A 115,343-nucleotide genomic window follows, 5' to 3' on the forward strand; every position below is an offset into this window, starting at 1 on the left:
CAATCGCAACCGTATTCGTGAAAGTGTTACTATCCATCGTGGTACAGTGCAAGGTGGTGGCGTAACCAAAATTGATGATGATAATTTATTTATGATCAATACCCACATCGCACACGACTGCTCTATCGGTAATCGTTGTATTATTGCCAACAACGGTACTCTCGCTGGACACGTTACATTAGATGATTTCGTTATCGTAGGCGGTATGTCGGCTATCCACCAATTCGTTGTGGTTGGTTCACACGTTATGCTAGGCGGTGGTTCAATGGTTAGCCAAGACGTTCCACCTTATGTAATGGCACAAGGTAACCACGCTCGTCCGTTTGGTATCAACCTTGAGGGCTTAAAACGCCGTGGCTTTGATAAAGCAACATTACACGCAATCCGCAAAGTCTATAAACTAATCTACTCAAGCGGCAAAACATTAGAAGAATGTCTTGTTGAAATTGATCAACTTGCAGCAACAGAGCCTGCTATTGCGATTTTCAAACAGTTCTTCAAACGTTCTACACGCGGTATTATTCGCTAATAAAAAATAAACCCCGAAATTCCAATTTCGGGGCTTATTCTTATTCAACTTTAGAACCTTTCAACTGTTTTCTTAACCAAGTACGATTTGGGCTTAAATTATGCCAAATATCCTCACTTATCGGCACAGGCTCATTTGCAATCAAACTTGCCAACAATTCCCCCAATAATGGGCCGGTGGTTAAACCACGAGAGGCCAAACCATTTACCATATATAAATTTGCAAAAATTTCCGCATTTTCGACCGCTTGTTTTCGCCTTAGTTGATTATACAAATTAGCGTACTGCTCTTTTTGCTTTTCAAAGTGATGAATAACCCCAACCATCGGCACTCTATCTCGAAATGCAGCTCGAATGCCCACTTTCGCTCGGTTTTGGGATAAATCAATTCCATCTGTCCATTTACAAGCGGTCAAATTTTGCTGAAGTTTTGCAATATTCTCTAAATGTTCTGCTTCACTAAAATCAGTTTCCGCATTATCTCGAATATGGCTTGCCCCAATACAATGCGTATCTGCTTTTGAAACAGGTGTTAAATAGCCATCATAACAAACCACACAATTTAGTTTTTGTAACTGCGAGCTTGTTGGAATTTGGCTTACTTGCCCTCGTACAGGATAAAGCGGAATGCCATTCGCTTGGCTAAATTCATTCAACGTATGCCCATTTGCCAGTACAACCGCTTGGTGCTGAAAAGTTTCGCCATTGGTCTTCCATTGCCACATATCATTAGAAAAAGTTAAATTCTCTACTTTATGGCTACGCACAATCTTCAATCCTTTCGACTCAAGCCAAGAAAAACCATTTCTCACTAATTCGACTGGCGAAAGCCAACCACCTTGCGGAATAAATGCTCCCCCCTTTGGCACAGTTAAGCCTAATTTCTCGCTTAACTCCTCAGCAGAACATAATTTAAATAGCATTTCGTCATCGGTCTGCTCAGCCATCTTCACAAGTTTTTTCGCTGTTTTATCGTTATAAGCGTAAAGTGCCACACCATTGAGGTTATGCTCAAATTCAATTTCCGCTTTAAGTTGTGATAATCGCTGCAACGCATAATCAAAACTGTGGATATAAAACCGTACATTTCGCTCATCGTCATCGCTTAATTGCGGATAAATCGCCCCTTGCAAATTGCCAGAAGCATTCATTGCGAGTTTTTCATCTTTACAATAAAGCGTGACTTTTTTACCTTTCTCTAACAGCGATAACGCCACAAATAAGCTCGCCACACCGCCGCCGATAATCGCAATATCGTCTACATTTTCATTTTTGGCATAAAAATAAGGATAATTAGGCGGTTGAATAGTGCTTTCGAGCGGCTTCTCTCCCCATAGCATTTCCCGTTTTTTACCAAAACCTTTGCGTTTTTTTACCTCAAAACCTGCGGCTTGCAAGCCTCTTCTCACATTACTGGAGGCCGTAAAAGTCGCAAAGCTACCGCCATTTGCACTTAAACGAAACATCTGTTGATATAAATGCTCGTTCCACATTTCAGGGTTTTTATCGGGCGAGAAACCATCTAAAAACCACGCATCAACTATTCCATTATAAAGATCGCCTAGCTGGGGCAAATTCTCAGCAATATCACCAAACCATAGATCTAAATAGATATTGTCAAAATGGTAACGCTGACACCCCGTCTGGCGTGGCTGCCAACAAGCGGTCAAATTTTCAAATAATGTTGCAAATTGTGGACAATGTTGATGAACTTCGCTTAACTGGTTTGAAGTGAGCGGGAATTTCTCAAACGAAATAAAATAAAGTCGTTTAAGTTTACTTCGTGGAAATTCTATTTGAAATTGTTGGAATTTATCCGCAACGGCTAAAAAATTTAACCCTGTGCCAAAGCCTGTTTCCGCAATCACAAACGCCTCTTTTGAATGCGATTGCCATTTTTCCCAAAGTTGATTACTTTCTTGGAAAACATAATAGCTTTCGGCTAGCCCATCTTGAGTAGAAAAATAAATATCATCAAATTGTTCAGAAACAGGGGTATTTGCTGAATTAAATGAAAGTGAGGCAAAAGTGAGTTTAGACATCATATCCCTCAAAACAAAACACGGAAAACCAAGCGATTTTCCGTGTCTTAATAGTGAATAAATATTAGAAAATATTGTAGGCTAAAAATACGATCATACCAAGTGCGAAAGCTACTGTTAGCATTGAATATCCAAAAGTACCCATAATATAAACCCTCATTGTTAGTTATTGTTAAAATATCGGTTTTATTCTAACACACTTTAATTCGCTGTGTCGCTATGCGTGAATAATTTTCGTATAACAAGCGGTTAATTTTGCAAAATCTTTTACACCTTTGGCACTTTCAACGCCTGAGTTTAAATCTACCCCTAAGCATCCTTGAGCCAAAGCGGCTTCAATGTTCTCTACATTAATACCGCCAGCTAACAAGGCTTTCTGCTTCAACGCTTCTGGAATTAACTCCCAATTAAAGGCTTTACCTGTGCCACCTTGCTGATTTGCCACTTTACTGTCTAATATATAACGAGCAATTTGTGGATTATCGGAAAACTCTAGGCTTTCGGCATCAACATCAATGGATAATGCTTTCCAAATTTGAGTTTGATCGCCCAGTTTTTCAGCCAACTCCTCAATGTATTTATCATCTTCAGAGCCGTGTAATTGCACCGCAAACAGTTCAAGCTGTTTTGCAATTTTTTCGACAAATTCGACCGCTTGATCTTGGAAAACACCAACATAACGAAGCGGTGCATTCACGACCAATTCTTGAGCTTGGCGAAGTGAAAGCTGGCGTGGCGAGCCTTCTGCAAAAATTAAACCACCATACAATGCACCTTGATCATAAACTGCTTTAACATCTTGCACACGGGTTAAACCGCACACTTTATTTTCGCCGAACATAACTGCACGCACCGCATTGTTCAGATCCGAGCTGCCCATTAAACTACTGCCGATTAAAAAGGCGTGAACATAAGGCTTAATGCGTTTGACTTGATTGTGATCGTTAATGCCCGACTCTGAAATTAAACACACATCAGCAGGAATTCTCTCTTGGTATTTTTCCACCAAACGCACTATACGGTTCATATCAATGGTAAGCGTGTGCAAATCACGGTTATTTACGCCAATCACTTTCGCCCCTAAAGCTAATGCACGCTCAAACTCAGATTCAGTGCTGGTTTCAGTCAAAACCCCCATTCCTAGCTCGTGGGCTAAGCTCGAGAGCTCACGATAGGTTTCATCATCAACCACCGATAACATCAGTAAAATCGCATCCGCATTATAAAAACGGGCGAGGTACACTTGATAAGGCGAAATCATAAAATCTTTACACAAAATCGGCTGTGTTGTTTGCTGTTTGACTTGGTCGATATAGCGAAAATCTCCCTGAAAATATTGCTCATCAGTCAAAACGGAAATCACACTTGCATAATTTTTATAGATTGATGCAATGCTATCTAAATCGAACTCTGCTCGAATTAACCCTTTTGATGGCGAGGCTTTTTTGCATTCCAAAATATAAGCAGGCTCTTGGTGCGTACCCTTTGCCAACGAGGCGTAAAAATCCCGATCGCTTTTTACGATTTTGTGCTGAAACTCGCTCAATGGGAAATCTTGCTGTTTTTCTTCCACCCAAATGGCTTTATCTTGTACGATTTTTTGTAAAATGGTTGGCTGATGAGTTGAATCTGTCTTTTGCATATAAATCCCTAGAGCGAAATAAATTTGAGTGGTAAAATCTGCCCTTATTTTTACCTGAAAAAGACCAATTTCACAAGCGAAACTGAAATGAAATCACAAGTTATACAGTATTTATCTAATTTAGAAATCGCCCTTAGAGTTAATCAACTTTGGGAAGCCACCGCACCAAGCCACGAGGCACTAGCTAATGATCAACCATTTTGTGTCGAAACACTTACACCAACACAATGGCTGCAATGGATTTTCATTCCAAGAATGCGAGCTATTTTAGACGCTAATACAAATTTACCTCGCAATTTTGCGATTACGCCTTATTTAGAAGAGGCATTGAAAAACGAAGGTTATTTACAAACGATTTGTGAACCACTATTAGACTTAGAAAAATTGTTGAAAGATTAATTTAACTCTCAGTTCTTTTATTATTCTGACAAATCTCCCCCTCCCCTCTTTGCTAAAGAGGGGGGATCATTCTGAGAAAATCTTGAGTGTATCTGGTTATTTAAGAGCCCGTTTAGTAAGATGAATTCATTTATTATGGAGATCTAGCTCCCCTCTTTAGAAAAGAGGGGCTGGGGGGAGATTTGATAAATTACACTTATACTTAACCGTATTATGACCTTAGATATTTTATACCAAGACGACTTACTTATCGCCATCAACAAACCTGCCGGAATGTTAGTACATCGTTCTTGGTTAGATAAACACGAAACGGTGTTTGCAATGCAAACTTTGAGAGACCAAATCGGGCAACACATTTTCCCGATTCATCGGCTTGACCGCCCCACTTCGGGCGTTTTACTTTTCGCATTAAATAGTGATACAGCCCGACTGATGTGCGAACAGTTTGAACAACATCAGGTGCAGAAAACCTATTTAGCGGTTGTACGAGGGTATTTGCAGGGAGAAGATCGAATCGATTACCCACTCAAAGTGATTTTAGATAAAATTGCCGATAAATTTTCGCAAGAAAAAGAGGCTCAAGAGGCTATTACCGATTATAAAGGTTTAGCAACGGTTGAAATTCCCTACCCTGTGGGTAAACATTCAACCGCTCGTTATAGCTTAGTTGAATTAAATCCCAAAACAGGAAGAAAGCATCAGCTCCGCCGCCATCTAAAACATCTTTTCCATCCGATTATGGGCGATAGCAAATATGGCGATTTACATCAAAACAGAGCGTTAAATGAAAAATCAGGTGTGAGCCGTTTAATGTTGCACGCCTATAAGTTGCAATTTCAACACCCAAAAAATTTGCAAAAAATTGAGATAATCGCACCGCTTGATGAACAGTGGCAAACACTCTTTACATTTTTTGACTGGAACTTTACCCAATTCCGTTAGACTAACAGGACAATTATATGGATAATTCACTTTTATCACTTACCCACGAACAGCAACAAGCGGCAGTAGAAGAAATTCAAAAATTGATGGCTGAAGGCATAAGTGCTGGAGAGGCCATTCAAATTATTGCCAATCAGTTGCGAGAAAAACATCAAATATCGGAGAAAATAAAAAATGAATAAATTATGGGTTGCATTAACACTAATTATATCCACACAGTATAGTTTTTCCGCAGTAGATAAACCGGCTAAGCAAGCATTACCATCTAAAGATAAACCTATGGTTTCATTACAGGTTGTCGATATCAGCAAGAAAACGCCTAAGCCGATTGCCGGCAATACTCTTTCGATCAGCAAAAAGCAAAACCAACTTTGTTGGCGTAGCTATAACCTTCTGATCCCCAATAAGGTTACTATTGCAGAGGCTTTTTATGCACCGGATGCTATAAATCTGACTTCCGAAAATTCTACAATAGAATCATCAAAAGATAAAAAAGAGCATCTGATTATTACCGAAATTACCAGTAGCAATACCGAAAAATATTTGGGACGCTGCTGGACATTCGATAAGACCGATCCTATCGGTAAATATAAAATGGAAATCCAAATCAACGACCAAGTATTCAAAGGGTTAGAATTTGAAATTGTAAAATAAACGAAAACCAAAGAAATTATTCTGTGGTTTTTTACTATAATATTTTCAATGTTTCTAAATTTAACATTAAATAATCTCGGTTTTTCGCAAGCGTTTTCGCTTCTTCCCAAGTTTCTAACTGCTGATTTGTGCATTGATTAAACCGTGCTAACACCGCTTTATTTTCATTTCCTACACGAATAAAATCAGCCAATTTTTGCTCAAGTTGATAACTATTTTCTTGCTGCATCGTATTTGCAATTTTTTGTTCAAATTTAACCGCTTGTCCAATCAAATAACCACGTTGAGCTTTACTCAAACCACTTAACCACATTCCATCAGTTTTTGGCATTGCTTCCACTAAGCGGAACAAATCAGTTAAATTACCCTGTTTAATTTCAAATTCCAACTCGGAAATTGCCTCTTCGCCATATTGATTTTTGATTAAGCCCTGATCTAACGCCACTTCAATTTCAGACTCTCCTACCTTAAATAACCAGATTTGGCGAGTGAAATCTGTGCTAAAAATCGTTTGTAGGCGATTAGCAATCTGCTCCGCATTTTCAAAAGGCAGATGATATTTTTGGGCTAAGGCGAGAAAATCGGGCTGATTAGTTGATAATGCTAAATTATATTCAGGGCGAATATGCAATCCGCCTACGATCTCGCCTTTAGTTTTAAGCGTGATCTCAAATTGATGATTTTGTGAACGAACCCGTAACCCCATTTGCTTTGAAGCAAAAAACTGCTCTGGCGTATCATAATAACGATTGCCTAGCATTTGAGATTTCTGCTCAAGCAATTCAAATTCTTTCACGCTATTTAGCCAATTTTCAATTGGTGCAATATTATGCGGTTCGAGCATTATTTTCAGCTCAATTTCTGCCTGTTTTTTGTTTTCCATTTCACACTACTCTGCAACGTTGTATAATCAAGCGGTTATTTTATCAATAAATTTTGCAAAATGTTTTCTAAAATTCATCATAAACTCAATAACTTTGTTCAGCGTGGGCTAGATAATCACTTACGCCTTGCCGTTACAGGCTTAAGTCGTAGTGGTAAAACGGCGTTTATCACGAGCCTTGTTGATCAACTTTTACATATCAATAAAGCAGACAATACTCATCTTAATTTATTTGCTCCCGCTCGCAACGGGCAAATTCTGTCTGTTAAACGAGTGGAACAGGGGGATTTAACCATTCCTCGCTTTGAATATGATAAAAACCGCCAATGTTTTGAAGCAACGCCTCCTCGCTGGCCAAATTCCACCACAGGCATTAGCGAAATTCGCCTTGCCATTCGTTACCAACGCCAACACTCGTTGCTTCGCCATATTAAAGAAACCAGCACGCTGTATCTGGATATTTTTGATTATCCTGGCGAATGGTTGTTGGACTTACCGCTACTTTCTCTTTCCTATAAAGAGTGGTCGCAAACCCAACAAGCGGTGCATAAAGATGAACGTGCAGAACTGGCTCAGTCTTGGCTGCAAGCGGTCAAAGAAATCGATCTTTTTGCAAAAACTGATGAAAACGTATTGGCGGAGTTAAGCCTGCAATACACCGATTATTTGCTTGCCTGTAAAGCACAGGGAATGCAATATATTCAGCCGGGTAGATTTGTATTGTCAACGGAAAATGCGAAAGGTGCACCTGTTTTCCAATTCTTCCCATTATTAGATTTAAACGAAGCCGATTGGGAAAAATTAGAGCAAAGCGATAAAAATAGCGTTTTCCATACCCTCAAAAAACGCTATGAGCATTACCAGAAAAAAATCGTCAAGCCGTTTTATGAAGATTACTTCTCGCAATTTGACCGCCAAGTGATTCTGGCAGACTGCCTCACGCCGTTAAATTATGGCTACAACGAATTTATGGAAATGAAATTAGGGCTACAGCAACTGTTTAAACATTTCCATTATGGTAACCGCTCGCTGTTTAGTCGCCTATTTTCCTCAAATATCGACAAGCTCTTGTTTATTGCGACAAAGGCAGATCATATCACCAGCGATCAAATACCCAATTTAGAAAGTCTAATGCGACAACTTGTGCAAGAAGGTGGTAGACACGCTGAATTTGATGGCATTGAAACAGGCTATTTAGCCATTTCTGCTATTCAAGCAACGGATGCGGTCAAAGTTACCCAAAATGATAAAAGCATCAGAGCCATTCGTGGCATTCGCTCAAGCGATAAAAAACAAGTTACGCTCTACCCCGGCACGGTGCCAAGCCGTTTGCCTGATAAAAACTATTGGCAATTTAACCGTTTTGAGTTCGACCAATTCGAGCCAAAGCAGATTGACTATGACCAACCAATCCCTCATTTAAGAATGGATTCGGTGTTGCAGTTTTTATTAGCGGATAGGTTTGAGTAAAATTTTCTATTGCATATTTTTATTAACGGTATAAAATTTTATACATTATGAATACCCTTATTTCTAAACGAAAACCTATTCGTTGGGTTGGTTCAACCCTAGATGATATTCGTGAATTTCCCGATAACATTAAAAGGGAGCTTGGCTTTGACCTTGATTTAGTTCAGCAAGGTTTATTACCTCGAGATTTCAAAGCGATGTCAAATTTAGGTTCTGGCGTAATGGAAATTCGTGTAAAAGATACATCTGGGGCATTTCGCCTAGTTTACTTAGCTAAATTCAAAAATGCGGTTTATTGCTTACACGCTTTTCAAAAGAAAACACAGAAAACTGCCCCAAAAGATATTGCTATTATTAAAGCTCGCTATACAGCAATAAAGGAGTTAGAAAATGAATAATATTGATACCAAAATTCGCCATACAACAGAAGCTGACAATAATATTTTTGAAGATCTTGGTTTTTCTTCTGATGAAGCCCAAAAATTAAAGTCCGCAAGTCAGCAACTTATTGAAACTAAGCTAATGTTGATGAATGAAATGAGTAATTGGATTGATGAAAATAAGCTGAAACAATCTGAGGCTGCCTCTATTTTAGGTGTTAGTCGCCCTCGTATATCAGATATGGTAAACGGAAAGTTAGAAAAATTCACATTAGATACATTAGTTACTTTTGTTGCTAAAACAGGCAAAACAGTACAATTACAACTATCTTGAATATTGCAAAATTTTACTAAAATTCGACCGCTTGCTGCATTTATCATTCACTAACAAGCTCGTTTCAAGTAAAATTCCGTTTAACTTTATTAATGAATACAAATTATGGCAAAAAAACCAAAAGCTGCATCAAATACGATTGCATTGAATAAACGTGCCCGACACGAATACTTTATTGAAGATGAAATTGAAGCTGGTATTGAGCTACAAGGCTGGGAAGTAAAAGCACTTCGAGCAGGAAAAGGCAATATCAGCGACAGTTATGTTATCTTCCGCAACGGCGAAGCCTTTTTATTTGGGGCGATGATTACCCCGCTGAATATGGCATCGACTCATATTGTGAGCGACCCTACCCGTACTCGCAAACTTTTGCTAAATAAACGTGAATTAGATTCCCTTTTCGGCAAGGTCAATCGTGAAGGTTACACTATTGTTGCAACCTCGATGTATTGGAAAAATGCGTGGGCGAAAGTAAAAATCGGCCTAGCGAAAGGTAAAAAACTGCACGATAAGCGTGAAGATATTAAAGACCGTGAATGGCAAGTCGCGAAACAACGCATTATGAAAAATGCGAATCGTGGGTAAATAAATAATTACCCTACCTCTTTGTGGGAAAGAGGCATTGTAAATTTTCTACGAAAAATAACCGCTTGCTTTCTACCTGAAAAACAAATTTAAACTAAGGAACATAAAATGATCGACCAAAACCTACTCCGTACTAACCTAGAAGAAGTGGCAGAAACACTAAAAATCAAGCGTAATTTCATTTTAGATGTAGAGCGTGTAAAAAGCCTTGAAGAGCAACGTAAAACGCTACAAGTAAAAACAGAAACCTTACAAGCAGAACGTAATGCTCGCTCGAAAAATATCGGGGCAGCAAAAGCTCGTGGCGAAGATATTTCTGCCTTATTAGCAGAAGTAGATTCAATGGGTAGCGAGTTAGACACTGCAAAAGTAGAGTTAGATAAAGTTCAAAGCGAAATCCGTGATTTATTACTTTCTGTGCCAAACTTACCTGCAGACGAAGTGCCATTAGGTAAAGATGACAGCGAAAACTTAGAAGTTTCTCGCTGGGGTGAGCCTCGCCAATTTGATTTTGAAGTGAAAGATCACGTTGCACTCGGCGAAGCCTTAAATGGTTTAGATTTTGCCGCTGGCGTAAAATTAACCGCAAGCCGCTTTGTGGTGATGAAAGGCAAATTGGCTCGCTTGCACCGTGCATTATCACAATTTATGTTAGATCTTCACACCGAACAACACGGCTATAAGGAAACCAACGTGCCGTTTTTAGTGAACCACGATACCCTTTACGGTACAGGTCAATTACCAAAATTTGGTGAAGATTTATTCCACACCCAACCATTGATGGGGCAAGATCCAAACGAAGTACAACGCCCATTTGGTTTAATTCCAACTGCGGAAGTTCCCGTTACTAACTTAGTTCGTGATGAAATCATTGATGAAGACAGCTTACCACTGCGTTATACCGCTCATACGCCGTGTTTCCGTGCAGAAGCAGGTTCTTACGGACGTGATACTCGTGGTTTAATCCGTATGCACCAATTTGAAAAAGTAGAAATGGTACAAATTGTTGCTCCTGAAAAATCAATGGAAGCATTGGAAGAATTAACAGGACACGCAGAAAAAGTATTGCAACTTTTAGGTTTACCGTACCGTAAAATGCTACTCTGCTCTGGCGATATGGGCTTTGGTGCAGCTAAAACTTACGATTTAGAAGTATGGTTACCAGCACAAAACACTTACCGTGAAATCTCATCTTGCTCAAATATGTGGGATTTCCAAGCTCGCCGTATGGCAGCTCGTTGCAAAGCCAAAGGCGACAAGAAAACTCGCTTAGTTCATACTCTAAACGGTTCAGGCTTAGCAGTAGGGCGTACCTTAGTTGCCGTACTTGAAAACTACCAAAATGCAGATGGCTCTATTACTGTACCTGAAGTATTAAGACCTTATATGGGTGGCGTGGAAGTAATTACGGCTTAATCACTTTTGAATTAGATAAAACCAATCTCAGAAGTGGGGTTGGTTTTAAGTATTACAGGATATATATGCGAAAAGAAAACTATAGCCATTTAATTTTATTCCTATTCATAGTTGCTTCATTCTCAATTACATTGACCATTACTAGCATAAATCTTTATAAATCATCATTAAATGGTAATAGTGATATTATTTACCCAATAATACTGATATTGATATATGTTACTTTTTCTAATATCATACTTTCTTTAATCCTATCCTTAACAAGGATGAATAGTAACAAAGACAAATGTCAAATATTTATTGCTTGGATTGCTTGGCCTGCATTTGTATTACTTTATATTATAACAAATTATGGCCTATATGATTTAGTTAATATTCTATCTATAAAATACCATAATTATAAAGATGAACTGAACGTACTTTATGTAATCCCTTCACTTATTATAATAATATTTGTAGAAATCATGTCCTATAAAAATAGAGCTGAAAATATATTTCTATATTCAATAGATAGACTTTTTAATGACTATGTATAAATACTTATTAGTTATAAATAGTCTAAAAAATTATTAAACCTCCCAAATTAAAAAATCTACAAGTTCAATATAGATTATAATTCATTACTAAAAATAGTCTTCCAAGCATTTACTTCACTTGTCGGTTCAATACTTCGTTTTATAAAAAACCTTGTGCTATGATAACCGACATTTTACATTTTCTTAATTATCATTTAATAATTTTTCGAAGTAGATCGCAAAAATCTGCAAAAAACCTTGCAAATTCGACCGCTTGCCATTCAAAAAAGCCCTGTTTTACGGTATCATCACAGCAATTTTTTAACTAATTCAAAGCAAGGTTAGATTTTATGCAACAACAATACAACCCAAGTGAAATTGAACCGAAAGTTCAGCACTATTGGGCAGAAAATAAAGTTTTTAAAGCAGTTAAAGACGTTACCAAAGAGAAATATTATTGCCTTTCAATGTTGCCTTATCCATCAGGTAAATTGCATATGGGGCACGTTCGTAACTATACCATTGGCGATGTGGTTTCACGTTATCAGCGTATGATCGGTAAAAACGTACTTCAACCAATGGGTTGGGACGCTTTCGGCTTACCTGCGGAAGGAGCTGCAGTAAAAAATAATACGGCTCCAGCTAAATGGACGTACGAAAATATCGAATATATGAAAGGTCAGCTTAAAATGCTAGGCTTCTCTTACGACTGGGATCGTGAAGTAACCACTTGCCGCCCTGAATATTATAAATGGGAGCAATGGTTCTTTACTGAGCTTTATAAAAAAGGCTTGGTTTATAAAAAAACCTCAACGGTAAACTGGTGTCCGAACGATGAAACCGTGCTTGCAAACGAGCAAGTTCACGAAGGCTGCTGCTGGCGTTGTGATACCCCTGTTGAGCAGCGTGAAATTCCGCAGTGGTTTATCAAAATTACCGATTATGCGGAAGAGCTATTAACGCAGTTAGATAACCTTCCACAATGGCCAGATCAAGTAAAAACAATGCAACGCAACTGGATTGGTCGTTCTGAAGGTGTGGAAATCACTTTCAAAATTGCAGGTTCTAATGCAACTTTACCAGTTTACACCACTCGCCCAGATACCTTCTTTGGCGTGAGCTATGTAGCCGTTGCAGCTGCTCACCCATTAGCCGAATTAGCGGCAGAAAATAATCCTGCATTAGCGGAATTTATTCGTGAGGCTAAAAACACCAAAGTGGCAGAAGCAGAGCTTGCTACTATGGAGAAAAAAGGGATGGCGACAGGCTTGTTCGCTATCCACCCATTAACAGGTAAAGAAGTGCCAGTTTGGGTCGCTAACTTCGTATTAATGCACTACGGCACAGGTGCAGTAATGGCTGTGCCTGCACACGATGAGCGTGATTTTGAATTTGCGCAAAAATATGATTTGCAAATTAATCAAGTAATTCAACCGCTTGATGGCTCAGAGTGGGATTTCTCGAAAGCGGCTTATACCGAACACGGTAAATTAATTAACTCTGCTGAATTTGATGGCTTAGAATTTGATGCCGCATTTAATGCGATTGCCGATAAATTAGAGGCGATGGGTGTGGGCAAACGCCAAGTGAATTTCCGCCTGCGTGACTGGGGTGTTTCTCGCCAACGTTATTGGGGTGCACCAATTCCGATGATGACAACCGAAGAAGGCGAAGTAGTAACTGTTCCACTGCAAGATTTACCGGTGATTCTGCCTGAAGATGTAGTAATGAATGGCGTGCAAAGCCCAATCAAAGCCGATCCACAGTGGGCAAAAACCACTTACAACGGCAAACCCGCATTGCGTGAAACTGATACTTTCGACACCTTTATGGAGTCGTCTTGGTACTACGCACGCTACACTTGCCCACAATATTTTGATGGAATGTTAGATTCTGACGAGGCAAATTATTGGTTACCCGTAGATCAATATATCGGCGGTATCGAGCACGCGACAATGCACTTGCTCTATTTCCGTTTCTTCCACAAATTATTGCGTGATGCAGGCATTTTAAATTCAGACGAACCCGCAACAAAACTGCTTTGTCAAGGTATGGTACTTGCCGATGCGTTCTACTACACCAGCCCAACGAACGAGCGTATTTGGGTCAGCCCAACGCAAGTAACCTTGGAGCGTGATGAAAAAGGCAGAATCACTAAAGCAACCGATCCTGAAGGTCGTGAGCTAGTTCATAGCGGTATGACGAAAATGTCGAAATCGAAAAACAATGGTATCGACCCACAAGAAATGGTGGAAAAATACGGTGCGGATACGGTTCGTTTGTTTATGATGTTTGCTTCCCCTGCAGAAATGACCCTTGAATGGCAAGAATCCGGCGTGGAAGGGGCTAAACGCTTCTTAGGTCGTGTGTGGAATTTAGTGTATGAATATGCAAAATCGCCAGCAACTGCTGCTTTAGATGTATCAGCATTAAACAAAGCACAAAAAGAGCTCCGCCGTGATGTTCATAAAACCATTGCGAAAGTAAGTGATGATATTGGTCGTCGCCAAACATTCAATACGGCTATTGCTGCTGTAATGGAGTTAATGAATAAGCTCACTAAAGCACCACTTGAAAGCGAGCAAGATAAAGCGGTAATGGCTGAAGCGTTAAGTGCCGTTGTGCGTATGCTTTACCCAATCACACCACATATCTGTTTTGAATTATGGCAAGCATTAGGCAATGAGCAAACCATCGACTTCGCGCCTTGGGTACAAGCAGATGAAGCTGCAATGGTGGAAGATGAAAAACTCGTTGTTGTTCAAGTAAACGGCAAAGTGCGTGGTAAAATCACTGTGTCTGCAACCGCAACAGAAGATGAAGTCAAAGCCATTGCCAAAGCAGATGCGAATGTAGCCAAATTCTTAGATGGACAAGAAATCATCAAAGAAATCTACATTCCGTTTAAAATGTTGAGCTTTGTGATCAAGGCTTAATGCTATAAATTGTAGGGACGCACTGCGTGCGTCCGTTACTTTTGAAATTTCGGACGCACGCAGTGCGTCCCTACAAGGAAATCTAGTTATGATTAAAAAACTCTCCCTCGTTGCTGTTTTTGCTCTTTCCGCCTGTGGTTGGCATTTCAAAAACAACGAAGTATTATCTGAATCGCTCAGAACATTAACCTTTGAAAGTGCAGATCAACACAGTGAAATGTCTCGCATTTTACGCAATGAGCTACAATTAAACGATGTGAAATTAGTACCAAGTTCTGCCAATGTATCAAAACTTCGTTTAGTGTCTACCTCAACGGATAGCAAAGTGGTATCGGTATTCAAACAAGCTCGTGAAGCAGAAAAAATCTTAACGCTAAACGTGGATGCCATTGCCGATATTCCAAACAAAGGGCAATTTCCGCTAGAAGTATCTGTTCACCGTACATTCTTTGATGACTCTCGTGCAGCTCTTGCGAAATCAGCTGAACAAGAGATGATTATGAAAGATATGTATCAGCAGGCATCTCGTCAGCTAATCATTAAAATGGCAGCATTGAAAAAAGAGCTTTCAAAATAATCATTATAAGGGCGAAATCATTCGCCCATTGTTCAGTATGCAAAGAATCTTTCCTGAAACACTTCAACTCTCTTTAAGTAAAGGATTACAGCCCTTTTATCTATTAACAGGGAACGATTTACTCTTGGTCAATGAATCCAAAGATTTGATTGTTCAATCTGCCCGTTCAAATGGTTTTGATGAAAAGAAAGAAATAGAAGTTAAAAACGATACCAACTGGGAAGCCCTTTTTGAAGCAACGCAAGAAATGGGGTTATTTTTTACCCGCCAGATTATTATTCTCAATTTCCCAGAATCTCCAACGGCTGCACAGTTTAAAAAGCTCGCTGAACTCCGTGCCTTAATTCATTCTGATCTACTCTTTATTTTGCATTTACCTAAATTTTCCAAGGCAATGGAAAAACAGGCTTGGTTTAGCCAAATTGAGCCGCAATTAGTGCAAATTAATTGCCAAACGCCCGAAATTAGTAAGCTTCCGCAATGGTTAAGCAATCGAGCTAAAGAGATGAATTTACAGATTGAGCCAGAGGCAACCCAACTACTCTGCTATAGCTATGAGGGAAACTTACTGGCATTAAAGCAAGCCCTACAGCTCCTACAACTTCAATGTAATGATGGTAAGATTACCCTTAATAAAGTAAAAGAAGTGGTGGAACATTCCGCTCAATTTACCCCATTCCAATGGATTGATGCCCTTTTTGAAGGGAAAATCGGACGAGCTCAACGCATTTTACATCATCTACAAAATGAAGAAATGCAAGCAGTAGTTTTATTGCGTATTGTGCAAAAAGAGCTAATGATTTTGCTTGAAATAACCCGCTCTCCAACGTCAATCTCAAGTGAGCAGGCTCTCTTTAATGGTAATTTACGAGCAGAATTTGACCGCTTGAAGATCTGGCAAAACCGCAGACCATTCTACAGCCAAGTAGTACAACGTTTAACCTACAAAAAACTTTACGCCCTAATTCAACAACTTGCCGAATTAGAGCGTAAAGTAAAACAAGAATTTAGCGATGATATTTGGCTAGAACTTGAGCGTTTCTCTGCTCAATTTGCCTGATTAATACTTCTCTAAATCTTCACTAAAAAGATCCGCCTCTTCACTGGCGATAGCGTGCTTTTCTGAAGCCCAATCACCTAAATCAATAATTTGGCAACGCTCGCTACAAAACGGGCGGTATTTGCTCTCTTTGCTCCACACCACTTCTTTTTCACAAGTTGGACAATTTACGATGGTTTCTGACATTCTTTTTCCTTATTTGCTAATGCTAAATATTTATGATGTAAGGCTTGAACCTGTTCTTTAATTAACTGCAAACCTTGTTCAATCGGCAAGTTATTTTCAATTACATCATCAGCATAACTTAATCTTTCTTCACGGCTTACTTGAGCTGCTATGATATTTTTAATGGTTTCTTCTTTGCTTTTATCTCGCCTTGTGGCTCGTTCTAGCTGAATTTCGGGGCTAACATCAATCACTAGCACTCTATCACAAAACTCAGTTAATTTATTTTCAATCAGTAGTGGCACAACCCAGATCACATAACAAGCGGTCGATTCTTGCAATTTTTTTACCATTTCTTCTCGAATGGCTGGGTGAAGTAAATTATTCAGCCAATCTTTTTCCGATTCGTTATTAAACACAATTTGACGTAGCTTCGCTCTATCTAGCTCTTTTTCTGCGTTAAGAATATCATCGCCAAAATGCTCCGTTATTTTATCGAACAGCGGCGTTCCTTTTTCAACTACTTGACGAGCGACAATATCCGCATCAATAATGTCTACACCAAGTTCCGCGAAAAGATCTGAAACCGTTGTTTTCCCACTGCCAATTCCGCCTGTTAAGCCGACAACGTAAGTCATAAAAATCCTCAATGTACGATATCGAATACGCCCAATTTTTCGGCTAATTCTTTTTATGATTGAATACTTTCCAAATCTATCTCAGCGATTAATTCTTCGGACATTTTATCAATTTTATCTTGTCGACCTTTTGGTAATTAAAAGAAATTCATCTAGAGTTATTAGCTGCTGCATATTTTCTTCCTCATAATAAAACGCTATCAATTCTATTAATTAATCCCCTAGCTTTCAAGCATAATAACAATAGTCATCGCCAAACTAATAAACGGAATAAATGCCAATTTTTCTAATTTCTGCTTTTTTATCCACCAGTAAACGAAGTAATAAAAAATCCCTAACAAACAAGCAATTAATATCAGCAGTAGCATTTTTTCTATATCGAATAAGGGAGATAAAACCACTAATAGCAGCATATCACCAGAGCCAAATGTTTCTCTTTTAAATATGAGAACGGAAAAGAGAGCAATAAATAAACAAAATAGTATGGTAAACAGTAAAGTTTCGTTGTGGAAAGAATGCAAACTTTCCCATAAAACCAGCAGGAAAATAATCCCGATATATCGAGTGTCTGTTAGGTAATAGCAAATATCTAATATGGAAAGAAAACAAAGTAGAATAAAAATTCCGCCAAGCATTGGACTTTCAGGACAATACATAATGAGTGGAAAAAGCAGAAAAAAGAGGTTCGCCCATTTTGTTTGCCTGGGTTTTAATGCCGATTGAGCAATAAACTGCCGTTCACTTAACCCAAGCCGATTAATTGAGTTTACCTCTTGATAAATTTGCTGGTTTATCCGTGTCGCAAATTTCGGAATTTCTGCTTTAAACCAAAATGCCGACAAAAGGGAAAGGGAGACAGAAAGTAACAGCAACATAAACTACTCCACCAAACTTCCCATATCGAAAATAGGTAAGTAAAGCCCAACAATAATAGTGCCGACAATCACGCCCATTAATAACATTAACATTGGTTCTAATAATTGGGAAAGAATATCAATTTGGTAATCCAATTTTTGTTGATACATCTCGCTAATGTGTTCGCACATTTTGGCAACGTTGCCGCTCTGCTCGCCTATCTCAACCATTTGTGGCATATCTAAGCCAAACACATTCGGGTTGATACCTTGTGAAAATTTATAGCCTTGTTGCAAGAGATTCAGCATAAATTCAATCTCTTTTTGTAATATAGGGTCATCACTTTTTTCAGATAAAAAGGATTTTAATGCCACATCTAACGGAATATGGGCATTCAGCATTAATGCAACATTTTGGCTAAAAAAGACCATACGAGCTTGCTCTATAATTTGCCGAAAAATAGGGAGCTTAGACAATAACCTGATTTTCAATTTCTCCACCCAATTTCCTCTTTTTGCAAAAAATGAGAACAAAATGAACGCTAGTAATAATAAAGTGAATAAAAGATTCTTCTGCTCAATTAAACATTGAGAAAGCGAAAATAAAATTTCAGTAATTAGCGGTAAGGCTTGCTCCTTTGTGCCATAAAGCTCGGCAAATTGCGGCACTATAAAGACCAAAAGCCCGATAGACAGAAAAAGTGAAATGAATAATACAATGGCAGGATAAAACAAAATTTTCTTCACCTTTTTAGCCAATTTATCAGACTTAACTCTGCTTTCCGACAAGTTGGTTAAAATCAAACCAAGCTTTCCGCTCTGTTCGCCCATTTTGATCAGCTGAATTTCTTGATTAGCAATAAATTTATTCAGACATTCTAGTGATTGCGAAAAAGCATAACCACTTTCAATAAGTTGAATAAGCTCACTTAACCATTGATATAAACGAATATTTCGGCAATTTTGCAAAATCATTGCTAGGGCTTGCTTTAACGGCACGGCAGAATTCACTAACAAAGCAAGCTGAGATAAAAATTGGCTGATTTCCTCTTTTTTCGGATTTTGTGAAAACACAAAATTTCTGCTGACACGAATTTGCTGATAACCTTTAGCAAGCAAGGTATTTTCCAGCTCTTCTCTGCTTGAAGATAATAGTCTCCCTTTACGCTTTTGTTGGAAACGATCCACCGCTTTCCAATGAAATTCATAGATTTTAGCCATTGCCTAATACCCTCAAAATTTCAGCCTGATCGGTTTTCCCTTCCGCTAATTTTTCTTTTGCACTTTCATATAGGGTTGCAAAATCTAAACAAGCGGTCGTTTTTTCAAAATTTTTTGCAGTTCGGCTAAAAAGCTGATACACCCCAACTCTACCTTTGTAACCTTGATAACAATGCTCACAGCCAGTTCCACCGCATTTTATGCAAATTCGTCTTAACAACCGTTGAGCCACTACCAGCAGTAACGAATTTTGTAACTCGTATTCTTTTATTCCAAGTTGCAATAATCTCTCTATAGCAGAAGGGGCATCATTGGTGTGCAAGGTGGAAAGCACTAAATGCCCTGTTTGAGCAGCTCTGAGGGCAATTTCCGCACTCTCTTCATCACGAATTTCACCCAGCATAATAATGTCTGGATCTTGGCGAAGAAAGGTTCTCAACAGTTGGCTGAAATCCAAATTAATCCCTCTATTTACTTGGGTTTGGATTATCCCTTCTATCTCAATTTCAATCGGATCTTCAGCGGTTAAAATATGCTTTTCACTACTATTGAGATGACTTAATGCACTATAAAGGGTAATACTTTTCCCACTCCCCGTTGGCCCTGTTACTAAAATTAAGCCTTGTGGCTGATTAAGGGCATTGAGCAATATTGCTTTTTGGCTTGGGTTAAAACCTAACTCTAAAAAATCCAAATTAGTCGGTTTATTCTTTTGAAGCCGAAGAACGACTTTTTCGCCGAAATGAGTTGGCAAAGTTGAAACACGGAAATCTAAGGTTTCCGCTAAAATCGTTTTGAAATGAAATTGTCCATCTTGCGGCAAGCGAGTTTCACTAATATCAAGTTTTGCCAATAACTTAATGCGAGAAATCAACCTACTAGATAAACTTTGCGGAAGCGTTTTATAAATATGCAGTACGCCATCAATTCGTAGTCGAATGAGTAATTTCTCTTTTTGTGGCTCTAAATGGATATCTGAGGCGTTATTTTTTAAACAGAATTTAAATAAATTATCTAAAATTTGGATAATCGGATCATTTCTATCCACTTGTTCTGAATTTGTTATCGAATACGTTGCATTCTCCTCATAAATTTCACTCTGCACACTACTCTGCTCTGGTGAAAGTGCGTTGAGCAAAAACTTCAATTCATCGGAGGAAATCAAAACAGGCTCAATTTGCTTATGGTAGATAAAAGCAAAAATTTCACAGGCACTGATATTTTGCATATCATCAACCGCCAACCATAACTGTGATTGCGTTTCTTTCAGCGGAATAGCCAAATATCGCAATAAAATCTGTTTTTCATTGCAATTTTTCTGCCACTGCTCGCTCGAAATTTCAATCATTTCTTGGCTGGTTAAATCAGTAACTGAATACGTCATTTTGATTTCCTCAAGATGAATTAACCGTTTGATGTAACTGTTGTATTACAGAATCCAGCCGGGAAGAGGCTGGTATCTTTACCACTACAACTCGATGACCAACTAATAGTGTTGTTTTCAAATTTTGGTGTTAACGTATAACTGTAACCATTAAGCGAGCCTTTGCCTGTAACGGTAATCACACCTTTATTTACGCTAATCGAATTGAGGTATTTAGTGTCATTACTATTCGCTTTATTGGCTTGAATACCATTTGTGCCTCCAGAACAATTATCCAGTCCGTTACCGTTATAAATACAGAGTTCAACATCTGATTTATATGAAGCCGAGGCTCTTAACAGCTCAGAAAGTGCCGCCTTTTGGGTGTAGGAGTTGTAAGACGGAATGGCAATGGTTGCCAAAATGGCAATAATCGCAATTACGATCATCAATTCAATTAAGGTAAATGCCCGATGAAGTTGGCGAATACCAAGCGGTCGAAAATGTACAATTTTTTGCATATAAATTCCTTATGAATAAAAAGCCAAAAAAGTCTGGCGATGAAAGTGTGCAAATTTTTTGAAATTCTTGCGATAAGCAAATTTCAATTTTTCGACGCAGATCGAAAAAATAATATTTCCATCTGTTTATTCATACAGTTTTTTGCTAGAATTTCACAAATTTGAAGATTGAGGATTAAAAATGGCAAAAGCACCTAAAACCGCCTATGTTTGTAATGATTGCGGTGCAGAATATGCCCGCTGGATGGGGCAATGCAAAGAATGCAAGGCTTGGAATGCAATTAGTGAAGTGCGATTAATTTCGAGTAAAGAAACCGCAAAATCTGACCGCTTTAGTGGCTATGCAGGGGAAACCTCAGGCAAAGTTCAGGCTCTTTCCGATATTAGCTTGCAAGAGGTGCCTCGCTTTAGTAGTGGTTTTAATGAACTAGATCGTGTGCTAGGTGGTGGTGTTGTGCCAGGTTCGGCTATTTTGATTGGTGGGCATCCGGGAGCAGGAAAAAGTACATTGTTACTGCAAGTGATGTGCGGCTTGGCTCAACATCTCCCTACTCTTTACGTAACAGGTGAGGAATCATTACAACAGGTGGCAATGCGATCGAATCGTTTAGGCTTACCAACGGCAAATCTGAAAATGTTGTCTGAAACCTCTGTCGAGCATATTTGCAATATTGCAGACCAAGAAAAACCGAAGATTATGGTGATTGACTCGATTCAAGTGATGCACTTGTCGGATATTCAATCCTCTCCAGGCAGTGTTTCACAAGTGCGTGAATGTGCATCTTTCCTTACCCGCTACGCCAAAACCCGCCAAGTGGCGATTATTATGGTTGGGCACGTCACTAAAGATGGCACGCTTGCCGGCCCGAAAGTATTGGAACACGCTATTGATGCCTCATTACTGCTTGAAGGCGAATCAGATTCTCGGTTTAGAACCCTGCGTAGCCAGAAAAACCGTTTCGGTGCGGTGAATGAATTAGGCGTATTTGCGATGACGGAACTTGGCTTAAAAGAAGTTAAAAACCCGTCTGCTATTTTCTTAAGCCGTAGCGAAGAGCAAACACCGGGCAGCTCTGTAATGGTATTGTGGGAAGGTACTCGCCCGTTACTTGTTGAAATTCAGGCATTGGTTGATCACTCAATGCTTGCGAACCCTCGTCGTGTGGCGGTGGGGTTAGATCATAACCGTTTATCGCTATTACTGGCGGTTTTACATCGACACGGTGGGCTGCAAATGTCGGATCAAGATGTCTTTGTGAATGTAGTAGGTGGCGTGAAAGTAACAGAAACCAGTGCCGATCTTGCATTGATCTTAGCCTTAATTTCGAGTTTCCGAAATCGCCCACTTCCTCAGGATTTAGTGGTATTTGGCGAAGTAGGATTAGCAGGCGAAATCCGCCCTGTTACTAGTGGGCAAGAACGTATTAGTGAGGCGGCAAAACACGGCTTTAAACGGGCGATTATTCCTCACGGCAATGCCCCGAAAAAGGCAATTAAAGATATGCAGGTGTTCACTGTAAAAAAACTCAGTGATGCATTAGATATTCTTTATAACCTCTAAAATTAAGAACCGCTTGTAAGTCTGTCTTACAAGCGGTCTGTTTTAGGTAAAAATTTACGAATGTGCAGTTGTCGGTTGATTCGCTTTGAAAATATAGTACAAATTAATGCACACCACCAACGCATTTAAGCCGGTAACAGGAATCGAGCCAATCAGCAACCCATAAGCAACGAAACAGGCACAACCCAGCGAATTGACCACCCGCAGTTTAATCACATCTTTTAACAAAAAAGAACAGGCAACTAAAATCATCGCCACATAGCCAAGTATTTCAATATAGTCCATTTAGAACCTCCTCAAATAAAATAAACAGCCGATATTTTAAAGGCTGTTTTTTTATTTGTATCTAGCTCCAAAAATAGCAAAGGTTTGCGTTCACATTTTTGCTTTTAACCGCTTAGTTATTAAGCAGATTTTCGTTCTAAACGCATAAAACAGCAGCGTAACGGGTTATTTTCATCAATTTCTGACCACTTCTCTTCTATTAACGCCCAATTTTGTTCATCAAATTCAAAGAAAGTATCTCCCTCAATTTCTGCTTGAATCTCGGTTAAATAAAGCCTTTCTGCTAGTGGTAAGGCTTGCTTAAACAGTTCCCCCCCACCAATAATCATTATTTCCTCTGTATTTGCAAAATTTTTTGCTAATTCGACCGCTTGTTCAAGCGATTGTGCCGCATAAGCCCCTTCCACTGTAAAACCTGAACGGGAAAGAATAATATTCGGACGTTTTGGTAAAAGCCTGCCAATAGATTCATAGGTTTTTCGCCCCATAATCACAGGTTTGCCAACCGTATTTTGGCGAAACCACGCTAAATCCACAGGTAAATGCCACGGCATTTGGTTATCTTTGCCAATAACCTTATTCTTTGTTCGAGCAACAATCAGGCTAATTTTCATTTTTTCTCCTATTATGCAATTTGGTTCAATTTTATATCAAATTAAACGTGATTTTACACCTTAAAAATGATAATTTTATTCGCATAATTTCTAAAGATAAGTGAAATCATTATGTCAAAAACTATCGTCATTAAATTTGGCACCAGCACTCTCACACACGGCACTAAAAGTTTAAGCCGTCCTTATATGTTAGAGCTGGTAAAACAAATCGCTCAATTACACCAACAGCATCGTGTGATTGTGGTGACATCCGGAGCTGCCGCTGCCGGTCGGGACTATTTAGGACACCCTGAACTCCCTAAAACCTTAGCCTCTAAGCAAATGTTAGCAGCGGTCGGGCAAAGTCAGCTCATTCGAGTGTGGGAAAATTTATTCGATATTTATAATATCCATATCGGGCAGATGCTCTTAACCCGAGCCGATCTGGACGATCGTGAACGTTTCCTCAATGCCCGTGATACGCTTGATGCTCTGTTTGCTCAAAAAATTATTCCCGTGATTAATGAAAACGACGCCGTTGCCACCGAAGAATTTAAAGTCGGCGATAACGATAATTTATCGGCTTTAGTTGCGATTTTGGCTCAAGCGGATCAGCTCTATTTATTAACCGACCAAGAGGGCTTATTCAGTGCCGACCCTCGCTCGAACCCTGATGCCAAACTGCTCTCGGTGGTGGAAAAAATCACGCCTGAAATCCGCCAAATTGCCGGTGGCAGTTCAACCGGATTAGGCACGGGCGGTATGAGTACTAAAATTACGGCTGCAGATATTGCCACCCGTTCAGGCGTGGAAACTATTATTGCCTCTGGCTCTCGCCCAAATGTGTTGGTGGATTTAGCTAATGGCGAAAACACCGGGAGTAAATTTTTAGTGCAATCTGACCGCTTGGAAGGCAGAAAGCGTTGGCTTTTTGCTGCACCTCAAGTGGGGGAAATCGTTGTCGATTCAGGAGCAGAGCAAGCCTTGCTTCAACATAAATCACTCTTACCTGTAGGCGTTGCTCAAATCAAAGGCGAATTTACACGAGGTGAAGTGATTAAAATCTTCAACCAAGAAGGAAAAGCGATTGCATTAGGCATTGCTCGTTATAGTAGCGAGGCATTGATCCGTATCAAAGGTAAAAAATCTAAAGAAATTGAATCTTTACTCGGCTATGAGTTTGGTTCTGTTGCCGTACATAGTGATGAAATGGTGGTGTATCAATGGAATTAGGCATTGATGTTTTAGCAATTTTGTTCCTAGTCGCCACAGTCGCTGGTTTTATTGATGCGATTGCAGGCGGTGGTGGTTTGCTTACTATTCCGGCTCTAATGGCAGCAGGATTACCGCCTGCAATGGCATTAGGTACAAATAAGCTGCAAGCCTGCGGTGGCTCATTCTCCTCTTCTTTTTACTTTATTCGCCAAAAAGCGGTTAATTTAAAACAAATATGGCTACTCATTTTGTGTACGTTTATCGGTTCGGCTGCTGGTACTATTTTTGTTCAAAATATTGATGTGGAATTTTTGAAAACGTTACTCCCATTTTTAATTTTGATTATTGGTATCTACTTTTTAGTCAGCCCAAGCGTGGGAGATGAAGATCGCAAACAGCGAATTAGCTTTACTACATTTGCCTTTACTGCTTCCGTTGCTCTCGGTTTTTATGATGGTATGTTCGGACCTGCAACAGGGTCATTTATTACATTAGCTTTTATTTTGTTACTGGGTTTTAATCTGCCCAAAGCCGTTGCACACGCCAAAGTGATTAATTTTACCTCAAATTTTGCTTCACTGATTTTCTTCACTATTGGTGGTGCTGTAGTTTGGAAAGTGGGATTAATTATGATGGTAGGGCAATTTATCGGTGGTACACTTGGGGCTAAAATGGTAATGACAAAAGGCAAAAAATTAATCCGCCCAATGCTGGTAACGATGTCTTTTATTATGGTAGCGAAAATGCTCTACGAACAAGGAATTTTTAATTAGCAATGAATAAAGCAAAACGTGTTGAAATTTTAACTCGCTTACGCAATGAAAACCCAAAGCCGACAACGGAACTGAATTATAGCAATCCATTTGAATTATTGATTGCGGTTATTCTTTCTGCACAAGCAACAGACAAAGGGGTAAACAAAGCAACGGATAAATTATTCCCTGTTGCTAATACACCACAGGCAATTTTAGATTTAGGCGTAGATGGCTTAAAAGAGTACATTAAAACGATCGGTTTATTTAATAGCAAAGCGGAAAATATTATCAAAACTTGCCGAGATCTGATTGAAAAACATAACGGCGAAGTGCCAGAAGATCGTGATGCTCTCGAAGCTCTTGCTGGCGTGGGTAGAAAAACGGCTAATGTGGTGATGAATACTGCTTTTGGACACCCTACCATTGCTGTGGATACCCATATTTTCCGCGTATCTAATCGTACAAATTTTGCCCCTGGTAAAAATGTTGTGCAGGTTGAAGAAAAGTTACTTAAAGTTGTTCCTGATGAATTTAAAGTAGATGTTCATCATTGGTTGATTTTACACGGTCGTTACACTTGCGTTGCCCGCAAGCCTCGTTGTGGCTCGTGCATTATTGAAGATTTGTGCGAGTTTAAGGAAAAGACTGAATAAGATTATCTGATTATATTAATAAATAACTCCCCTCTTTAGAAAAGAGGGGAACTAGATCGAGCGTAAAATAAATACAACAAGCGGTTATATTTTGAGAGAATTTTACAAATGGAAATCTATTTAGTTGGCGGTGCGGTTCGAGATCAACTTCTCGGCTTACCAGTAAAAGATCGAGATTTTTTAGTGGTGGGAGCAACTGCCGAGCAATTATTGGCTCAAGGTTTTCAACAAGTTGGGGCAGGCTTTCCTGTTTTTCTTCACCCTGAAACCAAAGAAGAATACGCTTTAGCTCGCCAAGAACGTAAACAAGGCAAAGGCTACAATGGCTTCGTTTGTGATTTCTCTCCTAATGTAACTCTTGAACAAGACTTAATCCGCCGAGATTTAACCATTAATGCCATTGCACAAGATGAATCTGGGAAGATTTTCGACCCCTATGGTGGCGTTCAAGATTTAGAGAACCGAGTTTTACGCCATATCTCTCCTGCGTTTAGTGAGGATCCGCTGCGTGTATTACGAGTTGCTCGATTTGCTGCTCGTTTCTACACTTTTGGATTTACCATTGCAGCTGAAACCTTAGATCTAATGCGAGAGCTTTCTAACAGCGGTGAGCTAGAAAACCTCACTGCTGAACGAGTATGGCTTGAAACAGAGAAAGCATTTGGAGAAGAAAGTCCCCATATTTATTTTACTGTTTTGCGACAAGTTGGAGCATTAAAAGTTCTTTTCCCAGAAGTTGATAAACTCTTTGGTGTGCCACAACCGCCTCAACATCACCCGGAAATTGATTCAGGCGCACATACTTTAATGGTATTAGAACAAGCTAAACGACTTGCAAAAAAGGCGGAAAATCCTACCGCTTTACTCTTTGCTGCCCTTTGCCATGACTTAGGCAAAGGCTTAACGCCTGCTGATATTTTGCCTCATCACTACGGACACGAAGCCAAAGGTATTCAACCAACCCGAGAGTTAGCCAATCGATTAAAAATCTCAACTGACATTAAAGATTTTGCCCTTTTAGTGACCGAATACCACACGCATTGCCACAAAATGGCGGAACTTCGCCCTGAAACGGTGATAAAGCTGTTTAACCGCCTAGATGTGTGGCGTAAACCAAACCGCTTTTTTGATTTCCTGCTCGCCTGTGAAGCAGATGCTAGAGGGCGATTAGGTTTTGAACAGCGGAATTACCCCCAACCTGAATTGGCGAAAAAATATTACCAAGCCGCAATCGAAATTGATGTGCAGCAAGTTATTCAAGACGGTTTTGAAAAACAAGCAATTCGGGAAGAGCTGAATAAACGCAGAGTGTATGCGGTAAGAAGCATCAAGCTAGATAGCGACCTAATAAACCATTAGGTTATCCGCCACTTTCTCAAAATCAATTCCCAAAGTTCAATTAGAAAAACGTTGGTTAAATGTATGGATTGTTTAAAAGGTGGCGTTATTTTAGTGAATTTATAATGTTCCTATGCTCTTGATTGTTGTAGCCACAATTTCAGGGTAAAGATCAGCAATAACCCAATGCCGAAATTGGCAATAGTGAAGCCGGCTAACCCAATAAAAGATAAAGGTTCAAATTGATAAAATTCAATCGCACCTCTTGCCATTGCAGCTAAACCAAATGAAAATGCCCAGAAACCCATCGAGAAGCCATTTTCAGCTATCCATTTGAGGTTTCGTAAAATAAAACAGAATTGTAAGAATCCATATCCCCATAACATTTTTGCCAACAAGTCTAATTCTCCACCCATAGAAAAATAGGCAGAAGCGCCCACAAATGCCGGAGCAAGAACAATTCCTAAAGATGGTCTAGCAATCGGAAAAAGCGGACTAAGCCGAATTCTTTGTAACATAGTGGGTTCATATACTAACCAGGAAATTATGCCAATGCCTAAAAATAAAGAGGCAATTTCACTGTAGCCAATTAAGCTTAATGAACTTGCCATAGTGAAGCTCCCTGCAATTGGCGGTAGGTAATGTACCGGGTGTAGCGTTTCCGGCAAAAATTGTGTGCCTTTCCATAATCCACCAATAATAAAAACCAAGAAAATTAAATGCACAATGACGCCTAAAAAAATCAATAGTTCGCCTAAATAAAAACCCCATACATAGAATACATCACCGCTTATCATGGTTGTCATTGTCACTAAGGAAAATAAACAACATTGCACTGGGTGCATAAATTCTGCTTTAATCTGCTCAAAACAAAAAAACACACGATACACATAACAGCCTAATAAGGCTACCCAAAGTATGACTGACGTTCCAGCAATGATATTACCAATTGTTGTAGCATAAGGAGTGATAGGCGTTGCATTTAACCAGGCAAGGCCTAACGCCCCCAGCCCTAATGGCATTGCAAAAAAGCCTGTAGTTATTGGAAAAGGTTTAGATTCACTCATAAATTTATCCTCATATTGAAATAATGCATAACTGTATTCGGCTTTATAACAGTCATATGTAAAAAATTTTATTTTTCTAACCGCTTGTAATAAGAAAAACCTAAAGCACTTGCTTTAGGTTCCTACTACTATTCATACTCTTCTAGCCAGATAGTTAAAATCGCTTCAAGAATATGTTCATTTGATGCTTCCGGATCATCATCGAAATCTTCCATTTCACAAATCCATTTATGCATATCTGTAAAACGAACCGTGGTCGGGTCTAAATCCGGGTTCATATCATACAGATTTTCAGCGATCATTCGGGTATCTGTCCATTTCATTAGTGCGCTGCCTCATTTGCGTGATTTAAATTATATTTTGGAATTTCAACAACCAAATCTTCTTCACCAACAATACATTGGCAACTTAAACGGCTGTCCATTTCCAATCCCCAAGCTTTATCCAGCATATCTTCTTCTTGATCTGAAGTATCATTTAACGAATCAAAACCCTCACGAATTACCACGTGGCAAGTGGTACAAGCACAAGAACAGTCGCAAGCGTGATGAATTTCAACGCCTGCTTCGTGTGCTACTTCTAATAAATTATCCCCAGCGTTAGCTTCAACAACCATACCTTCCGGGCAGAACTCTTCGTGTGGAAGAAATACAATTTTTGGCATCTTAATTTTCCTTTAATTAATCCCATTCAATATTATCTATATGTTCGCCAATGAAGTTTAAAATTTCGTCTTCATTTTCAACCAAATAGATGATAATATTTTTCAATTCTCTCGCTTTTTCTTTGCTTTTTTCCGAAAGCGGATAAGTAACATAATAACACCCTGCTTCAGGATCTTCCTCTAATAACTCTAATAGGCTTGGTCGATAAATACTTCAATACGCTCTTAAAAATGCAGCCCAATTATAGCCGTTCATATAAGCATCTTCATATTCGGCATTAATTCGCTCACCCAGTTCAAAAATGCGGTTATCTTCTAAATCAAATTCCACCGCAATGGTTCTAAACTGTTCTGAAAGTTCGGTTTTTACATAGTTAGACATAAAAACTCCTTATGCAAGATCGTCCATTTTTTTACCTGCTAACGCTTTTTGAATAGATAAATTCATACGGCGTGCGGCAAATTCTTGTGTGGCTAAATCTAAATCTTTAATGCCTTGTTGAATTGCAAAGCGATCAGTACCTTCTTTTAATTCGATTAAACGGGCTAATTGTGCTTCAATCGCTTGGAACTCCTCTACACTCAACACCGCAGAGCCATCTTCTTTCAATGCCGTTACAACACTGTCGATCACTCGGTCGGCTTCTACTCGCTGTTCAACTAACTGGCGGGCTTCCATATCTTCTTTGGCATTTGCCATTGAGGATTTAATCATCTGCGTAACTTCTTCATCGGTTAAGCCATAAGACGGTTTGATTTGAATTGAAGCCTGCACTTTGGTCGATTTCTCCATTGCGGTCACGTTTAATAAACCGTCTGCATCAACTTGGTAAGTTACCCGAACCTGTGCAACCCCTGCTGCCATTGCCGGAATGCCACGCAAAGTGATTTTACCGAGAGAGCGACAATCTTCGACTAATTCACGCTCACCTTGTAAAACGTGGATTGTCATTGCGGTTTGTCCATCTTTACCTGTAGTAAATTCTTGGGCTCTGGCAACAGGAATTGTCGTGTTGCGTGGAATAATTTTTTCCACCAAGCCGCCCATTGTTTCAATACCCAATGATAATGGCACAACATCTAGCAATAGCATATCAGAATCAGGCTTGTTACCGACTAAAATATCCGCCTGCACAGCTGCACCAATCGCCACTACTTTATCAGGATCGATAGAAGTTAATGGTGTTTTTCCGAAAAATTCGCCCACTTGTTCACGCACAAACGGCACTCGGGTTGAACCGCCGACCATTACCACTTCAATCACATCTTCTGCTTCAACGTCAGCATCTTTCAATGCACGGCGGCAAGTCATCAGTGAGCGTTTTACAAGCGGTTGAATTAGCTCATTAAATTGCGAACGGCTGACAGTTCCAACCCAATTTGCAAATTTCACCTCAAATTCGATCGCTTGTGAAAGAGCAACTTTTGTTTGAGTGGCTAAGGTTAATAACTCACGCTGCTCGCTTGCGGTTTGTGGCTTGTAATTGGCTTGCTCAGCAATCCAATCAGCTAATAAATGGTCAAAATCATCTCCACCGAGAGCCGTATCTCCAGCTGTTGCTAATACCTCGAATACACCTTTGCGTAAACGTAAAATAGATAAATCGAAAGTACCGCCACCTAAATCGTAAACGGCAATCACACCTTCTTGTCCGCTGTCTAAACCATAAGCAATCGCTGCTGCGGTTGGTTCATTGAGTAAACGCAACACATTTAAACCTGCAAGGCGTGCTGCATCTTTGGTGCTTTGGCGTTGTGCATCATCAAAATAGGCAGGCACAGTAATCACCACACCTGAAAGCTCTCCGCCTAAACGCTTTTCGGCAAATTGTGCCAAGTGGCTTAAAATATCTGCCGAAACTTCAATCGGACTTTTATTGCCTTGAGCTGTTTGAATTAAAGGCAAACCGTTTTCGCTCGCCACAAATTGATAAGGTAAATTTTGATAACGTTGCTGAACATCTGCCAAAGAACGCCCAATTAAACGTTTAGCTGAAATAACCGTATTTTTCGGGTCAAGAGCTGCTTTGGCAAACGCTTCAACCCCAAGCGTTTTTTCTGCTTCTGCATAATGCACTACTGACGGCACTAATGCTCTTTCTTGTTCATCAAGTAATACTTGAGCCTGCCCGCTACGCACAGTTGCAACCAATGAATTTGTTGTGCCTAAATCAATTCCCACTGCTAATCTGTGTTGATGTGGTGCAGCGGTTTGACCTGGTTCAGAAATTTGTAATAATGCCATTATATTTTTATCTCTCTAAATTCTATCGCTCTCTCCTTTTATGGGGAGAGTAAATATTTAAGCTACTGAATATCCCATATTTTCAGGGGCAAATACGCTTTGGTAGTGGCGTTCAATCGGTACAGCAATTTTGCTGTTTAGCTCTAGCACTTGATGCCCTTGCAATTTTTCTACATCCGCTTGCCAGTTTTCCCAACGTAACTCTTGGTAAAAATGGTTCAAATCCCCTGCTAATGCCCACCCTAGAAATTCTGAATAACCTAATTGAGTGTTTTCCCATTTTTTAGCTGTTGGGTGATAATAATAAACTTTGCCGAGTTCTGAGCCGATTCCACCAGCGTTAATCGCGAAATAACCGCCGATTGCATCATCTGCTACCAGCAAGTGACTTGGTTGCTCGCCCGATTGTTTAAACGTTTTACCGAAGTTCCAATCAAATAAGCCACGAGGCAATTTTTCATTTCCCGAACCTAAAATGCGTAACCAACCGTGATCAATTAATAAACCACCTGTCTCATAAAGCATAGCCCCAAGCAGAGAGCGAGTGGAAAGCTGCATTCCGACTAACGCCGAACCTGCATCTTCAGGGTAACTAGCTAAAATCTGGTAATGATTTTTTGCTTGGGTAAACCAGTCTCTTAAAATTAACCAAGCTGAATTTTTATCTAATAATTCTTCTAAACTCTTCATTTGCAAAATTTCCTTAGAATTTGACCGCTTGCGAAAACCATACAAATATAGGACTAATAATCAAAGAATTTTTCTTCCACTTTCTCAATCTGAATAATCAATTTTTTGAAGTAACGGAGTTTATCGGTTAAGGCATTGGCTGTTTGCCATTGTTCTAAATTTAATTCTGTTTCAAGCTGTTGAATAACTGCTTTTTGTTCTGTTTTGATCTGTTTTAAAAAAGCGGTTAATTCTGTTTCATCTTTACGGTGTTCGATGGTTTCGAGCTTTTCGTGCCATTCCAGTTGTTGCATTAAGAAATCCACATCCCGCATACTTTTTTCTTCGAGATTTTTTGCTTCACCTGTATGAATTTCAATAATCGCTTCTGCTCGTAAAATCGGATCTTTAAGGATATTTAAGGCATCGTTCACATCTGCCGATTTTTGCACCGCTTCTAGCTGTTCAGCACTTGATTTGTGAGCAAAATTATCCGGGTGAAGCTGTTTTTGTAAAGCAAGATAATGCTCAGAAAGCTGGGCGTTATCAACTTGGAATTGAACAGGCAGATCAAAAAGCGTAAATGGGTTACTCATTTATTCTCCTTACACACTAAAACTTTCGCCACAACCACATTCATTTTTGACATTTGGGTTAGTGTATTTAAAGCCTTCATTTAAGCCCTCTTTTACGAAATCTAATTGCGTGCCATTAAGATAAGTGAGGCTTTTTTCGTCCACAATTACTTTTACTCCGTGTTGCTCAAATACGTGATCGTCTTCATTTAATACATCAACAAATTCCAGCACATAGGCTAAGCCTGAACAACCCGACGTTTTCACGCCAAGTCTTAAACCTATACCTTTGCCTCTGTTTTCTAAGAATGTACGAACTCGGTTTGCGGCGGCTTCTGTTAAGGTAATACTCATAGATGTCCTTATGTGAATGGATTAAATCAAGATAGAAATAGCAAATGCAAGCGGTAAAATTTTGCAAATTTTTTGCAAAAATCGACCGCTTGCATTTATTGTATCATATTACTTCGCTTGTTTTTCTTTATAGTCTGCGATCGCTGCTTTAATCGCATCTTCTGCAAGAATTGAGCAGTGAACTTTTACCGGTGGTAATTCAAGCTCTTCTGCGATATCGCTGTTTTTAATTGCACCCGCTTCATCTAAAGATTTGCCTTTCACCCACTCTGTAATTAACGAACTTGATGCGATTGCAGAACCACAACCGTAAGCTTTAAAACGTGCATCTTCAATGATACCCTGCTCGTTTACTTTAATTTGTAAACGTAAAATATCACCACACGCAGGTGCACCTACCATACCTGTGCCTACATCTGATGCTTCTTTATCAAATGTACCCACGTTACGTGGATTTTCGTAATGATCAATTACTTTCTCGCTATATGCCATTTTGATGTTCCTTCTATTTCAGGTTCAGGCGAAAAATATTTCGTCCCTACATTCAATTTAATATTTATGATGAAACCGTATTTTGTAGGGGCAAATTATCATTTGCCCACAACAATTAATGGTGATTCCATTCGATTTTGCTTAAATCCACACCGTCTTTAAACATTTCCCAAAGTGGAGAAAGTTCACGTAATTTCACAATCGCTTTTTTCACGATTTCGATAGTGTGATCGATTTCTTCTTCGGTTGTCCAACGACCTAAAGTGAAACGAATTGAGCTGTGTGCTAATTCATCATCACGGCCGATAGCACGTAATACATAAGAAGGCTCTAAACTTGCAGAGGTACAGGCTGAACCTGATGATACTGCGATATCACGTAATGACATCATTAAAGACTCACCTTCAACAAAGTTAAAGCTGATATTTAAGTTTGAATCAATACGTTTACCTTCTTCCATTGAACCGTTTACATAAACTTCTTCAATATCTTTAAAGCCATTGTATAAACGATCACGAAGCGCTCTTAAACGTGGCATTTCAGTTGCCATTTCTTCTTTTGCGATACGGTAAGCTTCACCCATACCCACAATTTGATGAACAGGTAATGTACCTGAACGCATACCACGCTCGTGACCACCACCGTGAATGATCGCTTCTAAACGAACACGTGGTTTACGACAAACATATAAACCGCCGATACCTTTTGGTCCGTATAATTTGTGGCTCGAGAAAGACATTAAATCAACATTTAAGTCTTGTACATTCACTTCGATTTTACCAACAGATTGCGTTGCATCCACGTGGAAAATGATTTTTTTCGCACGGCAGATTGCACCAATCTCTTTAATTGGCTGAATCACGCCCATTTCGTTATTTACGTGCATTACTGATACTAAAATGGTATCCGGACGAATTGCCGCTTCAAATTTTGCTAAATCTAATAAACCGTCTTCTTCAGGGTCTAAATAAGTTACTTCAAAACCTTCACGCTCTAATTGACGACAAGTATCTAATACTGCTTTATGCTCGGTTTTCACAGTGATAATGTGTTTACCTTTAGTTTGGTAGAAATGTGCAGCCCCTTTAATTGCAAGGTTGTCTGACTCTGTCGCACCTGAAGTGAACACGATTTCACGGCTATCTGCACCGATTAAATCTGCAATTTGATTACGAGCCACATCAACCGCCTCTTCTGCTTCCCAACCAAATTTGTGTGAACGAGAAGCCGGGTTACCAAAGATACCGTCTTTGGTCATATATTCCATCATTTTTTTCGCAACACGTTCGTCCATTGGCGTGGTTGCTGCATAGTCCAAATAAATTGGTAATTTCATTGTTACTCCTAGTTAAAACAACTTACAAGCGGTTGTTTTTATTAAAAATTTTGTAATTAGTGATGATGAGGATGTTCGTGACAATGCTCTTTTTCACAATCGTGATCAGCGTGTTCTGCAGCTAAGTCTGCTACTGAAATTGTCCCTAAAAACTGCTCAATTTGATCTTCTAATCGCTCCCACAAAGAATGCGTTAAACATTGAGAATCTTTACGGCAGTTACCGCTACCTTTACATTTGGTTACATCAATATTTTCGTTTACCGCAGAAATAATCATTCCTACGCTAATCTCTTCCGGCTTTTTGCCTAACTGATAGCCGCCGCCCGGTCCTCGAACGCTCTGCACAATGCCATCACGGCGAAGCTGTGCAAAAAGCTGCTCTAAATAAGAAAGGGAAATCGCTTGGCGATCTGAAATATCCGCTAAACTCACAGGCTCTAATTTGCCGTGTAAGGCAATATCGATAATAGCCGTTACTGCATAACGCCCTTTTGAGGTAAGTTTCATAAAATATCCTCATAGTTTATCCAGAAAACCTCTGGAGCAATGTGTAAATTTTGATATAACCAACTAATTTAGTCAATCATTTAGCACTAATTAGTGTGAAAGGTTTTATATATTAAAAAAATGCAAAAATAGTGAAATCTATTATACGAAAAAATAACTCAAAATACCAAAAAATAAACCTTTATAGACAATATAATTGTATTACTATTCATATCAACTGATCGGAACAGTTGAAATTTTGCAAAATTTGATTGATAGCATACGTCTTGCTCTCTAAAATCAGTGCGTTATAACATTTTAACAATCCAAATTCTTTATTAAAACTCACTATTTTTCATATTATTTAAGAGACTTATTATGAAAATTTTTTCAAAAACATTACTTGCATCATTAGTTACACTTTGTTCAGCAGGCACTGCTCACGCAGCTGCATTCCAATTAGCCGAAATTTCAACCTCAGGTTTAGGTAGAGCTTACGCTGGTGATGCAGCTGTAGCGGATAATGCTTCTGTAGTTGCAACCAACCCTGCATTAATGACATTATTCAAACAAACCGAAATTTCTGCAGGTGGTATTTTTGTAGATGCTGATGTAAATATTGAAGGAAAACTCAATGCTACAGATACAGATGCTTCACATAAAAATGTCATTCCTACTGCCATTGTCCCAAATGCTTATATCGTTTCACCTATCAATGATCGTCTTTCTCTTGGTGGTGGCGTAAATGTAAACTACGGCTTAAAATCTGAATTTGATCCTAACTATTCAGCCGGTTTCTTAGGTGGTCGTACATCATTAAGTGCTGTGAATGTAAATTTCAGTGCAGCTTATGATTTAGGTTATGGTTTTGTATTAGGTGCAGGTCTGAATGCAGTACACGCAAAGGCTGAGCTTGAGAGATTTTTAGGTAATAGCATTGAAATGGCGAAACGCCGTATCACAACAGCCAAACTAGGTTTACAACAACTGGAGCAAGGTATCGCACAACTTGAACAAGGTATTCCTGTAGCTCCTGTTAGTCAACAGCCTGTTTTACAAGCTCAACTTGTTGAACTAAAAGCCCGACAAGCAGGAGTTCTAAATACGTTACGAGCTTCAGGGTTTAATGTAACATCATCTGCTCAGCTGTCAGCTGTTGAAAATCAATTAGATACTTTAAACGCTATAACAAATGAATCTGACACCATCCACAAACTCAAAGGCGATAAATGGGCTTTAGGCTGGAATGTTGGTTTAGTTTATAACATTAATGAAAGAAACCGTTTAGGCTTTGCTTACCACTCTGAAATTGATCTTAAATTTAAAGGTAAATACTCCAATAACGTACCTGTTGCAATTCCAAACGTTGTAAATACTATTACAGGTGGGGCAGAAATTGATGGTACATTAAGACTGCGTTTACCAGCATTCTGGGAAGTTTCAGGTTATCACAAACTTACCGATAAACTTGCAGCACAATACAGCTATAAACGTACGGACTGGAGCAAATTCCAAAGCCTAGATGCTTATGATATGCAAGGTAATCAACTATTACACAAAACTGAGAAGTTCAACGATTCACAACGTGTAGCACTAGGTTTATCTTATGATGTAAATGAGATGCTAACCTTACGTACAGGTGTCGCATTTGATGAAAGTGCAAGTGTAAATCATCCATCAATCTCTATTCCAGACACAGATCGTGCTTGGTATTCTGTCGGTGCTACAGTGCGTTTCACACCAAACCTATCTGCTGATGTAGGTTACTCACATCTTCGTGGTAGTAACTTAACGTTCTCTGAAGATGGTTTAGCGACATTCAAGAGCAAGGCTCGCGCTAACCTTTACGGCTTAAACGTAAACTATAAATTCTAATTTAATGAATTAATGCAAAAAGAGGTGTAAACTAAATTACACCTCTTTTTTATTGGATTAAAAATGAAATCTCAAATTTACTACGATTATTACCAAAGCCCTGTGGGTAGATTACTTTTACTCGCCCAAAACGAAGGGTTAATTTATATTGAATTTGAACAAGAGCAACGCACAACTTCTGTTGAGCCATTTACCAAAGTAACCCCCGCAAGCGGTGCAATTTTAGAAATTTTTTGCAAAACCAAAGAGATTTTAGACCGCTATTTTGCCGGCGAGCCCGTGAATTTTCATCAATTGGATTTTCTTGCTCCGCAAGGCACACCATTCCAGCAATCAGTTTGGAAAATATTGCGTGAAATTCCTTACGGGCAAACTACTACTTATGGCGAAATTGCAAATCAATTAGGCAAGCCAAGTGCGATGCGAGCCGTTGGCGGTGCAGTTGGGCGAAACCCAATTTCGATTTTAGTGCCTTGCCACCGAGTATTAGGGAAAAATCAAGCCTTAACCGGATTCGGCGGTGGATTACCGAATAAACGTTTTCTACTACAGCTTGAAGGCATTGCCTATAAAGATAAAGGCATTGAATTTGTCAAACCGAAAACTAAGAAATGGTAAACAGCTGTACGTTGAATTTTGCTAGCGCAAGCATCCACGCTTGTGCTTATATATAAAAAATGGCACAAGCGGACACTTGTGCCATCATAGCATTTCAAATTTAGCTAAACCTACTTAATGGCTGGATACATATTCCTTAGCTAATTGTAAATCCATCTGCCATTTGGAATAAATCATTTCCACCCAATGTGCAATATTTTGTGCCCACTGCTCGCCATTATCAGATTGAGCAAGCTGAGCGATTTGTTGTAGTTGATGTAACCCAACAGAAGCTAATGCTCCTTTGATTTTATGAGCTTCATCAGCCGTTAATTTACGGCTTTCGGGAGAATTGGTTATTTGCCAATCGGTTAGATAACGCTGTAAATTTTCCAAATAAGTTGGCATTAAATCCGCAAATAACGTCATATTGGCAAGCATATTCTCTTTTCCCATTACCTCAATTAATTCATTTAGTATTGTGATGTTATAAGGTAAATTTTCAGTATTTTCTAATACAAGCGGTTGTTTTTCTTCACTTTTTTGTAAAAAGTGATTATCAAAGTGATGATTTAGGCAATTCACTAACGCCTCTAAAGATAAAGGCTTACGAAGTACATCGTCCATACCCTGTGCTTGGTAATCTTGTTGGCTCTGAATAACATTCGCCGTTAGGGCAATAAGTAGTGGTAGATACTCTATTTCCTCATTTTCATAACGGCTTCTTAATGTTTGTGCAATATCAAAACCCGTCATATCTGGGAGCTGAATATCTAATAAAATTAGGTCGTAGCTATTTTGCTCAAAACGTTTAAAAGCCTCTGCTCCCGTCATTGCAACATCAACCTCACAGCCGACTTTTTCCAACATTGCTTGAGCAACCACCACATTCATTTCAATATCTTCAACTAAAAGCACTTTTAATCCGTGCTTTTGAATAGCTAATTCGGGCTTGGTTTCTGTGCTTTCCGCTTGAATGGTTAAAGTAAAGGTTGAGCCTTGATTTTCTTGGCTTTTTACCGTTAAATCGCCGCCCATCAGCTTCGCAATCCGTTTTGAAACCGATAAACCAATGCCGCTTCCTTGTGCTTTTTTCTCTTTCGAGTTTTCAGCTTGGTAGAACATATCAAAAATTTTGCGTTGATCTTTTTCAGGAATACCAATGCCTGAATCCGCCACGCTAAAGCTAAATTGCTCTTTCTCTAATTGGTAAATTTCTAGCAAAATTTGACCGCTTGTTGGGGTAAACTTTACTGCATTACTGATTAAATTCCATAAAATTTGGCTTAGGCGAGCATAGTCTGTGTAAATATATTTAGGTAAATTCGGCGGATAGGTTAATTTAAACTCAATATTTTTATTGCCCGCCATAAAGTTACCGAAATTGGCGATATCTTGAATGAGTTGCTCAAATTCCACCTCTTTTCTAAACAGCTCAATACGGCTGCTGTCAATTTTTTCTAGGTCGATAATATCGCCAAAAATATGAGCCAATGTCGTTGCACTCATATTGATGGTTTTTAGATACTCTTGTTGCTTTTCGCTTTGTTGTTCATCAAGCAAAATTTGGCTTAAGCCAATAATGCCATTTAGTGGAGTGCGTAACTCGTGGCTGATGGTTGCCATTAAAATGGTTTTATCACGGTTATTTTTCTCTAATTTTGCGTGGAGATAAGCGTCTTGTTCTCGTAGTTCTTCTAAATCTTTTACTGCTTTTTCTAATCGTAAACGAGAGCGTTCCAACTTTTCGACCAAAAGGGTGAAAAAATAGAGTACAAAAGGAGCAGAAATCAAGCCAAATGCGATAGAACGGAGAATATCCATCACCACAACTTGTCCGATGAATAGGTAGGTTAATCCACTTTGAATTAAAATTGCAGAAACCGCCACAATAAAAAAGCCAAGTAGAGAAGCTTTTAACCGCCCGAGTTTCAGCACCCAATTTACATATTTTTGACTAAATTTTTTAACTTGCATAATCTTCAAACCATAAAAAAGCAGATCTTTCGATCTGCTTATTCTACGCTATTTTTTTACTTTTTACCTTTAACGATTTCATCTGCCCATTGGAATAGCTCGTCTAAGTCATAATCGCCCGAATGTGGCACACCCCACGGGGTTTCATAGCTTACATTTTTGCCTGCCATTTGGAGTTTAATCGCTAAAATAGCTGAAATGGCAAGAGAGGTATCACGATCTGCCGTGCCCACTCGAATTCGCCAATGTTCTGCGGCATTTGGATTATCTACATAATACATTGGGTTCATTCGCTTCACAATTTGCGGATCGGCTAAGTTGATATTTTGATTTAATGATCGTTCTGCACTATAGAACGTAAAATGGCGATTATTTTCCGTTGCCGTACCGAATAAATTATTTTCGCCCGATGTGGCATTTAACGTATCAAACGCAGGTGGCGATTTCATTCGTTTATCTGAAAATACATAACCGAACCAATCAACCTTGCTCACTTTTCCCTCTTCAAAAGATAGCCAGCTAATGTCTTGAAAGGCTTTTTGTTCCTCGCTATTTTCCGCTAATTGGCTATAGGCTTTATTTGCCGAATGCTTAATTACATTTGCTAAATAATCTTTGAAAGATCCATTGCCTTTTGAATCAAGAATTAATGAGTTACCTGCTTCATCTACTAAGTTTAAGCTATTGAGATAGACAGGAAAACGCTCTGCCAACTCATTAGAGAGCTTGATTTCAGCCTCATTTAGCGAGCCTTCAATTTTTGGTTTTGGCTTTGAGCGGTCATTAAACTCTGCTGAATTTAATTTGCTCATATCAATACGGCTAAACTCATTCACGCCGTTAAACTGCCATTCATACGCTATATCTGCATTTTCAAGGTTAGTAATTGGCGAATAAGCCGACACAGCAAAGATTTTATCACTTGCTTTCAATGCCCCAATTTCGTTGAAATAAGGCTCATAATCAAAATGATCGGCTGAAGCCCCTAGCAAGGCAGATAATGCCCCTCCTGCACTAGTGCCGTTTGAGATAATTTTATTCGCATCACCCGGCATTGTTTCATCATTTGCGTGCAAATAACGCACAGCTGATTTTAAATCGATAATCGCAGCAGGGGCTTTGCCGATAAATTTCCCCTCTTTTTGTAATGTACGACCTCTTGCCCCAACACTAGCCACCACATAGCCTTTAGACAAGGCAACCAAAATCGCACTTGGTGAATCATCACGCCCTTTTTTATCATAGCTCGCAGCTTTAGCCGGCATATAACCACCTACCGAATTTGGCAAGAAAATAGGGGCAGTAGCCGCGTTATAGCCGTTGATCTCGCCCTCGTTATAATAGGCTTCAGGCACATAAATATTGATTGTTTGATATTCAGGATCAATGGGCTTACTCACATAAACAATTCGTTCAAAAGCTCGGAATTGGATTTTCTCGCCATTTACTTCTGCTTCAACAGGATGGTAGTTTTGAGCGTTAAAATTCAGATCATAACCCGTTTCAGTTTTATTAAAAAAAGGGAGAGACTCTGATGGCTTTTCCGCAGTATTTGCAAAGGTTTGGGCTGTAAAAATACTAGATAAGATACATATTGATAAGGCTTTCAGTTTCATTATTTGTTCCTTTTTGGAATATATGCCTATAAGACTTACAAGCGGTCAAATTTGTTCAGAATTTTACAATTATTTTTAGCTAAAATTAAGGGCGAACCTTAGTTCGCCCCCAATAAAATTTACCGCCAATAAAACAAGCAAATAATCGCTACAATCGCTATCGCCACACCTAAATAGTTCACTTTGTGGATTTTCTCTTTAAAGAAGAACGCCCCAACAAATGTGCCTAAGCAGATTACCCCTAAGTTCATTCCAGTGAAAACTAAGGTTGGGTCATCTTTCATTGCTTGGTGGGCTTGAATGTAGAATAAAATATTACCGAAATTCAGCACACCTAATAACAAGCCAGTTAATACGCTTGGAATATGCCATTGTGTGCGTTTTAGCAGTAAATAGATAAACATAAAACAGCCTGCCCCAATAAAAGCAATGGCTAAGGTAACTGGGAATGCTGAGCCTGTTTTTGCCATCTGTTTGAATAAAATATCGTTTACGCCGTAACCAATCCAAACAAGCGCAAGGCTGATAATCGCAATCTTGCCGCCCTTTTCCATACCCTGATTGCCTTTCCACAATAAACAACCTAATGCCGCAAAAGCCAATAACAGAGCGATCAGTTTATTGCTTGTTACTTGTTCGCCAAAAATGGTAAATGCCGCCAAAATTGGGAGGAATAATGATAAACGCTGTGCCGCATCGGTTCGGATAATGCCTGCAAATTCCAATGCTTTTGCTTGCACTAAGAAAATAGTCGGGAGCGTGATGCTTAAAATCACAAAAATATAGGACGATGGGTTGTTAGCAATAATATCGGTAATAGATTGCCCCTGAAAATCAGGCTTGAGTAATAAAAACGTCATTGATGTGGTTACAATGTAGTTTACCGCAATGCTTTGATCGATACGAATACCTTTTTGGCGTGCAATTTTAATCAACACCCCAACAGTTACACTACATAAAATAGCTAAAATCAGTTGTAACATTTTTTGTTCTCTCCTTTTAAAAATGAACGCCTTATTCTATAAATATGATGAACATTTCGCTAGTAGCAAGCGGTTAAATTTTGCTGAAAATTTGCAAAAAAGTAGAGAGATCCGACCGCTTGTAACAGAAAAATGCTAGAATAATTTCACACAAGCTGTATGAGATTGAATAAAATGGAAAAGCTCTTTGATATTAACGAACAAGGTTTTAGCATTCGCTGTAAGCTTTTTTATGAAAAAGATCTTCACAATATTGAAAATGTGGTGCTGATTCTGCACGGTTTCGGTTCGTCAAAAGATTTAAAATCAAACACTAAATTTGGCGAGCGTTTAACCTCAAAATATAAAGGCTATGCGGCTCTTGCCTTTGATTTCCCTTGCCACGGCAATGATGCTCGTAAAAAACTTTCCGTTGCTGAATGCCAAACCTATCTTGAATTAGTCATTCAGTATGTTAAAACCACCTTGAAAACCAAAAATATCTACGCTTACGGCACAAGTTTCGGTGGCTATTTAACGCTGAAATATATAAATGAAAAAGGCAATCCGTTTCAGAAAATAGCGTTTCGAGCCCCTGCGCTACAAATTTATCACTCATTAATGAACCGAATGTCTGAAGAAGAACGGCAGAAATTAGCTAAAGGGAGAGAAATTTTATGGGGCTTCGACCGCCAAATGAAAATCAGCCAATCCTTTTTCGATGAACTAGCCGAAGCGGATATTACCCAAAACGATTACTTAGACTATGCCGATCAAATGTTAATTTTACACGGCACGGAAGATGAAATGGTGGCATTAAGCACATCACAGCAATTTGCCGATAATAATGTGATTGAGCTTATTCCGATTGAGGGGGCTGATCACGCCTTTTCTAACCCGAAATTAATGGATATTTCTATCGGCAAAATTGTTGATTTTTTTGCCCCTTAGTTTCAACTTATGCCTAATCTTTGGCAAAGTTCACTAAGGTTGGATTGACAATACGTTGGTAATCTTCCGTATTCAAAATAATGGAACGTTCCAACGTACCTGCATTAAAGGCTAATTCATCATAGCGTTCAAATAAACTTGGCTCAGCCACTAACAATAAATCGGAATGAAAACTAAACGGCGGAATTGCCCCAAATACACAGTCGGTCAATTCTGCCACTTCCGCAGGGCTTGCAAGCGAGGCTCTCGCTCCGCCAAGATGTTCAGCAATTTTGCTTAAATCTGCTTGGTAATCTGCAGGTAATATTGCCAACACCGCCTGTTTAATGCCATTTCCTTTTACTTTGCAGACTAATGCCTTTGCCCCTTGCCCTAGCTCCGTGCCACGAATTTTCGCCACTTCTTCCGATTTCCCAGCAGAAGAATGCTCCACCACTCGATAACGAGCCTAATGTGAATCTAATAATGCTGTGAGTTGTTGAAAAGTTTGTTCTGACATTGTTTCTCCTTAAAAACTTACAAAACAATAACAAGCGGTCTTTTTTACTCAAAACTTGCAATTTTCTAATTTTAACGCCCAAACATTTTCTCAGGGTTTTCGGGTTGCTCAACTAAAATCAGAATAGCCGCATCGCCACCCCACTCTTTTGGAGCTTGGTATAAAGCCATAATTTTCGGGTGTTGAACCAACCAGCGAGGGATCTGATCTTTCAGCGTTCGAGTACCAAAGCCTGTCATAATGCTGGCACAAAATACTTTTTCACGCTCACACGCTAGAATTAATGCGGCTAACTCTTTCTTTGCTTTTTCTCTGGTTAAACCGTGCAGATCCAAAAATAGTTCTGGCTGAAAATCGCCCCGTCTGAGCTGCTTTAAAATGTAAGGATCAACATCTTCACGTAGATATTTCACTTTTTCATTTTCTTCTTTGAGCAAAGGCTCGTATTCATCAGAAAAATAGAACTCAATATCTGCTTTTTCTTTTAATTCCCGCAATTCCTGTAATTTTTTACGAGGTTCTAATTTTGCGACATAAGTATTCTGCTCAATCTTTTTCGTGCCTTTTGTTGCCTCTCTAAATAAGGCAAATTCATCTTCTAACATCTTCTCTGACATAATCTTTTCCTTCTTATTGATTTTTACATTCTAACACAAAGCAAAATATGGTATAAAACAGCAATTCTATAATTATGTAAAAGGCACTTAAAATGTTTAAATATAATATCGAACTCCTTGATGAAATTGCCGCTCTTCCTGTTGTAAATGATCTATCCACTATTCAAGATATGATGCGTTGGGCGTATAGCTATTTCAATGCTTCTGATCTTTACTACGGACACGGCTATGATAACGCTTGGGACGAAGCTCAACAATTGGTGTTAGCAGGGCTTTATCTGCCTTTTGACGTACCGGAAGTACTTTACTCTTCCCGATTAACCCGAGCGGAAAAAGAGCGGGTTATTCATTTAATTTGCGAGCGTTTAGGCTCTCGCAAACCTGTGGCTTATTTAACGCATTCAGCGTGGTTCTGTGGCAGCGAATATTATGTGGACGAGCGAGTAATAGTGCCACGTTCACCAATCGGTGAGCTAATTAAAAAAGGCTTTAAAGGTATTATTAAAAACGAACCTCGCCGCATTTTAGATATGTGTACAGGCAGCGGTTGTATTGCCATTGCTTGTGCAGAACGTTTTCCTGAAGCAGAAGTTGATGCGGTTGATCTTTCACTTGATGCGTTAGATGTGGCTCAAATTAATATTGAACGTCATCAAGTATCGCACCGAGTTTTCCCGATCAGCTCTGATCTCTTTAACGATATTCCGCAAGATAAATATGATTTAATCGTAACGAATCCGCCTTATGTGGACGAAGAAGATTTAGGCGATATGCCACAAGAGTTTCATCACGAGCCTGAATTAGCACTCGGTTCTGGCAAAGATGGCTTAGATTTAACCAAACGAATTCTAGCTCAAGCCGCCGATTATTTGAATGATAATGGCGTATTAGTGTGCGAGGTAGGCAATAGTATGGTGCATTTAATTGAACAATTCCCAAGTGTGCCGTTTAATTGGCTGGAATTTGAAAATGGTGGGTTGGGTGTGTTTAGTTTAACTAAAGAAGAACTAGTAAAATATCGTCATTTTTTTATCTAAATAATGCTTCCTGAAGGGGGCTGATAGCCCCTATAACAAAATAGGCATAATAGTTACTACTATGCCTGTTTTTTGTTATTGCTTTTTCCTCTGCTGTTCTGCTAAGGCATTTTACATACGCTGGTATATTTCTCGATAAGTCGGTTTAAAAGCATTACACTTCTCTTGATCTACGTTTGCCTCTTGATGATTGAACTTATGATGTTGCTGGTGAAAATATTCCATTGAGGCTTTATCATTTTGCATCGCAAGAAAATTTTCTCGCCCCAATAACTCATTTAACACTTGCTGCTCAAAATATTGCATTGTTAAATGCTCAGCCATGTTCCAGTTGGCATAAATCTTCTGATAATCAGGCTTCGCTAGAGCAGGATAGATACATTGTTCAATATTATTTAGCTGACGGACTAAAATCTTAACGTCTAATTCGGAAATTTTATATTTCGGCTCGTTAGAAGCGGGCGAATTTTCCGAATTATTTGCAAATGTAAAAGACTAACTAAATAAGAGAGCTATTAACGCTTTTTTTAACATATTATCAGCTTAAATTAGTTGAGAACCCAAACACGTCCGTAGTGCTTCATTAAACCTGCAACGTGTCCTGCTTTATCGCCAATGCCTTGATATAAATCGAAGTGATGACCTTTCACTGCACCACCTACATCAAGGGCAACCATTAAACGCATCTCGTGTCTGCCAGTCCAGTTACCATTGTTATCAATCAATGGCATTTCAACCAACAACACACTACCAGAAGGTACAATACTACGATCTGATGCCACAGAAGCTAATGGAATTAACGGCACACCTGCAGAACCTTTTACTTTGCCATAAGGATCGTTTTGGAAGAACACATAAGATGGATTACGCTCTAACAAGCCTTGAACACGACTAGGGTTACGAGCTCCCCATTCACGAATGGCTTGAACAGACATTTTCTCTTTCGGAATTTCGCCATCTTCAACTAATAAACGCCCAACACTTGCATATTTAAAGCCGTTTTGCCCTGCATAAGCAAAATAGTTTAGGTTGCCATCGCCAAAATCGACATAGCCACTGCCTTGCACGCCTAATAAGAAGTTATCGAGCATCGAATTACTATAAGCGAGTTCTAAACCTTGACCACGCAATGCTCCTGCATAAATTTCTGCACGAGAAAAACGTTTGTTCGATGGCATTGCATAAATAGGGTGTTGGAATTGCCCCTGTGGCGTGCGGCGAGCTTTAATTACAGGCGAATAATAACCTGTCACTAATACATTTTGATAACCATCTTCGCCACGCATTAAACGTGTACTGATTCCATATTGAGCAAGATCATTAATATTTGCACCTGATGCAATCCAACGGCTGACTTTACCATAAGACAATGCGTGTGTATTCGCTAAGCGACTACTATAAGTTCTGACATTAGACAGCTGTTGTAAAAAATCGTTCTGATTCACAGGAGCAGCATTTAAACTTAAACGACCACTCTGAAAATGTGTACCATAAGGCATAAATTGACGACCACTATATTTCGCTCCAAATTTTGCCTTATCGGCATCATAAGAGGTTGAGCCACTCTTTTTACTCGGTGTAGAAGAACAACCAACCAAAATACCGGCAACTAAAGCCACCGTTGTAGCAGCGATTGATTTTTTATATGCTTTCCAATTCATCGAAAATCCTTTCATCGTTAATAAAATGTAAAAGATGAAGCATAGCAAAAATGCTATTTAAATAAAACAAGAATATAGTTTGTTTGTTTTTTAACACAGCAAACGAATTTTTATACTATTGCTGTTTTAAATTAAATCACTTAGAATGATTTTTTATAATTTCACTTGTCATTATGCCAAATTGATATATTATATACACATCAGACGCGGGGTGGAGCAGCTTGGTAGCTCGTCGGGCTCATAACCCGAAGGTCGTTGGTTCAAATCCGGCCCCCGCAACCAAATTTCAAACCCTTGATTTTATCGAGGGTTTTTCTTTATCTGGCTATTCGCAATTTGCAAAAAATTCTCAAAAAATGACCGCTTGTTTCTGACAAATACTTCCTCTCTCCTTGATTTCTCGCTACACTAAAATCAATTTCTTTATTTTCTTCTTGAATTATGTGCAATATCTTAACTGTTACCCAACTAAATTATTCTGTTCGCAATCTGCTTGAAATGGAGCTCAATCAAGTTTGGCTCACAGGCGAAATTTCTAATTTCAGTCAACCCGTCTCAGGGCATTGGTATCTCACCTTAAAAGATGACAAAGCCCAAGTGCGTGCAGCGATGTTCAAGATGAAAAATGCGAGAGTGAATTTTCGTCCGCAAAATGGTATGCAGGTTTTAGTTCGGGCAAGTGTAACCTTGTATGAACCAAGAGGCGATTATCAGCTTATTATTGAAAGTATGCAACCAGCGGGAGAAGGTTTGCTACAACAACAATTTGAAGAGCTTAAAATGAAATTAGCCTCTCAAGGGCTATTTGCTCAAGAGCATAAGAAGCCTATTCCACCATTTGTAAAACGGGTTGGAATTATTACTTCATCTAGTGGGGCGGCATTACAAGATATTCTGCATATTTTACAACGCCGAGATCCGAGTTTAGAAGTGATGATTTACCCAACCTTAGTGCAAGGAAAAGAAGCCACACAAGATATTGTGAATACTATAGAACTTGCCAATCACCGTAATGAATGTGATGTGCTGATTGTTGGGCGTGGTGGTGGCTCATTAGAGGATTTATGGTGCTTTAACGAAGAAGCTGTGGCTTATGCGATTTACCGTTCCAACATTCCGATTATCAGTGCGGTTGGGCACGAAACCGATGTAACCATTGCCGATTTTGTTGCCGATTTGCGAGCGCCAACCCCTTCGGCTGCGGCAGAATTGGTTAGCCGTGATCAAAACGAGCTAAAACGCCAATTACAACATCAATTTGATAAAGTCAATTTAGCTTTTGACAGACTTTGGACTGCAAAAATAACTCGCTTCCAACAGCTGAATTTACGCCTAAATGCTCAACACCCAATGAAGCATATTCAAGCTCGCCAACAAAAGTTTGACTATATTAAATATAGGCTCGAACAGGCTATCTATAAATTACTTTCTAAGAAAGCCCAGCAAACGAAAGAACTCAATTTACGCTTAACCAACCAACACCCACAAAAGCAGATAGAACGCCAATGCCAACGATTAGCTCAAATTGAACAAAGACTACACTGGCAAATAGTGCAAAAACTTAATAAAAAACAACAGCAATGGAAAAATGTTATTCAGCGTTTTGAGCGAAACCCACTTCCCTACCAAGTAAATCAACAACAAACAGTGTTGGCAAAATTTTCTCAACGCTTAAATTATGCAATCGAAAAAACAATGCTTAAAGAGCAACAATATTTCCAAGAACTCTGTACTAAATTGGAAGGGCTAAGCCCATTGAAAATCCTCACTCGTGGCTACTCAATCACACAAACAGAAGAGGGAAAAATGCTCACTTCAAGCAGTGATATCAAGGCAGGAGAGATCATTATTACCCAACTAAAAACAGGAAAAATAAGAAGTCAAGTAGTGGATTTTTTGTAGGGTATTTTTTGAACGTTACCAATTTTAAAAATTAATTATATAAAAATCAGTAGGTTAAATATTTATAAACAGGGTTGTTCACTTACTTATCCACAGATGATGTGTATAACTATTTTTGTAAAAATGAATCGAATGCTGAATTTTAAATCAACCAATTTTTTAGGTGTTTTTTACGCTTGCACAAGCGGTCATATTTTTCTATAATCTCGCAAAATTAAGCTAGTGTGGCTAAATTGGTAGACGCAGCGGATCAAAATCTTATGTATAAACTAATAGGACATACAGGCAATTGAGTAAAAAGCACTCCTAGCCTGAGTGATGAAATTGGTAGACATGACGGATTCAAAATCCGTTGGTGAATAACCGTGTCGGTTCGAGTCCGACCTCAGGCACCATTTCAAATTCTTCTTTGCTTAAAGAAACTCTGATTTTTTAGAACTAATTACCAGATCAAGTTTGGCTTTTCTGCAAATAAGGTTAGCAGCTATTTTGTCTAATTCCAAAAAAACTCGCAGCTTGGGCTGCGAGTTTTCTTTTTATCTTTCATTATGGATTTCCAAGTTTGTAGCTTGTTTTGCCGCTTTTACCTTAGCTTTATCGTTGCGAGATTTCGCAATCGCATCTAAATAGCATTTATCCACATCGCCTGTGATGTATTCGCCCGTAAAGACGGAATCATCAAAATTGTGAATGGTTGGATTTTCTATTTGAATTGATTTATAAAGTGCGTCTAAATCCTGGAAAATCAGTTTATCGACGCTAATCATATCTGCTACTTCTTCTACCGAGCGATCATAAGCTACTAATTCTTCACAAGTCGGCATATCAATGCCATACACATTTGGGTAGCGAATTTCCGGAGCTGCTGATGCAAAATAAACACGTTTTGCCCCAGCGGCTCTTGCCATTTCTACAATCTGCTCAGAAGTCGTGCCTCGAACAATAGAGTCATCAACTAACAACACACTTTTACCTTTAAACTCAGAGGCAATCGCATTGAGCTTACGGCGAACTGAGCTTTTACGCTGTGCTTGACCGGGCATAATAAAGGTGCGAGCTACATAGCGGTTTTTCACAAAACCTTGTCTATACGGCTTATAAAGTACATTTGCAATACGCACCGCAATATCGTTTGAAGTTTCTGGAATTGGGATAACCACATCAATATCATCAACAATACGCCCCCACTCACGTTTGATTTTTTCGCCTAATAGCTCTCCCATATGCACACGAGCTGCATAAACAGAAACACCATCAATCACAGAATCAGGGCGGGCAAAGTAAACGTACTCAAAAATACAAGGATTTAATTTGGGGTTATCGGCACAAATTTGGGAGTGTAATTCACCATCAAAAGTAATATAGATGGCTTCCCCCGGTAACACATCTCGCACGAAATCAAATCCTACTACATCTAATGCAACACTTTCTGAAGCAAACATATATTCGGTTTTGCCTTCAACTTCACGTTTACCTAATACAAGTGGACGAATGCCGAAAGGATCACGAAATGCAACCATACCATGTCCGATAATCATTGCAATACAGGCATAAGCCCCATGAATGCTATTATTGGTTTTGCGTACCGTTTCAAAAATATTTTCTGGGCTTAGATGTTGAGTTGAATAAAGATCTAAGAAATAAGCAAAAATATTAAGCAGAGATTCAGAATCTGAATTGGTATTAACGTGACGGCGAGCTTCATTAAACAAACGCTCTTTAAGAGCCGCATTATTGGTTAAATTGCCATTATGCACAAGCGTAATACCAAATGGCGAATTTACATAGAAAGGTTGCGCTTCTGATACACTTGAGCTACCCGCCGTTGGGTAACGAACGTGTCCGATGCCCACATTACCTTGTAAACGCAACATATGTTCTTGTTGGAATACATCGCTTACTAAGCCATTTGCCTTACGTAAGCGGAAACGATTTTCGTCATCTATGGTAACGATACCTGCGGCATCTTGTCCTCGGTGTTGAAGTAATGTTAAACCATCATAAATCGCCTGATTAACCGGCGAGTTCCCAATAATACCGACAATGCCGCACATATAGAAAAACCTCTTTATTTAGTCGAGTTTAGAAAAGTAGAATTTGTTTGTAACTGTTCAAAAAACCATTTCACAATAAAGTCAAAATGTGGAATTAATAACGATGATTTCCATAATTCCGTTTGGCTTGCTTGCGTAAAGGTATCTAAGAAAAATAAAATTGCCGAAACAATTAAAATGCCGCGTAATGCTCCAAAAGCACCACCTAAAATACGGTCGGTAACAGACAAGCCACTTAAGTCAATCACCTTGCCTAATAAGCCGTTAATTACGCCACATATAATTAAGGTTAAAACGAATAAAATAGCTGCTGCTAAGCCATTGCGTAAAAATTCTGAATTTTGCAGGTAAACTGAGTTTATCTGCGTGAAATAGCCACTTAGATAAGGGTAAAACGAGCTTGCCACAAAAAAAGCAATTACCCACCCCAATAGCGATAACGCCTCATTAGTAAACCCTCGCCATAAACTTACCAATACAGAAAAAGCAATGATTCCGATAACAATTAAATCAACCATAAAAAACCTTAAGAGCTTAAGCCCTGCTATTCTACAAAAAAAGAAAACGTTTGCGTAGCCCTATTTTGTTAAAAGATGATAATCTACGCAAAATAACAAGCGGTAAGATTTTTTGAAAATTTTGCAGATTGCAAATTCTTCGTAACAAACGCTTTGCGTTTGAACATTGGCTTTGCCAACGGTTCCGAAGGAGCTAGCGTAGCAAGTAAATATAACCGCTTGTAAAAAATGCCTATTCTACAATATAGCCGACATCATCTAAAGTCGGATTATTTGCCCCGTTTTTCGCAAGCTCATCACAAATTTCATTTTCACGATGCCCTGAATGCCCTTTCACCCAAGCCCATTCAATTTGATGGCGTTGAATTTCTTTATCTAACGCAATCCATAAGTCTTTATTTTTAACGGGTTTCTTATTACTGGTTTTCCAGTCATTTTTTTTCCAATTAAAAATCCATTTCTGAATGCCATTTTTCATATATTGGCTATCACTATTCAGTTGCACTTTGCAAGGCTCTTTCAGCATTGATAATGCCTCAATGACGGCACGCAATTCCATTCGGTTATTGGTGGTTTGGAAATAACCTTTGCTGACGGTTTTCTCGTGTCCGTTATAGCGAAGTAAAATGCCAATACCCCCTTTACCGGGATTGCCTAAACAAGAACCATCTGTAAAAATTTCAACTAGTTTCATCGTATTTATCTTTGAAAACAAAAGCCCCAAAGCCTTAACTTTGGGGCTGTGCTACTCATATAAGTATTATTTTTACCTAACTATTTTTCCCTAATTGCGGAATTACGCTATTGTTAGCCGCTAATAAACCAGCATCGGTGTACACTGCTAATTTGCCTCGTGTATCCACAATATCCAAGTTACGCATTGTTAATTGACCGATACGATCTGCTGGCGTAAATGGTGCCTCTTCCACTTTTTCCATACTTAAACGTTCTGCTTCGTAAGTTAAGTTTGGCGATTCTGTGTTCAGAATAGTGAAGTCATTACCACGACGTAACTCAAGGGTTACAGTGCCTGTGATCGCTTTTGCCACCCAACGTTGAGCCGTTTCACGTAGCATTAAGGCTTGTGGGTCAAACCAACGACCTTGATATAATAAGCGACCTAAACGTAAACCGTTGATGCGGTATTGTTCAATCGTATCTTCGTTATGAATACCTGTTACTAAACGCTCGTAAGCGATGTGTAATAACGCCATTCCCGGTGCTTCATAAATACCACGAGATTTCGCTTCAATAATGCGGTTTTCAATTTGATCTGACATACCTAAACCGTGTCTGCCACCGATACGGTTAGCTTCCATAATAAGCTCTACTACATCATCAATACGTTTACCGTTTAATGCAACAGGTACACCTTCTTCAAAGGTAACAGAAACCGTTTCTGGTTTGATTTCAACTGATTCGTCCCAGAATGCTACGCCCATAATTGGCTTAACAATCTTCATTCCTGTGCTTAATTCTTCTAAATCTTTCGCTTCGTGCGTTGCACCTAGCATATTTGAGTCGGTTGAGTAGGCTTTTTCAACAGACATTTTATAATCAAAGCCGTTCTCAATTAAGAATTTTGACATTTCTAAACGACCGCCAAGCTCATCAATGAAAAGTTGGTCTAACCACGGTTTATAGATTTTTAATTTTGGGTTAGTTAATAAACCATAACGGTAGAAACGCTCGATATCATTACCTTTAAAGGTTGAACCATCACCCCAAATGTTTACATCATCTTCTTTCATTGCTGCAACAAGCATTGTACCCGTTACCGCTCGACCAAGCGGAGTTGTATTGAAATAAGGAATGCCACCTGTTGAAATATGGAATGCACCACATTGAATAGCTGCAATCCCTTCGTGGGCTAATTGTTGGCGGCAATCAATTAAACGAGCATTTTCGGCACCATATTCCATTGCTTTTTTCGGAATTGCATTATAGTCATCTTCATCTGGCTGACCTAAATTTGCGGTGTAAGCATAAGGCACTGCCCCTTTTTTACGCATCCATAAAAGTGCTGCTGAAGTATCTAAACCGCCTGAAAATGCGATACCAACTTTCTGACCTAAAGGTAAAGCTTCTAAAATTGTTGCTGACATACGAATTCCTATACATTTTGAAAGTAAAAACAATTAAACGCAAACGCTTTCGTATGCGTTCAAGGCATATATTCTAGCTGAAAACCGTTAAAATTTCATCTAAAATTTGTGCATACGATTTGCAAATTTTCCGTAACAAACGCCTTGCGTTTAAACGTTGGCTTTGCCAATGGTTCCGAAGTAGCGAGTAAAAACAACCGCTTGTTATATTAATTTTTTTAAGAGAACAATATGTTTAAAAAATGCTTAATAGGGATTATCGTGATTTTTATGGTTTTTATCAGTATTGAACACTTCAAAATTCCTTATCTCTATGATTATTTGCGATGGATACCCACATTACAGCAAGGCATTCCAACTGAAAAAAGTTTGCCAAACCCTGTTGCAGGGCAACGTTTCATTGATAGTTGGCATAGCCCCAGAAGTGGCGGGCGTAAGCACGAAGGCGTAGATATTTTTGCCCCGAGAGGAACACCAATTCGTAGTACCACGAGCGGACTAGTAGTAAGAATTAGTACAAACAAATTAGGCGGTAAAGTAGTTTCAATAATGACAGGCAGAACCGTACATTATTACGCCCATTTAGAAGATTATGGCAATATTTCTCGTCATCAATGGATTGAACAAGGCGAAATCATCGGCACAGTAGGCGACAGCGGTAATGCTAAAGGCACTCCGCCTCACTTACATTATGGTATTTATACCCCAAGTGGAGCGATAAACCCGTATCCGTTGATTAAGCAATAATTTGGAAAAATCAATTCATTCAAAAATCACCTATAAAAAAGTATAATTTATTCAACTGTTTGAACTAGAGAAATCAAAATGAAAAAACTACTTGTGATCCGAAATGACAAAATCGGCGATTTTATGGTCTGTTTTCCCGCATTTGCAATGTTGAAGCAATCTTTGCCCGAAGTGGAAATAACTGCACTTGTGCCAAGTTATACCGCCCCACTTGCAGAGCTTTGTCCTTCTATTGATAAGGTAATTATTGATACAGCAAATAAGAAAGATAAAAATGAATTTAACCGTATTTTACAAACGGTTAAAAATGAGCAGTTTGATGCAGTAATTTGTTTTGTATCAGATTGGTACAATGCAAAATTGACTTGGCAAAGTGGCATTAAGCATCGTCTAGCGCCAGCAACGAAATTATTCCAATTTTTATATAATCATCGCTTAACGCAACGCCGTTCTCAATCAGCGAAAGCGGAGTCAGAATATAATTTAGATTTAGCTCGTGCATTTTTAACTAAACATAAAACTAACATTGTAGAGCCTAGTACGCCTTATTTAACATTTGATGAAAAAACTATTCAAACGCAAAAAGCAAAATTATGCGAGCAACTAAATATTACTAGTGCTAAAAAATGGCTGTTTGTACATAGCTCCACAGGTGGGTCTGCCAATAATTTATCCCTTGAGCAATATGCTGATTTAATTCAAGGTATTTTGGCGGAGTTTGATTGCTATGTGATTTTAACGGCAGGAAAAGGCGAGAGTGAAAAAGCAAATGCTTTAGCTGAAAAAGTAAATCATCAAAATGTGGTGGCGTATGATAAAAATGATGGGTTGCAAGATTTCTCTCGCTCGCTTTCTTGTGCTGATCTGTTTATCGCAGGCTCAACGGGGCCACTGCATATTAGCGGTGCATTGAATATTCCAACGATTGGGTTTTACCCAAGCCGTCTTTCTGCGATTCCTCGCCGTTGGAAACCGATTAATGATATTGATAAGCACATTGCATTCTGCCCACCATCTGATAAAGCCTCGCAGATGAATTTAACCTTAATTTCAATCCCTAACACACTGGAAACTATTGTTCCCTTTATAAGGAAAATCTGGGCTTAGATCATAAATCCCCTCTTTCTTTGAGTCAGAGGGGATTTAACCAAGCAAAATTACGCTTTTCTTGTACGATTCCACAAATCCGCATATTTTACAAAAGTAGAATGTGCGGAAAGTACAGCCAATAAAAAGCCCTGTTTCCCATCTAAAAAACCTGCTTTTAGCAGATACATTTTCACAAAACAGCCAATAGCGTGTGTGACGCCATCAAACAAAGAAGCGGTTTTCCCTGCATTCGCTCGTTGAACCGCCCACGCTTTAGCATAGCTTGCAGATTTCACTAAATAATGATGAATATCTTTGTAGGTAAAATGCAATAAATCACCTTGTAGTTTATTGATGATTGCCTCTTTCGGATAATGGACTTTTTCGTGAACTAATTCATCGCCATATTTAGCAAAATCCGTTCTATATAATCTCACCACATAATCAGGATACCAACCCGAATGACGAATTTGCTTGCCAAAGACTTCACTTAAGCGACTAATTTTGTAAACCGTATTTTTTTCGTCTTTTTCGACCGCTTGTAAAATGGATTGCTTTAGTTCTTCGGTTACTCGCTCATCGGCATCAAGCCAAAGCACATAATCGCTTGTTACATATTGTTGAGCAAGCTGGCGTTGTTTACCAAAACCTTGCCAATCGGTATTGGTATAAAATTTTGCGTTATAGGCTGCGGCAATTTGTGCTGTTTCATCTGTACTGCCGCTATCTAAAATCACAATTTCATCAACCCAGCCTTTTACGGTGTCTAAGCACTCTGCCAAATCTTGAGCTTCGTTTTTTACAATCATTGCAACACTTAATGTTGGCATAACCTGTCCTTTTTTTGTTATTGCGGTAATTCATTCATTTTACTTTAAAAATGAGCGGTTTTGTGCTATTTTTTCTACGCCAAATTTTATTTTACAACCAAATGAATGGATAAAAGAATGTCAATTAAATTAACAACCAAACAAAAGCAATATTTAAAAGGTTTAGCACACCATTTAAGCCCTGTTGTAATGCTAGGCGGTAACGGCTTAACCGAAGGTGTTCTAGCTGAAATCGATAACGCATTAGAACACCACGAACTGATTAAAGTAAAGGTAGCAGGTGCAGATCGTGAAACGAAACAACTCATTATTGATGCGATTTTGCGTGAAACAAAGGCTGCCGAAGTGCAAACCATCGGGCATATTCTAGTGCTTTACCGCCAAAGCGAAGAGAAGAAAATCACTTTACCAAAAGCGACTAAAGCTATCTAAATTTGCAAAATTTTTCAAAAATATAACCGCTTGTTTTTCAAGCGGTTTTTTAACGGAACTCTTATGTTTAAAAAATTCTCTCTTTATACGCTGGCGATGTTACTAATTCCAGTTGTTACTTGGCTTGCAAACTGGCAGTGGTCTTTAGCTATTCAATACCCTGAATATGGTTTTGACTACTTTTTATTTTTGATTACTGAAACAGGCTCTGTGCCTTATGCCATCGCTACTTGTGTGATTTTTACCTTATTGTTAGCGTGGGTAGTCAGAAAGCGTTATTCATTGTTTTTTGTGATTACCGTTTGTGTGGCTTCAATGGTGGCAACTCAAGCGATCAAAACCGCAATGAAATCAACCTTCCAAGAGCCTAGGCCTTTTGTTTCTGCACTTTTTGAGGATAAATCCGTTGATTTCTATAAATTAACCCGTGAACAAAGAGGCTTAGCCGTTAATGAAAAAATCGGTACACAACAAAACTTTGTAACAATTCATCAGGCGAAAGAAGTAGGCTACTCTTTCCCATCAGGTCATACTATCTTTGCCGTTTCTTGGTTGCTTTTAGTGGTTGGTTTCTGCCTGAATATGCGAGGACAAGCGGTCATTTTTGCTCATATTTTTGCAGTTGTATGGGCGGCATTAATGTTAGTTAGCCGTTTAAGATTAGGTATGCACTACCCGATTGATTTATTTATTAGTAGCTTACTCGCCTTTGTAACAAACTTAGCACTCTTTGTCTGGTTTGTACCTTGGTTGGAAAAGAAGAACCCATTTAATTTATTTCATAAGAGAACATAATTATGGCAATTTATTACGGCTTAGATGTTGGCGGTACAAAAATTGAATTAGCCGCTTTTAATGAGAAATTAGAAAAATTACATAGTGAACGAGTGCCAACCCCACAAACCCATTATCAAGATTGGCTGACAGCGATTAAGACATTGGTTGATACTGCTGATGCAAAATTTGGCGAAAAAGGGACTGTCGGCTTAGGCATTCCTGGCTTTGTAAACCGTGAAACAGGCATTGCGGAAATTACCAATATCCGAGTAGCTGACGGTAAAACCATTCTAAAAGATTTAGCCGAATACTTAGGGCGTGAAGTGCGTGCTGAAAACGATGCTAACTGTTTTGCCCTTTCTGAAGCTTGGGACGCAAATAACCAATCTTTCTCAACAGTGCTTGGCTTAATTATCGGCACAGGCTTTGGTGGCGGCATTGTGTTTGATGGCAAAGTTCACTCAGGCAGAATTGGTATGGCTGGCGAGGTTGGGCATATCCAGCTAAATTATCACGCACTAAAATTATTAGGTTGGGATAAAGCACCAATTTACGAATGTGGTTGTGGTAATCAGGCTTGCTTAGATACTTATATTTCTGGTCGTGGCTTTGAGCTACTTTTTAATGATTTAGTGGGCGAGAAAATCTCTGCGAAAGAGATCATTGAACGTTTCTACAATAACGATCAGAAAGTGGTCGAATTTGTCAAGAAATATATTGAGCTAATGGCAATTAGCATTAGTAATCTGGTTACAATTTTAGACCCAGACATGATTGTATTTGGCGGTGGCTTATCAAACTTCGATTACATTTACGATGCTCTGCCAAAAGCTCTGCCAAAACATTTAATGCGTTCAGCGAAAGTGCCTGTTATTAAAAAAGCCATTCACGGTGATTCAGGTGGTACACGAGGTGCGGCAGCACTCTTCTTAAAGTAGATTTACCAGCCCTTTCTTTTACAGTAGAAAGGGCTTTTTTATACTTAAGATTTAACGGTAATCTTATCTCCTACTCTAATCACACCGCTGCTTTGTGGCACAAGATGGATACCGAAAACAGGTTTACCTTTTTCATCACAATGGTGTTGTTTCAATGTACGAAAAGGTTCAGCTTTAGGATCTAATTCGAATGAGTTTAAATCTCTTGTAATCAGAATACAGCGAGTACAAAGTGCCGATTTAGTAAACAATACATCGCCAATTTGAATTTTTTCCCAGCTTTCTTCTTCAAAGGCGATATTGCCATCGATCACAATATTTGGGCGAAAACGAGCCATTTCGATAGGAATGGGTGACCATTCTTGCACTTGTTCAAGGGATTTTAATGACATCAACGTAACAGGGTTGCTATCTGCAAAACTAAGCGGGTTTTCTGCAAAATTTTCGACAACACGTTGGCTTTGGTTACCCAACCAACGAAGTTGCACTTCTCTACCTAAAATTTCACTTAGCCATTGATTAACACGCTTATCTGCTACCTTAGAATTAAAATGAGTTCCCCATACTTCGCTTGATTGTTCTTCAAGGAAATCTTGATAAAGTGCAACACATTTTTGACCGCTTGTATGCGTAATCACAAGCCCTGTTGAAATCGGAAAAGCGGTTAGACGATATAGCTCCAAATCTTTGCGAGCGGTAATAAATTTACCATCTGATTCGGTAATCATAAATTCACGGTCAAAATTTAGCCCCTTAGATTCAACAAAGGCTTGCGAAACTTGGGTTGGTTGAGTGGATTTTATCGGGTAAATATTGAGTTCTGTTACTTGCATAGAAAATCCTCTTTTCGAAAACTAGGTACAATACTACAAGCGGTCAAAAAGTAAAAGGAATTTGCAAATCCCTTTATTGAGCGGTAAACTTGAGGTTCTTTAATCGTTACAGGTAATATAAAAAATGGCAAAAAAACCGACCCAAGATTTTGAAACTACTCTCAAAGAATTAGAAGCTATCGTTACCCATTTAGAGGCTGGGGATTTGCCACTTGAAGAGGCACTTAATGAATTTGAAACCGCAATTAAATTAGTGCAACAAGGTCAAGAACGCTTACAAAAAGCAGAGCAACGAATCCAAATTTTACTCAATAAAAACGATTCTGCCGAACTGAGCGACTACACAAAAGAATAATAAGAGAGCAATAAAATGAGCTATTGTTTAGCGACCGATCTTACCACTCAACAAATACGGATAAATGATTTTTTGGCTTCAAAGCTAACTGAGTACGCAGCCTTTCATTCTCCATTAATTAAAGCAATGGAATATGCGGTTTTATTAGGCGGAAAGCGTGTTCGCCCGTTTTTAATATATGCCACAGGTAGAATGCTAGGCGTGCCGCTTGAGAAATTGGATCATAGTGCAGGGGCGATGGAATCTATCCACGCCTATTCATTAGTTCACGATGATTTGCCCGCAATGGACGATGATAAATTACGTCGAGGTAAACCAACTTGCCATATCGCCTTTGATGAAGCCACCGCTATTTTAGCAGGCGATGCATTGCAAAGTTTTGCCTTTGAGTTGATTGCAACCGACCCATACCTTTCCGATAAAGAAAAAGTGGCTCAAATCAGAGAATTATCAGCTGCTGCTGGTGCTAAAGGAATGTGCTTAGGGCAAAGTTTGGATTTGATTGCGGAAAATAAAGCGGTCAATTTAGAGGAATTGGAATTAATTCATCGTAACAAAACAGGAGCGTTAATTCTCTCTTCTGTAATGATGGGATTTAATCTTTCCGAGAATTCGCAAAATTTAGCGATAAAACAACCGCTTGTAAATTATGCAAAAGCCATTGGTTTAGCTTTTCAAGTGCAAGATGATATTTTAGATGTGGTTGGCGAAACTGATAAAATTGGTAAAACCGTTGGTTCTGATGAAAACTTAAATAAAAGCACCTATCCAAAATTATTAGGGTTGGAAGGAGCAAAACAAAAAGCTGAAAATCTCTACCAAACAGCCTTAAATTCTTTGCAGCAGCTTCCTTTTGATACTACAGCATTAAAAGAGTTAGCCGATTTTATTGTAAAACGTGAAAACTAAAAAAGAAAACCTAGCATTTGCTAGGTTTTTTATGGTTAAACGTGGTGTCCTGCTTCTGGCAATGTGCCTTCAATTTCATATACCACATCGCCGTCTTTAAAGAAAACATAACTGCCATTTTTCATTTTGGTCCAGTTTTCATTTTTGGTAAGTGGCTGGGTGGTAATAATCGTCACTTTATCGGTAATTTTAGTATATTGACTAAAATCAATCGATACATCATCATCACGCAAGGCTTTGCCAAACGGTGCTTTACGGCAAACGTAATGCAGATTAGTCGTACAACGGGCAATCATCCAATGACCGTTGGATAAAACAAAGTTAAATACCCCGTGTTCTGCAATTTTTGAGGTAATTTGCACTACCGCATCAAAAATCTCTTTTTCACTTGGTTTAGCTGGATACAGCTCTTTTAATTCCGACACAATACGGCAAAATGCCGCTTCAGAATCTGTTGTGCCAATCGGCTGATAATGACACTCTTTGCAAACACCAACCCCTTCAACCGTACCGTTGTGAGCAAAAACCCAGTTCTCGCCCCATAATTCACGAATAAAAGGGTGGGTATTTTCCAAATTTACATCACCACGAGTCGCTTTACGGATATGGGCAACTACATTTAACGATTTAATTTGATACTGGCTAATTGATTCCGCCATTGGCGAGGAAGCCCCCGGACGATTATCACGGAAAACTCGTACGCCTTTACCTTCAAAAAACGCAATGCCGAAGCCATCAGTATGGTGATCGCTTAATCCCCCTCGTCGCCGAAAGCCTTCAAAAGAAAAGGTAATATCCGTTGGCGTATTACAATTCATTCCAAGTAATTGACACATAATTTAATCTTTTATTCTTAATAAGTTACAACAAATCAATAGTGATATTTAAACAGATTGATAGAAAACTTCAATGCTATTTCCATAAAAAGCTTATGCCTTATTTTTATAATATATGACTTTTTTATGCTATTTAATTGTATTCTTTTTTAAATAGCGACATTAAAAAGAGCATTCCGGCACAAATCACTACCGATGGTCCAGCAGGGGTATCTTTCCAACCCGATAATAACAACCCTCCCGTTACCGTAATAATGCTGAATAAAATAGCAATAAAGACCATTTTCTCGGGCGTTTTCGCAAATCGTCTTGCTGTTGCAGACGGAATAATCAGTAGTGAGGTAATGATTAATGCCCCCACAAATTTCATACTTAATGCAATGGTTAATGCAGTTAAAATCATCAATAATAGACGCAAGCGAGCGACATTTAAGCCTTCAATTTGGGCGAGTTCCGGGCTAATTGTGATGGATAATAAGCGTTTCCAAAAAATCATCAGCACTGATAAAATCAGAATTGCTCCGATACCGATAAAAATCACATCAGAAAAATTAATTGCCAGTAAATCGCCAAATAGGTAAGACATTAAATCGACTCTCACGTTATCCAGCAAACTAATGGTAATCACACCAAGCGAAAGGCTGGTGTGAGCAATAATACCTAATACCGTATCCACCGAATAGTTGGTTTTTTGCTCAAGCCAAACCAGCAAAACGGCTAAAATAATCGTCATCGCAATAACTGCGATGTAGGGATCAATTTGCAGAAAAATGCCAAGTGCCACACCCAATAGTGCTGAATGGGAAAGTGTGTCACCAAAATACGCCATTTTTCGCCAAACAACAAAAGCACCCAAGGGTGCGGTAATAAAGGCTAAACAAACACCTGCAAGCCACGCAGGCAGTAAAATATCAAACATATCTCTTCCAAATAACAACAAGCGGTTGTTTTTCCCTAAAATTTTGCAAATTTACGGATTATTTATACCGCTTGATCTCACTTAATTCATCTTGTGATTTCAGCCACGCCATTTTTTCTTTAATCTGTTTTTCCATTCCTCGTTCTGTAGGAAAATAGAATTGCGTATCTTTAAGTTCAGGCGGAAAGTAATTCTCCCCTGCGGCGTAAGCATTCGGTTCATTATGGGCATAACGATATTCTTCACCATAACCTAATGATTTCATTAAATTCGTTGGAGCATTGCGTAAATGCTCCGGCACATCATAATCTTTCGCCTCTTTTGCTAGGCGTTTTGCTTCATTGAAGGCTTGGTAAACCGCATTACTTTTAGGAGCAACTGCAAGATAAATAATGGCTTGGGCAATAGCTCTTTCTCCCTCATAAGCACCGACTCGGGTAAAGCAATCCCACGCCGCTATGGCAATTTGCATTGCTCTTGGATCTGCATTGCCTACATCTTCCGAAGCAATGGCAAGTAATCTCCTTGCCACATAAAGCGGATCGCCACCTGCGGTTAAAATGCGAGCGTACCAATATAGTGCACCGTCCGGAGATGAGCCTCGAATGGATTTATGTAGAGCAGAAATGAGATCATAATAACGATCGCCCCCTTTATCAAAACGAGCTTGTCGTTCGCCCAGCACTTCCGTAAGCAAATCTTTGTTTAATACTTTTCCTTGAGGGGAGTTTTCTGCCATATCTGCCATCAATTCAAAGCAATTTAAGGCAAAGCGAGCATCGCCATTAACATAATCGGCAAGTAAGCTCAGCACATCATCTTCAAGATGTAATTTTTCATTGCCTAGCCCACGTTCTGTATCTGCCGCCGCCATTTGCAAAATTTTTAAAATTTCGACCGCTTGTAGTGGCTTTAAGATATAAATTCTGGCTCGAGAAAGTAACGCATTATTGAGTTCAAACGAAGGGTTCTCTGTTGTTGCTCCAATAAAGATGATCGTACCATCTTCAATATGGGGTAAAAATGCGTCTTGCTGACTTTTATTGAAGCGGTGGACTTCATCAACAAAGAGCAACGTGCGTCTGCCTGATTGTCGATTTAGTTTTGCTCGCTCAATGGCTTCTCGGATCTCTTTTACACCACTAGTTACGGCTGAAATACGTTCTACTTCTGCATCAAAATGATGGGCAATAATTTCAGCTAAGGTAGTTTTACCCGTTCCCGGTGGGCCCCAGAAAATCATAGAATGGCTATGCCCTGCTTCAATTGCTCTGCGTAGCGGTTTGCCTTCGCCAATCAGATGAGATTGCCCTACATATTCAGTTAAATTTTGAGGACGCATTCTAGCTGCAAGCGGTCGAAAATCTTCTGCAAAATCAAAAGACAAGCTACTCATCTTTACCTCTTAGCGTAAGCGAAGTTGGCGGCGAATATGACGCATTAGTAGGAAAATCCAAGGCCAAAGCACGCCACTAATGACTGCTCCTAGTATTTCTTGTGAGTTAAATTCAGCACTATGCAAAATGAATTCAACCACAAAAATGGCGAAACGGATCAGTACGATATATGCCATTACCAGCAAACTTTGTAACCAAAGCGACAAATTACGCAAAATGAGGTGGTACTTCGCGACAAAATAAATGGCTATAGACAATATTAAGGCGTGAATACCTAAAATTGAGCCTAAGATTAGATCCCACACAATGCCTGCTAAAAAAGCGGTGCCGACACTGATTTTATCCGGTAATGCTAATGCCCAGTAAATCAACACCAATACAACCCAAGTTGGGCGTAAGCCTTGAAATCCAACTGGCCAAGGCATAATTTCTAGTACAAAGGCAATTACAAAAATCGCAAGAATAACCAGAATCTGAAAAATTGGGTTTGTTCTCATTATTCCGCTCCTTATTCTATATGATGCTCTTCTACTTCCACATCAGACTGTGAAGCAGGGTTTTCGTTAATTTCATCAAGATCAATCTGCTCTTCTTTAGCATCTAGTTGAACTTCTGTTTTCTTATTCGACATCTGTTTTAATCGGTCAAATGGATTTACGCTGTTTCGTCTCTCTTCTACGATTTCACGCACTTGTTCAGGCGATAAACTTTGGCTGTAATTCTTCTCTTCTGCTGTTGGCCAAAGTAATAGTAGATAACGCAAGCGGTCAAATGAGGCTAGCGGTCGAGCAACAATCCTAGCAAACTGGCTTTTTGTATCATTTTCGACCGTTTCCACAATCGCAACAGGATAACCTTCGGGGAAGCGTCCGCCTAAACCGGAAGTAACTAACACATCGCCTTTTACAACATCAATAGAGCGAGATAGATTATCAACAATTAGTTCATTATTTAGCCCTGTTCCGTTTACGATACCACGCACATCATTACGCAATACCTGCACCGGAGTGGCGTGGGTAATATCGGTTAAAAGCAGAACACGGCTTGATTTTTCGCCTACGGAAATAATTTGCCCTACAACACCTCTTTCATCAATCACAGGTTGTCCAACAAAAGCACCATCTAAACGACCTTGATTAATAATAACTTGCTGGCGGTAAGCATCCATTTCGGCGGCCAGAACCTCCCCGATCTTTTTATATTCATCTTGGCGGAGCGGCGAACTTAGCAGTAATCTTAAACGTTGATTTTCTACCTTTAATTGATCGAGTAATAATAAATCCGCATTTTTTTCTCTTAGTTGCTCTTTTAGTAGATTATTTTCTAACTGTAGCTTGTTGTTATCAATAAAATTACCACTCACACCATCTAAGATCGAGCGAGGAGTATTTGCAAAGTAATATAAGCCACTAACCGCCGTTTCTAATATATTACGAGCTTGAATCATCAATGAGCTTCGACCATCAGAAATAATCAGGATAATAGATAATATCACTGCAATTATCAGACGCATTCCTAGTGAAGGAGCTTTAGCAAAAATTGGTTTCATTAGAAAATATAATGTGAAATTTATTGGGAATATATAACGAAAATTGACAATAGATCATATCCATTGCCAACTTTCAATTTACTATTTAACTAGAAAAGATGATTATTCATCAGAGCTAAATACGTCTCCACCGTGCATATCGATCATTTCGAGGGCTTTACCGCCGCCACGTGCAACACAAGTAAGAGGATCTTCCGCTACGACAACAGGTACACCAGTTGAGTCAGCAAGTAAGCGATCTAGGTTATGTAATAAAGCTCCACCACCTGTTAATACCATTCCTCGTTCGAAAATATCTGCGGCTAATTCCGGAGGACATTGCTCTAAAACTGATTTAACCGCTTCAACAATACCATCTAACGGCTGCTCGATAGCTTCTAAAACGTGCTTTGAACTAAGCTCAAAAGTACGAGGGGCACCTTCTGCTAAATTATGACCGTGCACTTCCATTGTTTTAATATCATCATCAGATTCAATTTTAGCGGTTGCAATTTCTTGCTTGATACGCTCAGCCGTTGCCTCACCGATAGCAGAGCCGAAATGACGGCGAACATAGGCAATGATAGCATCGTCTAATTTATCGCCTCCAATACGAACAGAGGTTGAATACACAATACCATTTAACGAAAGCACCGCAACTTCAGTTGTACCGCCGCCGATATCAATTACCATCGATCCCATTGCTTCGTGTACAGGCAAACCTGCACCGATAGCCGCTGCCATCGGTTCTTCAATTAAATAGACTTCACGAGCCCCTGCCCCGATTGCTGATTCTTTAATTGCACGGCGTTCTACCTGCGTTGCCCCGGCCGGCACACACACTAAAACACGCGGACTTGGACGCATAAAGTTATTGCTATGAACTTGTTTAATAAAGTGTTGCAACATTTTTTCTGTTACAAAGAAGTCTGCAATAACACCATCTTTCATCGGACGGATTGCCATAATGCTTTTTGGGGTACGACCTAACATTAATTTTGCGTGTGAGCCTACTGCTGCGATGCTTTTTAGCGATCCCATACGATCTTGTCTCACTGCAACCACTGAAGGTTCATCTAAAACAATTCCTTGCCCTTTCACATAAACTAATGTATTAGCTGTTCCGAGATCGATGGAAAGATCGTTTGAAAATAACCCTAAAAATTTTTTAAACATACAAGAATCCGTCAAATAAAATTATTAAATAAATTAGGCACAATATTGTGCGAACATTGCCGTTAATATACCAAAAAATGGGGGTATTCAGCAATGAAAAATTTAGGCTGTTAGAAAATTTGCTTTGCCAGTTGATAAGCATAAATCAACAAGCTAAAGGCGATAAAATACATAATCAACCCTGTAACTGCATCTAAAATTTGCCAAGTTATACGTTTAGCAAAATAAGGGGAAAGCAATCTTGCTCCGTACCCTAACCCAAAAAACCATATAAATGAGCAAAGCAACGCCCCTACTAAGAAATATATCTTACCTTCAAAATCTAATTTTCCGCCAATACTCCCCACAATCACAACAGTATCAATATAAACGTGAGGATTTAAAAAGGTAATTGCAAAAGTAATCATTAAGGCTTTTTTAAGACTCGAGGCATTTTCCCCATTTGCTACAAGGTAATCACTACTTTTAAATACACTGATAAACGAACGGCTACCGTAAGTGAAGAGAAAAATTGCACCTAATAGTGAAATAACTAAACTGAGAATAGGTAATTCTGAAATGAGTGTGCCTAGCCCTAGCACACCAATCGTCATTAGCAACACATCACCTAGAAAGCAAGTAAGAGCAATCCAAAAAACGTGTTGTTTAAGTATGCCTTGTTTTAGCACAAAGGCATTTTGAGCTCCTATAGAGACAATTAAACCAAAACAAACAATAAACCCTTGAATAAAAGTATTCATTTTTTCCTCGAAATTGATTACAAGCGGTCGATTATACAGAAAATTTTGCAAAAATTCGGTATAATTTGCAGGATACTTTTTGACTGAATAGGAAATTTTATGACTGATACTGCTCAACAATCCTCTTGTGTTGTCATTGCCATTGCCGGTGCTTCGGCATCGGGGAAAAGCCTGATTGCTTCAACCATTTATAAAGAATTAAAAAATGAATTAGGAACTGATAATATCGGCATTATTTCTGAAGATGCTTATTACCGGGATCAATCTCATTTAACAATGGAAGAACGTATTAAAACCAACTACGACCACCCTAACTCAATGGATCATCATTTACTGGTTGATCATCTACGCCAACTAAAGCAAGGTAAAGCTATTGAAATTCCCGAATACGATTACACTGAGCATAATCGAAAAAACACCACCAAACACTTTGAACCGAAAAAAATAATTATTTTAGAAGGTATTTTACTTCTAACTGATGAACATATTCGCAATGAGCTAAACGTTTCTATTTTCGTTGATGCGCCATTAGATATTTGCTTTATTCGCCGCTTACAACGTGATATGGTGGAACGTGGTCGTTCAATGGAATCGGTAATTACACAATATCGCAAAACGGTTCGCCCGATGTTCTTACAATTTATTGAGCCATCAAAGCAATATGCCGATATTATTGTACCAAAAGGCGGTAAGAACCGTATTGCAATTGACATTCTTAAAGCCCAAATCAAACAATTACTCAAATAGGAGAAAAATATGCGTTTATGCGACACCGATATTAAACGTTACTTAGATGAAGGTATCATCAGCATTACGCCTCGTCCTTCTGATGATAAAATTTCCGGTGCAACGGCTGATGTGCGTTTAGGTAATTCGTTCCGTGTTTTTCGTGAGCATAACACGCCTTATATTGATCTAAGTGGGCCTCGTGAAGAAGTAACCGCTCAACTAAATAAGGTAATGAGCGATGAAATCATTATCAGTGATGGTGAAGCATTTTTCCTTCACCCTGGAGAACTAGCCCTTGCAACCACATTAGAATCTGTTAGCCTGCCTGCTAATATTGTGGGTTGGTTAGATGGCCGCTCATCATTAGCTCGATTAGGATTAATGGTACACGTAACAGCTCATCGGATTGACCCAGGTTGGGAAGGAAAAATCGTATTAGAATTTTTTAATGCGGGCAAACTCCCTCTTGCGCTTCGCCCTAATATGGCAATTGGTGCTTTAAGTTTTGAAGTGCTAAGCGGCAATGCAGCAAAACCTTATAACGCTCGTAAAGATGCAAAATATAAAAATCAGCAAAGTGCCGTTTCTAGTCGAATTAACCAGGATTAATTAAAAATTTTAATTAAATACTACCGCTTGCAACGATTATTTAGCTATGTTACATTCAAACTGCACTAATCAAAAACATAATATAAGGAGATCTCTATGTTACATTATGCTGTAGTATTTTTTATTATCGCCATTGTGGCTGCATTTTTCGGTTTTGGCGGCATAGCTGGAAGTGCAGCTGAAATTGCAAAAATTTTATTCTTCGTCTTTTTGGTGCTTACTGTTATTTCTTTCTTATTCAAACGAAAAAAATAAAAGATTGAATTACTGAATTTTACAGAACACAGCAAAAGCTATGTTCTCTATTTAAAGATAAAAAAGCGAACATGGTTGTTCGCTTTTTTCTTAATTAGCTATTTAATGCTCTTAGAATATCATCTACTCTTTCTTTCGCATCACCAAATAGCATTTGGGTGTTTTCTTTAAAGAAGAGCGGGTTTTGAACGCCTGCATAACCTACTGCCATTGAACGTTTAAATACAATAACATTTTGTGCTTTCCATACTTCAAGCACTGGCATTCCTGCGATTGGGCTTGATGGGTCATCTAATGCTGCTGGGTTTACGGTGTCATTTGCACCGATAACTAATACCACATCAGTATCTTCAAAATCGTCATTGATTTCGTCCATTTCTAATACCACATCGTAAGGTACTTTCGCTTCAGCAAGCAATACGTTCATATGACCCGGTAATCGACCCGCTACTGGGTGAATACCGAAACGTACATTCACACCTTTTTCACGCAATTTTGCGGTAATTTCTGCAACTGGATATTGAGCTTGAGCTACCGCCATACCATATCCCGGTGTGATAATCACTGAGCTTGCATTTTTCAGCATTTCTGCCACTTCTTCTGCGTTGGTTTCACGGTGTTCGCCGTATTCTGTATCGCCTGAAGAAGATTGCACTTCGTTACCAAAACCACCTGCAATAACGCTGATAAACGAGCGGTTCATCGCCTTACACATAATGTAAGAAAGAATTGCACCTGAAGAACCCACTAACGCACCTGTTACGATTAATAAATCGTTACTTAGCATAAAGCCTGCTGCAGCTGCTGCCCAACCTGAATAAGAGTTGAGCATTGAAACCACCACTGGCATATCTGCACCACCGATAGATGCCACTAAGTGCCAACCGAACACTAAAGCAATAGCAGTCATAATTAACACAGGGAAAATATTTTCAGGGCGATTTAAGAATACAATCATCAGGAAGATTGAAACAACAATCGCCGCTAAATTCCATTTGTGTTTATGAGGGATATTTAATGCCGCAGAAGAGACTTTACGACCAAATAACTTGCCGCTTAATTTCCCGAATGCCACTAATGAGCCAGAGAATGTAACTGCTCCAATGAAGATCCCTAAGAATACTTCAACATTGTGAATATTCGCAAGGGTTGCTTGTTCTGCTAAGAATGCCGCTTTTTCCGCTTCAGTTACTAAATAAGCAGGCATTGGTGCTTCAATATGTAAACCGTAGCTATTAAAACCAACTAATACTGCTGCTAAACCTACGAAGCTGTGAAGAATAGCAACTAATTCTGGCATTTCTGTCATTTCAACTTTAATCGCTTTTTTGATCCCGATGAATGCACCGATTGCCATCGCAATTAAAATCCAAATTGTGCCGTGAGATTGTGGGCCGAAAATGGTTGCCACTAAAGCAATTCCCATACCTACAATACCGTACCAGCAACCTGCTTTTGCGGTTTCGTGTTTAGAAAGCCCTGCAAGGCTCATAATAAAGAGAAGTGCTGCAATAATATAGGCAGCGGTAACAAATCCAAAAGACATTTTCGTTCTCCTTAACCTTTTCTAAACATTGCTAGCATTCTTTGCGTAACTTTAAAGCCACCAAAAATATTGATGCTGGCAACTAAAATCGCAATAAAGGCTAAAATATCAATAAAGAAATTACCAACAGGTTGGGCAATTTGTAACACAGCCCCTACGATGATAATACCTGAAATCGCATTGGTTACTGCCATAAGTGGTGTGTGTAATGCGTGACTCACGTTCCAAACCACATAGTAACCTACCACACAAGCGAGTACGAACACAGTAAAGTGCGATAAAAACGCTGCTGGAGCAACAGAGGCAATCCATAAGAATAACGCCCCTACACCTGCCATCACGCCATATTTCACTTTTGGATTTGCAGGTTTTTCTTCTTTTTTGATCGCTTGTGGTGCTGCCGCTGGCTTTTGAGGCTGAGCGGAAACTTGAATTGGTGGAGCTGGCCAGGTTAATTCGCCATCACGCACAACCGTTACACCGCGTAACACGACATCATCAAAATTGATGTCAATTTGACCATCTTTATTCGGGGCTAACAGTTTTAACAAGTTCACTAAGTTAGTGCCGTAAAGTTGAGAAGATTGCGTTGGTAAACGAGCAGGGAAATCGGTATAACCAATCACTTTTACTTGATTATCCGTAACCACAACTTCGCCTGCTTTAGTATATTCGCAGTTACCGCCTGTAGCCGCTGCTAAGTCCACAATCACAGAACCCGGTTTCATTGAGTCCACCATCTCTTTTGTGATTAAGCGAGGAGCTGGTTTACCCGGAATGGCTGCGGTGGTAATGATAATATCCACTTCTTTCGCTTGAGCAGCGTAAAGTTCCATCGCACGGCGGTTAAACTCTTCTGACATCACTTTCGCATAACCATCGCCTGAGCCACCTTCTTCTTCAAAATCAATTTCTAAGAAGTCAGCACCCATTGATTTTACTTGCTCTTTTACTTCTGGGCGAGAGTCAAAGGCACGCACAATTGCCCCTAAGCTATTTGCTGCACCAATCGCCGCTAAACCTGCCACCCCTGCACCAATCACAAGCAATTTCGCAGGCGGTACTTTACCTGCTGCGGTAATTTGACCTGTAAAGAAACTGCCAAATGAATTAGCCGCTTCAATTACGGCACGGTAGCCTGAAATATTCGCCATTGAGCTTAACGCATCTAATGCTTGGGCTCGAGAGATACGAGGCACAGCGTCCATTGCCAGCACATTGATTTTTTTAGACTGCAATTTATCCATTAATTCTGGATTTTGAGCAGGCCAAATAAAGCTCACTAAGGTTGCACCCTCTTTGATTAAATCAATTTCAGCTTCTGTTGGAGCATTCACTTTGAAAATAATGTCCGCATTCCAAACTTCTTGTTGCGTGCCAATATTCGCACCTGCATTTAAAAATGCGTTGTCTTCAAAACTCGCCTTAAAGCCCGCATCTTGTTCAATGAGGACATCAAAGCCAAGTTTTTTAATCTGCTCAACGGTTTTAGGCGTTGCCGCCACACGAGTTTCACCGTCTAACAGCTCTCTTGGTACACCAATAAGCATAAAGACTCCTGTATGGTTGTTATTATTCAAGGCTAAATAATTAGCCCCATTCAAGTTAAAAAACTGTCTAACTGTACCACTAAATACACTAAATTTGTAAAAAAATCTGATTATTTTTAGGGATTATTTCGTATTTTTTCAAATTTTAAGCTATCGAAAATTTTGCTACACTATTAGCGTAAAAAATTTAACAAAAACGAAACAATTTAATGAATATTTTAGATCAAATCCAGATTATTCTGGTAGAAACATCTCTCCCTGCCAACATCGGTTCAGCCGCTCGTGCAATGAAAACAATGGGCTTAACCCATTTGCGTTTAGTTGCACCACTACAACCGATTGATGAACAAGCTGAAGCCCTTGCCGCTGGGGCGAAAGATGTACTAGATAATGCCCAAATCTACCCAACTTTTGATGACGCCATTACCGATTGCCAGCTCGTAATTGGCACAAGTGCTAGACTTCGCCATTTGCAAAACAGTCTAATTGCACCAAGAGATTGTGGGGAACTCGTGATAAACCGTGCTAATCTTGGCAAAGTCGCCATTGTATTTGGGCGAGAACGTGTAGGACTAACCAATGAAGAGCTGCTGAAATGCCAATATCATCTTAATTTCCCGACCAATCCTGATTACGGCTCGCTCAATCTCGCAATGGCAGTGCAACTGGCAAGTTATGAAATTCGTATGGCATATTTGCAAAAAATAGTAGAAAAACGACCGCTTGTAGAGGAAAAAGAGTATCCAACCGCAGAAGCATTGGAGCATTTTTTTGCTCATACCGAGCGATTGTATAAAGAATTAGGGTTTATCCGCAATGATGCGGTAATGTTGAAGCTCCGCCGACTTTATCAACGGGCAGAGCTTGAAACCAATGAGTTGAATTTGTTGAGAGGAATGCTGACAGCGGTTGAGAAAGCATCAAAATAAATTCTTTGAGAGGAATAATGATGGCAAAAATTATATTTATCCAAGAACGTACACAAATGGGCATTACTCGACCATTTATTTGTAAAGCTGACGATAACAAAAGCTATATCGTAAAAACATCAGGAATGATGCCAATCTATCAATTACTTGCTGAATGGATTGGTTCTACATTAGCCATTAAAATGAAATTGCCTTGTCCAAATATTCAATTACTTCATTTTGATAAATTAGTATTTCAGCTTATTCAGTCTGAGTGGAAAGCAGCCTTAACAACACAAACTGTATTTGGCTCTGAATATACATTGCCTACTGTTACAGCCAAAAGTTCTCAAGCTCACAATCCGCTTTACTTACCAGAAGAAATGCAGAAATGGTTATATATGTTTGATCGTTGGATATTAAATTCCGATCGAACATCATCAAAAGTGGGACGGGCAATATTAACTTGCTTTTTGATGAGCAAAAGCAGAAAATCCTTGTTATCGATCACAACCTCGCTTTTGATAAAAATGCTCAATTTAATGAACATATCTTTTCTATTCAAAATAGAGAATGGCGATTAACTCTCACGGATAAAAAAGCATTTACTGAAAAAGCGACGAACATCTTAAACAATTTTGAAGATATTTATCAATCTATCCCCGATGATTGGTTTCCAACTGATGAAGATGAATTCCAGAAAATAGAAAATCATATACAACAAATCAAAGCAATTTTAGAACATATTAAAAATAAACATTATTGGGATAATATTGAATGAAGCAACCTATTTTATACAGTTTTGTCAGATTTAGACCTTATATTGAAACGGGCGAATTCGTTAATGTTGGGTTATTAATGTGCGAGCCTGAAAAGAGAAAACTCACTTATCGCCTTGTTGATAAGGACAACCAACGTGTAAAACAATTTTTCTATGATAGAGATATTTTTACCAATACTCGAGATATTATTGATGAAGAACTGCGTTATATCACTTCACAAACTTTCGACTTTAATGTAGAGGAAATGGCTCGCTTTTTTCACAACTATGTTGATGTTAAAGAGGGATGCGTGCAATACAGCAATGCCGCTGTTGGCATTGTTGATGATCCACAAACTTATTTTGATACACTTTATAAAGAATATATCTCCTCTAATTTGGATAATGCTCGCCAATAATACCAAGCGGTCATTTTTCTGCTATATTTTGCAAATCCCTCTAAAACAAAAACGGTAAGATTTCTCTTACCGTTTTGCCTAAACCATTATTTTAAATTCAACAACTTGTTTGAACTTTCAATAATGCTGTCCACCGTTGCATCGCCTTTTAATTGCTCTTCGCTCATTGGTTCGATTTTCCAGATGTTATTGGCATAATCCATTACCGAACGGTCTGACGAGAAGTAACCCATATTGGCAATATTGATGATTGCCGAACGAATCCACGCTTTCTTATTGCGATAGGCTTGAGCCACTTTCTCTTGAGCTTCCACATAGCTGCGGTAATCTGCACAGGCTTGGTAGTAGTCGCCAGAGTTTAAGATCAAATCTTGGTAGCGATATGGATCTTCTGGCGAGAATTTGCCATTTAGAATTTGTGAAATCGCTTCATTCAGCTCGCTATCTTTTTCGTAGTAGTGATACGGCGAATAACCATTGCGGCGGAGTTCTTCCACTTGTTCTACTTCGTTACCGAAAATGAAGATGTTCTCTTTGCCTACACGGTCTAAAATTTCCACATTCGCACCGTCTAGCGTACCAATGGTTAAAGCACCATTAAGGGCAAATTTCATATTCGATGTACCAGAGGCCTCTGTACCTGCTAATGAAATTTGCTCTGAAACGTCTGCCGCTGGAATAATCATCTGGGCTAACGATACGCTGTAGTTCGGAATAAATACGACTTTGATTAAATCATTGATGCGAGGGTCGTTATTTACCACACTTGCTACATCATTAATTAAGCGAATCACTTTCTTCGCTGCATAATACGCACTTGCCGCTTTACCTGCGAAGATGAACACACGAGGTGTCCAATCCGCCGTTGGATTGCGTAAAATGCGGTTATAAAGCGTAATGATGTGAAGCACATTCATTTGCTGACGTTTGTATTTATGAATACGTTTGATTTGTACGTCAAAAATCGCTTCAGGATTAAGCGTAATGCCTTGTGTTTCTTCAATATAATTTGCTAAACGGCGCTTATTCTCAAATTTAACCGCAGCAACTTGAGCCTGTACATCAGTGTTATCCGCAAACTCATTGAATTTTTCTAATTCGCTTAAATCGGTTAGCCAGTTATCGCCGATATATTTATCTAAAATATTCGCAAGACCCGGGTTGGCAATTTTGATCCAACGGCGAGGCGTTACGCCATTGGTTACGTTGGTAAAGCGGTTCGGGTAAATACGAGCAAAGTCGGCAAAAATAGATTCAACCATTAAGTCAGAGTGAATTTTCGCCACACCATTTACTTTTGTAGAAGCGACAACTGCAAGCCACGCCATACGCACACGGCGGTCGCCTTGTTCGTCAATAAGTGATACACGAGAGATCAGATCATTATCATCTGAGAACTGGCTACGCACCTCTTCCAAGAAATGTTCGTTAATATCAAAAATAATTTCTAAATGGCGTGGTAACACACGAGCTAACATTTCAACCGGCCACGTTTCTAACGCTTCACTCATTAACGTGTGGTTAGTGTAGAAGAATGTTTTGCTGGTGGTTGCCCACGCTTGTTCCCAAGAATAGCCTTTTTCATCAATTAAAATACGCATTAACTCAGGCACAGCAAGGGTTGGGTGGGTATCATTTAAGTGAATTGCTACTTTATCCGCTAAATTTACACAAGAGCCAAATTCCGCTTCGTGGCGGCGAATAATATCTTGTACCGATGCAGAACAAAGAAAATATTCTTGACGTAAACGCAATTCACGACCGTTATAGGTAGAATCATCAGGATAAAGCACACGAGAAACGTTTTCTGAGCTATTTTGTTTAACCATTGCAGCAAAGTAATCGCCACGATTAAACTCTGACAACGCAAAACCTTTACCCGAAGCGTGAGCAGACCATAAACGTAAACTATTGGTTGATGTGGTTTCAAAACCCGGAATGAGCTGATCGTGAGCTTGAGCAACAATCTCTTCTTCCGGTTGCCATACGACTTTTTTGCCTTCACGCCAAGTTTTCCCACCAAAGCGGACCGGGAAACGCTTACTTGAGCGTAAATATGGCCACACAAATTCATTTTCTAACCATTCATCAGGCTGTTCTACTTGCTCGCCATTGCGAATTTCTTGGCGGAACATACCATATTCATATTGAATACCATAGCCGATAGCAGGGATTTTCATTGTCGCAAGGCTATCTAAATAACAAGCCGCTAATCGACCTAAACCACCATTACCTAAGCCCGGATCGCCTTCTTCGTTAATAATATCTTCCAGATCTTGCCCTAACTCTTTTAACGCAGCACCGATTAGCTCATAAACGCCTTCCGAGATCATCGCATTACTGAAAGTTCGCCCCATCAAAAATTCCATTGATAGGTAATAAACACGGCGACTGCCATTTGCAACGTGGCTACGGCGGGTTTGTAACCACTCTTCGGTAGATAAATCACGTACCACACGAAGTGCAGCATTTAACCAGTTACGTTTGCTGGCATCACGAGGTTCAACACCTAATGCGAATACCATTTTATGTAAAATTGCATCTTTTACATTTTTAATCATTTCAGGGCTAATTGACTGCCTGCTCATTGAGTAAATTCTCCTAATTTTTATGAACATTACAAGCGGTCGAATTTACAAATTTTTTTGCAAATCCAACCGCTTGTAACAATGTTGTAAATATAAATTAACTAATTTCGTGGTATAAGTTTTGATACTGCTCTGCCACTTTCGCCCAACCAAAATCTTGAGCCAGTGCATTTTGACGAACGCTTGACCACAATTTTTGCTTTTGCCATAAATTAATCGCTCGCATTGCGGCTTCTAAAAATGCCGGTGCATCAGGGTAATCAAATACAAAACCTGTTGCGGTGCGGTTTTCAATACTCTCTTTGTGGCTATCAAATACCGTATCCGCTAATCCACCTGTGAGGCGAACGAGCGGCAATGTGCCATATTTCAAACCGTAAAGCTGCGTTAATCCGCAAGGCTCAAAACGGCTTGGAACAAGAATCACATCGCCACCTGCAATAATTTGATGAGAAAGAGCTTCATCATAACCAATTTTGATACCGATTTGGTTCGGATATTTATGTTGGAAATAACGTAGTGCATTTTCCAAATCAGGCGAGCCGCTACCTAGCACGATAATTTGTACATTGTGCTGCATTAACGTATCAATGTTCGCTAATAAGAAATCTGCCCCTTTTTGCTCGGTTAAACGAGTAACCATTACCATTAACAGAGCTTCTTTTTGTTCTGGTAAGCCAAAAATACGTTGCAATTCCGCTTTATTTTTCGCCTTACCGTGCATATAGTTAGGGCGGTAATTCGCCAGAATATGAGGGTCAGTTTCAGGGTTCCAAACGTCAGCATCTACCCCGTTTAAAATCCCACGCAGCCTGCCTTGATATTGGCGGGTGGCAAGCAAACCGTGTAAACCTGCACCTGCAATCTCTTCAGTAATTTCACGTGCATACGTTGGGCTTACAGTTGTAATACGATCGGCAAAATATAAACCTGCCTTAAGGTAAGAAATTTCGCCATAAAACTCTAAGCCTTCCGCACTAAAAAACTCCCAAGGCAAGCCAATTTCAGCCAAATGGAACGCATTAAAACGCCCTACATAGGCGATATTATGAATAGTGAATACGGTTTTGACGTTACTACCCCAGCTTTTCAGGTAAGCACAAGCAAGCCCTGCTTGCCAGTCGTGAGCGTGTAATACTTCGGCTGAACCCCACCAGTGATCTAAACCCTGTGCAAGCTGAGCCCCAATATAGCCTAGTAACGCGAAGCGTTTGTAGTTGTCGATATAATCTTGATAGTTCGCATCGTGATAAGGATTACCATCACGCATAAATAGATGCGGTGCGTCAATCACATAAACGCCTAATCCATTGAAATAAGCAAATCTAACCGTCACTAAACCGGCAAATGTGCCGATTGTTGCCACTTCCACCGTTTCACCTAAGGTTTGAGCAACTTTAGGATAGTAAGGAATTAATACTCTGACATCATTTCCAATTTGTTGTTGAGCAAAAGGCAATGCCCCCATCACATCAGCTAAACCACCGGTTTTAATTAAAGGGTACATTTCAGAGCAAATGTGTAAAACTTTCATTTTTTGACCATTTATATTGTTGCAAATTTTTATTAAATTTCGACCGCTTGAAAACAATACTTCGGACGTTAAAATCCGAAGCATTATATCATCAATATTTAAATTGTATATTTAATATCCGTATTAACTTCTTTTCCTGCTAATTTATCTAGCATTTTTTGGGTAATTAATACGATACCTTCTTTACTCACTCTAAAATGTTTTGCATCTTCTTCTGCATTCACACCTACTTGTAAGCCATCTGGAATTACGCAATGTCGGTCAATAACCGCTCGTTTGATAATACAATTTTTGCCGATAGTAACTTGTGGCAAAATAACTGTATGTTCAATAACTGATTCCGCTTCAACGTGAACACGGTTAAACAATACCGAATTACTGATTTCAGCATCCGTAATCACACAACCACCTGCAATAAGTGAATTATCTAGTGTTCTTGCACGAGTATGATTATAGAAGAAACGTGCAGGAGCAGTTTGTTGCGGACGACCATGAATAGGCCAAGATTCATCATATAAATCAAGCTCAGGCTCTTCCGATACTAGATCCATATGGGCTGCCCAATAGCTATCTATCGTACCTACATCACGCCAGTAGATTGCCCCGCTTGCATTACGCCCTTTGCAAGAACGCTCAAATGGGTGGGCGTATAGCACGCCTTGCTCTACCGCTTTTGGAATAATATCTTTACCAAAATCGTGCGATGTACCTGGCGTTGAAGCCTCTTTTTCTAACATTTCATAGAGATAATCTGCATCAAAGACATAAATCCCCATTGAAGCTAAAGACGAATCAGGCTTACCCGGCATTGATGGTGGATCAGCTGGTTTTTCCACAAACTCTTTTACTTTGAGTTTTTCATTTACCGCCATTACCCCAAATTCTGTGGCTTGTGAACGTGGCACTTCAATACAACCTACCGTACATTTTGCTCCTTTATCAACGTGATCTTTCAGCATTTGAGTGTAATCCATTTTATAGATATGGTCGCCTGCTAAAATCACCACATATTTAGGGCGATAGTGAGATTTCATTATCGCCATATTTTGATAAACCGCATCTGCTGTACCACGATACCAAGTGTTTTCGTCTAACTGCTGACGTGCAGGTAACATATCAATGTATTGATTACGCTCATAAGGTAAGAATGACCAACCACGTTGTAAATGACGCAATAATGAATGAGCAGCATATTGAGTAATCACCCCAATTTTAAGTAAATTTGAGTTAATACAGTTAGATAACGCAAAGTCAATAATACGACGGCTTCCCCCAAAATAAACAGCTGGTTTTGCACGTTTATCTGTTAATTCATAAAGACGAGAACCTCGTCCACCAGCTAAAATTAAAACCAATGTTTCATTCGTTAAATCTTGTCTGGCAACAAGTGCGGTTGATTCTTGATTAAGCATGTTATGTCTCCAATATTTTTGTGTGAACTCCATCACTTTTTTGAAGTACGCATACTCCCATATTATTGAGCGTAACTGACTGCGTTTCTGTCATCAAAGTACCTTTTTCCTGCCCTAAAACAACTTGCCAGTTGCCCTGAGGGAGTATAAATTGTTGAGGCTGCTTATGGGCATTCATTAAAATGAGCCATTGCCCCTCGAATAAAATTGTTAATTGCCTTAACTCTTGATTATGCCAATCGCTTACCTGCATAGGCTCAGCAGATGGATTTAGCCATTGAACTGAATCTTCAGTCCACCACTTATCTTGTTGTGATAACAGTGGAATTTGTTTGCGTATGGCAATTAAATCGCTCACATAATCCACTCTGGTTTGATTACGATTTTCCCAATCTAACCAAGTCGTTTCATTATCTTGGCAATAGCAATTGTTATTGCCTTGTTGAGTATGCCCCATTTCGTCGCCTGCGAATAACATTGGCACACCGCCTGAAAGAAGTAGGGTTGCCAATAAACTACAAGCGGTAATTTCTCGCTGATTTTTTACCAATTCCTTATTTGTTTCGCCTTCAACACCGTGATTATTACTGTGGTTTGTACCGTGTCCATCACGGTTCTCTTCGCCATTCGCAAGATTATGTTTTTTGTTGTAGCTCACTAAATCTTGTAAGTTAAAACCATCGTGGGCAGTAATAAAATTAATACTTTTCGAGCCAGAATGGTGCGAAAAAACATCATCACTTCCTGCAAATCGGCGGGCAAATGTGGCTAAATCCAGTTTTTTTCTTAGCCAAAAACGACGCATATCATCACGATAGCGGTCGTTCCATTGGTAAAAAGGGGCTGGGAATTTGCCTAACTGGTATCCGTGCATTCCAATATCCCAAGGCTCAGCAATCAGCTTAACATTCGCTAATTTCGAATGGCTTTTTATTGCTGTGAAAAAATCGGCTTTTTCGGAAAAACGTGGAGTTCTGCCTAAAATAGAGGCTAAGTCAAAACGGAAGCCATCAATATGGCATTCGTCCACCCAATAACATAAGCAATCGATTGCCCAACGGAGAATATTAATATTGGTTAAATTAAGTGTGTTACCACAACCTGTCCAATTCTCGTATTCGCCCTGCTCATTTAGCCAATAAGCGTGGTTATCAAACCCTCTAAAACTGAGCATTGCACCGTCTTTCCCACCTTCTGCAGTGTGGTTAAACACCACGTCTAAAATAACTTCAATATTGGCTTTGTGTAGCGTTTTCACTAACTGCTTAAACTCTTTAAGCGGATTTTGCTTATCTGCAGCTAATTTCGGATCAACCGCAAAATTGCCTAAAACATTATAGCCCCAATAATTGACTAAGCCTTGCTTTTGTAAATGAGGCTCGTCAATATGGTAAGTAATGGGCAGTAATTCAACGGCAGTAATACCGAGCTTTTTCAAATACGATATGGAATTTTTGTGAGCTAGCCCTGCAAAAGTACCTCTAATTTCTTGGGGAAGCTCAGGATTTAACTGGCTGAACCCTTTAATCTGCATTTCGTAAATAATAGTTTCTGCCCAAGAGTGGTAAAGTGGTGTATCATTTTCCCAATCAAAGGTTTCATCAACCACTACTGATTTAGGAGCAATCTGCCCGTTATCTCGCTCATCGTTCCAAACATACCACTTTACCGCATCTTCACTGCTCAGATCAGGCATTCCTTCAATGGCTTTGGCATAAGGATCAATCAACAATTTATTTGCATTAAATAGCAAACCGGCTTGTTCATTTTGTTCGCCTTGCACCCGATAGCCATATTTTGAGCCAGTTTTCACACCTTCAACAAAAATATGCCAAGTACCTTCATTTGCAATCATTGGAACGCGAGTTTCTTGATTGTTCTCATCAAAAAGGCATAATTCAATAGCGGTCGCATTTTGCGAAAAAATTGCAAAGTTTGTGCCAAATTTGCCCGCTTGCATACAGAGTGAACTGCCAAGCGGAAAAGGCTTACCTCTAAAATACTTCATTTACTTTACTGCTCTTTTCTTTTACTACTTTGCTTTTTCTTTTTTATTCGTTGCTTTTTTCTGAACAGCTTCTTTAGCCTGTTGCTTTTTCGTCTTTGTGATGAAAATAGTTGATAATGGTGGCAAGGTAATATTGATAGAATGCCTTCTGCCGTGTGATTCTATCTTTTCACTCGCAAATTTATCTTCATTGCTTACATTACTTCCACAATAGCAAGCTAAATCAGAGTTGAGAATTTCTTGATATTCACCTGCTTCATTCACACCAATACGGTAATCTTTACGTACCACAGGTGTGAAATTACTTACGACAATAATGCTACCGCCATTTTTTGCCCTACGCTCAAAGGCAAATACAGAATTGTCGTGATCGTCTACCACAAGCCATTCAAAACCTGCTGGGTCGTAATCTTGCTCAAATAATGCTGGCGTTTTTGTGTATAAATGATTAAGTGCTTTTACCCAGCCTAATACGCCTTTATGCCACTCACCGCCTTCTTCGCCTAAAAGATACCAATCCAGACTTTCTGCAAAATTCCACTCTTTACCTTGTGCAAATTCATTGCCCATAAAGAGTAATTTTTTGCCTGGATAGCCCCACATATAACCATAATAAGCACGCAAGTTCGCAAATTTTTGCCAACAATCCCCTGGCATTTTGTTTAATAGCGAGCCTTTACCGTGAACAACTTCATCGTGTGAAAGCGGTAGCACAAATTTTTCGCTGTATTGGTATGTCATACCAAAAGTCATTAAATTATGATGATAGCGGCGATAAATCGGATCTTTTTGCATATAACGCAGGGTATCGTTCATCCAGCCCATATTCCACTTATAATTAAAGCCCAAACCACCATTTTCGGTTGGGTGGGAAACACCTGCAAAAGAAGTAGATTCTTCAGCAATCGTTGCTCCACCTTTACTTTCATCTCTTAGAATATTGTTGGTATGACGTAAGAAATCGAGTGCCTCTAAATTCTCACGTCCGCCATATTTGTTTGGAATCCACTCGCCGTCTGAACGTGAATAGTCTCGATAAATCATTGAAGCAACGGCATCAACCCGCAACGCATCAATGCCAAAACGCTCAATCCAATACAACGCATTGCCTGAGAGATAATTATTTACCTCGTGTCTGCCATAGTTGAAAATCAAGGTGTTCCAATCTTTGTGATAGCCCTCTTTCGGGTCGGAATGCTCGTATAAATGCGTGCCGTCAAAATAGACTAAACCGTGTTCATCAACAGGGAAATGCCCCACTACCCAATCCAAAATTACCCCAATGCCTTTATCGTGGGCTTTTTGGATAAAATAGCGTAAGCCTTCAGGTGTACCAAAACGGCTGGTTGGCGAATAAATACCCGTAGTTTGGTAGCCCCAGGAGCCATCGAATGGAAATTCAGAAACAGGCAGTAGTTCAATATGGGTAAAGCCCATATCTTTTACATAAGGAATGAGTTCATCAGCAAGTTCTTCATAACTTAGCCAATAATTATTTTCGACATTTCGCCGCCAAGAGCCTAAATGCACTTCATAAACGGAAATCGGCTTGTCTGGTGCATTGGCATTACGACAAGTATTTTCAACAGGTACTATGCTTGGCAGCCCCGAAACAATGGAAGCGGTTTCTGGACGGAATTGTGAGGCAAAGGCGTAAGGGTCAGATTTCAAACGCAACACACCGTTGCGATCTAACACTTCAAATTTATAACAAGCCCCTTTTTGTACATTTGGAATGAAAATATCCCAAATCCCTGAATCTGGGTGGAAACGCATTGAATGAACTAATCCATTCCAGTGGTTAAAATCGCCCACTACTGAAACACGCTGAGCATTCGGTGCCCACACGCTAAAATGCACGCCGCCCACTTCGTTTTGGGTAACAAGATGAGCCCCTAATTTTTCATAAGGGCGGAGCTGCTTACCTTCGGCAAATAACCAATTATCCAGCTCTTGAATGTGGGTTTTAAAACGGTAAGGGTCTTCAATATCTACTGTTTCTCCCTCATATTCCACCAACAAGCGGTAAGAAAAATCAATTTTTTTACCAATAATTTCGGCAATAAAAAAACCTCTATCATCAATTTTTAACATTGACGATACAGGTTTTCCTTTCAAATCAATAACTTGGCAAGCAATAGCAGACGGGAGGAAAGCTCTGATGATAATACCATTATCAATAGAATGAATGCCTAAATAGGAAAAAGGGTCTTTGCAATAACCGAGAGATAATTGATCAATAAAAGTTAAATCTCTTTCGGAGTAAGTATAATCTTGCATAGGCACTCCTTGCTCAAACGTTGAATACTTATATTTTAATAGTTCTACTCTATCACTAAATAAAAATAAAAGAAGTAAATTTATTTCGTTTTTTGATGTATATCACAAAATAATTTTCCTACTAAATCGTTTTAGTTGGAGAGCTAAGGATTAAATGCAAAATTTGTGAGCTAGATCACATTTTTATAAACTTTTAGCTATAACGGTTTAGCAAAAATAGAGTAAACTAGCAGGCAAATTTATAGTTTAAAAATCAACCTTAATGCAAGGAGTTAAAATGCTTAATTTATCGGCAAAAAACATCCGTTTAAATGGTTCAGCAAATAGCAAAGAAGAGGTTATCCGTCTTGTTGCCGCTGAATTGGTCGCAAATGGTAATGTCACTGAAGGTTATGAAACCGGAATGCTTGCTCGTGAAACCCAAACTTCCACTTTTTTAGGCAATGGTATTGCCATTCCACACGGTACACTTGATACCCGTGATTTAGTGAAAGAAACAGGCGTGCAAATTATCCAAGTACCACAAGGTGTGGAATGGGGAGAAGGCAATAAGGCTTATGTGGTTATTGGTATTGCAGCTAAATCAGACGAACATCTTACTTTACTCCGCCAACTGACTACCGTGTTAAGCGATGAAGAGGCTGCTGCCACCTTAGCGAAAACGCAAAATTTAGATGAATTTATTGCTGTATTAAGCGGTAAGAAAAACCTTCCTACCTTATCTCCAGAGCTGATTTCTTTGAATGTAGAGTCTTCAAGCCTTATCACTTTATCAGCCATTAACGCCGCAAAACTACAAGAGCAGGGCTATGTTTCTCAAGCCTTTATCAGCGATATTATTTCAAATACTGCTTTAAATTTAGGTAACAATCTCTTTATTACTGATTCAGCTAAAGGCAACCAAGCCAACGGTTTAGCTGTGGCTCGTAACACACAAGGTCAAACATTAGTTACCGTTGCTCAAACTGATAACAGCCTACAACCGCTATTAACTCAATTCCTAAAAGCTGATGTTCGTACTCAATTTGCGAATGCAACTGTGGCTCAAATTATTGCGTTCTTAAAAGGCGAGACGAATGAAGTAAATGCACCAGCTACTCTAACCTCTTTAAGTAGCCAGGTGATTGGCACATTTACTATTCGTAACGAAAACGGCTTACACGCTCGCCCATCAGCACTTTTAGTGCAAGCAGTTAAACCATTCACATCAAAAATCACGGTTGAAAACTTAGACCGTAGCACACTGCCAGCGAGTGCGAAAAGTGCGATGAGGGTGGTTGCTTTAGGGGCAAGTAAAGGACATCGTTTACGTTTTATAGCGGAAGGCGATGACGCACAACAAGCAATTGAAGCGCTACAAAAAGCGATTGCAGAAGGATTAGGCGAAAGCGTTTCATTTGTGCCAGAAGTGGAAGATACGATTGAAAGTGTGGCAGTTTCTGCCCCTGTTCAAGAAGAAGTATCTGTGCCTACAGAAAACCAAAAAGAAGCAACATTCGTAATTAGAAACGAACACGGCTTACACGCTCGCCCAAGTGCGGTATTAGTAAACGAAGTGAAAAAGTTCAATGCCAAAATTGAAGTGCAAAATGTTGATAAAAATTCACCGCTTGTAAGTGCGAAAAGCCTAATGAAAATTGTGGCATTAGGGGTAACCAAAGGTACAACACTTCGTTTTGTGGCAATAGGCGATGATGCAGAAGCCGCATTGGCAAGCATTGGTGCAGCAATCGAAGCTGGTTTAGGCGAATAAGGAAGAATTATGCGTATTGCAACTGTAACCCTAAACCCTGCCTTTGACTTAGTTGGTCGGCTAAAACGCATTGAAATTGGCGAGGTAAATACTGTTGAGACCTTAGGTTTATATCCTGCTGGTAAAGGCATTAATGTGGCAAAAGTATTGGCTGATTTAGGTTTAAGCCTTGCTGTAACGGGCTTTTTAGGCGAAGAAAATCAAGGCGATTTCGTTAATGCTTTTAAACAAAACAGTCTAAATGATGAATTTTACCGCATTCACGGCAAAACCCGCATTAACGTAAAAATTACTGAAACCGAAGCAGATGTAACCGATCTTAACTTTTTAGGCTTTGAAATTTCAGCTCAAGACTGGGAAGACTTTGTCTCACAATCAGCCCAATGGAAAGATAAATTTGACTTAGTTGCCGCTTGTGGCTCGCTCCCTCGTGGTGTAAGCCCAGAGCAATTTGCCGAGTGGTTGGAATCTCTACACCAACAAGGGTTAAAAGTGGTGTTAGATACCAGTAATGCCGCTTTAACTGCTGGTTTAACTGCTCACCCTTGGCTGATTAAGCCGAACCGCCGAGAGCTTGAAGTATTAGTTGGTCATTCATTAAATTCTGTCGATGAGATTATTGAAGCAGCCCAACAGTTACGCAATCAAGGCATTGAAAATGTAATTATTTCAATGGGCGAAAAAGGCTCACTTTGGCTCAATGCTGAAGGCGTTTTACAGGCTCAACCACCTCGCTGTGAAAATGTAGTAAGTACCGTAGGGGCTGGCGATTCAATGGTGGCAGGTTTGATTTACGGTTTCGCTCAAGGTTGGGATAAAACCCAAATCCTCAAATTTGCTTCAGCCACTTCTGCCAATGCGGTAGCTCAGAGCAATGTGGGCGTGGAAGATCGTAAAGTGATTGATGAACTTTCCGAGCAAGTACAGATTACAAAACTAAATTAATTCTTTCGTAGGGGCAGGTCCTGTGCCCGCCCGCTAATTCTTAAGATTTTTCGGACGGGCACAGGATCCGTCCCTACGAATATCATTTCATATCATTATAATATAGGAACTCCAAATGAATATTTCTTTTGTATTCCCTCAAACACTTGGTAACGCTCGCCGTTTCTTAGTGAATGAAGTATTAAGCACCGCAGCTAAACAGCAAGGCCACAATGTTGTGCCAGCAAATCAAGCTGATTTTGTGGTGTTATTTGACAATAACATCACAGCAGAAGCCGCTGGTAAAAAAGGGACAATTTTAGATTTAGAGCAAACCTTTGCTCAACCTGAAACCAGCCTTAAACAAGCGATCGAAAATGCACAAATTTTTGCAAATGCAACTTCGGCTCCAGCTGTTTCTACTTCAGGTGTGAAAAACATCGTGGCAGTAACAGCTTGCCCAACAGGTGTGGCTCATACCTTTATGTCTGCTGAGGCGATTGAAAACTACGCTAAAGCACAAGGCTGGAATGTAAAAGTAGAAACTCGTGGTCAAGTAGGAGCTGGTAACCCAATTTCTGCAGAAGAAGTTGCTGCGGCAGATTTAGTTTTTGTCGCTGCGGATATTGATGTGGATCTAGAGAAATTCAAAGGCAAACCAATGTATCGCACATCGACAGGTTTAGCCCTCAAGAAAACCGCTCAAGAATTTGAAAAAGCCTTCGCACAAGCTAAAGTCTATGAAGGTGGTGTAGCGAAAGCAGATAATGCAGAAGCAGCTACAGGCGATAAAAAAGGCTTGTATAAGCACTTAATGACGGGTGTTTCACATATGTTACCGCTTGTGGTTGCTGGTGGTTTATTAATTGCTATCTCCTTTATGTTTGGTATTGAAGCCTTTAAAGATGAAACCATCGCAGGCGGTTTACCAAAAGCATTAATGGACATCGGTGGTGGTGCTGCATTCCACTTAATGATTGCGGTATTTGCAGGCTATGTAGCATTTTCCATTGCTGACCGTCCGGGTTTAGCAGTAGGTCTTATTGGCGGAATGCTCGCAACCACAGCAGGTGCAGGGATTTTAGGCGGTATCGTAGCAGGTTTCCTAGCTGGTTATACCGTGAAATTCTTAAACGGAGCAATCCAACTGCCACCAAGTTTAACTTCACTTAAACCGATTTTAATTCTACCACTATTAGGTTCAGCTATTGTTGGTTTGTTAATGATTTATCTCATTAACCCACCAGTTAAAGCCTTAATGGATGCTTTAGTAGAATGGTTAAATACAATGGGTCAAACCAACGCGATTATTTTAGGTATTGTGCTAGGTGCAATGATGTGTACTGATATGGGAGGCCCTGTAAACAAAGCGGCTTATACTTTCGGTGTAGGCTTAATTGCTTCACAACAATATATGCCAATGGCAGCAGTAATGGCAGCAGGTATGGTTCCACCAATTGGTATGGCGATTGCGACTATCATTGCTCGCAACAAATTCAACACCAACCAACGTGATGCAGGTAAAGCCTCATTTGTACTAGGTTTATGCTTTATTTCAGAAGGTGCATTACCATTCGTAGCGGCAGACCCAATTCGTGTAATCCTAAGCTCAATCTTAGGTGGAGCAACTGCTGGGGCAATTTCAATGGCTCTAGGCATTACCTTACAAGCCCCACACGGTGGTTTATTCGTAATTCCATTCGTATCACAACCATTAATGTACTTAGCGGCAATAGCTATCGGCTCAGTTGTAACAGGCGTGGTTTACGCAACTATCAAGAAAAAAGCGGAATAATTTGTTGATACAATTTTCCAAAGCAAAAAACGGAGCTAATGCTCCGTTTTTTATTTCAATACAAATCCCAAAAACTATTTTTGCGATCTGGCTCGAAAAAATAAAGTTTTATCATCGCTTATTTTCTCTCATTCATATATGCTCTAAATAACTAAAAGTTGTACTTAGTACAATTTTCTTGATTTGGAGAATAAAATGAAATATCTTACTTTCATTGAATTACAGGGGTTTAGCAAACATCGCCAGCTCTTAATGAATGATGAAGAATATCGCCAATTCCAACTCTTTTTATTAGAGAATTACACAAAAGGACGCTATATTCAGAATACTGGTGGTTGTCAAAAAATCCGTTGGGCAATCGGTAATAAAGGTAAAAGTGGCGGTGTTAGAGTTATTTATTATGTTGTCGCACCGAAAGGTAAAATTTATCTGCTATTGATGTATGCAAAAAATGAGCAAGCTAATTTAACCACTGAGCAACGCTCAATCGTAAAAAAATTAGTTGAAAAACTAGAGGAATAAAAAATGGACAAAGCATTATTTGATGATTTAGTCGCTAGTCTAAATGAAATGGTTGAAATAGAAACACAGAAAAAACAGCCTAACCCAGAACAAGTTTTCGTTCATAAAATTCCAGATGTCAAACAAATTCGAGCCAGCACTAAATTAAAACAAGCTGAATTTGCAAAAGCATTAGGCGTTAGCACTGCGGCGGTGCAATCTTGGGAAACCCATCGCCGTATTCCTACAGGCTCATCTCAAAAATTGCTCTTTTTATTAGAAAAGCAACCTGCGCTTATTCACGCTTTACGTTAGAAATTATTAGTTCTATTTAATAGGACTAATTTTTTGTTTGTCTAAAACTATCCCAACTTAATAATCCTATAGAAATTAGCAAGCAAACCATCAAAATATAGGAGCTAGAATCTAACACTTCCCCGATAGCAAATGAAAATTAATAACATCACAAGCGGTTCAACATAACCTAGCAAGCCTAACACATTAATCGGCAGTAAATTACTGGAGGCGATGTAAAGAATAAAAGCACTGCCACCTACTAAACCAAGTAAAATGAGGTAGAAATAGATATTTGGGTTTTCAACTACAACTTGGCTCATTTCCACTTGGCTGAGGTAGTACAAGGCAACAGGAAGCACTAGCAATAATTCTACAAAGAATGTAGCTAAATTATTAATTTGAAAATAACGGCGGAGGGTAATATAAATCGGATAGCCCAAACCTGCTACCCAAGTCGTCCAAGAAATTGCTCCTGAAGCAATCAAACTACTACCAACGCCAATTATCGCAAAGCCTAACGAGAGCCATTTTAACCAAGTGAATTGCTCTTTGAACACTATTTTACCAAGTGCAACGGCTACAATAGGTAATAAGAGATAGCCGATCGACACTTGCAATGCCTGCCCGTGATTGGGTGCCCATAAAAAGAGCCAAAGCTGTACACCTGTATTGAATGCAAGTAGTAAAATAACCATTACAAGCGGTGGATTTTGGCGAATTTTTTGCAAAAGCCCATAAAAATGCTTATGTTGCTTGAATAATATAATCGCAAGCAAAATAAATGGAATAACAACAATTATCCGAAAACCAAACATTACCTCGCCATCTAAGGGGCGAAGTAACACTGCAAAATAATAAACTACTCCAAACAATAAATTTGCTAAGAGTGAGGCTAGAATTCCTTTGAGCATTTGGCTTTACCACTAAAATTTGTCAATAATTATCTGTTATGGTATGCAAAAATTTGTAAGTATGCTAGCCATATCGATCTTTTCCCGATACAATGCACAAAAATTTTTCACTCTTTTATTTATAGGACTTCATAATGAAAAAGATTTTTTGGATTTTATTGATCGCTGTACTTGCTGTTGGCGGTTATTCATTAACAAAATATAACGATTTAATGCGTGCAGAAGAAGATATTAACTCTGTATGGGGTAATGTAGAATCTGCGTATCAACGCCGTGCGGATTTAATTCCAAACTTAGTGAACACTGTAAAAGGTCAAGCTAACTTTGAGAAAGAAACCTTAACCTCTGTGATTGAAGCTCGTGCAAAAGCAACAGCGGTTACTATTGACCCAAGCAATGCAACCGAAGAAGATATGGTGAAATTCCAAGAAGCTCAACAAAGTGTAAACTCAGCACTTTCTCGCTTATTGGTTTCAGTTGAAAGATACCCTGAGTTAAAAGCACACGATGCGTTCTTAAATCTTCAAGCACAATTAGAAGGTACTGAAAACCGCATTAACGTTGAACGGAATAACTTCAACGAAAAAGTGAAAGAGTACAACAAAAAAGTGCGTGAATTCCCAACTAAGTTAGCAGCAATGATTATGGGCTTTAAAGCAAAACCACAGTTCAAAGCTGAAGCGGGTTCAGATAAAGCACCACAAGTAAACTTTAACTAAGTTGTATTAAATTTATCTATATTTTAAAGCAATAAGCTCTTTCAAATTCGGTGCTTATTGCTTTATTTTTAAGGGGATCAAATGGGATTATTTTCTTTTCTTTCTAATAAATTGCCTATTGATACTAATCTTATCGAACAAGCGATCTGCCATTTAGAGCAGCACACCTCTGCAGAATTGCGTGTGGTGGTGGAGCGAAAAGCCAAGATCGAGGAAATGCAAAATGCTGCCGTGGTGCGAAGCAATCAACTCTTTGATGAACTCAAAATGCGAGAAACCGCACAGCGTAATGGCGTGTTGATTTATCTCTCATTTAAACCTCACTATGTTGCGGTAATTGGCGATGAAGGTATTCATCAAAAAGTCGGCGATGATTTTTGGCAAAAAATCTATCAAGCAATGTGTATTGATTGCCAAAATGGCAACTATACGCAAGCAATTTGTGAGGCAATCAAAAGTGTGGAAGAGCCACTAGCCCACTATTTCCCTTATCAAGAAAACGACCAAAATGAGTTGTCTAACGAGGTGGTAATCAAATGATGAAATCTATTTGCAAAATTTCTCACTTTTTTGACCGCTTGTTGTTCATTCTACTAGCGTTATTTAGCGTAAATGCGGTGGCGGTAACCTACCCTGAACCGCCAAATCCGTTTTATTACATCACAGATTACACTAAAAACACGCTAAGCCAGCAGGAATGGCAAACCTTAGAAGATGCGTTAATTGCCAACCGTGCTAAAACCAGCTCACAAATTGCTGTAGTAATTGTACCGAGTACCGAAGGCGAAGCGGTTTCTACCTATGCACACACCCTATTTAATAAATGGGGCATTGGACGTAGCAAAAACAACGAAAACAACGGGGTTTTATTACTGATTGCGAAAAATGACCGAAAACTTTTTATTGCCACAGGTCGAGGTTTAGAAGGAGCTTTACCTGATGCCATTGCATCAAGCATTATTCGTAATGACATTACTCCGTTCTTCAAACAAGAACAATATGCGGCAGGGATCGCACGCGGTTTGTCTGCCATTATGGCGGCCATTAACGGCGAATATGCTCCTTACGCAAGCTACGGAGAGGAAACTCAAGCATTCGATGATATTGACGGGCTACTCTTCTTCTTGTTTGCAGGAATGGTGATCTTCCTTATATTCCGCCCACGAGATAATACCTACATTAGCCCAAGCTCAATGGATCAACTCGGCAAAGTGCTAAGAGAAAGCCAACGCAGAAGTGGCGGTTTCGGCAGACACTCTGGTGGATTTGGCGGAGGCTTTGGCGGAGGTTTCGGCAGCGGCGATAGCTTCGGCGGAGGCTCATCAGGCGGTGGCGGTGCTGGCGGAAGCTGGTAATTTCACATCAATTCCAATAAGACAAATACAAGCGGTTAAATTTGCAAAAAATATTACAAATATGACCGCTTTCGTTTTTTATTCAAGTCTTATCTTAAGATACTACCAGCTTCTACCCCAAATTGTTTTGCTAATCTTTCGTACTCTTTTTCCATACTTGAAATCTCTGCTTCCATATTCTGAGCTTTCTGCTTGAAGGCATTAGCTCGAGGTTCTAACGATTTGCAGTATGCATTTGCTCCATTACAGCCGAATGAAAGGACATAAAGTTTCATATATTCACGCATATAAGTATCAATATGCTTAACCGTTCTATCTCTTAATTCTTTAACTTCTTTATGGCTAATAGCAAGTGCTTTTCCTTGTTGGATATATCTATCAAAGTTCTTATCTAAGAATTTTTCAATTTTTTCTGGAGTTTCAGGTTCTTGCATATCTGGCTCATCTTTCAAAGGTTCAGCCTCTATCCATTGCTGATATTTTATAAAATCAGATTTACCAATAGATGGATTTGTGGTCGTTTGCGAACAAGCACATAATGCAAATATAGCCATTAAACTAGCCATAAATTGAATTGCTTTTTTCATAAGTAGCTCCTAGTAAAAAATATTACATTTATTACATAAAAAATAAGCGGTTATATTTGCAAAATATTTTACAAATTTAACCGCTTGTTGTTATAAAACTTCAGCTTGAGCCAAAATTTTTTCTTGCTCAAGAGCAAGTTTTTCTAATTTACGTTGCTCTCGTCTTTCTTCATCAATAGCTTCCCAAGCGTCATAGGCTTGAACAATTTTCGCAACCACTGGGTGGCGGACAATATCTTTGCTGTCAAAGAAGTTGAAGCTGAGATCAGGCACATCTTTTAGCACTTCCATTGCGTGTTTTAAGCCTGATTTTTGGCTGCGAGGTAAATCTACTTGAGTAACATCACCCGTAATCACGGCTTTAGAATTAAAGCCAATTCGGGTTAAGAACATTTTCATCTGTTCTGTAGTGGTGTTTTGGCTTTCATCTAAAATGATGAATGCATCATTTAATGTTCGCCCTCTCATATAGGCAAGTGGTGCAATTTCAATCACACCTCGCTCCATTAATTTTTGGGCTTTTTCAAAGCCAAGCATTTCAAAAAGGGCGTCGTATAGCGGGCGTAAGTAAGGTTCAATTTTCTGCCCTAAGTCGCCCGGTAAAAACCCGAGCTTCTCTCCTGCTTCAACCGCTGGGCGAGTAAGTAGAATACGTCGAATTTCTTGACGCTCTAAAGATTCCACCGCTGCTGCTACGGCTAAGAAGGTTTTCCCCGTACCTGCCGGCCCGATGCCAAAGCTGATGTCGTGACTTAAAATATTGCGGAGATAGGCTTGTTGATGTTCGCCTCGAGGCTTAATCACACCTCGTTTGGTTTTGATTGCAATCTCGCCTTGTGTACCGGCTTGCCATTGGTTTTGTAGCAACATTCGGCTTTCTTGAATGGCTAAATGCACGTCTTCCAAATCCAACTCTTTGATTTTGCCTTTAATCGGTGCGGTTTCATTGTAGAGCTGTTTAATGAGCTTTACGCTATTTTGAATGAGGCTGGCAGAATAATGGTTTTCGTCTGCGGATTGAATGGTAAAGTTAAACCCTTGACGGGAAATAACTAAGTTAAAACTTTTTTCGATAAGAGCTAAATGCTCGTCAAACGCACCGCAAAGTGATTGCAGACGTGCGTTGTCTTGAGGTTCTAAACTAAAAATAATTTCGTTCAAAGTATTGCCTTCTGTTAAAGTCCACAGAAACTTTCGGGAATATTTGCGGACAATTTCTTCCAAATTTCGCCGCTCGATTGACGATTTTTTGCCATACAAGCGGTCGCTTTTTCACTATCTTTTGCAATGCAGGCTGCAAGTAGAGAGCGGTAAAAGTTTAAGGTTAATTGACGGTTGTTCGGGTCATCAAAAAATATTTTCGCCACTTGATGATACATAGATTTGAAACTATTCAAAATCAAGGCATAAACAGGTTTATTTGCTAAAAAAGTAAACTTCCTGAACAATTTGTAATCAAATTCTGCATAAGCAGTTGCGGTGTTTTCGAGATTATCTAAGCCATCAAAGAGTTTTGCACTTTCTTCAGGAGCAAGTTTAACTGCTTCAGGAATATAGGCCTCTGCCATACGGGTTCTGAGTGAAACTACGTTTGAAATCACAACGGGCAGGTAGTTTTTGTCCAGCTTAATAATAGTACCAATAATATTCGGACCAGCTGTTTGCCAAATATCATTCACTTTGGTTGGTTTGCCATGTTGAATATTTAGCCAGCCTTCACGGGCTAAGCGTTGCAAAACTTCTCTTAATGTAGTTCTGGTAACACCGATACGTTCGGCAAGCTCTCTTTCTGCTGGAAGATCTGTGCCCGCCGGAAAGTGGTTATTCCAAATGCTTTTTACAATATACTCTTCCGCTAATGCTGCCGGGCTTTGTGCCTTTAAAATACCGCTGTTTTCCATTAATTCCCCCAAAACATAAAAAATTTATGTTTTAACAAATGATTTTTTATTTGTGATCAATTATTATGGCTAAAAATTTAGTAAGCTATTATCCTTTAATCTAAACTAGATTACAATTGCAATATTATTTTCAATTTTGAGGTTTTTATGAGTAATCTTGACGCTCTTTTTAAGAGTTTCTTAGGGAAAAGCCCTGAATGGTACAAACTCTGTATTTTGGCATTTTTAATTATTAATCCTCTTATTTATTTCTTTATTAGTCCTTTTGTTGCAGGTTGGTTCTTAGTTGCTGAATTTATTTTTACCCTTGCAATGGCGTTGAAATGTTACCCGTTACAACCTGGTGGTCTACTGGCTATTGAGGCAGTTATCATCGGTATGACCAGCCCGAAACACATAAAACACGAAATTATTGCTAATTTTGATGTCATTTTGCTCTTGATGTTTATGGTGGCAGGTATTTATTTTATGAAGCAACTTCTGCTTTATATTTTTACCAAACTCCTCGTTGCTATCCACTCTAAAAAAATTCTCTCCCTTTCTTTCTGTTTAAGCGCCGCATTTTTATCTGCATTTCTTGATGCCTTAACGGTTATTGCAGTTATTATTAGCGTGGGAACAGGCTTTTATGGGGTATATCACAAAGTTGCTTCAGGCAATAGTTTTGATGATTCAACCGATATTACCAATGATGAAAAAATTCTGACTAACAAAGAAATTTTAGAACAATTCCGTGGTTTTTTAAGAAGCCTATTAATGCACGCAGGTGTAGGTTCTGCCTTAGGTGGCGTAATGACGATGGTGGGTGAACCACAAAACTTAATTATTGCTTCACAAGCTGAGTGGGGGTTTATTGAGTTTTTAGTACGTGTTCTACCCGTTAGCTTACCCGTGTTAATTTGCGGTATTGCAACTTGTTTTATTGTTGAAAAGTACAAGTTATTCGGGTATGGTGATAGATTACCTCGCCGCGTGTGGGTTGTACTTGCTCGCTATAATCAACTAAAAGAGCAGAAAATGACGAAGCAAGATAAGCTAAAAATGATTGTGCAAGCCATTGCAGGCGTTTGGCTCATCATCGGTTTAGCATTGCACCTTGCTGATGTAGGGATTATCGGTTTAACTATTATCATCATCTGTACTGCATTTTGTGGCATTACTGATGAACACGCTTTGGGTAAAGCATTCCAAGAATCAATGCCGTTTACCGCATTATTAATCGTATTCTTCTCTATTGTTGCTGTGATTATCGATCTAAAATTATTCCAACCGATTATTTCATTTGTATTAGCTTCAGAGCCTCAATCTCAATTAGCTCTATTTTATATATTCAACGGATTACTCTCGATGATTTCAGATAACGTATTCGTGGGCACGGTTTATATTAATGAAGCTAAAACCGCATTAGAAAGTGGGATTATCGGGCGTGAACAATTTGACTTAGTTGCCGTTGCGATTAATACTGGAACAAACCTCCCATCTGTTGCAACACCAAATGGACAAGCTGCTTTCTTGTTCCTATTAACTTCTTCGTTTGCTCCATTAATTAAGCTCTCTTATGGCAGAATGGTATATATGGCTCTGCCTTATACTATCGTACTTTCTATTGTTGGCTTCTTAGCATTGGAATTTTTACTGCCATCAATGACAGAGCTAATGCTAAGCTGGGGCTGGTTTGTTACACGCTAATCTCAGATAGATAAGCGATACCAAATCAGATAGAATGAATGCATTTGATAAATATAAGGAATCATTATGCTCCATTATTTTAAAAATCTATCACTCTCTCGTGGTGCGTGGTGTTTTCTGGTATTAAGCTGTATTGTGCTGGAAGGTGTCGCCCTATACTTTCAACACGGAATGGGCTTAGTGCCTTGCGTAATGTGCATTTATGAACGGGTTGCTTTATTTGGTATTTTATTTGCAGGCGTTTTAGGTTTTCTTGGCAACCGCTACGCTGTTCTTCGCTGGTTGGCAATTTTGATTTGGCTCGGTAGTGCCTTTAAAGGCTTAACGCTGGCACTTAAGCATCACGATTATCAAGTTAATCCTTCGCCTTGGAATCAATGCGAATTTAAAGTTGATTTTCCACAAACACTACCGCTTGACCAATGGATTCCAAGCGTATTTGCACCCGGTCCGATAAACTGTAGCCAAAGCCAATGGGAGATGTTTGGCTTTTCAATGGCTCAATGGCTAATCTTTACTTTTGCGGTGTACCTGATTTTTGCGGTGATTGTGCTAATCAGCCAATTTAAACGTAGCCGACAAAAAAATAGCTTTATTTTCCGTTAATACGGGTTACAAGCGGTAAGATTTTGCAAAAAATTTGTAAAATCTTACCGCTTATTTATTAGGAGAAATGAATGTCTAACTATAAAAATCTTTCCACTAAACTTGTTCATACCGGGCGTAAAAAACGCTATACACAAGGGGCGGTAAACCCTATTATTCAACGAGCTTCCTCTTTAGTGTTTGACACCTTAGAAGATAAAAAATACGCAACCCAAAACCGCTATCAAGGGGCTTTATTTTATGGACGACGTGGCACACTCACTCATTTTTCACTGCAAGAGGCAATGTGTGAGTTAGAAGGAGGTGCAGGTTGCTATCTCTACCCTTGCGGTGCAGCAGCTGTAACAAATTCGATTTTAGCCTTTGTGGAACAAGGCGACCACGTTTTAATGACAGGGGCAGCTTATGAACCGACCCAAGAGTTCTGTAATGTGCTTTTAAAACGAATGGGCGTTTCAACAACCTATTACGATCCGATGATCGGCGAAGGATTGAAAGCCTTTGTCCAACCTAACACTAAAGTACTTTTTTTAGAATCGCCAAGCTCGCTTACTATGGAAGTGCCTGATATTCCAACGTTAGTAAAAGTAGCTCGTGAAGTCAATCCTGAAATCGTGATTATGATCGATAATACTTGGTCTGCTGGCGTGTTATTTCCTGCCTTAGAACACGGCATTGATATTTCCATTCAAGCTGGCACGAAATATTTGGTCGGACATTCTGATGCGATGATCGGCACCGCAGTATCTAACGCTTGCTGTTGGGATAAATTGCGTGAAGGTTCTTATTTAATGGGGCAAATGGTTGATGCCGATTCCGCCTACACTACCGCACGTGGCTTACGCACCTTAGGCATTCGCTTAGCTCAGCACGAAAAAAGCAGTATTGAAATCGCAAATTGGCTGACAAAACGTCCTGAAGTGAAAGCAGTTTACCACCCTACACTTGAGAGTTGTTTTGGTAACGAGTTTTTCAAACGTGATTTTTTAGGATCAAGCGGTCTATTTTCATTTGAACTTTGCGAAAAGCTCTCTCCAGAAAAATTAGCCAACTTCTTAGAACACTTTGAGCTGTTTTCAATGGCATATTCTTGGGGTGGCTTTGAATCCCTTATTCTTGCCAACCAACCCGAAGAAATCGCCCGCATTCGCCCAGCCATTGAACGTAAGCTCACCGGTACATTAATTCGTATTCACGTCGGCTTAGAAACCGTTGAAGATTTAATTGCTGATTTAGAGCAAGGGTTTGAGAGAATTAAGTAATCAAACTTCTTTATTCGTCAAGCAACAAAAGTGATTTTTTCGATCTCTGTCGAAAAAATCACTTTTTCATTTTGTGCCATTTTTCTATTTTATTTATGCTATTCCTTATCTTGTAAAAGGTATAAAAAAGGAATAGTATGTATATAGATTTGCAATATAGCACTCCACTACTCTTTGAATACGATCCTAATAAGAGTGAAATCAATTTAGCCAAACACGGCATTGATTTTGAACAAGCAAAGTTGTTGTGGAATGATGAAAAAAGAGTAACATTAGTTTCTCGTTCATATATAGAGCCTTGTTATCTAACTGTTGCTAAACTTTTCGGGAAACATTGGAGTGCATTTTTTACAATGCGAAATGATGCTATTCGACTTATTTCTGTCAGACGTTCACGAAAAAAGGAAATATCTTGTTATGAAAAATACCATTAGTGCTGAAGAACTAGAACGTATCTTTGATGAAGGAAAAGAAGATGTTATTCAATATTTTGATCTTTCAACCGCTCATCGCCCTGGACAAATAAAGCGTGTCAATGTGGATTTTCCAAATTGGATGGTAGAGGCCTTAGATAAACAAGCTCGCCATTTAGGCGTACCTCGCCAAGCATTGATTAAAATGTGGATTGCAGAAAAATTACCGCCTCAGCCTATTAAATAACAAAAGGGAGATAAACTATCTCCCTTATTCAAGGCTATACACCATATTTTTCACGATATTCACGCATCTTCGGTAAATAAGGTGCGTATTGTTCTGATTTTTCAATAAAAGTCACTAAATCATCAAAATCCACAATCGAGAACACTTGGCAGCCGTAATCACGCTCCACTTCCTGAATAGCAGATAGTTCCCCCTTACCTTTCTCTTTACGATTTAAGGCAATCAGCACACCCGCTAATTGGGCATTGTTAGCATTGATAATTTCCATTGACTCACGAATTGCTGTGCCTGCAGTAATAACATCATCAACCAGCAAGATCTTACCTTTTAATGGAGAACCAATTAAATTGCCCCCTTCGCCGTGATCTTTTGCTTCTTTGCGGTTAAAACAACACGGTTTATCCACATCAAATTGGTTAACTAACGCCACCGCAACTGTGGTTGCAATCGGAATACCTTTGTAAGCCGGGCCAAATAACACATCATACTCAATGTTGGAGGCTTGAATGGCTTGTGCGTAATATTCGCCAAGTTTGGCTAAATCACGCCCTGTATTAAATAATCCAGCATTGAAGAAATAAGGGCTAATTCGCCCCGATTTTAGGGTAAATTCGCCAAATTTTAGCACATTGCGGCTAAGGGCAAATTCGATAAAGTCGTGTTTGTATTGTTGCATTTTGTTGTTTTCCTTTATATGTAGGGGCAGGTCCTGTGCCCGCCCGAATGTTAAGGATAAATTTAGGGCAGGCACAGGACCCGCCCCTACAGAACTTAAAATCTACTCTGGTGTAATCCACTCCACCGTCCAAGATCCTGTTCCTTCTGGCACAAGTACTTCCGTTAAATAAGGCAGAATTTTTTTCATCTGAGCTTCTAGCTGCCAAGGTGGGTTGATTACAATCATTCCGCTTGCGGTCATTCCTCGTTGGTCGCTATCTGGGCGAACAGCTAATTCAATTTGTAGAATTTTGCGAATACCTGTTTCCGTTAAACCACGCACAATGCGTTTAGTATGCTGGCGAAGTACCACTGGATACCAAATCGCATAAACACCTGTAGCAAAGCGTTTATAGCCTTCTTCAATCGCTTTTACTACCAGCTCATAATCTTCTTTTAGTTCATAAGGCGGGTCGATCAGCACAAATCCACGACGCTCTTTTGGCGGTAATGCTGATTTTAATTGCTGAAAGCCATTTTCACGCTTGGTTTGTACATTTTTCGCTTTGGCAAATTCTTGGCGTAATAACGGAAAATCATTCGGGTGAAGTTCGGTTAAAATCGCTCTGTCTTGCTCACGCAACTGCTGAACTGCTAAAAGTGGCGAACCTGCGTAGTATTTCAGCTTTCCACCACGGTTAATTTTTTTCAGCTCATCAATGTAAAGAGATACTTCTTCTGGCAAATCATCACGCTCCCATAAACGAGCCACACCTTCTAAATACTCGCCTGTTTTTTCGGATTCAAAACTCAGCAAGCTATAACGCCCAACACCTGAGTGGGTATCAAGATATAAAAAGCCTTTTTCCTTCTCTTTTAAGGAACGTAAAATTAAAAGTTGGACAATATGTTTTAATACATCGGCGTGGTTGCCTGCGTGGAAACTGTGGCGATAACTGAGCATAATTTTCTCTTTTCTTGTAAAATGTCGTTAAACCTAATTTTACCGTATTTACCCTCTTTAAACTATGCAAAAATTAAAAATTGAGAACGGCTGTTTAGTTCATCAAAAACAAGTGCCATCACCCCATTTTAGCCCTAGAGCGAATGAAGATGATATTTCATTGTTGGTTATTCACTATATTAGCCTACCGCCTGAAGAGTTTGGGGGCGATTTTATCGATCTTTTTTTTCAAGGCAAACTAGACCCAAGCCTCCACCCTTATTTTGAAGAGATCAAAGATCTACGAGTTTCCGCCCATTGTTTAATTAATCGTAAAGGGGAAATTACCCAATATGTAAATTTTAATGATATGGCGTGGCACGCAGGTGTGTCTTGCTTTGAGGGGCGGGAAAAATGTAATGAATACTCGATTGGCATTGAGCTTGAAGGGAGCAATAATCAACCCTTTACTAAAGCACAATATCGTGCTTTGGCAAAACTCACACAATCCATTCAGGAAAACTATCCGCAAATTACTGATGAACGAATTACAGGGCATAGCAATATTGCCCCAGAGCGAAAAATCGACCCAGGGCAATATTTTGATTGGGATTATTACAGAAGTTTGTTGAAATAGTTTAAAACGCTGGCTCCGCAGTAAACGTGATTACCTCGTTCGTTATAGGATGAGTGATAGTAAGCGATTCTGCGTGTAAACATAAGCGAGGAGCTAGACTTTTCGCCAACGGATTAGCATAAAATTTATCGCCAAGAATGGGGTGCCCTAACGCCAAACTATGTACTCTTAGCTGGTGCGAACGCCCCGTAATAGGCGTGAGTTTTACCCGAGTAGTATTATTCGGGTAATGTGCCAATACTTCATAATGGGTAATCGCTTTCTTGCCTCGCTCATAACAAATTTTCTGGCGAGGGCGATTTTCCCAATCGCAAATCAGCGGAAAATTCATCTCCCCCGTATCCCCTACTTTATCGCCCAATTTGCCCCAAAGTAAGGCTATATAATATTTTTTCGGTTCACGTTCACGAAATTGTCGTTTTAGCTCTTTTTCCGCTACCTTGCTAAGTGCGAATAAAAGAATACCGCTTGTTGCCATATCAAGGCGATGAGCTGGCTCAGTAAAACCATATTTTTTCTGCACACGGGTCATTGCACTGTCGTAATACTCAGGCTGATTACCCGGCACAGAAAGCAAACCGCTCGGTTTATTGATGACTAAAATGTAATTATCCCGATAGACCTCATCTAAAAAAGGCTCTAACGGTGGGTTGTATTCAATTAATGCCATATATTTAAGCTACTCTTTATTACTCACAATCACACGCAAACAATCCAAACGGTAATTCGCAAGGGCGATTTGTGCTAAGGTTTCATTAAGCAGCTGATCTAACGCCTCCACCTCATCGGTTCGAATATTTTTATTCACCATTTTGAGCGATTCCAAGCGGTGTAATTCTGCTTTTAATTTACTGTTTGCTTCAAATGTGGCAGCTTCAATCACTTGTTGCACTTGAGGTAGCACGGCTTTTTCACTTGCTTTAATCAGCTTCTCAATATCTGCTCGTGCCATTTTCGCAATTTTATTTGCCATCTGTTTATTTACAGGTTTTAACTGGCGTTCAAGCCCTGCAAACGGTACTTGTGGAGCAATATTATTGCCTTTGTTATCCACCAAAATGCGAATTGGCGTTGGTGGCAAGAAACGGGTTAAATTCAAGCCTTTAGGAGCTTGTGTTTCCACAATATAAATTGCTTCAAGTAATAGTGTGCCAGCAGGTAATTTATTATTTACTAGCAATGAAACGGCTGATTTACCAATATCGCCAGAAGTAATTAAATCTATCCCATTACGGATCATCGGGTGATCCCAAGTGAGAAATTCCACGTCTTCACGCATTAAGGCTAATTCACGGTCAAACGTAATGGTTGTGCCATCTTCTGATACCCCCTGGAAATCTGGCACTAGCATATGCCCTGTTGGGCTAATCACAATGCTCTGCTCGCCTAAATCTTCTTGCTCTACTCCAATCACATCAAATAAATTCAAGGCAAAATTCACGAGGTGCGGATTATTATCCTCTTTGGCAATATCCATCGCAAGCTGTTGAGCGATTTCTCCACCATTAGAATTAAGCTCTAATAATCTATCTCGCCCTTTTTCTAATTCTGCTTTTAATTGTTGATGGCGTTTATGGGTTTTCGCTAAAAAGTCGTCAAAGTGTTCCGAAAGTTCAGGATTTTTCAAGAAATCGTGTAATTCTTCATTAAATTCACGGAAAATCGCTGTTCCCATTGGGCAGGTTTCTTCAAACGCATTCAAGCCTTTGTGATACCACTCCGCCAGCATTTGTTGGGCGGAATGGTTAAAGCACGGCACATAAATTTGAATATCATTTTTCTGTCCGATACGGTCTAAACGCCCGATACTTTGTTCCAATAAATCAGCATTATCAGGTAAATTAAACAGCACTAAGTCTTTAGCAAATTGGAAGTTTCGTCCTTCTGATCCAATGCTTGAGCTAATCAGCACTTGTGCTCCATCTTCTTGTTGAGCGAAATAAGCCGCTGCTTTATCCCGTTCCACAATCGACATTTTCTCGTGAAACACTGCCGAGCGAATAGCCTCACGCTCACGCAGCACTTGCTCTAACGCAATGGCTGTCTCTGCTTGTTTGCAGATAACCAGCACTTTTTCATCGCGATGATTTTTCAAAAACGTTATCAGCCATTCAATGCGAGGGTCAAAATCCACCCACTTCGCATTTGGGTTCATTCGCTGGAATAAGTATTCTGGATAAAGCAAGTCTGCTTGACTCACTCTTCCCATCATTCCCATTACTTTTAATGCATTTTGGTATTGTTTCGGCATTTCTAGGCTGATTTGGTGGTATTCACGATGAGGGAAACCTTTCACACCTTGTCGCGTATTTCTAAACAACACTCGGCTTGTGCCGTGCCTATCAATTAATTCACTAATCAGCTCTTGGCGAGCTTGCAAGCGGTCATTTTCGTCCGATTTTTTGCTATTAATAGCTCGGAACATCGGCTCGGTATCTTGCTCACTCAATAAGTCTGCAATGGTATTCTGCTCATCATTGGTAAGTGGTTTATCATTTAATAATGTCGCTACCGCATCAGCAACAGGTTGGTATTGCGTTTGTTCCGTAACAAATTGGTTGTAATCATAGAAACGGTCAGAATCTAACAGAGCAAGGCGAGCAAAATGGCTCTCTTGCCCTAACTGTTCAGGCGTAGCGGTTAAAAGTAACACCGAAGGAATATTTTTCGCTAACTGTTCTACAAACTGATAACCCACAGAAGGCTGTTCTTCCGACCATTCGAGATGATGGGCTTCATCAACAATCAGCAAATCCCACTCGGCATCAAGCACTTGTTTTGCTCGTTGCGGTGCGGTTTCTAGCCAGTTCAGCGAAGTAATCACTAACGATTCGCTCTCAAACGGATTTTCACTTATATTATCGCCATTTTCATCTTCTTTATCGAAATCGCCACAGCGTTCTTCATCAAACAATGAGAATTTCAGATTAAAACGGCGAAGCATTTCCACCAACCATTGATGTTGCAAACTTTCCGGCACAAGCACAAGCACACGCTCGGCTCTGCCGCTGAAAAGCTGTTGCTGTAAAATCATTCCTGCTTCAATGGTTTTACCTAAACCCACTTCATCGGCAAGCAAAACACGAGGCGATAAACGCTGCCCCACTTCTTTGGCAATGTGTAATTGGTGTGGAATGAGGCTCGCTCGAATACCACGCAAGCCTCTTAAAGGTGATTGATATTGAGCTTGCTGATGTTCTAATGCACGAAAACGTAAGGCAAAGCGATCACTACGATCAATCTGTGCCGAGAAAAGTCTATCTTGCGGTTTGCTAAAGCTAATTTTATGATCAAGCTGCATTTCAGGTAAAACAGCTTCTTCTCCGTTATCTACCCTTTTCCCCAAATAAATCGCAACACCTTGATTTTCAACCACATCAGTCACATCAAGTTGCCAGCCTTCGAGGCTACTAATTCTATCGCCTGCTTGAAATTGCACACGGGTTAAAGGAGCAACTGAAATCGCATACACTCGCTCTTCTTCTGCTGCAAGGAAATTGATGGTAACAGTGCGATGATCCACTGCTTTTACAATACCTAAACCTAAATTATTTTCCGATTCACTTAGCCAACGCTGACCAACTAAAAACATTCTTTTCCTCTAAAGTTATTTCATTGTTATTTTTAAGGCTATTTTAGCAAATTCTCCCCGCCACCTGCTTCACTATTTTTACAAAAAAGTATAAGAAAAAGACCGCTTATGCGGTTAAAACACACAAGCGGTCTTTTTTAATTTAGATTTTGCAAATTATTTATTGTCTAAATCTAATTCTGCTTTATATTCAATACGATCGTTGCCTTCTAATTCAATATCAATCTCTAATTCTTGCTTGTTACGCTTAAATTTTAAATCTGCATCTCTATCTTTAATTTCAGATTTAACTAAGTCAAAACCTTTGCTTTTTGCGTGTGCAATTGCTTTTTCAGCTAAACCGCGAACATCAGTTCCTTTAACGTGGTATTCGACCTCAAATTCATTCTTACCTTGAAGCTCTGATTTGATTAACTCACCTTGTGGCTGATAGATTTCATCTGGTACAGCGACTGCTTGAGCAAATGCGGTTGCAGAAGCAAAAGTAGTAAGAATTAATAATGCTTTATTTAACTTTTTCATAAGAATCTCCCATTCTTTTATTGTTGTGTTAATAGTTGATTAAATCAATCAACTTGCTATTTAGGACCGAATCAATTGCAATTAGTTCACTTAATTTTAATAATTTGTTAAAAATTTTTAAAAAGCTTAAACGCTTGCCCGTCAGACATACTCGCAAGATAATCACAGATCACCCTTGCTCGTTTAGTTTCTTCCGAGTTTTGCCAACGTTCACGCACGTTATTAGGTAATAATCGCATTGGGTCGCTGCTTAAAATATCAAATAGCTCCATCAAAATACGCTGCCCTTTTCGTTCCACTCGCTGAGTTTTGGCATCACAAATCACATATTGGTACACAAAATCTTTTAGAATTTTCAGCACACAATAGACATTTTGAGGCAAATAGGCATTATAACGGAGCAGCGGTTCATTAAATTCAGGTAGTTCTTTCCAAAGTACATTGGTAATAAAGTGATTCACTAACGCCCCGATCACATCTTTGCGTTCATAACGGTGTTGAGAAAACAATTTGTTACTCATTTCAGGCAAACGCTCTTTGATCCACTCTGAACCGCATCCTTTCAGTAACTTTTCTGCATTTTGCCAAGATTGTGGCGTTACCATTCCGCCAACAATCGCATCTTCTAAATCGTGAACGCCGTAGGCAATGTCGTCCGCCAGCTCCATAATGCTACAATCAAGGGATTTATAGCGAGTTTTATTTGGCTGTTTCGGATCTTTATTTGGCTCAACCGAGCAGAATTGTTGCTTATCTTTTTCACTTAACGGAGCTAACACCCAATCGAAAAAGTGCTTGTCGTCATCAAAAATCCCTTTGCTTTGCGGAAAATGGTGTAGGTTGATATGACGAGCCTCTTCCACTACCGCAGGAAAAGCGGGAGAACTGGCAGACAACAATGATGGATATTTCATCACTCCAAGCAGTGTACGGCGGGTTAAATTCATACCAGCCTTTTCGGTGTAAGGCTCAAGCTGAGTCATAATGCGGAAAGATTGAGCATTGCCCTCAAAGCCACCAAATTCGTGCATTTTATAATTTAAAGCCATCTCGCCACCGTGTCCGAAAGGGGGATGTCCGAGATCGTGAGCAAAACAGAGCGATTCAATCAAGCTACGGGAAGGCAATAAAGCGGTCAGATTTTCTTCGTTTTTTGCAAAATTTGGATCAGAGCAGACCGCTTGAAAGCCAGCTTTGTCTTCTAATAATTTTTCACGCAAACTACTGCCAATTTGTGCAACCTCAAGGGAATGGGTTAAACGAGTGCGATAAAAATCGTCCTCCCCCACGGCGTGAATTTGCGTTTTCGCCTGTAAGCAACGAAACGCTTCCGAATGCAATAACCTTGCTCTATCTCGCTGGAACGGCGAGCGATGATCCTGCTCTCGTTTTTTATCTGCCAAATAACGTTCCGTCCACACTGCTGAAATCATATTGCCTCCGTTTTCCACCAAATGCTTTTCTTATATAATAAGGTTAATTTTTACTTTATATCACAACAATTTACACTAAAACAATGGCTATTTTTTATTCCGAAAAATCTGCAAAAAAATCACAAAAATCGACCGCTTGCCAAACCGCACAAATTCAATCGTTAGACTATCAAGGATTAGGTATTGCCAAAATTAACGGCAAAACGTGGTTTATTGAAAATGCGTTGCCAAGCGAACAAGTTGAATTCAAGGTGTTGGAAGAAAAACGCCAATACGGACGTGGGCAAGCGGTTAAAATTCTCCAAAAATCTGCAAATCGAAGAACGCCAAGCTGTGAGCTTTATGACAAGTGCGGCGGCTGCCAAATGCAGCATATTTCGTTGGAATTACAACGTGAAGCGAAACAACACGCTTTATTTCATCGTTTACAAAAACTACAAGTTGAAGAAATTCATTTTCAGCCGATGATTGCCGGGAAAGATAAAAGCTATCGCCGCCGAGCAAAACTCAGCATTGCTATTCAAAACGGTAAATTGGCAATGGGCTTTCGTTTGCAAAATTCTAACCAAATCATACCGCTTGCAAATTGCGAAGTGTTAGTCGAACCACTTTCTCAACTCTTGCCTAAATTGCAAACACTGATCTCAAATTGGCAAACTAAGAAAAAATTAGGGCATATTGAATTAGTTCAAGCTGATAATACTATTACGCTATTTTTACGTCATTTAGGGGCATTATCGGCTCAAGATAGCAATAATTTACGGCAATTTGCTAAACAAGAAAATTTATCGCTTTTTGTGATGAGTGAAGAACATCAGATCGAACATCTTTATGGCGAATTGCCTTATTATGAAATTCAAAGCTTAAAACTGCATTTTTCGGTGCGGGATTTTATTCAAGTGAATGCGGAACTCAATCACAAAATGGTGGAAAAAGCCCTTGAATGGCTTGAGCTTTCAAATGATGATCGGGTGTTAGATCTGTTCTGTGGAATGGGAAATTTCACATTGCCTATCGCTCAACTAGCCAAATCCGTTGTGGGAGTAGAAGGCGTTGAACCTATGGTGGAGCAAGCTCGTCAAAATACTATTACAAGCGGTCTAAAAAATGTGGAATTTTACCAAACCAATTTAGATGAGCCTTTTGCCGATAAAGCGTGGGCGAAAGAGCCATTTAACAAAGTGCTGCTCGATCCTGCCCGCAATGGGGCATTGTTCTGTTTAGATCATTTGGCATCACTTAACCCCGAGCGAATTGTTTATGTTTCGTGCAACCCTGCTACTCTGGTGCGAGATGCAGAAAAACTGCTGCAATTAGGCTACCGTTTAGAAAAAGTGGCGATGATTGATATGTTCCCGTATACGGGGCATTTGGAGTCGATTTCTCTCTTTTTAAAATCTTAGTAGGCTGGGTTTTCGCAAGCTCAACCCAACCTACATATTATTTGCGTTGATAACAAAGAAAATAATAAACTACGCCAGCTAAAATGGTGCAGAATGCCATTGCATATAACATTGGAGCTGCACTGGTAATTGCAATGTGTGAAAGCCCTGCCCCCACTAATGAGGCAATGCCAAATCGAGCCGTGCCGGCAACACCATTTGCAGTACCTGCCATTTCGGGGAATTGCTCTAAAATTGCCGCATTCGCATTACCATTAATGGTAGAAAGCATTCCAATATAAAGCGGCACACCGATTGCCATCGCCCAAAAGCCTAAATCAAACATCGCCACCATTGCCAGCCAAATCCCAAATGCAATTTGAAGCCCAAGTGCAATGCGTAACATATTTTCTGAGCCAACTTTAAGTACAATTTTGCCATTAATGGCGGTCATTGTTACCATCACAACCATATTTAAGCCAAAGAAATAACCGAAGTTTTCTTGCGATACCCCATATAACCCGATATAAACAATAGAGCCTGAAGTGAGAAAACAAAAGATACCGGCAAAGGTTAAACCGCCAATTAAGACATAGCCAAGTGTGGGTTTATGGCTAAGCACACCGGCAAAATTTTTCAATGCTTTGCCAAAACTTAACGGCAAACGTTTTTCAGGCACCAGTGTTTCGGGGATTTTCCAGCTAATAAGAATGGCAGATAACCCCCCCATTGCCACCATTACATAAAATACAGAATGCCAGTGGAAATATTTCGCAATATAGCCGCCAATAATAGGGGCAAGCAGTGGGGCTAGCATAGAAATAATCATAATGATCGACATTAAGCGAGAAAATAAATTGCGATCAAACAGATCTCGCACTAATGCCCCAAGCACAACGGCAGGTGCAGCAGAACATAGCCCTTGAGCTAAACGTAGCAGATAAAAGGTCTCTATTGTTTCTACTTGAGTGAGGAAATAAGCGGCGATTGCCGAGCCTATCAATCCGATTAAAATAATGACTTTCCGCCCGAAACTGTCTGCCATTGGTCCCCAGAAAAGTTGCCCACCACCAAAACCGAGTGCATATATTGCTAAGGTGGTTTGCACTTTTTCTTGGGAAACGGCGAGATCTCGAGCAATGTCTAAAAATGAAGGCAAATACATATCAATCGCCAGCGGCGGAAGCATTGCCATCATTCCTAAAATGATGAAAAAACTTAAGCTTGGTTTTCTAGTTTCCATTAAAATTGCTCTATCTCCTCTTTTGTGAGTGGACGAAATTCACCTTCTGCCAAATCATCATCTAGCACGATGTTACCAATTCGCCAACGGTGTAACGCTTCTACTTTATTACCCAATGCCGCGAACATACGTTTTACTTGATGATAACGCCCTTCGCTAATGGTTAAATTCACGTTGTAGTCGTCTAAAATTTCAAGCTGGGCAGGCAAAGTCGGCTCTTTCTCGCCCCTTAATAAAATGCCTTCTGCCAATCTTTCCGCATAAAAATCTTCCACAGGATCAGCCAGCGTTACCAAATAGGTTTTCTCGCAGTGGTGCTTTGGCGAAGTAATGCGGTGCGACCATTTACCATCATCGGTTAATAGCACCAAACCAGTGGTATCCACATCAAGCCTGCCTGCGGTATGGAGTTTTGTCATCAGCGGATAATCAAAGAATTGGAAAACTGTTGGGTATTCGCCATCATCGTGCGAGCAAATGTAGCCTTGTGGTTTATAGAGCATAAAATATTGCCCCTCTTCCATCCACTCTAATTTCTGATCTTCGTAATAAATTTCATCTTCTTGACTAATTTTTGCCGAACCACTTTTTTCAATTTTGCCATTTACCGTAACCACGCCACTTTTAAGGGCTTTTGTGGCCTGTGAACGGGTTAAACCTGTATTTTCTGCTATAAATTTATCTAAGCGCATAGTTTCCTGATGTAAAAAGAAAGGTAGGGGCGAAATATTTTTCGCCCACATCGTAATTTGGGCAGCTAGGGCGAAAATTTTTTCGCCCCTACATTTGTTTATTATACCACAACCTCAGTCACAAATTCGCTCTCTATCCCCACCAACGGCAATGCCGAACCTTCCCACGCTCGCAATAATTGATGTTGCATTAAATTCAAGGTATCTAAACCTGGCACGCTGTCTGGCGTGTATTGCTGAGCAATGCGAGCAAGTTGTGTTAGCCCTAAACTGCTTTCAAGGCTTGAGCTGATTACTGCCATTAAATCTTGCGAATGAGCTTGTTGGATCAAATCCACACATTTTTCAAGCGAGCCGACCAGCGTGGGTTTAATGATGATAGCGGTCAGATTTTGCTCTTTTTTTACAACAAAATGAGGTTCTCGGACGGTTTCGTCCCACGCAATCGCAATGTTAGTTTGTTCTGCAAATTGGCGAGAAAGTTCGGGCGTTTGGCAAGGCTCTTCAATAAATTGAATGCGTGGCTTATGTTCATTTGAAATTTTTTCGGCAAATTTGACCGCTTGTTCCAAGCTCCATTGACGGTTTGCGTCTAATCTGAGCTGTAAATTTGGGAAATGAGAAAGCAATAAATTCGCTTGTTCGCCCTCTTTTTCGCTATCTACGCCTACTTTTAGCTTTCCAACCCGCTTTTCATTTTGGCTGAATGCTTTCTGCATTTTTGCTATATCACCATAACATAACACTGCAGATTGATAATTCCCCTGCTTGCCTAGCATATTATGAAGCTCAGCTAAGGCACAACTTAGCCCAAAAGCAACGGAAGGGAAAAGATTGACAAGCGAGCATTTTTTCCCGCTTCGCCAACCTTTTAGCCAGTTTTTTGCTTGATTTGCCGCTTGCTCTAAGGTTTCTTCACTGAAGGTGGGCAATGGTGCAATTTCACCCCAGGCGATTTCGCCATTTTCTTCAAGGCAGATCAATAAACCTTCTCGTTCGGTTAAGTTTTTTTTGCGTAACACTACGCCTGTTTGAATGGGGAATTGGTAACGGTATAACTTTACTTTTCGCATAAGCTATCCTTAAATTTGCAAAATTTTGCGATTATTTTATCGCTTATTGCCGCAAAGCCCTAATAAATTCACGCTAACTAGAAAAATCCTCTCTTTTCCGCTAAAATGATTCACAATTTTTACCCTTATTTTAATGAGAAACAGAATGTCTAACCAAAAACGAAAAATGCTTGTTACTTGTGCCTTGCCTTATGCTAACGGTGCAATTCATTTAGGTCATATGCTTGAACATATTCAAGCGGATATTTGGGTGCGTTTTCAACGTATGCGTGGCAATGAAGTCCACTTTGTGTGTGCAGACGATGCCCACGGCACACCAATTATGCTTAATGCAGATAAATTAGGCATTACGCCCGAGCAGTTAATTGAAAAAGCGAAAGCCGACCACGAAGCAGATTTTGCAGGTTTTAATATTAGCTTTGATAACTATCACTCTACCCACAGCGAAGAAAACCGACAAATCACAACTGAAATCTATAACACATTAAAAGTGAATGGTTTTATTAAGAGCAAAGTGATTTCTCAGCTTTTCGACCCTGAAAAGAATATGTTCTTGCCAGATCGTTTCGTGAAAGGCACTTGCCCGAAATGTAAAGCGGAAGATCAATATGGCGATAACTGCGAGGTGTGTGCTTCAACTTATAGTCCGATGGATTTAATTAATCCACGCTCGGCAGTTTCTGGCGCAACCCCTGTAGTCAAAGAATCTGAACATTTCTTCTTTGACCTACCAAGTTTTGAAGGAATGTTGAAAGAGTGGACACGTTCTGGCTCGCTTCAACCTGAAATTGCTAACAAAATGCAAGAGTGGTTTGAAAGTGGCTTGCAACAATGGGATATCAGCCGTGATGCTCCTTACTTCGGTTTTGAAATTCCAGATGCAGAGAATAAATTCTTCTATGTTTGGTTAGATGCCCCTATCGGTTATATGGCATCATTCAAAAACCTGTGTGACCGCAAAGGCATTGATTTTGATGAATTCTGGAAGAAAGATTCTACCGCAGAGCTTTATCACTTTATCGGCAAAGACATTGTTTATTTCCACAGCCTATTCTGGCCAGCGATGTTGGAAGGCAGCGGTTATCGCAAGCCGACCAATGTGTTTGCTCACGGGTATGTAACCGTTGATGGGGCGAAAATGTCTAAGTCGCGAGGCACATTTATTCAAGCGAATACCTATTTGAAACATATCGACCCTGAATGTTTACGCTATTACTATGCAGCAAAATTAAACGATCGCATTGAAGATTTAGACTTCAGCCTCGATGATTTCGTGCAACGTGTAAATAGCGACATCGTGAATAAATTAGTGAACCTTGCCTCTCGTAACGCTGGCTTTATCGCTAAACGTTTTGATGGCAAATTAGCCTCAAAATTAGATGATGAAGAGTTATTCAATGAATTTATCTCTCAAGCAGAAACCATTGCGAATTTCTATGAAAACCGTGAATTTAATAAAGCAATTCGCACTATTATGGAATTAACTGATAAAGCGAACAAATACATTGATGATAAAGCCCCTTGGGTGATTGCCAAAGAAGAGGGCAAAGAGGCTGAATTACAAGCGGTTTGTTCAATGGGCATTGAGTTATTCCGTGTGTTAATGAGCTACTTAAAACCAGTATTACCAAAATTGGCTGAACGTGCAGAAGCCTTCTTACAAGCGGAATTGCGTTGGGATAATATCGCAACGCCATTATTAGATCATACCGTTGCACCATTTAAGTCTCTGTTCTCTCGCCTTGAGAAAAAACAGATTGATGCGGTAATTGACGAAACAAAAGCATTATTTGCTGATGCCCAAAAAGAAATAAAAAAAGAAGATAAGAAAGGAACACAAGCGGTGGAAAATACAGAAAATTCTGCAATCGAACCGATTGCCCCAGAAATTACCATTGATGATTTTGCAAAACTAGACCTGCGTGCAGCGAAAGTATTACATTGCGAAGCAGTTCCAAAATCAGACAAAATGCTCCGTTTTGAATTAGACTTAGGCGACCACAAACGCCAAGTGTTCTCTGGCATTAAAGCGGCTTATCCAAACCCTGAAGAATTAATCGGTCGATTCGTGGTTGTCATTGCTAACCTTGCGCCACGCAAAATGTCATTTGGGTTATCTGAAGGTATGATTTTATCTGCAGGAACTGGCGGTGCGAACTTATTCTTATTAGATGCAGACAGCGGTGTACAACCAGGTATGCAAGTAAAATAGGAGAATTGTGATGATTCAACAGACACTTTCTATTATTAAACCTGATGCGACACGCCGTAATTTAATCGGTAAAATTCTTTCGCATTTGGAAGAGAATGGGCTTGTGGTAAAAGCCCTGAAACGCTTGCATTTAACTCGTGAACAAGCAGAGGGATTTTATGCAGAACACAAAGGCAAAGAGTTCTTTGAACCTTTAGTAGAATTTATGACTTCTGCTCCTATTGTTGTTGCTGTATTAGAGGGCGAAAATGCGATTAGCCATTACCGCTCTTTAATGGGAGCAACAAACCCAGATAATCGTGAAAAAGGCACAATCCGTGATCTGTATGCGTTAAGTATGCGTGAAAACTCGGTACACGGCTCAGATTCTGAAGACTCAGCAAAACGTGAAATTGCTTATTTCTTCGTGCCGAGTGAGATTGTTTAATTAAGTGGATAAAAATAGGGGCAAATAATTATTTGCCCCTACACCTAACAATAAATAACTAAATATATTCTACACCGACAATATCAAATTCGACTTGTCCACCCGGTGTCGTAATACTTACGCTGTCGTCCACTTCTTTCCCAATTAAACCACGAGCGATTGGCGAATTTACAGAAATTAAGCCCTCTTTAATATTCGCTTCATCATCGCCCACAATGCGGTAAGTGACTTCTTCGTCCGTTTCTGCATTCACTAATTGAACGGTTGCCCCGAAAATCACTTTGCCGTTGTTGGTCATTTTGGTGACATCAATAATTTGAGCATTACCTAATTTGCCCTCAATTTCTTGAATACGACCTTCACAGAAACCTTGTTGCTCACGGGCTGCGTGATATTCAGCATTCTCTTTTAAATCGCCGTGTTCACGAGCTTCCGCAATCGCATCAATAATTTGCGGACGGCGTACGTTTTTTAAAAAATCCAATTCTTCACGCAGTTGCTCTGCACCACGCACAGTCATAGGAATTTGTTTCATTAAATCTGTTTCCTTACTAAAAATTATCGGTTTACGAATGAAATTGAAAGGGCTATTATTCAATTTCTAACTAAAAATTTCAACTCCCCTTTTATTATGATTTTTAAAAACGCCACTCGCTCTTTTTTTCAGAAATTTATCTTATCTACGCTCCTTATCCCAACCATTACACAAGCAGAAATTAATGTTAAAGAACTTATTCAAACCTTGCCAGCAGGCACTTCAGCCAGTTTTATTGCTAAGAATTTAGACACTAACCAGATTATCACACAACATCAAAGTGATGTTTTTATGCTACCGGCAAGCACTCAGAAAGTGTTTACAGCATTAGCCGCAAAATTAACCTTAAGTGATGATTTCCGCTTTCAAACCGCCCTTTTAACCAATGGCAATGTAGAAAATGGTGTACTAAAAGGCAACTTAATAGCTCGTTTTACCGGTGATCCGGAGCTTACAAGCGGTCAAATTTATCAATTAATTAGCAAATTAAAGCAACAAGGTATCAACAAAATTGAAGGGGGTTTAATTTTAGATACGTCCGTTTTTGCCAGCCACGACAAAGCTTCCGGCTGGATTTGGAATGATTTAACAATGTGCTTTAACGCCCCACCGGCGGCGATTAATATTGATAGAAACTGCTTTTATGTTACGCTAAATGCCGATCAATCAATAGGCGAATTTGCCAAAGTGGATGTGCCTTCTGCCTATCCTGTACAGGTATTTAGTGCTGCTTATGTTGTAGATAGCAAAGAAGCCCCTTTTTGCCAACTTGATGTGGTGGTTCACGATAACAATCGCTATCAAATCAAAGGTTGTATGGCTCGCCAATCAAAACCTTTTGGGCTAAGTTTTTCGGTGCAAGATCCGACCAATTACGGAGCGAATATCATCAACAAGCATTTAAAAAGTCTAGGTATTGAGTTTAACGGTCAGCTAAAAGAGCCTTTAACGCCACAAGTAGGCACAGTATTGGCTGAACACTACTCAGAGCCATTACCAGTCTTGCTGAAAAAAATGATGAAAAAATCGGACAATCAAATTGCCGATGCATTGTTTAGAACCGTTGCCAACAAACAACACAACCGCCCGGCATCATTCCAGTTAGGCAGTTATGTAATTCGACAACTTCTGAAATCAAAAGCGAA

113 protein-coding genes, 2 tRNA genes and 4 pseudogenes (2 of these 119 cut by a window edge) are annotated in these 115,343 nt (G+C 39.5%); 56 read left to right on the forward strand and 63 right to left on the reverse strand.

Going from position 1 to position 115,343, the window contains the following annotated elements; translation table 11 throughout:
- Positions 1–529, forward strand: partial view of an acyl-ACP--UDP-N-acetylglucosamine O-acyltransferase gene (gene lpxA / locus ACERCG_RS03895; protein ID WP_373610767.1) — the 3' portion only. Its footprint begins 266 nt before the window's first position; the window shows 529 of its 795 coding nt (coding positions 267–795); its start codon lies beyond the left edge, outside the window; its stop codon occupies positions 527–529.
- A 40-nt stretch (positions 530–569) separates the two neighbouring features.
- On the opposite strand, the gene mnmC is transcribed toward lpxA, so the two are convergent.
- Complete coding sequence (gene mnmC / locus ACERCG_RS03900; RefSeq protein ID WP_373610768.1) at positions 570–2,570, reverse strand: bifunctional tRNA (5-methylaminomethyl-2-thiouridine)(34)-methyltransferase MnmD/FAD-dependent 5-carboxymethylaminomethyl-2-thiouridine(34) oxidoreductase MnmC; 2,001 nt, start codon at positions 2,568–2,570, stop codon at positions 570–572.
- Between the two features lie 217 nt (positions 2,571–2,787).
- Positions 2,788–4,212 (reverse strand): bifunctional indole-3-glycerol-phosphate synthase TrpC/phosphoribosylanthranilate isomerase TrpF, encoded by a 1,425-nt coding sequence (gene trpCF / locus ACERCG_RS03905; RefSeq protein ID WP_373610769.1) that lies wholly within the window; start codon positions 4,210–4,212, stop codon positions 2,788–2,790.
- 87 nt (positions 4,213–4,299) lie between these two features.
- Between trpCF and ACERCG_RS03910 the strand changes: the two genes are divergently transcribed.
- The 4 genes from ACERCG_RS03910 (at position 4,300) to ACERCG_RS03925 (ending at position 6,207) form a co-directional block, all read left to right on the forward strand.
- Complete coding sequence (locus ACERCG_RS03910; protein WP_373610770.1) at positions 4,300–4,611, forward strand: YqcC family protein; 312 nt, start codon at positions 4,300–4,302, stop codon at positions 4,609–4,611.
- A gap of 213 nt (positions 4,612–4,824) precedes the next feature.
- Positions 4,825–5,553, forward strand: coding sequence for a tRNA pseudouridine(65) synthase TruC (gene truC, locus ACERCG_RS03915; RefSeq protein WP_373610771.1), 729 nt, complete (start codon positions 4,825–4,827; stop codon positions 5,551–5,553).
- Positions 5,554–5,570: 17 nt separating this feature from the next.
- Positions 5,571–5,735 carry a YoaH family protein gene (locus ACERCG_RS03920; protein ID WP_373610772.1) on the forward strand — a complete coding sequence of 55 codons (165 nt, stop codon included), beginning with the start codon at positions 5,571–5,573 and terminating at the stop codon, positions 5,733–5,735.
- A complete protein-coding gene (locus tag ACERCG_RS03925; RefSeq protein WP_373610773.1) occupies positions 5,728–6,207 on the forward strand; it encodes a hypothetical protein in 480 nt (159 codons plus the stop codon). Before ACERCG_RS03920 ends, ACERCG_RS03925 begins: the two co-directional genes overlap by 8 nt.
- Before the next feature lie 34 nt (positions 6,208–6,241).
- On the opposite strand, the gene ACERCG_RS03930 is transcribed toward ACERCG_RS03925, so the two are convergent.
- Positions 6,242–7,090, reverse strand: a complete 849-nt coding sequence (locus ACERCG_RS03930; protein WP_373610774.1) for an inorganic triphosphatase — start codon at positions 7,088–7,090, stop codon at positions 6,242–6,244.
- Positions 7,091–7,150: 60 nt separating this feature from the next.
- Here ACERCG_RS03930 and ACERCG_RS03935 point away from each other — a divergent pair, with 60 nt between their 5' ends.
- The 8 genes from ACERCG_RS03935 to holA all read left to right on the forward strand — a co-directional run bounded on the left by ACERCG_RS03935 (position 7,151) and on the right by holA (position 16,363).
- On the forward strand, positions 7,151–8,560 hold the full coding sequence (locus ACERCG_RS03935) for a YcjX family protein (protein WP_373610775.1): 1,410 nt from the start codon (positions 7,151–7,153) through the stop codon (positions 8,558–8,560).
- A 47-nt stretch (positions 8,561–8,607) separates the two neighbouring features.
- The gene (locus ACERCG_RS03940) at positions 8,608–8,958 is read left to right on the forward strand and encodes a type II toxin-antitoxin system RelE/ParE family toxin (protein WP_373610776.1); all 351 of its coding nucleotides are present in this window, start codon (positions 8,608–8,610) and stop codon (positions 8,956–8,958) included.
- Positions 8,951–9,274, forward strand: coding sequence for a helix-turn-helix domain-containing protein (locus tag ACERCG_RS03945; RefSeq protein WP_373610777.1), 324 nt, complete (start codon positions 8,951–8,953; stop codon positions 9,272–9,274). The genes ACERCG_RS03940 and ACERCG_RS03945 overlap by 8 nt, the downstream gene beginning before the upstream one ends.
- A 105-nt stretch (positions 9,275–9,379) precedes the next feature.
- Positions 9,380–9,859, forward strand: coding sequence for an SsrA-binding protein SmpB (smpB, locus tag ACERCG_RS03950; RefSeq protein ID WP_188156468.1), 480 nt, complete (start codon positions 9,380–9,382; stop codon positions 9,857–9,859).
- Positions 9,860–9,967: 108 nt separating this feature from the next.
- Positions 9,968–11,275: a serine--tRNA ligase gene (gene serS / locus ACERCG_RS03955; protein ID WP_373610778.1), complete on the forward strand. Its 1,308-nt coding sequence runs from the start codon at positions 9,968–9,970 to the stop codon at positions 11,273–11,275.
- 865 nt (positions 11,276–12,140) lie between these two features.
- Positions 12,141–14,726 carry a leucine--tRNA ligase gene (gene leuS / locus ACERCG_RS03960; RefSeq protein ID WP_373610779.1) on the forward strand — a complete coding sequence of 862 codons (2,586 nt, stop codon included), beginning with the start codon at positions 12,141–12,143 and terminating at the stop codon, positions 14,724–14,726.
- 88 nt (positions 14,727–14,814) lie between these two features.
- Positions 14,815–15,303, forward strand: coding sequence for an LPS assembly lipoprotein LptE (gene lptE / locus ACERCG_RS03965; protein ID WP_373610780.1), 489 nt, complete (start codon positions 14,815–14,817; stop codon positions 15,301–15,303).
- A 37-nt stretch (positions 15,304–15,340) separates the two neighbouring features.
- Positions 15,341–16,363, forward strand: coding sequence for a DNA polymerase III subunit delta (gene holA / locus ACERCG_RS03970; protein WP_373610781.1), 1,023 nt, complete (start codon positions 15,341–15,343; stop codon positions 16,361–16,363).
- Here holA and yacG read toward each other — a convergent pair whose 3' ends face one another.
- The 6 genes from yacG to ppdD form a co-directional block, all read right to left on the reverse strand.
- Complete coding sequence (gene yacG, locus ACERCG_RS03975; RefSeq protein WP_176671236.1) at positions 16,364–16,549, reverse strand: DNA gyrase inhibitor YacG; 186 nt, start codon at positions 16,547–16,549, stop codon at positions 16,364–16,366. It abuts the gene before it with no gap.
- Positions 16,531–17,166: a dephospho-CoA kinase gene (gene coaE / locus ACERCG_RS03980; protein ID WP_373610782.1), complete on the reverse strand. Its 636-nt coding sequence runs from the start codon at positions 17,164–17,166 to the stop codon at positions 16,531–16,533. Before coaE ends, yacG begins: the two co-directional genes overlap by 19 nt.
- Positions 17,167–17,387: 221 nt before the next feature.
- The gene (locus ACERCG_RS03985) at positions 17,388–18,041 is read right to left on the reverse strand and encodes a prepilin peptidase (protein WP_373610783.1); all 654 of its coding nucleotides are present in this window, start codon (positions 18,039–18,041) and stop codon (positions 17,388–17,390) included.
- A gap of 3 nt (positions 18,042–18,044) precedes the next feature.
- Positions 18,045–19,241, reverse strand: a complete 1,197-nt coding sequence (locus tag ACERCG_RS03990; protein WP_373610784.1) for a type II secretion system F family protein — start codon at positions 19,239–19,241, stop codon at positions 18,045–18,047.
- Positions 19,234–20,625, reverse strand: coding sequence for a GspE/PulE family protein (locus tag ACERCG_RS03995; protein WP_373610785.1), 1,392 nt, complete (start codon positions 20,623–20,625; stop codon positions 19,234–19,236). Before ACERCG_RS03995 ends, ACERCG_RS03990 begins: the two co-directional genes overlap by 8 nt.
- Positions 20,626–20,645: 20 nt before the next feature.
- Positions 20,646–21,125, reverse strand: a complete 480-nt coding sequence (gene ppdD / locus ACERCG_RS04000; RefSeq protein ID WP_373610786.1) for a prepilin peptidase-dependent pilin — start codon at positions 21,123–21,125, stop codon at positions 20,646–20,648.
- Positions 21,126–21,306: 181 nt separating this feature from the next.
- Between ppdD and radA the strand changes: the two genes are divergently transcribed.
- On the forward strand, positions 21,307–22,686 hold the full coding sequence (gene radA, locus ACERCG_RS04005) for a DNA repair protein RadA (protein ID WP_373610787.1): 1,380 nt from the start codon (positions 21,307–21,309) through the stop codon (positions 22,684–22,686).
- A gap of 54 nt (positions 22,687–22,740) precedes the next feature.
- Here the strand turns inward: radA and ACERCG_RS04010 are convergent, their stop codons facing one another.
- Both ACERCG_RS04010 and folA read right to left on the reverse strand, forming a co-directional pair.
- Positions 22,741–22,971 (reverse strand): YgjV family protein, encoded by a 231-nt coding sequence (locus ACERCG_RS04010; RefSeq protein ID WP_373610788.1) that lies wholly within the window; start codon positions 22,969–22,971, stop codon positions 22,741–22,743.
- A 119-nt stretch (positions 22,972–23,090) separates the two neighbouring features.
- A complete protein-coding gene (folA, locus tag ACERCG_RS04015) occupies positions 23,091–23,585 on the reverse strand; it encodes a type 3 dihydrofolate reductase (RefSeq protein ID WP_373610789.1) in 495 nt (164 codons plus the stop codon).
- A gap of 111 nt (positions 23,586–23,696) precedes the next feature.
- Here folA and proB point away from each other — a divergent pair, with 111 nt between their 5' ends.
- The 4 genes from proB to ACERCG_RS04035 all read left to right on the forward strand — a co-directional run bounded on the left by proB (position 23,697) and on the right by ACERCG_RS04035 (position 27,546).
- On the forward strand, positions 23,697–24,797 hold the full coding sequence (gene proB / locus ACERCG_RS04020) for a glutamate 5-kinase (RefSeq protein ID WP_373610790.1): 1,101 nt from the start codon (positions 23,697–23,699) through the stop codon (positions 24,795–24,797).
- Entirely contained in the window at positions 24,788–25,552 is a 765-nt protein-coding gene (locus tag ACERCG_RS04025; protein ID WP_373610791.1) for a TSUP family transporter, read from the forward strand. The genes proB and ACERCG_RS04025 overlap by 10 nt, the downstream gene beginning before the upstream one ends.
- A gap of 2 nt (positions 25,553–25,554) precedes the next feature.
- Complete coding sequence (gene nth / locus ACERCG_RS04030; protein WP_373610792.1) at positions 25,555–26,187, forward strand: endonuclease III; 633 nt, start codon at positions 25,555–25,557, stop codon at positions 26,185–26,187.
- A gap of 108 nt (positions 26,188–26,295) precedes the next feature.
- Positions 26,296–27,546 carry a multifunctional CCA addition/repair protein gene (locus tag ACERCG_RS04035; RefSeq protein ID WP_373610793.1) on the forward strand — a complete coding sequence of 417 codons (1,251 nt, stop codon included), beginning with the start codon at positions 26,296–26,298 and terminating at the stop codon, positions 27,544–27,546.
- Positions 27,547–27,656: 110 nt separating this feature from the next.
- Here the strand turns inward: ACERCG_RS04035 and ACERCG_RS04040 are convergent, their stop codons facing one another.
- The 11 genes from ACERCG_RS04040 to ACERCG_RS04090 all read right to left on the reverse strand — a co-directional run bounded on the left by ACERCG_RS04040 (position 27,657) and on the right by ACERCG_RS04090 (position 35,436).
- Complete coding sequence (locus tag ACERCG_RS04040) at positions 27,657–28,592, reverse strand: TDT family transporter (protein WP_373610794.1); 936 nt, start codon at positions 28,590–28,592, stop codon at positions 27,657–27,659.
- Positions 28,593–28,720: 128 nt separating this feature from the next.
- Positions 28,721–28,915, reverse strand: coding sequence for a Fe-S cluster assembly protein IscX (gene iscX, locus ACERCG_RS04045; protein WP_006248391.1), 195 nt, complete (start codon positions 28,913–28,915; stop codon positions 28,721–28,723).
- The gene (gene fdx, locus ACERCG_RS04050; RefSeq protein WP_373610795.1) at positions 28,915–29,256 is read right to left on the reverse strand and encodes an ISC system 2Fe-2S type ferredoxin; all 342 of its coding nucleotides are present in this window, start codon (positions 29,254–29,256) and stop codon (positions 28,915–28,917) included. Before fdx ends, iscX begins: the two co-directional genes overlap by 1 nt.
- A gap of 214 nt (positions 29,257–29,470) precedes the next feature.
- Positions 29,471–29,638, reverse strand: a complete 168-nt coding sequence (locus ACERCG_RS04055) for an Imm51 family immunity protein (RefSeq protein WP_373610796.1) — start codon at positions 29,636–29,638, stop codon at positions 29,471–29,473.
- A 9-nt stretch (positions 29,639–29,647) separates the two neighbouring features.
- Positions 29,648–31,501: a Fe-S protein assembly chaperone HscA gene (gene hscA / locus ACERCG_RS04060; RefSeq protein ID WP_373610797.1), complete on the reverse strand. Its 1,854-nt coding sequence runs from the start codon at positions 31,499–31,501 to the stop codon at positions 29,648–29,650.
- A 57-nt stretch (positions 31,502–31,558) separates the two neighbouring features.
- Positions 31,559–32,191 carry a DUF2625 family protein gene (locus tag ACERCG_RS04065; RefSeq protein ID WP_373610798.1) on the reverse strand — a complete coding sequence of 211 codons (633 nt, stop codon included), beginning with the start codon at positions 32,189–32,191 and terminating at the stop codon, positions 31,559–31,561.
- 53 nt (positions 32,192–32,244) lie between these two features.
- On the reverse strand, positions 32,245–32,766 hold the full coding sequence (hscB, locus tag ACERCG_RS04070; protein WP_373610799.1) for a Fe-S protein assembly co-chaperone HscB: 522 nt from the start codon (positions 32,764–32,766) through the stop codon (positions 32,245–32,247).
- 9 nt (positions 32,767–32,775) lie between these two features.
- Positions 32,776–33,099 (reverse strand): iron-sulfur cluster assembly protein IscA, encoded by a 324-nt coding sequence (gene iscA, locus ACERCG_RS04075; protein WP_025217574.1) that lies wholly within the window; start codon positions 33,097–33,099, stop codon positions 32,776–32,778.
- Between the two features lie 108 nt (positions 33,100–33,207).
- Positions 33,208–33,591, reverse strand: coding sequence for a Fe-S cluster assembly scaffold IscU (iscU, locus tag ACERCG_RS04080; RefSeq protein ID WP_188156489.1), 384 nt, complete (start codon positions 33,589–33,591; stop codon positions 33,208–33,210).
- Between the two features lie 115 nt (positions 33,592–33,706).
- A complete protein-coding gene (locus ACERCG_RS04085) occupies positions 33,707–34,927 on the reverse strand; it encodes an IscS subfamily cysteine desulfurase (RefSeq protein WP_373610800.1) in 1,221 nt (406 codons plus the stop codon).
- Between the two features lie 56 nt (positions 34,928–34,983).
- A complete protein-coding gene (locus ACERCG_RS04090; protein ID WP_373610801.1) occupies positions 34,984–35,436 on the reverse strand; it encodes an Rrf2 family transcriptional regulator in 453 nt (150 codons plus the stop codon).
- A gap of 357 nt (positions 35,437–35,793) precedes the next feature.
- Between ACERCG_RS04090 and ACERCG_RS04095 the strand changes: the two genes are divergently transcribed.
- Positions 35,794–37,290 (forward strand): outer membrane protein transport protein, encoded by a 1,497-nt coding sequence (locus ACERCG_RS04095; protein WP_373610802.1) that lies wholly within the window; start codon positions 35,794–35,796, stop codon positions 37,288–37,290.
- Between the two features lie 63 nt (positions 37,291–37,353).
- A complete protein-coding gene (locus tag ACERCG_RS04100) occupies positions 37,354–37,908 on the forward strand; it encodes a methylated-DNA--[protein]-cysteine S-methyltransferase (RefSeq protein ID WP_373610803.1) in 555 nt (184 codons plus the stop codon).
- A 114-nt stretch (positions 37,909–38,022) separates the two neighbouring features.
- Here ACERCG_RS04100 and ACERCG_RS04105 read toward each other — a convergent pair whose 3' ends face one another.
- The 3 genes from ACERCG_RS04105 to ACERCG_RS04115 all read right to left on the reverse strand — a co-directional run bounded on the left by ACERCG_RS04105 (position 38,023) and on the right by ACERCG_RS04115 (position 42,463).
- Entirely contained in the window at positions 38,023–39,864 is a 1,842-nt protein-coding gene (locus ACERCG_RS04105) for an ATP-binding protein (RefSeq protein WP_373610804.1), read from the reverse strand.
- A 56-nt stretch (positions 39,865–39,920) separates the two neighbouring features.
- Complete coding sequence (locus ACERCG_RS04110) at positions 39,921–41,480, reverse strand: subtype B tannase (protein WP_373610805.1); 1,560 nt, start codon at positions 41,478–41,480, stop codon at positions 39,921–39,923.
- A gap of 119 nt (positions 41,481–41,599) precedes the next feature.
- A complete protein-coding gene (locus ACERCG_RS04115; RefSeq protein ID WP_373610806.1) occupies positions 41,600–42,463 on the reverse strand; it encodes an EamA/RhaT family transporter in 864 nt (287 codons plus the stop codon).
- A gap of 174 nt (positions 42,464–42,637) precedes the next feature.
- Between ACERCG_RS04115 and ACERCG_RS04120 the strand changes: the two genes are divergently transcribed.
- Entirely contained in the window at positions 42,638–43,393 is a 756-nt protein-coding gene (locus tag ACERCG_RS04120; RefSeq protein ID WP_373610807.1) for an alpha/beta hydrolase, read from the forward strand.
- A 13-nt stretch (positions 43,394–43,406) separates the two neighbouring features.
- Here the strand turns inward: ACERCG_RS04120 and ACERCG_RS04125 are convergent.
- A pseudogene (locus tag ACERCG_RS04125) lies at positions 43,407–43,892 on the reverse strand (YbaK/prolyl-tRNA synthetase associated domain-containing protein).
- A 71-nt stretch (positions 43,893–43,963) separates the two neighbouring features.
- The gene (gene smrB, locus ACERCG_RS04130) at positions 43,964–44,497 is read right to left on the reverse strand and encodes an endonuclease SmrB (protein WP_373610884.1); all 534 of its coding nucleotides are present in this window, start codon (positions 44,495–44,497) and stop codon (positions 43,964–43,966) included.
- A 104-nt stretch (positions 44,498–44,601) separates the two neighbouring features.
- Between smrB and prmB the strand changes: the two genes are divergently transcribed.
- Complete coding sequence (prmB, locus tag ACERCG_RS04135) at positions 44,602–45,546, forward strand: 50S ribosomal protein L3 N(5)-glutamine methyltransferase (RefSeq protein WP_373610808.1); 945 nt, start codon at positions 44,602–44,604, stop codon at positions 45,544–45,546.
- A 111-nt stretch (positions 45,547–45,657) separates the two neighbouring features.
- Here prmB and ACERCG_RS04140 read toward each other — a convergent pair whose 3' ends face one another.
- Both ACERCG_RS04140 and mltA read right to left on the reverse strand, forming a co-directional pair.
- A complete protein-coding gene (locus ACERCG_RS04140; protein WP_373610885.1) occupies positions 45,658–45,981 on the reverse strand; it encodes a DUF5358 family protein in 324 nt (107 codons plus the stop codon).
- A 113-nt stretch (positions 45,982–46,094) separates the two neighbouring features.
- Positions 46,095–47,207 (reverse strand): murein transglycosylase A, encoded by a 1,113-nt coding sequence (mltA, locus tag ACERCG_RS04145; protein WP_373610809.1) that lies wholly within the window; start codon positions 47,205–47,207, stop codon positions 46,095–46,097.
- A 205-nt stretch (positions 47,208–47,412) separates the two neighbouring features.
- Between mltA and ACERCG_RS04150 the strand changes: the two genes are divergently transcribed.
- The 3 genes from ACERCG_RS04150 (at position 47,413) to ACERCG_RS04160 (ending at position 49,504) form a co-directional block, all read left to right on the forward strand.
- A tRNA-Met gene (locus ACERCG_RS04150) sits at positions 47,413–47,489 on the forward strand.
- Between the two features lie 159 nt (positions 47,490–47,648).
- Entirely contained in the window at positions 47,649–49,109 is a 1,461-nt protein-coding gene (xseA, locus tag ACERCG_RS04155; protein ID WP_373610810.1) for an exodeoxyribonuclease VII large subunit, read from the forward strand.
- Between the two features lie 309 nt (positions 49,110–49,418).
- Positions 49,419–49,504 (forward strand) — tRNA-Leu (locus ACERCG_RS04160).
- Positions 49,505–49,645: 141 nt separating this feature from the next.
- Here ACERCG_RS04160 and purF read toward each other — a convergent pair.
- From purF to argG, 4 genes are all read right to left on the reverse strand, one after another.
- On the reverse strand, positions 49,646–51,163 hold the full coding sequence (purF, locus tag ACERCG_RS04165; RefSeq protein ID WP_373610811.1) for an amidophosphoribosyltransferase: 1,518 nt from the start codon (positions 51,161–51,163) through the stop codon (positions 49,646–49,648).
- A 14-nt stretch (positions 51,164–51,177) separates the two neighbouring features.
- The gene (locus ACERCG_RS04170; protein WP_373610812.1) at positions 51,178–51,681 is read right to left on the reverse strand and encodes a CvpA family protein; all 504 of its coding nucleotides are present in this window, start codon (positions 51,679–51,681) and stop codon (positions 51,178–51,180) included.
- Positions 51,682–51,913: 232 nt separating this feature from the next.
- Positions 51,914–52,375: a ribonuclease HI gene (rnhA, locus tag ACERCG_RS04175; RefSeq protein ID WP_373610813.1), complete on the reverse strand. Its 462-nt coding sequence runs from the start codon at positions 52,373–52,375 to the stop codon at positions 51,914–51,916.
- Between the two features lie 76 nt (positions 52,376–52,451).
- Complete coding sequence (gene argG, locus ACERCG_RS04180) at positions 52,452–53,786, reverse strand: argininosuccinate synthase (protein ID WP_373610814.1); 1,335 nt, start codon at positions 53,784–53,786, stop codon at positions 52,452–52,454.
- Between the two features lie 231 nt (positions 53,787–54,017).
- Here argG and ACERCG_RS04185 point away from each other — a divergent pair, with 231 nt between their 5' ends.
- Together ACERCG_RS04185 and ACERCG_RS04190 are read left to right on the forward strand one after the other, a co-directional pair.
- A complete protein-coding gene (locus ACERCG_RS04185) occupies positions 54,018–54,533 on the forward strand; it encodes a M23 family metallopeptidase (RefSeq protein WP_373610815.1) in 516 nt (171 codons plus the stop codon).
- A 78-nt stretch (positions 54,534–54,611) separates the two neighbouring features.
- A complete protein-coding gene (locus tag ACERCG_RS04190; protein ID WP_373610816.1) occupies positions 54,612–55,640 on the forward strand; it encodes a glycosyltransferase family 9 protein in 1,029 nt (342 codons plus the stop codon).
- A gap of 50 nt (positions 55,641–55,690) precedes the next feature.
- Here ACERCG_RS04190 and ACERCG_RS04195 read toward each other — a convergent pair whose 3' ends face one another.
- Positions 55,691–56,452 (reverse strand): glycosyltransferase family 2 protein, encoded by a 762-nt coding sequence (locus ACERCG_RS04195; protein ID WP_373610817.1) that lies wholly within the window; start codon positions 56,450–56,452, stop codon positions 55,691–55,693.
- A 117-nt stretch (positions 56,453–56,569) separates the two neighbouring features.
- Between ACERCG_RS04195 and yhbY the strand changes: the two genes are divergently transcribed.
- From yhbY to nagK, 3 genes are all read left to right on the forward strand, one after another.
- Complete coding sequence (yhbY, locus tag ACERCG_RS04200) at positions 56,570–56,884, forward strand: ribosome assembly RNA-binding protein YhbY (protein WP_373610818.1); 315 nt, start codon at positions 56,570–56,572, stop codon at positions 56,882–56,884.
- 63 nt (positions 56,885–56,947) lie between these two features.
- Entirely contained in the window at positions 56,948–57,679 is a 732-nt protein-coding gene (locus ACERCG_RS04205) for a phosphatase PAP2 family protein (protein ID WP_373610819.1), read from the forward strand.
- 2 nt (positions 57,680–57,681) lie between these two features.
- Entirely contained in the window at positions 57,682–58,599 is a 918-nt protein-coding gene (gene nagK, locus ACERCG_RS04210; protein ID WP_373610820.1) for an N-acetylglucosamine kinase, read from the forward strand.
- Between the two features lie 44 nt (positions 58,600–58,643).
- Here nagK and ACERCG_RS04215 read toward each other — a convergent pair whose 3' ends face one another.
- Positions 58,644–59,432, reverse strand: a complete 789-nt coding sequence (locus ACERCG_RS04215) for an MOSC domain-containing protein (RefSeq protein ID WP_373610821.1) — start codon at positions 59,430–59,432, stop codon at positions 58,644–58,646.
- A 124-nt stretch (positions 59,433–59,556) separates the two neighbouring features.
- Between ACERCG_RS04215 and xseB the strand changes: the two genes are divergently transcribed.
- Positions 59,557–59,787 carry an exodeoxyribonuclease VII small subunit gene (gene xseB, locus ACERCG_RS04220; RefSeq protein WP_373610822.1) on the forward strand — a complete coding sequence of 77 codons (231 nt, stop codon included), beginning with the start codon at positions 59,557–59,559 and terminating at the stop codon, positions 59,785–59,787.
- 15 nt (positions 59,788–59,802) lie between these two features.
- Entirely contained in the window at positions 59,803–60,696 is an 894-nt protein-coding gene (gene ispA / locus ACERCG_RS04225; protein ID WP_373610823.1) for a (2E,6E)-farnesyl diphosphate synthase, read from the forward strand.
- Positions 60,697–60,731: 35 nt separating this feature from the next.
- Here ispA and ACERCG_RS04230 read toward each other — a convergent pair whose 3' ends face one another.
- From ACERCG_RS04230 to ACERCG_RS04260, 7 genes are all read right to left on the reverse strand, one after another.
- The gene (locus tag ACERCG_RS04230) at positions 60,732–61,532 is read right to left on the reverse strand and encodes a class II glutamine amidotransferase (protein WP_373610824.1); all 801 of its coding nucleotides are present in this window, start codon (positions 61,530–61,532) and stop codon (positions 60,732–60,734) included.
- Positions 61,533–61,665: 133 nt separating this feature from the next.
- On the reverse strand, positions 61,666–62,451 hold the full coding sequence (znuB, locus tag ACERCG_RS04235) for a zinc ABC transporter permease subunit ZnuB (RefSeq protein WP_373610825.1): 786 nt from the start codon (positions 62,449–62,451) through the stop codon (positions 61,666–61,668).
- Between the two features lie 58 nt (positions 62,452–62,509).
- Complete coding sequence (locus ACERCG_RS04240; protein ID WP_373610826.1) at positions 62,510–63,847, reverse strand: replication-associated recombination protein A; 1,338 nt, start codon at positions 63,845–63,847, stop codon at positions 62,510–62,512.
- 9 nt (positions 63,848–63,856) lie between these two features.
- Positions 63,857–64,345, reverse strand: a complete 489-nt coding sequence (gene mreD, locus ACERCG_RS04245) for a rod shape-determining protein MreD (protein WP_025247877.1) — start codon at positions 64,343–64,345, stop codon at positions 63,857–63,859.
- Between the two features lie 11 nt (positions 64,346–64,356).
- Positions 64,357–65,397 (reverse strand): rod shape-determining protein MreC, encoded by a 1,041-nt coding sequence (gene mreC, locus ACERCG_RS04250; protein WP_373610827.1) that lies wholly within the window; start codon positions 65,395–65,397, stop codon positions 64,357–64,359.
- Between the two features lie 102 nt (positions 65,398–65,499).
- Entirely contained in the window at positions 65,500–66,552 is a 1,053-nt protein-coding gene (locus ACERCG_RS04255) for a rod shape-determining protein (RefSeq protein WP_373610828.1), read from the reverse strand.
- Between the two features lie 110 nt (positions 66,553–66,662).
- The gene (locus tag ACERCG_RS04260) at positions 66,663–67,292 is read right to left on the reverse strand and encodes a LysE/ArgO family amino acid transporter (protein ID WP_373610829.1); all 630 of its coding nucleotides are present in this window, start codon (positions 67,290–67,292) and stop codon (positions 66,663–66,665) included.
- A gap of 99 nt (positions 67,293–67,391) precedes the next feature.
- On the opposite strand from ACERCG_RS04260, the gene udk reads away from it, so the two are divergent.
- The 3 genes from udk to ACERCG_RS04275 all read left to right on the forward strand — a co-directional run bounded on the left by udk (position 67,392) and on the right by ACERCG_RS04275 (position 68,885).
- Positions 67,392–68,039, forward strand: coding sequence for a uridine kinase (udk, locus tag ACERCG_RS04265; protein WP_373610830.1), 648 nt, complete (start codon positions 67,392–67,394; stop codon positions 68,037–68,039).
- Between the two features lie 9 nt (positions 68,040–68,048).
- Positions 68,049–68,630, forward strand: a complete 582-nt coding sequence (dcd, locus tag ACERCG_RS04270; protein ID WP_373610831.1) for a dCTP deaminase — start codon at positions 68,049–68,051, stop codon at positions 68,628–68,630.
- Positions 68,631–68,726: 96 nt separating this feature from the next.
- Positions 68,727–68,885 carry a DUF1328 domain-containing protein gene (locus ACERCG_RS04275; protein ID WP_373610832.1) on the forward strand — a complete coding sequence of 53 codons (159 nt, stop codon included), beginning with the start codon at positions 68,727–68,729 and terminating at the stop codon, positions 68,883–68,885.
- A 94-nt stretch (positions 68,886–68,979) separates the two neighbouring features.
- Here ACERCG_RS04275 and pntB read toward each other — a convergent pair whose 3' ends face one another.
- Together pntB and pntA are read right to left on the reverse strand one after the other, a co-directional pair.
- A complete protein-coding gene (pntB, locus tag ACERCG_RS04280) occupies positions 68,980–70,431 on the reverse strand; it encodes a Re/Si-specific NAD(P)(+) transhydrogenase subunit beta (protein ID WP_373610833.1) in 1,452 nt (483 codons plus the stop codon).
- Between the two features lie 11 nt (positions 70,432–70,442).
- A complete protein-coding gene (pntA, locus tag ACERCG_RS04285) occupies positions 70,443–71,981 on the reverse strand; it encodes a Re/Si-specific NAD(P)(+) transhydrogenase subunit alpha (protein ID WP_373610834.1) in 1,539 nt (512 codons plus the stop codon).
- 209 nt (positions 71,982–72,190) lie between these two features.
- Here pntA and trmJ point away from each other — a divergent pair, with 209 nt between their 5' ends.
- The 3 genes and pseudogenes from trmJ to ACERCG_RS04300 form a co-directional block, all read left to right on the forward strand.
- On the forward strand, positions 72,191–72,910 hold the full coding sequence (trmJ, locus tag ACERCG_RS04290) for a tRNA (cytosine(32)/uridine(32)-2'-O)-methyltransferase TrmJ (protein WP_373610835.1): 720 nt from the start codon (positions 72,191–72,193) through the stop codon (positions 72,908–72,910).
- Between the two features lie 56 nt (positions 72,911–72,966).
- Positions 72,967–73,670, forward strand: a pseudogene (locus ACERCG_RS04295) (HipA family kinase).
- A pseudogene (locus ACERCG_RS04300) lies at positions 73,667–74,044 on the forward strand (DUF3037 domain-containing protein); the annotation flags it as partial. The pseudogenes ACERCG_RS04295 and ACERCG_RS04300, both read left to right, overlap by 4 nt.
- A 110-nt stretch (positions 74,045–74,154) precedes the next feature.
- Here ACERCG_RS04300 and ACERCG_RS04305 read toward each other — a convergent pair.
- From ACERCG_RS04305 to glgB, 5 genes are all read right to left on the reverse strand, one after another.
- The gene (locus ACERCG_RS04305) at positions 74,155–76,656 is read right to left on the reverse strand and encodes a glycogen/starch/alpha-glucan phosphorylase (protein WP_373610836.1); all 2,502 of its coding nucleotides are present in this window, start codon (positions 76,654–76,656) and stop codon (positions 74,155–74,157) included.
- 97 nt (positions 76,657–76,753) lie between these two features.
- Complete coding sequence (glgA, locus tag ACERCG_RS04310) at positions 76,754–78,190, reverse strand: glycogen synthase GlgA (protein WP_373610837.1); 1,437 nt, start codon at positions 78,188–78,190, stop codon at positions 76,754–76,756.
- Between the two features lie 98 nt (positions 78,191–78,288).
- The gene (gene glgC / locus ACERCG_RS04315; protein ID WP_373610838.1) at positions 78,289–79,602 is read right to left on the reverse strand and encodes a glucose-1-phosphate adenylyltransferase; all 1,314 of its coding nucleotides are present in this window, start codon (positions 79,600–79,602) and stop codon (positions 78,289–78,291) included.
- A 1-nt stretch (position 79,603) separates the two neighbouring features.
- Positions 79,604–81,610: a glycogen debranching protein GlgX gene (gene glgX, locus ACERCG_RS04320; RefSeq protein WP_373610839.1), complete on the reverse strand. Its 2,007-nt coding sequence runs from the start codon at positions 81,608–81,610 to the stop codon at positions 79,604–79,606.
- 24 nt (positions 81,611–81,634) lie between these two features.
- Positions 81,635–83,890, reverse strand: a complete 2,256-nt coding sequence (gene glgB, locus ACERCG_RS04325) for a 1,4-alpha-glucan branching protein GlgB (protein ID WP_373610840.1) — start codon at positions 83,888–83,890, stop codon at positions 81,635–81,637.
- Positions 83,891–84,167: 277 nt separating this feature from the next.
- On the opposite strand from glgB, the gene fruB reads away from it, so the two are divergent.
- The 5 genes from fruB (at position 84,168) to nadS (ending at position 89,178) form a co-directional block, all read left to right on the forward strand.
- Entirely contained in the window at positions 84,168–85,643 is a 1,476-nt protein-coding gene (gene fruB, locus ACERCG_RS04330; RefSeq protein ID WP_373610841.1) for a fused PTS fructose transporter subunit IIA/HPr protein, read from the forward strand.
- 9 nt (positions 85,644–85,652) lie between these two features.
- Entirely contained in the window at positions 85,653–86,588 is a 936-nt protein-coding gene (gene fruK, locus ACERCG_RS04335) for a 1-phosphofructokinase (protein WP_373610842.1), read from the forward strand.
- A 115-nt stretch (positions 86,589–86,703) separates the two neighbouring features.
- The gene (locus tag ACERCG_RS04340) at positions 86,704–88,362 is read left to right on the forward strand and encodes a fructose-specific PTS transporter subunit EIIC (RefSeq protein WP_373610843.1); all 1,659 of its coding nucleotides are present in this window, start codon (positions 86,704–86,706) and stop codon (positions 88,360–88,362) included.
- 195 nt (positions 88,363–88,557) lie between these two features.
- Positions 88,558–88,884: a type II toxin-antitoxin system RelE/ParE family toxin gene (locus tag ACERCG_RS04345; RefSeq protein ID WP_373610844.1), complete on the forward strand. Its 327-nt coding sequence runs from the start codon at positions 88,558–88,560 to the stop codon at positions 88,882–88,884.
- Positions 88,885–88,887: 3 nt separating this feature from the next.
- Positions 88,888–89,178 carry a NadS family protein gene (nadS, locus tag ACERCG_RS04350; protein WP_373610845.1) on the forward strand — a complete coding sequence of 97 codons (291 nt, stop codon included), beginning with the start codon at positions 88,888–88,890 and terminating at the stop codon, positions 89,176–89,178.
- 25 nt (positions 89,179–89,203) lie between these two features.
- Here nadS and rarD read toward each other — a convergent pair.
- Positions 89,204–90,071: pseudogene (gene rarD, locus ACERCG_RS04355) on the reverse strand (EamA family transporter RarD).
- Between the two features lie 134 nt (positions 90,072–90,205).
- On the opposite strand from rarD, the gene ACERCG_RS04360 reads away from it, so the two are divergent.
- The 3 genes from ACERCG_RS04360 (at position 90,206) to ACERCG_RS04370 (ending at position 92,145) form a co-directional block, all read left to right on the forward strand.
- Positions 90,206–90,790, forward strand: coding sequence for a LemA family protein (locus ACERCG_RS04360; protein WP_373610846.1), 585 nt, complete (start codon positions 90,206–90,208; stop codon positions 90,788–90,790).
- Positions 90,791–90,871: 81 nt separating this feature from the next.
- On the forward strand, positions 90,872–91,330 hold the full coding sequence (locus tag ACERCG_RS04365; protein WP_373610847.1) for a TPM domain-containing protein: 459 nt from the start codon (positions 90,872–90,874) through the stop codon (positions 91,328–91,330).
- Positions 91,327–92,145, forward strand: a complete 819-nt coding sequence (locus tag ACERCG_RS04370) for a YgcG family protein (protein ID WP_373610848.1) — start codon at positions 91,327–91,329, stop codon at positions 92,143–92,145. Before ACERCG_RS04365 ends, ACERCG_RS04370 begins: the two co-directional genes overlap by 4 nt.
- 89 nt (positions 92,146–92,234) lie before the next feature.
- Here the strand turns inward: ACERCG_RS04370 and ACERCG_RS04375 are convergent, their stop codons facing one another.
- The 3 genes from ACERCG_RS04375 to fadR form a co-directional block, all read right to left on the reverse strand.
- Complete coding sequence (locus tag ACERCG_RS04375) at positions 92,235–92,732, reverse strand: hypothetical protein (protein WP_373610849.1); 498 nt, start codon at positions 92,730–92,732, stop codon at positions 92,235–92,237.
- 90 nt (positions 92,733–92,822) lie between these two features.
- On the reverse strand, positions 92,823–93,893 hold the full coding sequence (locus ACERCG_RS04380; protein WP_373610850.1) for a PhoH family protein: 1,071 nt from the start codon (positions 93,891–93,893) through the stop codon (positions 92,823–92,825).
- A 14-nt stretch (positions 93,894–93,907) separates the two neighbouring features.
- A complete protein-coding gene (gene fadR / locus ACERCG_RS04385) occupies positions 93,908–94,633 on the reverse strand; it encodes a fatty acid metabolism transcriptional regulator FadR (protein ID WP_373610851.1) in 726 nt (241 codons plus the stop codon).
- Between the two features lie 147 nt (positions 94,634–94,780).
- Here fadR and nhaB point away from each other — a divergent pair, with 147 nt between their 5' ends.
- The 5 genes from nhaB (at position 94,781) to brnA (ending at position 98,850) form a co-directional block, all read left to right on the forward strand.
- Positions 94,781–96,322: a sodium/proton antiporter NhaB gene (gene nhaB, locus ACERCG_RS04390; protein ID WP_373610852.1), complete on the forward strand. Its 1,542-nt coding sequence runs from the start codon at positions 94,781–94,783 to the stop codon at positions 96,320–96,322.
- Between the two features lie 66 nt (positions 96,323–96,388).
- The gene (gene dsbB / locus ACERCG_RS04395; RefSeq protein WP_373610853.1) at positions 96,389–96,928 is read left to right on the forward strand and encodes a disulfide bond formation protein DsbB; all 540 of its coding nucleotides are present in this window, start codon (positions 96,389–96,391) and stop codon (positions 96,926–96,928) included.
- A gap of 71 nt (positions 96,929–96,999) precedes the next feature.
- The gene (metC, locus tag ACERCG_RS04400) at positions 97,000–98,190 is read left to right on the forward strand and encodes a cystathionine beta-lyase (protein WP_373610854.1); all 1,191 of its coding nucleotides are present in this window, start codon (positions 97,000–97,002) and stop codon (positions 98,188–98,190) included.
- 137 nt (positions 98,191–98,327) lie between these two features.
- Positions 98,328–98,624, forward strand: a complete 297-nt coding sequence (locus tag ACERCG_RS04405) for a BrnT family toxin (RefSeq protein ID WP_373610855.1) — start codon at positions 98,328–98,330, stop codon at positions 98,622–98,624.
- Entirely contained in the window at positions 98,608–98,850 is a 243-nt protein-coding gene (gene brnA / locus ACERCG_RS04410) for a type II toxin-antitoxin system BrnA family antitoxin (RefSeq protein WP_373610856.1), read from the forward strand. The genes ACERCG_RS04405 and brnA overlap by 17 nt, the downstream gene beginning before the upstream one ends.
- Before the next feature lie 34 nt (positions 98,851–98,884).
- On the opposite strand, the gene pyrE is transcribed toward brnA, so the two are convergent.
- Both pyrE and ACERCG_RS04420 read right to left on the reverse strand, forming a co-directional pair.
- Positions 98,885–99,526, reverse strand: coding sequence for an orotate phosphoribosyltransferase (pyrE, locus tag ACERCG_RS04415; protein WP_373610857.1), 642 nt, complete (start codon positions 99,524–99,526; stop codon positions 98,885–98,887).
- Positions 99,527–99,628: 102 nt separating this feature from the next.
- Positions 99,629–100,471, reverse strand: a complete 843-nt coding sequence (locus ACERCG_RS04420) for a 23S rRNA (adenine(2030)-N(6))-methyltransferase RlmJ (protein WP_373610858.1) — start codon at positions 100,469–100,471, stop codon at positions 99,629–99,631.
- A gap of 64 nt (positions 100,472–100,535) precedes the next feature.
- On the opposite strand from ACERCG_RS04420, the gene ampD reads away from it, so the two are divergent.
- The gene (gene ampD / locus ACERCG_RS04425; protein WP_373610859.1) at positions 100,536–101,087 is read left to right on the forward strand and encodes a 1,6-anhydro-N-acetylmuramyl-L-alanine amidase AmpD; all 552 of its coding nucleotides are present in this window, start codon (positions 100,536–100,538) and stop codon (positions 101,085–101,087) included.
- A gap of 1 nt (position 101,088) precedes the next feature.
- Here the strand turns inward: ampD and rluA are convergent, their stop codons facing one another.
- The 4 genes from rluA to ACERCG_RS04445 all read right to left on the reverse strand — a co-directional run bounded on the left by rluA (position 101,089) and on the right by ACERCG_RS04445 (position 106,634).
- Positions 101,089–101,757 carry a bifunctional tRNA pseudouridine(32) synthase/23S rRNA pseudouridine(746) synthase RluA gene (gene rluA / locus ACERCG_RS04430; protein WP_373610860.1) on the reverse strand — a complete coding sequence of 223 codons (669 nt, stop codon included), beginning with the start codon at positions 101,755–101,757 and terminating at the stop codon, positions 101,089–101,091.
- A gap of 9 nt (positions 101,758–101,766) precedes the next feature.
- Complete coding sequence (rapA, locus tag ACERCG_RS04435) at positions 101,767–104,679, reverse strand: RNA polymerase-associated protein RapA (protein WP_373610861.1); 2,913 nt, start codon at positions 104,677–104,679, stop codon at positions 101,767–101,769.
- 156 nt (positions 104,680–104,835) lie between these two features.
- Positions 104,836–105,201, reverse strand: a complete 366-nt coding sequence (locus ACERCG_RS04440) for a hypothetical protein (protein ID WP_373610862.1) — start codon at positions 105,199–105,201, stop codon at positions 104,836–104,838.
- 107 nt (positions 105,202–105,308) lie between these two features.
- Entirely contained in the window at positions 105,309–106,634 is a 1,326-nt protein-coding gene (locus ACERCG_RS04445) for an anti-phage deoxyguanosine triphosphatase (protein ID WP_373610863.1), read from the reverse strand.
- Between the two features lie 83 nt (positions 106,635–106,717).
- Between ACERCG_RS04445 and rlmD the strand changes: the two genes are divergently transcribed.
- Entirely contained in the window at positions 106,718–108,037 is a 1,320-nt protein-coding gene (rlmD, locus tag ACERCG_RS04450) for a 23S rRNA (uracil(1939)-C(5))-methyltransferase RlmD (RefSeq protein ID WP_373610864.1), read from the forward strand.
- A 37-nt stretch (positions 108,038–108,074) separates the two neighbouring features.
- Here the strand turns inward: rlmD and ACERCG_RS04455 are convergent, their stop codons facing one another.
- The 3 genes from ACERCG_RS04455 to menC all read right to left on the reverse strand — a co-directional run bounded on the left by ACERCG_RS04455 (position 108,075) and on the right by menC (position 111,024).
- A complete protein-coding gene (locus ACERCG_RS04455; protein ID WP_373610865.1) occupies positions 108,075–109,259 on the reverse strand; it encodes a Bcr/CflA family multidrug efflux MFS transporter in 1,185 nt (394 codons plus the stop codon).
- Positions 109,259–109,951, reverse strand: a complete 693-nt coding sequence (rsuA, locus tag ACERCG_RS04460; RefSeq protein ID WP_373610866.1) for a 16S rRNA pseudouridine(516) synthase RsuA — start codon at positions 109,949–109,951, stop codon at positions 109,259–109,261. The genes ACERCG_RS04455 and rsuA overlap by 1 nt, the downstream gene beginning before the upstream one ends.
- A 101-nt stretch (positions 109,952–110,052) precedes the next feature.
- On the reverse strand, positions 110,053–111,024 hold the full coding sequence (gene menC, locus ACERCG_RS04465; RefSeq protein WP_373610867.1) for an o-succinylbenzoate synthase: 972 nt from the start codon (positions 111,022–111,024) through the stop codon (positions 110,053–110,055).
- Positions 111,025–111,169: 145 nt separating this feature from the next.
- Here menC and metG point away from each other — a divergent pair, with 145 nt between their 5' ends.
- Both metG and ndk read left to right on the forward strand, forming a co-directional pair.
- Positions 111,170–113,236 (forward strand): methionine--tRNA ligase, encoded by a 2,067-nt coding sequence (gene metG, locus ACERCG_RS04470; protein WP_373610868.1) that lies wholly within the window; start codon positions 111,170–111,172, stop codon positions 113,234–113,236.
- A 10-nt stretch (positions 113,237–113,246) separates the two neighbouring features.
- A complete protein-coding gene (ndk, locus tag ACERCG_RS04475; RefSeq protein ID WP_373610869.1) occupies positions 113,247–113,663 on the forward strand; it encodes a nucleoside-diphosphate kinase in 417 nt (138 codons plus the stop codon).
- A gap of 58 nt (positions 113,664–113,721) precedes the next feature.
- On the opposite strand, the gene greA is transcribed toward ndk, so the two are convergent.
- The gene (gene greA, locus ACERCG_RS04480) at positions 113,722–114,198 is read right to left on the reverse strand and encodes a transcription elongation factor GreA (protein WP_373610870.1); all 477 of its coding nucleotides are present in this window, start codon (positions 114,196–114,198) and stop codon (positions 113,722–113,724) included.
- 96 nt (positions 114,199–114,294) lie between these two features.
- On the opposite strand from greA, the gene dacB reads away from it, so the two are divergent.
- Positions 114,295–115,343, forward strand: the 5' portion of a protein-coding gene (gene dacB, locus ACERCG_RS04485) for a serine-type D-Ala-D-Ala carboxypeptidase (RefSeq protein ID WP_373610871.1). It continues 397 nt past the right edge of the window; the window shows 1,049 of its 1,446 coding nt (coding positions 1–1,049); the start codon lies at positions 114,295–114,297; its stop codon lies off the right edge, out of view.

The organism is Mannheimia sp. E30BD (assembly GCF_041807785.1).
GTDB lineage: Bacteria > Pseudomonadota > Gammaproteobacteria > Enterobacterales > Pasteurellaceae > Mannheimia.

What these genes read in the sequence shown, in the direction of transcription:
- mnmC (WP_373610768.1), bottom strand. Translation starts at nt 2,570, where the DNA reads ATGTCTAAACTCACTTTTGCCTCACTTTCATTTAATTCAGCAAATACC.
- trpCF (WP_373610769.1), bottom strand. Translation starts at nt 4,212, where the DNA reads ATGCAAAAGACAGATTCAACTCATCAGCCAACCATTTTACAAAAAATC.
- ACERCG_RS03910 (WP_373610770.1), top strand. Translation starts at nt 4,300, where the DNA reads ATGAAATCACAAGTTATACAGTATTTATCTAATTTAGAAATCGCCCTT.
- truC (WP_373610771.1), top strand. Translation starts at nt 4,825, where the DNA reads ATGACCTTAGATATTTTATACCAAGACGACTTACTTATCGCCATCAAC.
- ACERCG_RS03920 (WP_373610772.1), top strand. Translation starts at nt 5,571, where the DNA reads ATGGATAATTCACTTTTATCACTTACCCACGAACAGCAACAAGCGGCA.
- ACERCG_RS03925 (WP_373610773.1), top strand. Translation starts at nt 5,728, where the DNA reads ATGAATAAATTATGGGTTGCATTAACACTAATTATATCCACACAGTAT.
- ACERCG_RS03930 (WP_373610774.1), bottom strand. Translation starts at nt 7,090, where the DNA reads ATGGAAAACAAAAAACAGGCAGAAATTGAGCTGAAAATAATGCTCGAA.
- ACERCG_RS03935 (WP_373610775.1), top strand. Translation starts at nt 7,151, where the DNA reads ATGTTTTCTAAAATTCATCATAAACTCAATAACTTTGTTCAGCGTGGG.
- ACERCG_RS03940 (WP_373610776.1), top strand. Translation starts at nt 8,608, where the DNA reads ATGAATACCCTTATTTCTAAACGAAAACCTATTCGTTGGGTTGGTTCA.
- ACERCG_RS03945 (WP_373610777.1), top strand. Translation starts at nt 8,951, where the DNA reads ATGAATAATATTGATACCAAAATTCGCCATACAACAGAAGCTGACAAT.
- smpB (WP_188156468.1), top strand. Translation starts at nt 9,380, where the DNA reads ATGGCAAAAAAACCAAAAGCTGCATCAAATACGATTGCATTGAATAAA.
- serS (WP_373610778.1), top strand. Translation starts at nt 9,968, where the DNA reads ATGATCGACCAAAACCTACTCCGTACTAACCTAGAAGAAGTGGCAGAA.
- leuS (WP_373610779.1), top strand. Translation starts at nt 12,141, where the DNA reads ATGCAACAACAATACAACCCAAGTGAAATTGAACCGAAAGTTCAGCAC.
- lptE (WP_373610780.1), top strand. Translation starts at nt 14,815, where the DNA reads ATGATTAAAAAACTCTCCCTCGTTGCTGTTTTTGCTCTTTCCGCCTGT.
- holA (WP_373610781.1), top strand. Translation starts at nt 15,341, where the DNA reads ATGCAAAGAATCTTTCCTGAAACACTTCAACTCTCTTTAAGTAAAGGA.
- yacG (WP_176671236.1), bottom strand. Translation starts at nt 16,549, where the DNA reads ATGTCAGAAACCATCGTAAATTGTCCAACTTGTGAAAAAGAAGTGGTG.
- coaE (WP_373610782.1), bottom strand. Translation starts at nt 17,166, where the DNA reads ATGACTTACGTTGTCGGCTTAACAGGCGGAATTGGCAGTGGGAAAACA.
- ACERCG_RS03985 (WP_373610783.1), bottom strand. Translation starts at nt 18,041, where the DNA reads ATGTTGCTGTTACTTTCTGTCTCCCTTTCCCTTTTGTCGGCATTTTGG.
- ACERCG_RS03990 (WP_373610784.1), bottom strand. Translation starts at nt 19,241, where the DNA reads ATGGCTAAAATCTATGAATTTCATTGGAAAGCGGTGGATCGTTTCCAA.
- ACERCG_RS03995 (WP_373610785.1), bottom strand. Translation starts at nt 20,625, where the DNA reads ATGACGTATTCAGTTACTGATTTAACCAGCCAAGAAATGATTGAAATT.
- ppdD (WP_373610786.1), bottom strand. Translation starts at nt 21,125, where the DNA reads ATGCAAAAAATTGTACATTTTCGACCGCTTGGTATTCGCCAACTTCAT.
- radA (WP_373610787.1), top strand. Translation starts at nt 21,307, where the DNA reads ATGGCAAAAGCACCTAAAACCGCCTATGTTTGTAATGATTGCGGTGCA.
- ACERCG_RS04010 (WP_373610788.1), bottom strand. Translation starts at nt 22,971, where the DNA reads ATGGACTATATTGAAATACTTGGCTATGTGGCGATGATTTTAGTTGCC.
- folA (WP_373610789.1), bottom strand. Translation starts at nt 23,585, where the DNA reads ATGAAAATTAGCCTGATTGTTGCTCGAACAAAGAATAAGGTTATTGGC.
- proB (WP_373610790.1), top strand. Translation starts at nt 23,697, where the DNA reads ATGTCAAAAACTATCGTCATTAAATTTGGCACCAGCACTCTCACACAC.
- ACERCG_RS04025 (WP_373610791.1), top strand. Translation starts at nt 24,788, where the DNA reads ATGGAATTAGGCATTGATGTTTTAGCAATTTTGTTCCTAGTCGCCACA.
- nth (WP_373610792.1), top strand. Translation starts at nt 25,555, where the DNA reads ATGAATAAAGCAAAACGTGTTGAAATTTTAACTCGCTTACGCAATGAA.
- ACERCG_RS04035 (WP_373610793.1), top strand. Translation starts at nt 26,296, where the DNA reads ATGGAAATCTATTTAGTTGGCGGTGCGGTTCGAGATCAACTTCTCGGC.
- ACERCG_RS04040 (WP_373610794.1), bottom strand. Translation starts at nt 28,592, where the DNA reads ATGAGTGAATCTAAACCTTTTCCAATAACTACAGGCTTTTTTGCAATG.
- iscX (WP_006248391.1), bottom strand. Translation starts at nt 28,915, where the DNA reads ATGAAATGGACAGATACCCGAATGATCGCTGAAAATCTGTATGATATG.
- fdx (WP_373610795.1), bottom strand. Translation starts at nt 29,256, where the DNA reads ATGCCAAAAATTGTATTTCTTCCACACGAAGAGTTCTGCCCGGAAGGT.
- ACERCG_RS04055 (WP_373610796.1), bottom strand. Translation starts at nt 29,638, where the DNA reads ATGTCTAACTATGTAAAAACCGAACTTTCAGAACAGTTTAGAACCATT.
- hscA (WP_373610797.1), bottom strand. Translation starts at nt 31,501, where the DNA reads ATGGCATTATTACAAATTTCTGAACCAGGTCAAACCGCTGCACCACAT.
- ACERCG_RS04065 (WP_373610798.1), bottom strand. Translation starts at nt 32,191, where the DNA reads ATGAAGAGTTTAGAAGAATTATTAGATAAAAATTCAGCTTGGTTAATT.
- hscB (WP_373610799.1), bottom strand. Translation starts at nt 32,766, where the DNA reads ATGAGTAACCCATTTACGCTTTTTGATCTGCCTGTTCAATTCCAAGTT.
- iscA (WP_025217574.1), bottom strand. Translation starts at nt 33,099, where the DNA reads ATGAGTATTACCTTAACAGAAGCCGCCGCAAACCGAGTTCGTACATTC.
- iscU (WP_188156489.1), bottom strand. Translation starts at nt 33,591, where the DNA reads ATGGCATATAGCGAGAAAGTAATTGATCATTACGAAAATCCACGTAAC.
- ACERCG_RS04085 (WP_373610800.1), bottom strand. Translation starts at nt 34,927, where the DNA reads ATGAAATTACCAATTTATTTGGACTATGCAGCAACCACGCCAATGGAC.
- ACERCG_RS04090 (WP_373610801.1), bottom strand. Translation starts at nt 35,436, where the DNA reads ATGAAACTTACCTCAAAAGGGCGTTATGCAGTAACGGCTATTATCGAT.
- ACERCG_RS04095 (WP_373610802.1), top strand. Translation starts at nt 35,794, where the DNA reads ATGAAAATTTTTTCAAAAACATTACTTGCATCATTAGTTACACTTTGT.
- ACERCG_RS04100 (WP_373610803.1), top strand. Translation starts at nt 37,354, where the DNA reads ATGAAATCTCAAATTTACTACGATTATTACCAAAGCCCTGTGGGTAGA.
- ACERCG_RS04105 (WP_373610804.1), bottom strand. Translation starts at nt 39,864, where the DNA reads ATGCAAGTTAAAAAATTTAGTCAAAAATATGTAAATTGGGTGCTGAAA.
- ACERCG_RS04110 (WP_373610805.1), bottom strand. Translation starts at nt 41,480, where the DNA reads ATGAAACTGAAAGCCTTATCAATATGTATCTTATCTAGTATTTTTACA.
- ACERCG_RS04115 (WP_373610806.1), bottom strand. Translation starts at nt 42,463, where the DNA reads ATGTTACAACTGATTTTAGCTATTTTATGTAGTGTAACTGTTGGGGTG.
- ACERCG_RS04120 (WP_373610807.1), top strand. Translation starts at nt 42,638, where the DNA reads ATGGAAAAGCTCTTTGATATTAACGAACAAGGTTTTAGCATTCGCTGT.
- smrB (WP_373610884.1), bottom strand. Translation starts at nt 44,497, where the DNA reads ATGTTAGAAGATGAATTTGCCTTATTTAGAGAGGCAACAAAAGGCACG.
- prmB (WP_373610808.1), top strand. Translation starts at nt 44,602, where the DNA reads ATGTTTAAATATAATATCGAACTCCTTGATGAAATTGCCGCTCTTCCT.
- mltA (WP_373610809.1), bottom strand. Translation starts at nt 47,207, where the DNA reads ATGAATTGGAAAGCATATAAAAAATCAATCGCTGCTACAACGGTGGCT.
- xseA (WP_373610810.1), top strand. Translation starts at nt 47,649, where the DNA reads ATGTGCAATATCTTAACTGTTACCCAACTAAATTATTCTGTTCGCAAT.
- purF (WP_373610811.1), bottom strand. Translation starts at nt 51,163, where the DNA reads ATGTGCGGCATTGTCGGTATTATTGGGAACTCGCCGGTTAATCAGGCG.
- ACERCG_RS04170 (WP_373610812.1), bottom strand. Translation starts at nt 51,681, where the DNA reads ATGGTTGATTTAATTGTTATCGGAATCATTGCTTTTTCTGTATTGGTA.
- rnhA (WP_373610813.1), bottom strand. Translation starts at nt 52,375, where the DNA reads ATGAAACTAGTTGAAATTTTTACAGATGGTTCTTGTTTAGGCAATCCC.
- argG (WP_373610814.1), bottom strand. Translation starts at nt 53,786, where the DNA reads ATGTCAGCAACAATTTTAGAAGCTTTACCTTTAGGTCAGAAAGTTGGT.
- ACERCG_RS04185 (WP_373610815.1), top strand. Translation starts at nt 54,018, where the DNA reads ATGTTTAAAAAATGCTTAATAGGGATTATCGTGATTTTTATGGTTTTT.
- ACERCG_RS04190 (WP_373610816.1), top strand. Translation starts at nt 54,612, where the DNA reads ATGAAAAAACTACTTGTGATCCGAAATGACAAAATCGGCGATTTTATG.
- ACERCG_RS04195 (WP_373610817.1), bottom strand. Translation starts at nt 56,452, where the DNA reads ATGCCAACATTAAGTGTTGCAATGATTGTAAAAAACGAAGCTCAAGAT.
- yhbY (WP_373610818.1), top strand. Translation starts at nt 56,570, where the DNA reads ATGTCAATTAAATTAACAACCAAACAAAAGCAATATTTAAAAGGTTTA.
- ACERCG_RS04205 (WP_373610819.1), top strand. Translation starts at nt 56,948, where the DNA reads ATGTTTAAAAAATTCTCTCTTTATACGCTGGCGATGTTACTAATTCCA.
- nagK (WP_373610820.1), top strand. Translation starts at nt 57,682, where the DNA reads ATGGCAATTTATTACGGCTTAGATGTTGGCGGTACAAAAATTGAATTA.
- ACERCG_RS04215 (WP_373610821.1), bottom strand. Translation starts at nt 59,432, where the DNA reads ATGCAAGTAACAGAACTCAATATTTACCCGATAAAATCCACTCAACCA.
- xseB (WP_373610822.1), top strand. Translation starts at nt 59,557, where the DNA reads ATGGCAAAAAAACCGACCCAAGATTTTGAAACTACTCTCAAAGAATTA.
- ispA (WP_373610823.1), top strand. Translation starts at nt 59,803, where the DNA reads ATGAGCTATTGTTTAGCGACCGATCTTACCACTCAACAAATACGGATA.
- ACERCG_RS04230 (WP_373610824.1), bottom strand. Translation starts at nt 61,532, where the DNA reads ATGTGTCAATTACTTGGAATGAATTGTAATACGCCAACGGATATTACC.
- znuB (WP_373610825.1), bottom strand. Translation starts at nt 62,451, where the DNA reads ATGTTTGATATTTTACTGCCTGCGTGGCTTGCAGGTGTTTGTTTAGCC.
- ACERCG_RS04240 (WP_373610826.1), bottom strand. Translation starts at nt 63,847, where the DNA reads ATGAGTAGCTTGTCTTTTGATTTTGCAGAAGATTTTCGACCGCTTGCA.
- mreD (WP_025247877.1), bottom strand. Translation starts at nt 64,345, where the DNA reads ATGAGAACAAACCCAATTTTTCAGATTCTGGTTATTCTTGCGATTTTT.
- mreC (WP_373610827.1), bottom strand. Translation starts at nt 65,397, where the DNA reads ATGAAACCAATTTTTGCTAAAGCTCCTTCACTAGGAATGCGTCTGATA.
- ACERCG_RS04255 (WP_373610828.1), bottom strand. Translation starts at nt 66,552, where the DNA reads ATGTTTAAAAAATTTTTAGGGTTATTTTCAAACGATCTTTCCATCGAT.
- ACERCG_RS04260 (WP_373610829.1), bottom strand. Translation starts at nt 67,292, where the DNA reads ATGAATACTTTTATTCAAGGGTTTATTGTTTGTTTTGGTTTAATTGTC.
- udk (WP_373610830.1), top strand. Translation starts at nt 67,392, where the DNA reads ATGACTGATACTGCTCAACAATCCTCTTGTGTTGTCATTGCCATTGCC.
- dcd (WP_373610831.1), top strand. Translation starts at nt 68,049, where the DNA reads ATGCGTTTATGCGACACCGATATTAAACGTTACTTAGATGAAGGTATC.
- ACERCG_RS04275 (WP_373610832.1), top strand. Translation starts at nt 68,727, where the DNA reads ATGTTACATTATGCTGTAGTATTTTTTATTATCGCCATTGTGGCTGCA.
- pntB (WP_373610833.1), bottom strand. Translation starts at nt 70,431, where the DNA reads ATGTCTTTTGGATTTGTTACCGCTGCCTATATTATTGCAGCACTTCTC.
- pntA (WP_373610834.1), bottom strand. Translation starts at nt 71,981, where the DNA reads ATGCTTATTGGTGTACCAAGAGAGCTGTTAGACGGTGAAACTCGTGTG.
- trmJ (WP_373610835.1), top strand. Translation starts at nt 72,191, where the DNA reads ATGAATATTTTAGATCAAATCCAGATTATTCTGGTAGAAACATCTCTC.
- ACERCG_RS04305 (WP_373610836.1), bottom strand. Translation starts at nt 76,656, where the DNA reads ATGAGCAGGCAGTCAATTAGCCCTGAAATGATTAAAAATGTAAAAGAT.
- glgA (WP_373610837.1), bottom strand. Translation starts at nt 78,190, where the DNA reads ATGAAAGTTTTACACATTTGCTCTGAAATGTACCCTTTAATTAAAACC.
- glgC (WP_373610838.1), bottom strand. Translation starts at nt 79,602, where the DNA reads ATGCTTAATCAAGAATCAACCGCACTTGTTGCCAGACAAGATTTAACG.
- glgX (WP_373610839.1), bottom strand. Translation starts at nt 81,610, where the DNA reads ATGAAGTATTTTAGAGGTAAGCCTTTTCCGCTTGGCAGTTCACTCTGT.
- glgB (WP_373610840.1), bottom strand. Translation starts at nt 83,890, where the DNA reads ATGCAAGATTATACTTACTCCGAAAGAGATTTAACTTTTATTGATCAA.
- fruB (WP_373610841.1), top strand. Translation starts at nt 84,168, where the DNA reads ATGCTTAATTTATCGGCAAAAAACATCCGTTTAAATGGTTCAGCAAAT.
- fruK (WP_373610842.1), top strand. Translation starts at nt 85,653, where the DNA reads ATGCGTATTGCAACTGTAACCCTAAACCCTGCCTTTGACTTAGTTGGT.
- ACERCG_RS04340 (WP_373610843.1), top strand. Translation starts at nt 86,704, where the DNA reads ATGAATATTTCTTTTGTATTCCCTCAAACACTTGGTAACGCTCGCCGT.
- ACERCG_RS04345 (WP_373610844.1), top strand. Translation starts at nt 88,558, where the DNA reads ATGAAATATCTTACTTTCATTGAATTACAGGGGTTTAGCAAACATCGC.
- nadS (WP_373610845.1), top strand. Translation starts at nt 88,888, where the DNA reads ATGGACAAAGCATTATTTGATGATTTAGTCGCTAGTCTAAATGAAATG.
- ACERCG_RS04360 (WP_373610846.1), top strand. Translation starts at nt 90,206, where the DNA reads ATGAAAAAGATTTTTTGGATTTTATTGATCGCTGTACTTGCTGTTGGC.
- ACERCG_RS04365 (WP_373610847.1), top strand. Translation starts at nt 90,872, where the DNA reads ATGGGATTATTTTCTTTTCTTTCTAATAAATTGCCTATTGATACTAAT.
- ACERCG_RS04370 (WP_373610848.1), top strand. Translation starts at nt 91,327, where the DNA reads ATGATGAAATCTATTTGCAAAATTTCTCACTTTTTTGACCGCTTGTTG.
- ACERCG_RS04375 (WP_373610849.1), bottom strand. Translation starts at nt 92,732, where the DNA reads ATGAAAAAAGCAATTCAATTTATGGCTAGTTTAATGGCTATATTTGCA.
- fadR (WP_373610851.1), bottom strand. Translation starts at nt 94,633, where the DNA reads ATGGAAAACAGCGGTATTTTAAAGGCACAAAGCCCGGCAGCATTAGCG.
- nhaB (WP_373610852.1), top strand. Translation starts at nt 94,781, where the DNA reads ATGAGTAATCTTGACGCTCTTTTTAAGAGTTTCTTAGGGAAAAGCCCT.
- dsbB (WP_373610853.1), top strand. Translation starts at nt 96,389, where the DNA reads ATGCTCCATTATTTTAAAAATCTATCACTCTCTCGTGGTGCGTGGTGT.
- metC (WP_373610854.1), top strand. Translation starts at nt 97,000, where the DNA reads ATGTCTAACTATAAAAATCTTTCCACTAAACTTGTTCATACCGGGCGT.
- ACERCG_RS04405 (WP_373610855.1), top strand. Translation starts at nt 98,328, where the DNA reads ATGTATATAGATTTGCAATATAGCACTCCACTACTCTTTGAATACGAT.
- brnA (WP_373610856.1), top strand. Translation starts at nt 98,608, where the DNA reads ATGAAAAATACCATTAGTGCTGAAGAACTAGAACGTATCTTTGATGAA.
- pyrE (WP_373610857.1), bottom strand. Translation starts at nt 99,526, where the DNA reads ATGCAACAATACAAACACGACTTTATCGAATTTGCCCTTAGCCGCAAT.
- ACERCG_RS04420 (WP_373610858.1), bottom strand. Translation starts at nt 100,471, where the DNA reads ATGCTCAGTTATCGCCACAGTTTCCACGCAGGCAACCACGCCGATGTA.
- ampD (WP_373610859.1), top strand. Translation starts at nt 100,536, where the DNA reads ATGCAAAAATTAAAAATTGAGAACGGCTGTTTAGTTCATCAAAAACAA.
- rluA (WP_373610860.1), bottom strand. Translation starts at nt 101,757, where the DNA reads ATGGCATTAATTGAATACAACCCACCGTTAGAGCCTTTTTTAGATGAG.
- rapA (WP_373610861.1), bottom strand. Translation starts at nt 104,679, where the DNA reads ATGTTTTTAGTTGGTCAGCGTTGGCTAAGTGAATCGGAAAATAATTTA.
- ACERCG_RS04440 (WP_373610862.1), bottom strand. Translation starts at nt 105,201, where the DNA reads ATGAAAAAGTTAAATAAAGCATTATTAATTCTTACTACTTTTGCTTCT.
- ACERCG_RS04445 (WP_373610863.1), bottom strand. Translation starts at nt 106,634, where the DNA reads ATGATTTCAGCAGTGTGGACGGAACGTTATTTGGCAGATAAAAAACGA.
- rlmD (WP_373610864.1), top strand. Translation starts at nt 106,718, where the DNA reads ATGGCTATTTTTTATTCCGAAAAATCTGCAAAAAAATCACAAAAATCG.
- ACERCG_RS04455 (WP_373610865.1), bottom strand. Translation starts at nt 109,259, where the DNA reads ATGGAAACTAGAAAACCAAGCTTAAGTTTTTTCATCATTTTAGGAATG.
- rsuA (WP_373610866.1), bottom strand. Translation starts at nt 109,951, where the DNA reads ATGCGCTTAGATAAATTTATAGCAGAAAATACAGGTTTAACCCGTTCA.
- menC (WP_373610867.1), bottom strand. Translation starts at nt 111,024, where the DNA reads ATGCGAAAAGTAAAGTTATACCGTTACCAATTCCCCATTCAAACAGGC.
- metG (WP_373610868.1), top strand. Translation starts at nt 111,170, where the DNA reads ATGTCTAACCAAAAACGAAAAATGCTTGTTACTTGTGCCTTGCCTTAT.
- ndk (WP_373610869.1), top strand. Translation starts at nt 113,247, where the DNA reads ATGATTCAACAGACACTTTCTATTATTAAACCTGATGCGACACGCCGT.
- greA (WP_373610870.1), bottom strand. Translation starts at nt 114,198, where the DNA reads ATGAAACAAATTCCTATGACTGTGCGTGGTGCAGAGCAACTGCGTGAA.